This is a genomic window from Microbacterium luticocti DSM 19459, from assembly GCF_000422405.1.
GTDB lineage: Bacteria > Actinomycetota > Actinomycetes > Actinomycetales > Microbacteriaceae > Microbacterium > Microbacterium luticocti.
In genome coordinates this window covers 338,352-453,386 of the sequence record NZ_AULS01000001.1, presented here as the reverse complement: position 1 = coordinate 453,386, position 115,035 = coordinate 338,352, and the positions used below count along the sequence as shown (strand labels likewise).

At 71.0% G+C, this 115,035-nt stretch carries 107 protein-coding genes, 1 tRNA gene, 1 pseudogene and 2 riboswitches (1 of these 111 cut by a window edge); of the genes and pseudogenes, 72 read left to right on the top strand and 37 right to left on the bottom strand.

Translation table 11 applies throughout. The features are described 5' to 3' along the window. The 3 genes from H577_RS0102295 to H577_RS0102285 all read left to right on the top strand — a co-directional run. A protein-coding gene (locus H577_RS0102295) for a D-arabinono-1,4-lactone oxidase (protein WP_029144581.1) crosses the window boundary here: on the top strand, positions 1-336 show its end. 978 nt of this gene lie to the left of the window's left edge; 336 of the gene's 1,314 nt are visible here — the last part of the coding sequence; its start codon lies off the left edge, out of view; the stop codon is at positions 334-336. A 102-nt stretch (positions 337-438) separates the two neighbouring features. Beyond that, positions 439-1,005, top strand: coding sequence for a LemA family protein (locus tag H577_RS0102290; RefSeq protein WP_029144580.1), 567 nt, complete (start codon positions 439-441; stop codon positions 1,003-1,005). A 109-nt stretch (positions 1,006-1,114) separates the two neighbouring features. Further along, positions 1,115-2,008 carry a M48 family metalloprotease gene (locus tag H577_RS0102285; protein ID WP_029144579.1) on the top strand — a complete coding sequence of 298 codons (894 nt, stop codon included), beginning with the start codon at positions 1,115-1,117 and terminating at the stop codon, positions 2,006-2,008. On the opposite strand, the gene H577_RS0102280 is transcribed toward H577_RS0102285, so the two are convergent. Next, complete coding sequence (locus tag H577_RS0102280; RefSeq protein WP_029144578.1) at positions 2,005-2,910, bottom strand: hypothetical protein; 906 nt, start codon at positions 2,908-2,910, stop codon at positions 2,005-2,007. The two genes, H577_RS0102285 and H577_RS0102280, sit on opposite strands and share 4 nt — an antisense overlap. 54 nt (positions 2,911-2,964) lie before the next feature. On the opposite strand from H577_RS0102280, the gene H577_RS0102275 reads away from it, so the two are divergent. Both H577_RS0102275 and ilvA read left to right on the top strand, forming a co-directional pair. After that, positions 2,965-4,152, top strand: a complete 1,188-nt coding sequence (locus H577_RS0102275; protein WP_029144577.1) for an AI-2E family transporter — start codon at positions 2,965-2,967, stop codon at positions 4,150-4,152. Then, the gene (gene ilvA, locus H577_RS0102270; RefSeq protein WP_029144576.1) at positions 4,149-5,375 is read left to right on the top strand and encodes a threonine ammonia-lyase; all 1,227 of its coding nucleotides are present in this window, start codon (positions 4,149-4,151) and stop codon (positions 5,373-5,375) included. The genes H577_RS0102275 and ilvA overlap by 4 nt, the downstream gene beginning before the upstream one ends. Positions 5,376-5,404: 29 nt before the next feature. On the opposite strand, the gene greA is transcribed toward ilvA, so the two are convergent. Continuing rightward, complete coding sequence (gene greA / locus H577_RS0102265; RefSeq protein ID WP_029144575.1) at positions 5,405-5,896, bottom strand: transcription elongation factor GreA; 492 nt, start codon at positions 5,894-5,896, stop codon at positions 5,405-5,407. Positions 5,897-5,969: 73 nt separating this feature from the next. Continuing rightward, positions 5,970-6,365, bottom strand: coding sequence for a DUF4307 domain-containing protein (locus H577_RS0102260; protein WP_029144574.1), 396 nt, complete (start codon positions 6,363-6,365; stop codon positions 5,970-5,972). Between the two features lie 65 nt (positions 6,366-6,430). On the opposite strand from H577_RS0102260, the gene H577_RS14785 reads away from it, so the two are divergent. Next, positions 6,431-6,730 carry a hypothetical protein gene (locus tag H577_RS14785; RefSeq protein ID WP_036283294.1) on the top strand — a complete coding sequence of 100 codons (300 nt, stop codon included), beginning with the start codon at positions 6,431-6,433 and terminating at the stop codon, positions 6,728-6,730. Positions 6,731-6,736: 6 nt separating this feature from the next. On the opposite strand, the gene trhA is transcribed toward H577_RS14785, so the two are convergent. Beyond that, positions 6,737-7,429, bottom strand: a complete 693-nt coding sequence (gene trhA, locus H577_RS0102250; RefSeq protein ID WP_029144573.1) for a PAQR family membrane homeostasis protein TrhA — start codon at positions 7,427-7,429, stop codon at positions 6,737-6,739. A 159-nt stretch (positions 7,430-7,588) separates the two neighbouring features. On the opposite strand from trhA, the gene H577_RS0102245 reads away from it, so the two are divergent. The 3 genes from H577_RS0102245 (at position 7,589) to phoH2 (ending at position 11,117) form a co-directional block, all read left to right on the top strand. Continuing rightward, positions 7,589-8,374: an isoprenyl transferase gene (locus tag H577_RS0102245; RefSeq protein WP_029144572.1), complete on the top strand. Its 786-nt coding sequence runs from the start codon at positions 7,589-7,591 to the stop codon at positions 8,372-8,374. 42 nt (positions 8,375-8,416) lie between these two features. Further along, on the top strand, positions 8,417-9,541 hold the full coding sequence (locus H577_RS0102240) for an aminotransferase class V-fold PLP-dependent enzyme (protein WP_029144571.1): 1,125 nt from the start codon (positions 8,417-8,419) through the stop codon (positions 9,539-9,541). 268 nt (positions 9,542-9,809) lie between these two features. After that, on the top strand, positions 9,810-11,117 hold the full coding sequence (gene phoH2 / locus H577_RS0102235; protein WP_029144570.1) for an RNA 5'-3' helicase PhoH2: 1,308 nt from the start codon (positions 9,810-9,812) through the stop codon (positions 11,115-11,117). 1,172 nt (positions 11,118-12,289) lie between these two features. Here phoH2 and H577_RS0102225 read toward each other — a convergent pair. From H577_RS0102225 to xseA, 7 genes are read right to left on the bottom strand one after another with little or no spacing between them, the layout of a single operon-like run. After that, positions 12,290-12,946 (bottom strand): response regulator transcription factor, encoded by a 657-nt coding sequence (locus H577_RS0102225; protein WP_029144569.1) that lies wholly within the window; start codon positions 12,944-12,946, stop codon positions 12,290-12,292. Next, positions 12,943-14,472: a sensor histidine kinase gene (locus tag H577_RS0102220; RefSeq protein ID WP_029144568.1), complete on the bottom strand. Its 1,530-nt coding sequence runs from the start codon at positions 14,470-14,472 to the stop codon at positions 12,943-12,945. The genes H577_RS0102225 and H577_RS0102220 overlap by 4 nt, the downstream gene beginning before the upstream one ends. Before the next feature lie 41 nt (positions 14,473-14,513). Continuing rightward, positions 14,514-15,908, bottom strand: a complete 1,395-nt coding sequence (locus H577_RS0102215; protein ID WP_029144567.1) for a class II fumarate hydratase — start codon at positions 15,906-15,908, stop codon at positions 14,514-14,516. A 39-nt stretch (positions 15,909-15,947) separates the two neighbouring features. Beyond that, the gene (locus H577_RS0102210) at positions 15,948-16,604 is read right to left on the bottom strand and encodes a carbonic anhydrase (protein WP_029144566.1); all 657 of its coding nucleotides are present in this window, start codon (positions 16,602-16,604) and stop codon (positions 15,948-15,950) included. Next, the gene (locus tag H577_RS0102205; RefSeq protein WP_029144565.1) at positions 16,601-17,242 is read right to left on the bottom strand and encodes a DUF4245 family protein; all 642 of its coding nucleotides are present in this window, start codon (positions 17,240-17,242) and stop codon (positions 16,601-16,603) included. The genes H577_RS0102210 and H577_RS0102205 overlap by 4 nt, the downstream gene beginning before the upstream one ends. After that, positions 17,242-17,466 (bottom strand): exodeoxyribonuclease VII small subunit, encoded by a 225-nt coding sequence (locus H577_RS0102200; RefSeq protein WP_029144564.1) that lies wholly within the window; start codon positions 17,464-17,466, stop codon positions 17,242-17,244. The genes H577_RS0102205 and H577_RS0102200 overlap by 1 nt, the downstream gene beginning before the upstream one ends. A gap of 9 nt (positions 17,467-17,475) precedes the next feature. Further along, a complete protein-coding gene (gene xseA, locus H577_RS0102195; RefSeq protein WP_029144563.1) occupies positions 17,476-18,771 on the bottom strand; it encodes an exodeoxyribonuclease VII large subunit in 1,296 nt (431 codons plus the stop codon). A 118-nt stretch (positions 18,772-18,889) separates the two neighbouring features. Between xseA and H577_RS0102185 the strand changes: the two genes are divergently transcribed. Genes H577_RS0102185 through H577_RS14775 form a run of 3 tightly spaced genes read left to right on the top strand, consistent with a single transcriptional unit; the run spans position 18,890 to position 20,978 of the window. Beyond that, positions 18,890-19,939, top strand: a complete 1,050-nt coding sequence (locus H577_RS0102185; RefSeq protein ID WP_029144562.1) for a 4-hydroxy-3-methylbut-2-enyl diphosphate reductase — start codon at positions 18,890-18,892, stop codon at positions 19,937-19,939. Next, a complete protein-coding gene (locus H577_RS0102180; RefSeq protein WP_029144561.1) occupies positions 19,936-20,502 on the top strand; it encodes a DUF6264 family protein in 567 nt (188 codons plus the stop codon). Before H577_RS0102185 ends, H577_RS0102180 begins: the two co-directional genes overlap by 4 nt. Positions 20,503-20,528: 26 nt before the next feature. After that, positions 20,529-20,978, top strand: coding sequence for a hypothetical protein (locus H577_RS14775; RefSeq protein WP_036283290.1), 450 nt, complete (start codon positions 20,529-20,531; stop codon positions 20,976-20,978). 210 nt (positions 20,979-21,188) lie between these two features. Here H577_RS14775 and fbaA read toward each other — a convergent pair whose 3' ends face one another. After that, on the bottom strand, positions 21,189-22,217 hold the full coding sequence (gene fbaA, locus H577_RS0102170; RefSeq protein WP_029144560.1) for a class II fructose-bisphosphate aldolase: 1,029 nt from the start codon (positions 22,215-22,217) through the stop codon (positions 21,189-21,191). A 252-nt stretch (positions 22,218-22,469) separates the two neighbouring features. Between fbaA and glpX the strand changes: the two genes are divergently transcribed. Both glpX and H577_RS0102160 read left to right on the top strand, forming a co-directional pair. Beyond that, complete coding sequence (glpX, locus tag H577_RS0102165; protein WP_029144559.1) at positions 22,470-23,495, top strand: class II fructose-bisphosphatase; 1,026 nt, start codon at positions 22,470-22,472, stop codon at positions 23,493-23,495. 447 nt (positions 23,496-23,942) lie between these two features. Beyond that, on the top strand, positions 23,943-24,182 hold the full coding sequence (locus H577_RS0102160) for a hypothetical protein (protein ID WP_029144558.1): 240 nt from the start codon (positions 23,943-23,945) through the stop codon (positions 24,180-24,182). 127 nt (positions 24,183-24,309) lie between these two features. Here H577_RS0102160 and H577_RS14770 read toward each other — a convergent pair whose 3' ends face one another. Both H577_RS14770 and H577_RS0102150 read right to left on the bottom strand, forming a co-directional pair. Next, entirely contained in the window at positions 24,310-25,650 is a 1,341-nt protein-coding gene (locus H577_RS14770; protein WP_036283287.1) for a DNA recombination protein RmuC, read from the bottom strand. Between the two features lie 174 nt (positions 25,651-25,824). Further along, positions 25,825-26,430, bottom strand: coding sequence for an exonuclease domain-containing protein (locus tag H577_RS0102150; protein WP_029144557.1), 606 nt, complete (start codon positions 26,428-26,430; stop codon positions 25,825-25,827). 219 nt (positions 26,431-26,649) lie between these two features. Between H577_RS0102150 and H577_RS0102145 the strand changes: the two genes are divergently transcribed. Together H577_RS0102145 and ychF are read left to right on the top strand one after the other, a co-directional pair. Continuing rightward, positions 26,650-27,399: a class I SAM-dependent methyltransferase gene (locus tag H577_RS0102145; protein ID WP_029144556.1), complete on the top strand. Its 750-nt coding sequence runs from the start codon at positions 26,650-26,652 to the stop codon at positions 27,397-27,399. A gap of 288 nt (positions 27,400-27,687) precedes the next feature. Further along, positions 27,688-28,761: a redox-regulated ATPase YchF gene (gene ychF, locus H577_RS0102140; protein WP_029144555.1), complete on the top strand. Its 1,074-nt coding sequence runs from the start codon at positions 27,688-27,690 to the stop codon at positions 28,759-28,761. Here the strand turns inward: ychF and H577_RS18155 are convergent. Then, the gene (locus H577_RS18155) at positions 28,758-28,892 is read right to left on the bottom strand and encodes a hypothetical protein (RefSeq protein WP_281166840.1); all 135 of its coding nucleotides are present in this window, start codon (positions 28,890-28,892) and stop codon (positions 28,758-28,760) included. The two genes, ychF and H577_RS18155, sit on opposite strands and share 4 nt — an antisense overlap. Positions 28,893-29,187: 295 nt before the next feature. On the opposite strand from H577_RS18155, the gene H577_RS0102130 reads away from it, so the two are divergent. The 16 genes from H577_RS0102130 (at position 29,188) to H577_RS0102050 (ending at position 39,946) form a co-directional block, all read left to right on the top strand. Beyond that, a complete protein-coding gene (locus tag H577_RS0102130; protein WP_029144554.1) occupies positions 29,188-29,748 on the top strand; it encodes a hypothetical protein in 561 nt (186 codons plus the stop codon). 94 nt (positions 29,749-29,842) lie between these two features. Then, on the top strand, positions 29,843-31,360 hold the full coding sequence (locus tag H577_RS0102125; protein WP_029144553.1) for an IS1634 family transposase: 1,518 nt from the start codon (positions 29,843-29,845) through the stop codon (positions 31,358-31,360). 74 nt (positions 31,361-31,434) lie between these two features. Next, on the top strand, positions 31,435-31,908 hold the full coding sequence (locus H577_RS0102120) for a hypothetical protein (RefSeq protein ID WP_029144552.1): 474 nt from the start codon (positions 31,435-31,437) through the stop codon (positions 31,906-31,908). 1 nt (position 31,909) lies between these two features. Further along, positions 31,910-32,359, top strand: coding sequence for a hypothetical protein (locus H577_RS0102115; protein ID WP_029144551.1), 450 nt, complete (start codon positions 31,910-31,912; stop codon positions 32,357-32,359). Next, the gene (locus tag H577_RS0102110; RefSeq protein WP_029144550.1) at positions 32,359-32,898 is read left to right on the top strand and encodes a hypothetical protein; all 540 of its coding nucleotides are present in this window, start codon (positions 32,359-32,361) and stop codon (positions 32,896-32,898) included. The genes H577_RS0102115 and H577_RS0102110 overlap by 1 nt, the downstream gene beginning before the upstream one ends. Positions 32,899-33,044: 146 nt before the next feature. After that, positions 33,045-33,326, top strand: a complete 282-nt coding sequence (locus H577_RS0102100; RefSeq protein WP_029144549.1) for a type II toxin-antitoxin system Phd/YefM family antitoxin — start codon at positions 33,045-33,047, stop codon at positions 33,324-33,326. Next, positions 33,323-33,733: a type II toxin-antitoxin system VapC family toxin gene (locus tag H577_RS0102095; protein WP_051191614.1), complete on the top strand. Its 411-nt coding sequence runs from the start codon at positions 33,323-33,325 to the stop codon at positions 33,731-33,733. The genes H577_RS0102100 and H577_RS0102095 overlap by 4 nt, the downstream gene beginning before the upstream one ends. Positions 33,734-33,846: 113 nt before the next feature. After that, positions 33,847-34,125 carry a type II toxin-antitoxin system Phd/YefM family antitoxin gene (locus H577_RS0102090; RefSeq protein WP_029144547.1) on the top strand — a complete coding sequence of 93 codons (279 nt, stop codon included), beginning with the start codon at positions 33,847-33,849 and terminating at the stop codon, positions 34,123-34,125. Between the two features lie 4 nt (positions 34,126-34,129). Further along, positions 34,130-34,525 (top strand): type II toxin-antitoxin system VapC family toxin, encoded by a 396-nt coding sequence (locus tag H577_RS0102085; protein ID WP_029144546.1) that lies wholly within the window; start codon positions 34,130-34,132, stop codon positions 34,523-34,525. 84 nt (positions 34,526-34,609) lie between these two features. After that, complete coding sequence (locus H577_RS0102080; RefSeq protein WP_029144545.1) at positions 34,610-35,299, top strand: alpha/beta fold hydrolase; 690 nt, start codon at positions 34,610-34,612, stop codon at positions 35,297-35,299. 63 nt (positions 35,300-35,362) lie between these two features. Further along, complete coding sequence (locus tag H577_RS0102075; RefSeq protein WP_029144544.1) at positions 35,363-35,590, top strand: hypothetical protein; 228 nt, start codon at positions 35,363-35,365, stop codon at positions 35,588-35,590. A gap of 51 nt (positions 35,591-35,641) precedes the next feature. After that, positions 35,642-36,583: a DNA-formamidopyrimidine glycosylase family protein gene (locus H577_RS0102070; protein ID WP_029144543.1), complete on the top strand. Its 942-nt coding sequence runs from the start codon at positions 35,642-35,644 to the stop codon at positions 36,581-36,583. 30 nt (positions 36,584-36,613) lie between these two features. Further along, a complete protein-coding gene (locus H577_RS0102065; RefSeq protein WP_029144542.1) occupies positions 36,614-37,420 on the top strand; it encodes a DUF1206 domain-containing protein in 807 nt (268 codons plus the stop codon). 81 nt (positions 37,421-37,501) lie between these two features. Next, entirely contained in the window at positions 37,502-37,861 is a 360-nt protein-coding gene (locus H577_RS0102060) for a PadR family transcriptional regulator (protein WP_029144541.1), read from the top strand. A gap of 4 nt (positions 37,862-37,865) precedes the next feature. After that, positions 37,866-39,209, top strand: coding sequence for a permease prefix domain 1-containing protein (locus tag H577_RS0102055; protein WP_029144540.1), 1,344 nt, complete (start codon positions 37,866-37,868; stop codon positions 39,207-39,209). 239 nt (positions 39,210-39,448) lie between these two features. Then, positions 39,449-39,946 (top strand): methyltransferase family protein, encoded by a 498-nt coding sequence (locus tag H577_RS0102050; RefSeq protein ID WP_051191612.1) that lies wholly within the window; start codon positions 39,449-39,451, stop codon positions 39,944-39,946. A gap of 207 nt (positions 39,947-40,153) precedes the next feature. Here the strand turns inward: H577_RS0102050 and H577_RS0102040 are convergent, their stop codons facing one another. Beyond that, positions 40,154-41,620, bottom strand: coding sequence for an MDR family MFS transporter (locus H577_RS0102040; RefSeq protein ID WP_029144538.1), 1,467 nt, complete (start codon positions 41,618-41,620; stop codon positions 40,154-40,156). A gap of 136 nt (positions 41,621-41,756) precedes the next feature. Between H577_RS0102040 and H577_RS0102035 the strand changes: the two genes are divergently transcribed. Both H577_RS0102035 and H577_RS14765 read left to right on the top strand, forming a co-directional pair. Continuing rightward, positions 41,757-42,395, top strand: coding sequence for a DUF1345 domain-containing protein (locus tag H577_RS0102035; protein WP_029144537.1), 639 nt, complete (start codon positions 41,757-41,759; stop codon positions 42,393-42,395). A gap of 10 nt (positions 42,396-42,405) precedes the next feature. Continuing rightward, positions 42,406-44,328 carry an ABC transporter ATP-binding protein gene (locus tag H577_RS14765; RefSeq protein ID WP_156876524.1) on the top strand — a complete coding sequence of 641 codons (1,923 nt, stop codon included), beginning with the start codon at positions 42,406-42,408 and terminating at the stop codon, positions 44,326-44,328. A 46-nt stretch (positions 44,329-44,374) separates the two neighbouring features. Here H577_RS14765 and H577_RS0102025 read toward each other — a convergent pair whose 3' ends face one another. Genes H577_RS0102025 through H577_RS14760 form a run of 5 tightly spaced genes read right to left on the bottom strand, consistent with a single transcriptional unit; the run spans position 44,375 to position 50,055 of the window. Continuing rightward, positions 44,375-45,508, bottom strand: a complete 1,134-nt coding sequence (locus H577_RS0102025; RefSeq protein WP_029144536.1) for a cysteine desulfurase family protein — start codon at positions 45,506-45,508, stop codon at positions 44,375-44,377. Continuing rightward, a complete protein-coding gene (nadC, locus tag H577_RS0102020; protein ID WP_029144535.1) occupies positions 45,508-46,398 on the bottom strand; it encodes a carboxylating nicotinate-nucleotide diphosphorylase in 891 nt (296 codons plus the stop codon). Before nadC ends, H577_RS0102025 begins: the two co-directional genes overlap by 1 nt. Continuing rightward, on the bottom strand, positions 46,398-47,957 hold the full coding sequence (gene nadB / locus H577_RS0102015) for an L-aspartate oxidase (RefSeq protein ID WP_029144534.1): 1,560 nt from the start codon (positions 47,955-47,957) through the stop codon (positions 46,398-46,400). Before nadB ends, nadC begins: the two co-directional genes overlap by 1 nt. Beyond that, positions 47,954-49,291 carry a quinolinate synthase NadA gene (gene nadA, locus H577_RS0102010; RefSeq protein WP_029144533.1) on the bottom strand — a complete coding sequence of 446 codons (1,338 nt, stop codon included), beginning with the start codon at positions 49,289-49,291 and terminating at the stop codon, positions 47,954-47,956. The genes nadB and nadA overlap by 4 nt, the downstream gene beginning before the upstream one ends. Then, positions 49,288-50,055: an NUDIX hydrolase gene (locus H577_RS14760; protein WP_084515735.1), complete on the bottom strand. Its 768-nt coding sequence runs from the start codon at positions 50,053-50,055 to the stop codon at positions 49,288-49,290. The genes nadA and H577_RS14760 overlap by 4 nt, the downstream gene beginning before the upstream one ends. A gap of 36 nt (positions 50,056-50,091) precedes the next feature. Here H577_RS14760 and H577_RS0102000 point away from each other — a divergent pair, with 36 nt between their 5' ends. From H577_RS0102000 to gcvP, 4 genes are all read left to right on the top strand, one after another. Next, positions 50,092-52,077 carry a glycosyltransferase family A protein gene (locus H577_RS0102000; protein ID WP_084515734.1) on the top strand — a complete coding sequence of 662 codons (1,986 nt, stop codon included), beginning with the start codon at positions 50,092-50,094 and terminating at the stop codon, positions 52,075-52,077. 70 nt (positions 52,078-52,147) lie between these two features. Further along, positions 52,148-52,236: riboswitch (glycine riboswitch) on the top strand. Between the two features lie 73 nt (positions 52,237-52,309). After that, positions 52,310-52,411, top strand: a riboswitch (glycine riboswitch). A 41-nt stretch (positions 52,412-52,452) separates the two neighbouring features. Further along, positions 52,453-53,556, top strand: coding sequence for a glycine cleavage system aminomethyltransferase GcvT (gene gcvT, locus H577_RS0101995; RefSeq protein ID WP_029144531.1), 1,104 nt, complete (start codon positions 52,453-52,455; stop codon positions 53,554-53,556). After that, positions 53,553-53,930, top strand: coding sequence for a glycine cleavage system protein GcvH (gcvH, locus tag H577_RS0101990; protein WP_029144530.1), 378 nt, complete (start codon positions 53,553-53,555; stop codon positions 53,928-53,930). The genes gcvT and gcvH overlap by 4 nt, the downstream gene beginning before the upstream one ends. A gap of 50 nt (positions 53,931-53,980) precedes the next feature. After that, complete coding sequence (gcvP, locus tag H577_RS0101985; RefSeq protein ID WP_051191667.1) at positions 53,981-56,803, top strand: aminomethyl-transferring glycine dehydrogenase; 2,823 nt, start codon at positions 53,981-53,983, stop codon at positions 56,801-56,803. 221 nt (positions 56,804-57,024) lie between these two features. Here gcvP and H577_RS0101980 read toward each other — a convergent pair whose 3' ends face one another. Together H577_RS0101980 and H577_RS0101975 are read right to left on the bottom strand one after the other, a co-directional pair. Beyond that, complete coding sequence (locus H577_RS0101980; protein WP_036283278.1) at positions 57,025-58,011, bottom strand: type IV toxin-antitoxin system AbiEi family antitoxin domain-containing protein; 987 nt, start codon at positions 58,009-58,011, stop codon at positions 57,025-57,027. Positions 58,012-58,289: 278 nt separating this feature from the next. Then, positions 58,290-59,096 (bottom strand): CPBP family intramembrane glutamic endopeptidase, encoded by an 807-nt coding sequence (locus tag H577_RS0101975; protein ID WP_029144527.1) that lies wholly within the window; start codon positions 59,094-59,096, stop codon positions 58,290-58,292. A 184-nt stretch (positions 59,097-59,280) separates the two neighbouring features. On the opposite strand from H577_RS0101975, the gene H577_RS0101970 reads away from it, so the two are divergent. From H577_RS0101970 to ddaH, 18 genes are all read left to right on the top strand, one after another. Then, a complete protein-coding gene (locus tag H577_RS0101970; protein WP_029144526.1) occupies positions 59,281-60,915 on the top strand; it encodes a peptide ABC transporter substrate-binding protein in 1,635 nt (544 codons plus the stop codon). Positions 60,916-61,088: 173 nt separating this feature from the next. After that, a complete protein-coding gene (locus H577_RS0101965; RefSeq protein WP_029144525.1) occupies positions 61,089-62,018 on the top strand; it encodes an ABC transporter permease in 930 nt (309 codons plus the stop codon). Then, positions 62,008-62,952, top strand: a complete 945-nt coding sequence (locus tag H577_RS0101960) for an ABC transporter permease (RefSeq protein WP_029144524.1) — start codon at positions 62,008-62,010, stop codon at positions 62,950-62,952. Before H577_RS0101965 ends, H577_RS0101960 begins: the two co-directional genes overlap by 11 nt. After that, positions 62,949-64,619 carry a dipeptide ABC transporter ATP-binding protein gene (locus tag H577_RS0101955; protein WP_029144523.1) on the top strand — a complete coding sequence of 557 codons (1,671 nt, stop codon included), beginning with the start codon at positions 62,949-62,951 and terminating at the stop codon, positions 64,617-64,619. Before H577_RS0101960 ends, H577_RS0101955 begins: the two co-directional genes overlap by 4 nt. Further along, positions 64,619-65,200 (top strand): PH domain-containing protein, encoded by a 582-nt coding sequence (locus H577_RS14755; RefSeq protein WP_051191608.1) that lies wholly within the window; start codon positions 64,619-64,621, stop codon positions 65,198-65,200. The genes H577_RS0101955 and H577_RS14755 overlap by 1 nt, the downstream gene beginning before the upstream one ends. Further along, positions 65,197-65,826, top strand: a complete 630-nt coding sequence (locus tag H577_RS0101945; protein ID WP_156876523.1) for a hypothetical protein — start codon at positions 65,197-65,199, stop codon at positions 65,824-65,826. The genes H577_RS14755 and H577_RS0101945 overlap by 4 nt, the downstream gene beginning before the upstream one ends. 253 nt (positions 65,827-66,079) lie before the next feature. Next, the gene (locus H577_RS0101940; RefSeq protein ID WP_029144521.1) at positions 66,080-67,060 is read left to right on the top strand and encodes an ABC transporter permease; all 981 of its coding nucleotides are present in this window, start codon (positions 66,080-66,082) and stop codon (positions 67,058-67,060) included. Between the two features lies 1 nt (position 67,061). Further along, complete coding sequence (locus H577_RS0101935) at positions 67,062-68,000, top strand: ABC transporter permease (protein ID WP_245570309.1); 939 nt, start codon at positions 67,062-67,064, stop codon at positions 67,998-68,000. Next, positions 67,993-70,104, top strand: coding sequence for an ABC transporter ATP-binding protein (locus tag H577_RS0101930; protein ID WP_029144519.1), 2,112 nt, complete (start codon positions 67,993-67,995; stop codon positions 70,102-70,104). Before H577_RS0101935 ends, H577_RS0101930 begins: the two co-directional genes overlap by 8 nt. 52 nt (positions 70,105-70,156) lie before the next feature. Then, on the top strand, positions 70,157-71,842 hold the full coding sequence (locus H577_RS0101925; RefSeq protein ID WP_029144518.1) for an ABC transporter family substrate-binding protein: 1,686 nt from the start codon (positions 70,157-70,159) through the stop codon (positions 71,840-71,842). Positions 71,843-72,009: 167 nt separating this feature from the next. Continuing rightward, complete coding sequence (typA, locus tag H577_RS0101920) at positions 72,010-73,923, top strand: translational GTPase TypA (RefSeq protein WP_029144517.1); 1,914 nt, start codon at positions 72,010-72,012, stop codon at positions 73,921-73,923. Between the two features lie 184 nt (positions 73,924-74,107). Continuing rightward, complete coding sequence (locus tag H577_RS0101915) at positions 74,108-74,839, top strand: AzlC family ABC transporter permease (RefSeq protein ID WP_029144516.1); 732 nt, start codon at positions 74,108-74,110, stop codon at positions 74,837-74,839. Continuing rightward, complete coding sequence (locus H577_RS0101910) at positions 74,836-75,150, top strand: AzlD domain-containing protein (RefSeq protein WP_029144515.1); 315 nt, start codon at positions 74,836-74,838, stop codon at positions 75,148-75,150. The genes H577_RS0101915 and H577_RS0101910 overlap by 4 nt, the downstream gene beginning before the upstream one ends. Before the next feature lie 75 nt (positions 75,151-75,225). Further along, a complete protein-coding gene (locus H577_RS0101905; RefSeq protein ID WP_029144514.1) occupies positions 75,226-75,624 on the top strand; it encodes a DUF6113 family protein in 399 nt (132 codons plus the stop codon). A gap of 9 nt (positions 75,625-75,633) precedes the next feature. After that, entirely contained in the window at positions 75,634-75,954 is a 321-nt protein-coding gene (fdxA, locus tag H577_RS0101900; protein ID WP_029144513.1) for a ferredoxin, read from the top strand. Between the two features lies 1 nt (position 75,955). Then, positions 75,956-77,074, top strand: a complete 1,119-nt coding sequence (dapC, locus tag H577_RS0101895) for a succinyldiaminopimelate transaminase (protein WP_029144512.1) — start codon at positions 75,956-75,958, stop codon at positions 77,072-77,074. Between the two features lie 166 nt (positions 77,075-77,240). Beyond that, a complete protein-coding gene (locus H577_RS14750) occupies positions 77,241-78,539 on the top strand; it encodes a citrate synthase (RefSeq protein WP_084515729.1) in 1,299 nt (432 codons plus the stop codon). Next, complete coding sequence (gene ddaH, locus H577_RS0101885) at positions 78,539-79,300, top strand: dimethylargininase (protein ID WP_029144511.1); 762 nt, start codon at positions 78,539-78,541, stop codon at positions 79,298-79,300. Before H577_RS14750 ends, ddaH begins: the two co-directional genes overlap by 1 nt. 264 nt (positions 79,301-79,564) lie before the next feature. Here ddaH and dapD read toward each other — a convergent pair whose 3' ends face one another. Next, complete coding sequence (gene dapD, locus H577_RS0101880; protein WP_029144510.1) at positions 79,565-80,518, bottom strand: 2,3,4,5-tetrahydropyridine-2,6-dicarboxylate N-succinyltransferase; 954 nt, start codon at positions 80,516-80,518, stop codon at positions 79,565-79,567. A 272-nt stretch (positions 80,519-80,790) separates the two neighbouring features. Here dapD and dapE point away from each other — a divergent pair, with 272 nt between their 5' ends. The 3 genes from dapE (at position 80,791) to H577_RS17225 (ending at position 83,349) form a co-directional block, all read left to right on the top strand. Then, positions 80,791-81,867 carry a succinyl-diaminopimelate desuccinylase gene (gene dapE / locus H577_RS0101875; RefSeq protein WP_029144509.1) on the top strand — a complete coding sequence of 359 codons (1,077 nt, stop codon included), beginning with the start codon at positions 80,791-80,793 and terminating at the stop codon, positions 81,865-81,867. Beyond that, on the top strand, positions 81,849-83,084 hold the full coding sequence (locus tag H577_RS0101870) for a mannosyltransferase family protein (RefSeq protein WP_245570308.1): 1,236 nt from the start codon (positions 81,849-81,851) through the stop codon (positions 83,082-83,084). The genes dapE and H577_RS0101870 overlap by 19 nt, the downstream gene beginning before the upstream one ends. Positions 83,085-83,178: 94 nt before the next feature. Beyond that, positions 83,179-83,349: a DUF3117 domain-containing protein gene (locus H577_RS17225; RefSeq protein ID WP_084515728.1), complete on the top strand. Its 171-nt coding sequence runs from the start codon at positions 83,179-83,181 to the stop codon at positions 83,347-83,349. Positions 83,350-83,366: 17 nt separating this feature from the next. Here H577_RS17225 and H577_RS14745 read toward each other — a convergent pair whose 3' ends face one another. After that, on the bottom strand, positions 83,367-84,041 hold the full coding sequence (locus tag H577_RS14745) for an O-methyltransferase (protein WP_051191603.1): 675 nt from the start codon (positions 84,039-84,041) through the stop codon (positions 83,367-83,369). Positions 84,042-84,116: 75 nt separating this feature from the next. Between H577_RS14745 and H577_RS0101855 the strand changes: the two genes are divergently transcribed. Both H577_RS0101855 and H577_RS0101850 read left to right on the top strand, forming a co-directional pair. After that, the gene (locus tag H577_RS0101855; protein WP_029144507.1) at positions 84,117-84,509 is read left to right on the top strand and encodes a twin-arginine translocase TatA/TatE family subunit; all 393 of its coding nucleotides are present in this window, start codon (positions 84,117-84,119) and stop codon (positions 84,507-84,509) included. Positions 84,510-84,627: 118 nt separating this feature from the next. Continuing rightward, positions 84,628-85,062, top strand: coding sequence for a hypothetical protein (locus H577_RS0101850; RefSeq protein WP_029144506.1), 435 nt, complete (start codon positions 84,628-84,630; stop codon positions 85,060-85,062). Here H577_RS0101850 and H577_RS14740 read toward each other — a convergent pair. From H577_RS14740 to H577_RS0101835, 3 genes are read right to left on the bottom strand one after another with little or no spacing between them, the layout of a single operon-like run. Further along, positions 85,053-86,273, bottom strand: a complete 1,221-nt coding sequence (locus H577_RS14740) for an Mrp/NBP35 family ATP-binding protein (RefSeq protein WP_051191601.1) — start codon at positions 86,271-86,273, stop codon at positions 85,053-85,055. The genes H577_RS0101850 and H577_RS14740 overlap by 10 nt on opposite strands. Beyond that, positions 86,270-86,794 (bottom strand): DUF1003 domain-containing protein, encoded by a 525-nt coding sequence (locus H577_RS0101840; protein ID WP_029144505.1) that lies wholly within the window; start codon positions 86,792-86,794, stop codon positions 86,270-86,272. Before H577_RS0101840 ends, H577_RS14740 begins: the two co-directional genes overlap by 4 nt. Then, positions 86,794-88,083, bottom strand: coding sequence for a magnesium transporter MgtE N-terminal domain-containing protein (locus tag H577_RS0101835; RefSeq protein ID WP_029144504.1), 1,290 nt, complete (start codon positions 88,081-88,083; stop codon positions 86,794-86,796). The genes H577_RS0101840 and H577_RS0101835 overlap by 1 nt, the downstream gene beginning before the upstream one ends. A gap of 71 nt (positions 88,084-88,154) precedes the next feature. On the opposite strand from H577_RS0101835, the gene H577_RS18200 reads away from it, so the two are divergent. Together H577_RS18200 and H577_RS0101825 are read left to right on the top strand one after the other, a co-directional pair. After that, complete coding sequence (locus tag H577_RS18200) at positions 88,155-89,111, top strand: general stress protein (RefSeq protein ID WP_211217874.1); 957 nt, start codon at positions 88,155-88,157, stop codon at positions 89,109-89,111. Positions 89,112-89,157: 46 nt separating this feature from the next. After that, positions 89,158-89,805: an alpha/beta hydrolase family protein gene (locus H577_RS0101825; protein WP_036283481.1), complete on the top strand. Its 648-nt coding sequence runs from the start codon at positions 89,158-89,160 to the stop codon at positions 89,803-89,805. A gap of 198 nt (positions 89,806-90,003) precedes the next feature. Here H577_RS0101825 and H577_RS0101820 read toward each other — a convergent pair whose 3' ends face one another. After that, on the bottom strand, positions 90,004-91,407 hold the full coding sequence (locus H577_RS0101820) for an aminopeptidase P family protein (RefSeq protein ID WP_029144502.1): 1,404 nt from the start codon (positions 91,405-91,407) through the stop codon (positions 90,004-90,006). 256 nt (positions 91,408-91,663) lie between these two features. After that, entirely contained in the window at positions 91,664-92,686 is a 1,023-nt protein-coding gene (locus H577_RS0101815) for an endonuclease/exonuclease/phosphatase family protein (protein ID WP_029144501.1), read from the bottom strand. Between the two features lie 55 nt (positions 92,687-92,741). Between H577_RS0101815 and H577_RS0101810 the strand changes: the two genes are divergently transcribed. Next, complete coding sequence (locus H577_RS0101810; RefSeq protein WP_029144500.1) at positions 92,742-93,602, top strand: PHP domain-containing protein; 861 nt, start codon at positions 92,742-92,744, stop codon at positions 93,600-93,602. A 29-nt stretch (positions 93,603-93,631) separates the two neighbouring features. Here the strand turns inward: H577_RS0101810 and H577_RS0101805 are convergent, their stop codons facing one another. Beyond that, the gene (locus tag H577_RS0101805; RefSeq protein ID WP_051191599.1) at positions 93,632-94,051 is read right to left on the bottom strand and encodes an SHOCT domain-containing protein; all 420 of its coding nucleotides are present in this window, start codon (positions 94,049-94,051) and stop codon (positions 93,632-93,634) included. Positions 94,052-94,336: 285 nt separating this feature from the next. Continuing rightward, complete coding sequence (locus tag H577_RS0101800; RefSeq protein ID WP_029144498.1) at positions 94,337-95,854, bottom strand: DEAD/DEAH box helicase; 1,518 nt, start codon at positions 95,852-95,854, stop codon at positions 94,337-94,339. Positions 95,855-96,019: 165 nt separating this feature from the next. On the opposite strand from H577_RS0101800, the gene H577_RS0101795 reads away from it, so the two are divergent. Beyond that, the gene (locus H577_RS0101795; RefSeq protein WP_029144497.1) at positions 96,020-96,733 is read left to right on the top strand and encodes a ferritin-like fold-containing protein; all 714 of its coding nucleotides are present in this window, start codon (positions 96,020-96,022) and stop codon (positions 96,731-96,733) included. A 22-nt stretch (positions 96,734-96,755) separates the two neighbouring features. Here H577_RS0101795 and H577_RS0101790 read toward each other — a convergent pair whose 3' ends face one another. Together H577_RS0101790 and H577_RS0101785 are read right to left on the bottom strand one after the other, a co-directional pair. Beyond that, a complete protein-coding gene (locus H577_RS0101790; protein ID WP_029144496.1) occupies positions 96,756-97,046 on the bottom strand; it encodes a hypothetical protein in 291 nt (96 codons plus the stop codon). Beyond that, a complete protein-coding gene (locus tag H577_RS0101785) occupies positions 97,046-97,270 on the bottom strand; it encodes a DUF3107 domain-containing protein (protein ID WP_029144495.1) in 225 nt (74 codons plus the stop codon). Before H577_RS0101785 ends, H577_RS0101790 begins: the two co-directional genes overlap by 1 nt. Before the next feature lie 147 nt (positions 97,271-97,417). Between H577_RS0101785 and H577_RS0101780 the strand changes: the two genes are divergently transcribed. Then, positions 97,418-100,579, top strand: coding sequence for a UrvD/REP family ATP-dependent DNA helicase (locus H577_RS0101780; protein ID WP_051191597.1), 3,162 nt, complete (start codon positions 97,418-97,420; stop codon positions 100,577-100,579). Then, entirely contained in the window at positions 100,576-103,896 is a 3,321-nt protein-coding gene (locus H577_RS0101775) for an ATP-dependent DNA helicase (protein ID WP_051191595.1), read from the top strand. Before H577_RS0101780 ends, H577_RS0101775 begins: the two co-directional genes overlap by 4 nt. Before the next feature lie 180 nt (positions 103,897-104,076). On the opposite strand, the gene H577_RS0101770 is transcribed toward H577_RS0101775, so the two are convergent. After that, positions 104,077-105,402 carry a phosphotransferase gene (locus tag H577_RS0101770; RefSeq protein ID WP_029144492.1) on the bottom strand — a complete coding sequence of 442 codons (1,326 nt, stop codon included), beginning with the start codon at positions 105,400-105,402 and terminating at the stop codon, positions 104,077-104,079. Positions 105,403-105,465: 63 nt separating this feature from the next. Here H577_RS0101770 and nudC point away from each other — a divergent pair, with 63 nt between their 5' ends. Beyond that, positions 105,466-106,494 carry an NAD(+) diphosphatase gene (gene nudC / locus H577_RS0101765; RefSeq protein WP_029144491.1) on the top strand — a complete coding sequence of 343 codons (1,029 nt, stop codon included), beginning with the start codon at positions 105,466-105,468 and terminating at the stop codon, positions 106,492-106,494. Next, positions 106,473-108,254 (top strand): ATP-dependent helicase, encoded by a 1,782-nt coding sequence (locus H577_RS0101760; protein ID WP_036283272.1) that lies wholly within the window; start codon positions 106,473-106,475, stop codon positions 108,252-108,254. The genes nudC and H577_RS0101760 overlap by 22 nt, the downstream gene beginning before the upstream one ends. Here H577_RS0101760 and H577_RS18015 read toward each other — a convergent pair. After that, positions 108,136-108,660, bottom strand: a pseudogene (locus tag H577_RS18015) (TOMM precursor leader peptide-binding protein); the annotation flags it as partial. The gene H577_RS0101760 and the pseudogene H577_RS18015 sit on opposite strands and share 119 nt — an antisense overlap. 320 nt (positions 108,661-108,980) lie before the next feature. After that, a complete protein-coding gene (locus H577_RS14730; RefSeq protein WP_084515726.1) occupies positions 108,981-110,510 on the bottom strand; it encodes a zinc-dependent metalloprotease in 1,530 nt (509 codons plus the stop codon). Positions 110,511-110,636: 126 nt separating this feature from the next. Between H577_RS14730 and H577_RS0101745 the strand changes: the two genes are divergently transcribed. The 3 genes from H577_RS0101745 (at position 110,637) to H577_RS0101735 (ending at position 114,890) form a co-directional block, all read left to right on the top strand. Next, the gene (locus tag H577_RS0101745) at positions 110,637-111,770 is read left to right on the top strand and encodes a YlbL family protein (protein WP_029144488.1); all 1,134 of its coding nucleotides are present in this window, start codon (positions 110,637-110,639) and stop codon (positions 111,768-111,770) included. Positions 111,771-111,833: 63 nt separating this feature from the next. Beyond that, a complete protein-coding gene (locus H577_RS0101740; protein ID WP_029144487.1) occupies positions 111,834-114,752 on the top strand; it encodes a UPF0182 family membrane protein in 2,919 nt (972 codons plus the stop codon). A gap of 64 nt (positions 114,753-114,816) precedes the next feature. After that, a tRNA-Met gene (locus H577_RS0101735) sits at positions 114,817-114,890 on the top strand. Positions 114,891-115,035 lie beyond the last annotated feature (145 nt).

Genomic DNA, 115,035 nt, shown 5'->3' with positions numbered 1-115,035 from the left:
CTGATCGACGAGAACCGGTGGCGCATCTCGTTCCCCGTCGAAGTGCGCGTGGCGGCAGCCGACGACCTGTGGCTGTCGACCGCGTACGGCCGGGCCAGCGGCTACATCGCCGTGCACCGGTACTGGCGCGAGAACCCCACCGAGTACTTCGAGGCCGTCGAACAGATCATGCTCGCGCACGGTGGGCGCCCGCACTGGGGCAAGATGCACACCCTGGATGCCACGGCCCTGCGCGAACGGTATCCACGGTTCGACGACTTCATCGCGCTGCGCGATCGGCTCGATGAGAACCGGATGTTCCAGAACGCGTACCTGCGCCGGGTGCTCGGCGAATGAGGCCGGCTCGCTCGGTGGGTAACGGCTGAGAGTCCCCGCCGTGCCAACGGCCGGTGTCGGCGCCGCGGTTAGGATGGGGACGATCGAACGGAGTCGCGTGCAATGGAATGGTTGATCCCGGTACTGATCGTGGTCGCGCTCGTCCTCATCGTGGGGATCTACCTGTGGGCGACGTACAACTCGCTGGTGCAGTTGAACGTCCGCGTGGACGAGGCGTGGAGCGACATCACGGTGCAGCTCAAACGTCGCGCCGACCTGCTGCCGAACCTCATCGAGGCGGTGAAAGGCTACGCCGCGCACGAGAAGGCGGTGTTCGAGAACGTCACCCAGGCGCGCGCCGAGACGCTCAACGCCGGGGGACCGGCCGAGGCGGGCGTGGCCGAAGGACACATGCAACAGGCGCTGAAGTCGCTGTTCGCGGTCGCCGAGGCCTACCCGCAGCTGCAGGCCAGCCAGAACTTCCTGCAGCTGCAGCAGAACATCGTCGACACCGAAGACAAGATCCAGGCATCCCGCCGCTTCTACAACGGCGGCGTGCGCGAGCTGAACACCAAGATCAAGGTGTTCCCCAACAACCTGTTCGCGCGCAACCTCGGCTTCCACGAGCGCGAGTTCTTCGAGGTCGTCGACGGCGCGGCCATCGCCGAGCCGCCGCGCGTGCAGTTCTGACACGAGGCGGGTCACTGCGCCGGGCGCATCGACCCGCACCGTGTCACGGCTGAGCGAGGGCCGAAGGCCCGAGTCGAAACCCCCGTGGTCGATCTGAAGGGCCGGTTCGGTGTACTCCGCGATCGCGCGCAACAAGCGCAACACCTGGTTCATCCTCATCGGGTTCGTGCTGCTGTTGGGGGCGTTGGGGCTGCTCGCCGGCTGGCTGGCCAGCAACAACTGGTGGATCACGGCGCTGGTGCTGGTCTTCGCCGGCGGCTACGCGGCCGTGCAGTACTTCTGCGCCGACCGTGAGGCGATCGCGCTGTCGGGGGCGTTCGAGGTCGACAAGCAGTCCGCACCGCGTTACTACCGCCTCGTCGAGAACCTGTGCATCACGACCGGTGCGCCGATGCCGAAGCTGTACGTGGTCGAAGACCCGGCGCCGAACGCGTTCGCCACCGGCCGCGACCCCGAGCATGCCGCGATCACGGTGACCACCGGCCTGTTCGAGCTCATGACCGACCGCGAGCTGGAAGGCGTGCTCGGTCACGAACTGGGGCACATCCGCAACTACGACATCCGGGTCTCGATGCTGGTGTTCGGCCTGGTGGTGGCGGTCGGCCTGGTCGCCGACGTGATGCTGCGGATCTCGTTCTTCTCGGGCGCGCGGCGGCAGAACAACGGCAACAACCAGGCCCAGCTGGTCTTTCTGATCTTCGGGATCGTCGCCGCGATCGTCGCGCCGCTGTTGGCCGGGCTGGTGCAGGCCGCGATCTCACGGCAGCGCGAGTACTTGGCCGATGCGACCAGCGCCCTGACCACGCGGGACCCGGAGGGGCTGGCCTCGGCGCTGGCGAAACTGGGCGAGTACGGGCGTCCGCTGCAGAAGGCGAACACGTCGATGGCGCACCTGTGGATCGCCGATCCGCTGCGCCCGAACGCGCTGGCCCGCATGTTCTCCACGCACCCGCCCATCCCCGACCGGATCGAGCGGCTGCGCACGATGGGCGGGTCGTTCTAACGCACCGCCAGCTGCACGGTCGCGCCCGAGAACACGATCTCACCGCGCAATGCCCAGTCCTCGGTGCGGTAGGTGTGGCTCGCCGCCCGCCCGTCGAAGCCGGTGCCGCGCGCGGTCGCGGTGATCACGCCTCCGGTCGCGGCGAACCTGCCGTGCTCGGGGTCCAGGTGCAGCGTCGGCCGTGTGTCGATGCGGAACGCGAGGGCATCGAGCGTGCGCAGGTCGGCGGCCCAGGGCACCCGCAGACCGCAGGCGGCGGGCACGTGGTCGGTGGATGCCGCGCACCGGTCCTCGTACGTCTCCAGCTGCGTCTGCAGCACGGCCTGCCCGCGCGTGCCCAGCGTCACCGGCAGTGTGACCGTCACCGGCTGCGCGTCGGTGACGGCGACCGTCTGCGCGCCGTCGAGCACCGCGTCCGGCAGCGCCCGCACCGGGTATTGCGCGGGAAGCACCGCGACCGCCGTATGCGCGGGGACGGTGGCATCCCCGACCCGCACCGCCGCACCCAGGGTGGGGTCGACGGTGAGCGTGCCGAGGAAGTCGCCGACCTGGTACCCGTGCCCGGCACGGGTGAGGGTGAAGTGCACGTCCACGCTCGCCGTACCCAGGCGTGCGGTGGCGTGCACCGAGCCGTCGTCGGAGATCCGCTGCACCACAGGGTCGGCGATGCGGTCGGAGGCACCGGCGAACGCGTCCAGCGCCAGGCGGCGCGTGTCGGGCGGCACACGGGAGTCGTTCGTCATGGCCGTCAGCGTGTGCACGTCGCCGGAGGCCAGCGCGTCCAGCCAGTCGTGCGCGGCATCCTGGATCTGCGGCGGACGCAGCAGCCAGAACACCGCCACGCCCACACCGAGCGCGGCGACCGCCGCGGCGGCGACCACGATCGCGGTGCGTGCCCTCACGGCTCCACGTTAACCGAACCGGGCCGCGCTCCGGTGCGGCCGTAGACTGGCCGGGTGTCAGCAACCGACGGAAACCCCCGCACGTCGCTGCGCGATGTGCTGAGAAACCGCACCGTGGACACCGAGATCGGTGCCACCATCCCTCGCGGACTGCGGGTGGCCACCGCCTACTCGTGGCGCCTGCTGGTCGTGGCCGGGGCCATCGCCGTGGGCATCTGGCTGGTCATCCAGCTCAAGCTCCTGGTGATCCCGCTGCTGGTGGCGATCCTGATAACGGCGCTGCTGTGGCCGGCGTTCTCGTTCCTGCTGCGGCACCGGGTGCCCCGGTGGCTGGCCATCGTGATCGCCGTGCTCGGCACCGTCGCGGTGATCGGCGGGCTGATGTCGCTGGTGGTGTGGCAGATCACCGAGCAGTGGGCGTCGGTGCGCGACCGCACCGTCGCCGCCGTCGACGGGCTGCGCGACTCGCTCGTGCACGGCCCGCTGCATCTGACCGAGCACCAGATCGACACCTGGCTCGGCCAGCTCTGGCATCTGCTGCAGCAGCAGGCCGAACTGCTGTGGTCGGGTGCGCTGGCGATCGGCAGCACCGTCGGTCACATCGGGGCCGGGCTGCTGCTGACCCTGTTCATCCTGCTCACCCTGCTCGCCGACGGCGCCGGCATCTGGCGGTGGGCGACGCGGCTGTTCCCGAAAGCCGCCCGTCCCGCCGTGGACGGGGCCGGCCGCGCCGGATGGACCACCGTCGTCGACTATGCGCGCACCCAGCTGCTGGTGGCCACCATCGACGCGGTGGGCATCGGCCTGGGTGCGTTCCTGCTCGGCGTGCCGCTGGCGGTTCCGGTCGCGGTGCTGGTGTTCCTCGGCTCGTTCGTGCCGATCGTGGGCGCGGTGGTCACCGGCGCGGTCGCGGTGTTCCTCGCGCTGGTCTACAACGGCTGGTGGATCGCGTTGTGGATGCTCGTGGTCGTGCTGGGTGTGCAGCAGCTGGAGGGCCACGTGCTGCAGCCGCTGCTGATGGGCTCCGCGGTCAAGGTGCACCCGTTGGGCGTGGTGCTGGTGGTCGCCGGCGGCGCCATGATCGCCGGCATCCCGGGCGCCCTGTTCGCGGTGCCGCTTGCCGCCTTCGTCAACGTCGTCGGGGTGTACCTCAGCCGCCGCGGCTGGGAACGCGGTGAGCAGTTCGCCGCCGACGACCTCATCTGGAACACGGTGCCCCGCACCAGGAAGAGCGGTGCATGAGCACTCCCACCCTCGACGACTTCGCCGACGCCGCCGCCACGCTCGAGCCGGTCATCACCCGCACCCCCATCGACCAGTCGCTGTACCTGTCCGAGCTGCTCGGTGTGCCCGTGCACCTGAAACTCGAGAACCTGCAGCGCACCGGCTCGTTCAAGATCCGCGGGGCAAGCTACCGGCTCTCGCGGCTGTCGGCCGAAGAGCGCGCGCGCGGCGTCGTGGCCGCCTCGGCCGGCAACCATGCGCAGGGGGTCGCGCTGGCCGCCCAGCAGCTGGGCATCGCGGCGACCATCTTCATGCCGCTGGGTGTGCCGGTGCCCAAACTCCTGGCCACCCGTGGCTACGGGGCCGAGGTCGTGCTGGAAGGCGCCACCGTCGAGACGCCGCTGCGGCTGGCGGCCGAGTTCGCCGAGCGCACCGGCGCGGTGCTCATCCATCCGTTCGACCACCGCGACATCATCGTCGGGCAGGGCACTCTGGGGCTGGAGCTGTGGGACGCGATCGACGACCTCGACACGGTCGTCGTCGGCATCGGCGGGGGAGGGCTCATCGCCGGCGTCGCCGCTGCGGTGAAGGCCCGTGCCGCCGCCGAAGGACGCACGGTGCGGGTGATCGGGGTGCAGGCGGCCAACTCGGCCGCCTACCCGCCGTCGCTGACCGCCGGGCACCCGATCGATGTGGCCACCACACCGACCATCGCCGACGGCATCGCGGTCGCCCGGCCCGGCGAGATCCCCTTCCAGATCGTCCGCGATCTGGTCGACGAGGTCGTCACCGTCACCGAGGACGACATCGCCCGTGCCCTGCTGGTGCTGCTCGAGCGCGCCAAGCAGGTCGTCGAACCCGCCGGCGCGGTGGGCGTGGCGGCGATCCTCGCCGGCAAGATCCACCCGAGCGGGGCGACCGCACTGGTGCTGTCGGGCGGCAACATCGACCCGCTGCTGCTGCAACGTGTGGTCGCACACGGGCTGGCGGCATCCGATCGCTACATGACCATGCGCATCCCGCTGCCGGACCGTCCCGGCCAGCTCGCCCAGGTGTCGGAACTGCTCGCCCAGGCCGGCGCCAACGTGATCGAGGTGCTGCACACCCGGCACGGCCAGGGGATGCAGATCAGCGAGGTGGTCCTGCAGTTGAGCGTCGAGACCCGCGGCGCCGAGCACCGTGCGCTGGTGATGCAGACGCTGCGCGAGGCCGGCTTCGAGCCGACGATCGTCGAGGACTGACAGGTCGGGCCCGGCCGCGGCGGTCGGGCCTACGCGCCGGTGTAGGTGTCGACCTTCACGACCTGCACGGCGATCTCGCGACCGTTCGGGGCGGTGTACGAGGTCTTCTCGCCCTCTTTCAGGCCGATGATCGCGCTGCCCAGCGGGGACGCCTCGCTGTACACGTCCAGATCGCCGCCGGCGGCGATCTCGCGGCTGCCCAGCAGGAACACCTCTTCGTCGCCGGCGACCAGCGCCGTCACGACCGTGCCCGGCTGCACCGTGCCGTCGCTGGCGGGCGCCTCGCCGACGACCGCATTCTTCAGCAGTGCCTGCAGTGTGCGGATGCGCGCCTCCTGCTTGCCCTGCTCGTCTTTGGCGGCGTGGTAACCGCCGTTCTCCTTCAGGTCGCCCTCTTCGCGGGCCGCCTCGATGCGCTTGGCGATCTCCTCCCGACCGACGGTGGTCAGGTGCTCGAGCTCGGCAGCGAGACGGTCGTATGCCTCCTGGGTGAGAAAGGTCACCGCAGCGTCTTCGGACACGTCTACTCCTTCGATCGATGGGATAAGCCAAGACGCCCCGGCAACCGGCCAGGGCGTCTTCGTGCGGATCAGCCTAGGGCACCCAGCAGGTGTTCACCAAACCGGTCGTGGCCTCGCCGACGGTGGGGATGGACTCGCTGTAGGCGTGGGTGTGACCGCTCGATGCGGGCAGCCGCACGATCTTCCAGCCGACCACGCCGTGCTCGGTGTCGTCGGCTTCGAGCACACAGGTCACGGCCGTGCCGGCCGGTGCGGTGATCTGGAAGGCCAGATCCACCCGGTGCGCGTCGACCACGGTGAAACCGGTGGCGGTGGCATCCACCGTGTTGCGCCCGCCGCCGAACGCCGCCCACACCATGACGGCGAGCGCGGCGCCGATCGCCACGATCGCAACGACCAGCAGCGTGCGCCGGCGCCGGGGCGAACTCGTGCGCCCGTACCGCTCGTCGAGCATCTGCTGCGTCGTCATGGTGACTCCGTGGGGGGAATAGGCTGGTGATTCCAGGCTATGCGCTCTGCGCGGAATGAGGAAAAATGCACGCTGCGATCGCCTCCCTCGCGATCCTCGCCGCCGGCCCGACACCGAGCCCGAGCCCGAGCGGCCCTCCCGCCGCGATGGTCACCCCCGGGCCGTGGGGCTTCGTCGCGATCGCCCTCATCGCCCTGGCCGTGGTCGTGCTGCTGTGGGACATGATGCGCCGCATCCGGCGTGCCCGGTACCGCGCCCAGGTGCGTGAGGAGCTGGACGCCGAGCAGGCCGAGGTCGAGGCGGCCGCCGACGCGACCGGCACCGACGCGCAAGACGTGGATGCCTCCGGCGACGACGATCGCTGACGCCGTTCAGCCGGCGTGGTAGGCCGGTGCCAGCGAGATCAGCAGCGACGCCGTCCAGTGGCAGATGAACGCGAGCACCGTGCACACGTGGAAGATCTCGTGGAAGCCGAACCGGCGCGGCCACGGGTCGGGCTTCTTGGTCGCGTACACGACGGCGCCCACGGTGTAGAGGACACCACCGATGATCACGAGCACCATCATCGTGGCGTTGGCGTGGAACAGCGGCACGATGTACATCACGGCCGCCCACCCCAGCACCAGGTACAGCGCGACATACATCCAGCGGGGCGCGGTGATCCAGAACACCCGGAACAGGATGCCCAGCACCGCCCCGCTCCACACGATCGACAGCAGGATGACCGTCTCGTCGGTGGGCAGGGCCAGCACCGCCAGCGGCGTGTAGGTGCCGGCGATCAGCAGCAGGATGTTCGCGTGGTCGATGCGCTTGAGCACCGCCTTGGTGCGGGGCTTCCAGTTGAACCGGTGGTACAGCGCCGAGTTGCCGAACAGCAGCATCGAGGTGACCATGAACACCGCGGCCGCCCACTTGGCGGAAGACCCGTGCGCGACGCTGATCAGGACGATGCCGCCGACGATCGCGATCGGGAAGGTGGCGGCATGGATCCAGCCGCGCCAGGTCGGCTTGACGTCGATGGCCGCGTCGGCGGCGGCCGACGCCATGAGCGGCAGTTCCGGCATGTCCGCGCCCTCGGGCGCGTGCGTGTCGGCGGGAACGGGTTCGGGCTCGCGGCGGCTCACCCTCTGAGCCTATTGCGCGATGGATGCCGCATGCCGTACATGGGCGGATCCTGCACGCATGCACCGCACGTGCCCAGGGTGTGACGGTAGCGTGGGACGGTGACGTCCGCGCGGTCGAACCAGGGGCAGGGACCCCTCTACCGGCTCTACATCGGCAGGCTCCGCCGCCGGATCGCCCCCGAGCAGGTGCCCCGCCACGTCGCGATGATGATCGACGGCAACCGGCGCTGGGCCCGCCAGCTGGGGTACGCCACCGCTGCGGACGGTCACCGGGCCGGGGCGGCGAAGATGCGCGAGTTCCTGGAATGGTGCGACAGCGTCGGGGTGCAGGTGGTGTCGCTGTACCTGCTGTCGCTGGACAACCTGCGCAAGCGCGCCCCGCAGGAGCTCTCGGACCTCATCGAGATCATCGCCGAGCTCGCCGAGAGCCTCTCGCACGTGCGCGACTGGCGGGTGCAGCACGTGGGCCGGCTCGACGGGCTGCCGCCCGAACTGTCGCGTGTGCTCGCCGACGCCCAGGAACGCACCGCGCACAACCGCGGTCTTCATGTGAACCTCGCGGTCGGCTACGGCGGGCGCGGCGAGATCGTCGACGCGGTGCGCAGCATCATCCAGCAGCACGACGAGCGCGGCGGGACCCTCGAAGAGCTGGCCGCGAGCCTGACCCCCGAGCAGATCGGCGAACACCTGTACACCGGGGGACAGCCCGACCCCGACCTGGTGATCCGCACCTCGGGCGAACAGCGGCTCAGCGACTTCCTGCTGTGGCAGTCCGCGCACAGCGAGTTCTACTTCGTCGAGGCGCTCGGGCCCGACCTGCGCGAGGTGGACTTCCTGCGCGCGATCCGCGACTACGCCGAACGCGACCGCCGGTTCGGTGGCTGAACCGGCCCCGACCGGCGGGGCGGCCCGTGCCACAATGTCACGGTGAGCGATCTGGAACACTATCTTTCGACCTTCGACGTCGAACCCGGATACCTGGACTGGGCGGCGTTCGGTCCGCTCTCGTCGGGGGTGCGCGCCGAGGCGCACGCCGACGCGGAATCGCTGGGCAACGGCCGCCGCTCCAGCATCGACCTGGTCGCCGGCCGCAGCGACCGCGCCTGTGAACTGCTCGCCGAGCTGCTGGGCGCGCCCGTCGACGAGGTGGTGCTGCAGCCGTCGACCACGTACGGGCTGATGCAGGCGCTGTACGGGCTGGACGGTGCCCTGCTGCTCTCGCGCGCGGAGTTCCCGTCGCTGACGATCGCCGCCACCCGCGCCGCCGGTCTGCGCGACGGGTTGACGCTGCAGTGGATCGACCCGGCCGACGGGTTCGTCACCCCCGGCGCGGTGCGTGAGGCGCTCACCGATCAGACCACCGCGGTGGCGGTGAGCCTGGTCGATTTCCGCACCGGGTACGCCGCCGACCTCACCGCACTGCGCGAGGTCATCGGCGATCGGCTGCTCATCGTCGACGCGGTGCAGGGGTTCGGAGTCGTGGACGCGGACTGGGCCGCCGCCGACGTGGTGTGCGGGAACGGCTACAAGTGGCTGCGCGCCGGGCGCGGCACCGGCTGGGCCCGGTTCGGGCCGCGTGCCTTGGAGCGGCTGGAGCCGGTGCTGTCGGGCTTCGCCGGCGCCGAGGGCGATCAGCTGCCGATGGACGTGGTGCCGGCTGCGGCATCCACCGCGAGGGCCTTCACCGTCACCGGCTCGGACTTCCTCGCCGCCGGCCGGCTCGCGACCGCCCTCGAGGAGGTGCGCGCGGCCGGGGTGCGCTCGATCGCCGCGGCGGTGGCCGAGCGTGCCGACGAGATCGTCCACTACGCGACGCGGTACGACGTGCCGCTGGCCACCCCGTCCGAACGTGAGCACCGCGCCGGCATCGTCACGCTCGCCCCACGGCGGCAGGATGCCGCGGCCCTGGCGGCCACGCTGGTCAACCACGGCGTGGCCTTCACCGCGCGGGGCGGCCAGATCCGTCTCGCCCCGCATGCGGCCACCGGCGAGGACACCATGCGGCTCGTGGGTGACGCGCTGGCCGAGTTCGCGGCATCCCGCACCTGGTGAGCACAGTCGTCACCGGACGTTAACCTCGCGTCCGCGTGTCGGGCGCGCACGGTGCGCCCGGGCGGCCGTACGGTCGAGGCATCGGACAAGGCGTCCGATCGAGTCGGCCAACCGGATCGCGACTCGTGGCCCTGGGTCGACTCGTGACAGCCGGGACGCAGTCCCGGGGCGGGAGCGGGTCGTGGCCACACGGGCACAGCAGGGCGAGGACGTCGGACAGCAGCTCGGGCGACAGGCCGGGCATCAGGTCCTCGACGCGGACGAGATCATGGATGCCGCCGACCAGCGGCTGCGCACCTACGTGCTGGACACGTCGGTGCTGCTGAGCGATCCGCGGGCGTTCTTCCGGTTCGCGGAGCATTCGGTGGTGATCCCGGTCGTGGTGGTCACCGAACTGGAGAGCAAGCGTCACGATCCCGAACTGGGCTATTTCGCCCGGCAGGCGCTGCGTCACCTCGACGAGCTGCGCATCGAGCACGGCCGTCTCGACTTTCCGGTGCCGGTGGGCGAGGGCGGCACGCTGCGGGTGGAGCTGGCCAACACCGACGTGACCGTGCTGCCGGCCGGCATGCGCCTGGGGGACAACGACACCCGCATCCTCGCCGTGGCGATGCACCTCATGCAGGACGGGCAGGAGGTCACCGTCGTCTCGAAAGACCTGCCCATGCGCGTGAAGGCGGCGTCGCTGGGCATCAGCGCCGAAGAGTACCTGGCCGAGCAGGCGGTGGACTCGGGGTGGACCGGGATCGCACGTCTGGACGTGTCGGGCGACGAGATCAGCGACCTGTACGAGACCGAGGTCGCCATCAGTGACGATGTGGTCGGGCTGCCGGTGAACACCGGGCTGGTCATCCACTCCGACCGCGGCTCGGCCCTTGGCCGGGTGGTCGGCGACGGCGAGTACCGCCTGGTGCGCGGCGACCGGGAGGTGTTCGGGTTGCACGGGCGCAGCGCCGAGCAGCGCATCGCCATCGACCTGCTGCTCGACCCCGAGGTGGGCATCGTGTCACTGGGCGGCCGGGCCGGCACCGGCAAGTCGGCGCTGGCGCTTTGCGCGGGGCTCGAATCGGTGCTCGAGCGCCAGCAGCAGCGCCGGATCATGGTGTTCCGGCCGTTGTTCGCGGTGGGCGGCCAAGAGCTCGGCTATCTGCCCGGCGACCAGCAGGAGAAGATGACCCCGTGGGGCCAGGCGGTGTTCGACACCCTCGGCTCGGTGGTGTCGGGAAATGTGCTCGAAGAGGTGATGGCCCGCGGCATCCTCGAGGTGCTGCCGCTGACCCACATCCGCGGGCGCTCGCTGCACGACGCGTTCGTGATCGTCGACGAGGCGCAGTCGCTGGAGCGCAACGTACTGCTGACGGTGCTCAGCCGCATCGGGCAGAACTCCCGGGTCGTGCTCACCCACGATGTCGGGCAGCGTGACAACCTGCGGGTCGGCCGGCACGACGGGGTCGCCTCGGTCATCGAGACGCTCAAGGGCCACGGCCTGTTCGCGCACGTCACACTGACCCGCTCGGAGCGCTCGCCGATCGCGGCGCTGGTCACCGACCTGCTGGAGGCCGGCGAACTGTCGTGAGAGGGCATGAGGAATCTCTCACCGCCTCGATGTGATCTCGGCGGTGTCGAGGGGGCACCATAGATGGGGCACCCGGACATTGCGGAGAGGACATCATGGACGCACGCGTCGCGCTGCTGGTCGGCGGCGGCACCGCCGTGGCGGCCTCGTTTGCGGTCGCGTCCGTGCTGGCGCTGAGTTCGGTGGCCGCGCTCGCCGACCACCCCGGCGTGCCCGTGGCCGACTCCGCTGTGGTGGTGCCCGGCCACCCCGCCGAAGCCGTTCGCACCCCGGCAGCGACCACCACCGACGGCCCGCAGACCGTGCACGCGCCCGAGCCGCGCCAGATCGGCATCGCCCCTGTGGTCGGGGCACGCTCCACCGCACCACGGGCCGAGACCGGTCCTGCCGCGCACGCCGCCGCGCCGCACTCGAGCCACGCGCACCCGACCCACCCGCGCACGGAGCACCCGCACTCGACGCACGCGCACCCGGCGCACCCGCAGTCGGCGCACCCGCACTCGAGCCACCCCCACCCGGTGCACCCGCACTCGGCCGCGCCCTCGGGTCCGGCCGACACCGCGCCGCATGACGCCACTGCACCCTCGCGTCCGGCCGCTGCCCCCTCACGTCAGGCCGACACTGCGTCGCATGAAACCGCTGCACCCTCGCGTCCGGCTGCTGCGCCCTCGCATCCGGCCGCCGCGCCCTCGCTCGCGGCCGTGCCCGCGCTCACAGACGAGGCGCCATTGCGCATTGCCGCCGCGCCCGCGCTCACGGCCGGGGCGCCGTCGCGCACGGCCGCTGCGCCCACGCGCGGGGCCGACTCCTCGTCACTCGCGGCCGACGGCTCGTCGCGCACGACCGACGGCCCGTCGCGCACCGCCGCTGTGCCCGCACGCGCCACCGCCGCGGGTCACCGCGCCGGTGCCCCGGCCCGGCGACACGGCTCGGATGCGTGGCATCCCGGGTCGCGGCTGCACCGCACCCCCACAACGTCCGCCCGCGCGGCGGAGAAAGAATCCGGGACGGGCTCTCCCCGTGCCTGTTCCGGATCGCAGAGAGAGCAATCGCACCGTTCCCCAGACAGCGGCGATTGACACGGGTCGGCATCTGAGCCCGCCCGCCTCCTGACCCCCGGCGTCCCCCAGCGCCGGGGGTCCTCTGCGGTGTGCCGCACAGCGGCCGCCGGGTCAGTCCCAGCGGTAGCCGGCCCCGCGCACGGTGGTGATGCGGTCGTGGCCCAGCTTGCCGCGCAGGTAACGCACGTAGACGTCGACGACGTTCGAGCCGGGGTCGAAGTTCAGCCCCCACACCTCGCTGAGCAGCCACTCTCGGGTGAGCACCTCGCCCGGATGCCGCAGGAACTGCTCGGCCAGCGAGAACTCCCGCGCCGACAGCTCCACCTCGGCACCGCCGACGGTCGCCCGCCGGGCGAGCAGGTCGAGCACGACGTCGTCGCGGCCGAGGATGTAGTTCTTGCGGGGCGCCGCCTCGCGCAGCCGTGAGCGCACCCTGGCCAGCAGCTCCTCGAGCGTGAACGGTTTGGGCACGTAGTCGTTGGCGCCCGCCTCCAGGCCCTCGACGGTGTCTTGCGTGCTGGTGCGGGCGGTGAGCATGATCACCGGCAGCGGCGAACCGGCTTCACGCAGGGCGCGCAGCACCTCGAAACCGTCCATCACGGGCAGCCCGATGTCCAGCAGCAGCAGGTCCACCTCACCCGAGCGCGCCACCTCGAGGGCCTTGTCGCCCTCCTCGACGATGACCGTGTCGTAGCCGGCGGACTCCAGGCCGCGGCGCACGAATGCCGAGATGTGCGGTTCGTCTTCGGCGATGAGGATCCGTGTCATTCTGCTGCCTCCCGTTGGAGCACGACGTCGCCGGCGCGCACCGGCTGCGGCAGCCGCGCCGCACCCGGGCGCAACGGCACCCGGATGGTGAAGGTGGCCCCGCCGCCCGGGGTGTCGGTCACATCGCACGAGCCGCCGTGCGCGCGCACGATCGCGTCGACGATCGCCAGGCCCAGGCCCGACCCGCCGACGCTGCGTTTGCCGCCGGCCCGGTCGAACCGGCGGAAGATGCGGTGCCGGGCCGCCGGCGCGATGCCCGTGCCGTGGTCGCGCACCCACAGCCGCACCTCGGCGCCGTCCACCGTGCTGCCCACCTCGACCGGGCTGCCGGTGGGGGTGTACTTGGCGGCGTTGTCGGCCAGCTGCAGCCATGCCTGCAGCAGCCGGTCGGGGTCGGCGTGCACGGTGACGGATGCCACGTCGGCCAGGCGCCAGTCGTGCCCGGGGATCACCGCGACCAGCTCACCCACACGGCGGCTGAGCGAGGCGATGTCGACCTCGCGCATGGCGAACTGTTCGCCGCCCTCGACCGTCGCCAGCAGGTCGATGTCTTCGACCAGCCGGGTCATCCGGTCGAGCTCGGCGATGCCCAGCGACCGGATGTTGGCGACGTCGGCGGGGTCTGCGGCATCCATCAGCTCGAGATGCCCGCGCACGATCGTGATGGGCGTCTTCAGCTCGTGCCGCACGTCGTCCAGCAGCTGACGCTGCACGTCGACCGAGCCCTCGAGCCGGTCGAGCATGGAGTTGACGGTGCGGGTGAGGTCCGAGATGTCGTCGTTGCCCTGCGTGGGGATGCGGGCGCCCAGGTCGTCGATGGTGATCGCGTCGGCGGTGTCGCGCAGGTGCCGGATCGGCGAGAGCAGCCGCCCGGCCACGAACCAGCCCACTCCGCCGATCGCGGCGAGCGTGATCAGCGCGGCGATCGCGTAGGTGGTGGCCGAGGCGGTCACCGGGCGCAGCTCCTCGTCGAGGTCGACCGCACGGATGTACACGCCGGTGTCGGGGTCACCGGGCATGCTCACCGGCACGGCGATGTAGCGCAGCGAACCGGTGGGGGTGACGGCGGTGCCGCGCACCGCCTTGCCGTGCTGCTCGGCCTCGGCCACCGCCCGGTCGATCAGGGCGGTGTCGCCCGAGATGTCGAAGCCGCTGAGCGTCTCGGGACGGTACCGCGGGGTGCCGTCGACGACGGCGACGGATGCCTCGTTCTGCGCCGGCACCAGGCGTGCCACGGCGGCGTGCAGGTAATCGTCCACCGAGGAGTAGTCGTCGATGTCGAGGTCCTCGGTCGCGGTGGTGGTCGCCGTGCCCGCGCCGGTCACCTCGGCCGGGTCGTCGTCGCCGGCGACGGTGCGCAGCACGTCGACCTGCGCGCGCAGTCGCTCGTCGATGCCGGAGAGCACCCGCTCCCGCTGCACCACGAACGTCACCCCGCCCACGACCGACAGACCGACGCAGGCCACGGCCAGGATCGCGCCCAGGATGCGGGTGCGTGCGGAGATCGGCCGGTGCGTGCGGTGCACGGTGCCATTATCGCCCGTGCGCGCCCCGCCGCCGGCCGCTCTCACCCGGCGTGCGTCATCGACAGCAGGTCGAGCTTGTCGTCGAGCTGGGCTTCGGTGATCTCGCCGCGCTGCACGTAGCCGAGGTCGATGACCGCCTCGCGCACGGTGATGCCCTTGGCGACGGCGTGCTTGGCGATCTTGGCCGCAGCCTCGTAGCCGATGACCTTGTTCAGCGGAGTGACGATCGACGGCGACATGCCGGCGTACGCCCTCGCGCGCTCGAGGTTGGCCTCAAGGCCGGTGACGGTCTTGTCGGCGAGCACCCGCATGGCGTTCGACAGCAGCCGGATCGACTCCAGCAGCGCGGTGCCCATGACCGGGATGGCGACGTTCAGCTCGAACGCGCCCGACGCGCCCGCCCAGGCGACGGTGGCGTCGTTGCCGATCACCCGCGCGCATACCATGAGGGTGGCCTCGGGGATCACCGGGTTGACCTTGCCGGGCATGATCGACGATCCGGGCTGCAGGTCGGGGATGTGCAGTTCGCCGAGGCCCGTGTTCGGGCCCGAGCCCATCCAGCGCAGGTCGTTGTTGATCTTGGTCAGCGAGACGGCGATGGTGCGCAGGGCGCCGGATGCCTCGACCAGGCCGTCGCGGTTCGCCTGCGCCTCGAAGTGGTCCTTGGCCTCGGTGATCGGCAGTTCGGTCTCGGCCGCCAGCAGCTCGATCACCTTCTGCGGGAACCCGAGCGGGGTGTTGATGCCGGTGCCCACGGCGGTACCGCCCAGCGGCACCTCGGCGACGCGGGGGAGTGCGGCACGCACCCGCTCGATGCCCAGCCGGATCTGGCGGGCGTACCCGCCGAACTCCTGCCCGAGCGTGACCGGGGTCGCGTCCATCAGGTGCGTGCGGCCGGACTTGACGGCATCCTTCCACAGCTCGGCCTTGGCCTCGAGCGCGACCGCCAGGTGGTCCAGCGCCGGGATGAGGTCGTCGATCAGCGCCTGGGTGACGGCGATGTGCACCGAGGTGGGGAACACGTCGTTCGACGACTGCGACGCGTTGACGTGGTCGTTCGGGTGCACCGGCGCGCCGAGGCGGCGGGTGGCGAGGGTGGCGAGCACCTCGTTCATGTTCATGTTCGAACTGGTGCCCGAGCCGGTCTGGTAGGTGTCGACCGGGAACTGGTCGTCGTGTGCGCCCGAGATGACCTCGTCGGCGGCGGCGGCGATCGCGTCGGCGATGCCTGCGTCGAGCACACCGAGGTGCTTGTTGGCCAGCGCCGCGGCCTTCTTGATGCGGGCGAGCGCGGCGATCTGGGTGGACTCCAGGCCCGTGCCCGAGATCGGGAAGTTCTCCACCGCACGCTGCGTCTGGGCACCGTACAGTGCGGATGCGGGGACCCGCACCTCGCCCATGGTGTCGTGCTCGATGCGGTATTCGGTCTCGCTCACTGTGTCGTTCCTCCTCGATCGTGTGCGTCGGTCGTCCGGTCAGACACCGGCGATCGTCACGGGTCCTTCGGTCACATGCGGCACCACGGTGCCCTCGCCGAGCTGGTAGATGCCCCCGACGATGCCCAACCGGCCGGCGGTGACCGCCTCGGCCACCAGCGGCGAGGCCTCGAGCAGCTCGGCCACCGTCTCGCACAGGTGCTCGCGGCCGACGGCTGCGGCATCCGCCTGCGCCGGGTCGGTGCCGGCGGTGCGGGCCACCCGGTGCACGGTGGGCACCACCGGGGCGATCAGGCGCCAGACGTGCGGCGGCAGTTCGGGGGCGTCGGGGCGGGTGCTGTCGATGGCGGCGCGCACCGCACCGCAGGCCTCGTGGCCGAGCACGACCAGCAGCGGCACGTCGAGGATCGCGACCGCGAACTCGATGCTGCCCACCATCGACGGCGACACCACCTGGCCGGCGTTGCGCACCACGAACATGTCGCCCAGGCCCTCGTCGAAGACGATCTCGGAGGCGGGGCGGGAATCGGAGCAGCCGAACACCACCGCGTGCGGGTGCTGGCCGTCGGTGAGCTCACGACGTCGGTCGGCGCTCTGGCGCGGATGCAGCAGCGTCCCCTCCACGAAGCGGGCGTTGCCCGCCGCGAGACGGTCCCAGGCTTGCTGCGGGCTCAGACGGATGCGCTCCGACGTCATCGATGTTCCTTTCTCAGGGTGCGGATCTGGTCGGCGAGCCCTGCCGCGGCGGTGGCCGCGGTCTTCGCGTCGGTCGCGCCGTAGACGAGGATGCGGTCGGGGCCGGCGTCGGTGCCGATCGCGTAGGTGATGTTGCCGTTCCGGTCGGGGTCGGCGATGGCGTAGCGGGTCCAGTCGATGCCGTCGATGGTCACCGTGCCGTCGGCGCCCGCGCCGCGCAGCAGCCGGGCGTCCCAGGCGGCGTCGGCGTCGAAGCCCTGCGCGACGCGCAGGAACCCGCTGTCGGCGCCGGTCGCGTACACGACGGTGAAGGTCGGCTGCTGATCGCCGGTGATCCCCGCCGAGTTGACCCGCCAGTCGGCGGGCACGTGCGGCACGACGACGGTGCGGCCGTATGCGGATGCCGCGTCGTGCGCGACCGCGGACACGTCGATCGCCGCGGTGGTGTCCATCGTGCCGCGCGGGCCGGTGAGCACGATGACGGCGACCACGGCGAGGGTGGCCAGCAGTGCCGCGATCAGGTTGCGCGTGGTCTGGCTGGACCGGTAGATGCGCGACGACTCGGCCTTGCGTGCCGCGGTCTCGTCCGGTGTCTCGGGCCGGCCGAGCTCGGCGACGATGCGCCCGGTCGCGGCCATCAGGACTCCGTCTCCGCGCGGGCGGCGTCCAGGCGCTCTTTGGCGCCACGCAGCCACTGCTCGCAACGGGTGGCCAGTGCCTCGCCGCGTTCCCAGAGCGCGAGCGACTCTTCCAGGGTGGGGGCGCCCTGTTCGAGCTCGGCGACCACGCGCACGAGCTCGTCCCGGGCCTGCTCGAACGTCAACTGCGCGACGTCGGCGGGCGCCTGGTGGGGTTCGCTCATGCTTCCAGCTTAGGACGCGCCGGTGTCGGTCGCGGACTCGGCGATCTCACCGGCCGAGGTGGCCGCGATCGAGCCGCGCTGCAGAGTGATCGCAAGCGTGCTGCCGGCCGGTGCCTGGGCGGCGTCGCGCAGGATCAGGCCGTCGCCGCGGTGGGCGATGGCGTACCCGCGGGCGAGGGTGGCGGCGGGCGAGAGGGCCCGCAGCGACGCCCGCAGTTCCGCGGTGCGGCGGGCGGCGGCATCCATCGCCCGGTCGACGACGTCGCGCCCGCGTGTGCAGACCAGGAACAGGTCCTGCGCGCGGCGCTGCAGCATCGCCTCGGGGTCGCGCAGCACCGGGCGGGAACGCAGCTGTTCGAGCTGGGAGATGTCGTGGCCGACACGCTGGGTCAGCCGCCCGGTCAACCGCGAGCGCAGCTGCGCGACGAGGGCGCGCTGCTCGCCCACGTCGGGCACCACCCGTTTGGCCGCGTCGGTGGGTGTCGAGGCCCGCAGATCGGCGACGTCGTCGAGCAACGGGTGGTCGTTCTCGTGGCCGATGGCACTGACCACCGGGGTGGTGCAGGCGGCTACGGCGCGCAGCAGGCGCTCGTCGCTGAACCCGAGCAGCGTCTGCGGGTCGCCGCCGCCGCGGGCGATGACGATGACGTCGACGGCCGGGTCGGCGTCGAGCACGTTCAGTGCCGCGATGGTCTCGGGCACGCACCGGTCGCCCTGCACCGCGGCGTGCACGGTGCGAAAGCGCACCGCGGGCCAGCGCAGCTGGGCGTTGCGGTGCACGTCCTTCTCGGCGTCCGATCTCTCGCCGGTGATCAGGCCGATGCAGTGCGGCAGGAACGGCAACGGCTTCTTGCGCGCCGGGTCGAACAGTCCCTCCGCGCGCAGCGCTGCGCGCAGCCGCTCGAGCTTTTCAAGCTGGTCGCCCAGCCCCATGTGCCGCATCGCCGAGACCGTGAACGTGAAATCGCCGGAACGGGCGTAGTAGTCGGCCTTGACGCAGGCCAGCACGTGGTCGCCGACCGCGAGGTCGTCGGTCAGCCGCTGCCGCACGTTCGACCAGAGCCGGAACGACAGCGTCGCGTCGGTGCCGAGGTCTTTCAGCCGGCCGAACACGGCGCCTGAGCGCACGTTCCACGAGGTGATCTCGCCCTCGACCCACACCGAGCCCCACCGCTGGACGAACCCGTGGATGGTGGCGTTCAGCCGCGACACCGAGGTCGGCGCGTCGGGGGTCGATTCGCGCGGGGGCACGGAATCGGGCGGCGGCGGCTGCCCTGGCACCGGCTCGGGGCGGAACGTGGTCATGGGATCCTCTCGTCGCGGTCGCGGTCGCGGTCGCGGTCGCGGTCGCGGTCGTGGTCGCAGCTGCGGTCGCGGTCGCCGGCACAGGCCGCGCCCGGGCCGCGACCGTACAATCGGTGGGGTGAGCATCCCCGCCGTGCGTCTGCCCGAGCCTCGCGTGCGCACGCCGCGACAGGTGCGACGCGAGCCGCTCCAGGATATCCCGGTGCCCGGACACAAGCGGGTGCTGCTGGCGGCTCCGCGCGGCTACTGCGCGGGCGTCGACCGGGCGGTGGTCGCGGTCGAAAAGGCGCTCGAACAGCACGGGGCGCCCGTGTACGTGCGCCGGCAGATCGTGCACAACCGGCACGTGGTGGCCACACTCGAGCAGCGCGGCGCCGTGTTCGTCGACGAGGTCGACGACGTACCACCCGGCGGTCTGGTCGTCTTCAGCGCGCACGGGATCGCCCCGGCGGTCCGGGATGCCGCCGAGTCACGCGGTCTGCACACCATCGACGCGACCTGCCCGCTGGTGACGAAGGTGCACCGTGAGGCGGTGCGGTTCGCGCGCGATGACTACGAGATCCTGCTGATCGGGCACAGCGGGCACGAAGAGGTCGAAGGAACCGCGGGCGAGGCCCCCGACCGGGTGACGGTCGTGAACTCGCCCGACGAGGCCGACACCGTGGTGGTGCGCGATCCGGCGAAACTGGTGTGGCTGTCGCAGACGACACTGTCGGTCGACGAGACGCTCGAGACGGTGCGGCGGCTGCGCGCGCGCTTTCCCGAACTGCACGACCCGCCGTCCGAAGACATCTGCTACGCCACGCAGAACCGGCAGACCGCGGTCAAACAGGTCGCCGCACAGGCCGACGTGGTGATCGTGGTCGGCTCGGCGAACTCGTCGAACAGCGTACGTCTGGTCGAGGTGGCGCTCGAGAACGGCGCGGCCGCCGCGCACCGGGTCGACGACGCCGGCGAGCTGTGTCAGGAGTGGTTCACCGGGGTACGGACGGTCGGGGTCACCAGCGGCGCGTCGGTGCCCGAAGAATTGGTGCAGGAGGTGCTCGCCGCGCTCGCCGAGGCCGGGTACCGCGACGTCGACGAGGTGCGCACCGCCGAAGAAGACCTGTCGTTCGCCCTTCCGCGTCCGCTGCGCGAGGCCGGATCCGCCCGGGGAGGACGCCGGTGAGCACACCCGATCCGCGCCCACGGCCGCAGTACGGCGAGTACGCCACCCCCGAGCAGCAGCGTGCGCACATCCGTGAGCCCGCGCCCTCGCAGCCGGCGCCGGTGCCGGTCGATGCGGCGCGGCCCCCAGCATCCGCTCGCCGCCCGGGCAACGCTGCGCGCGCGGCGATGCCGCACCCGGTCGACCGCATCGTCACGTTCGCGCTGCTCGCCTACGGGGCGGTGCAGGTGGTGCTCTCGGCCGTGTCGCTGTCCGATGTCGCCGCGCTCGCCGACAGCTCGTACCGGATGATGGGGGTGCCCGGGTCGTTCACCGACACGCCCGCGGCACGCGCGTGGGGGATCGCCGCGTCCGTCGTGCTGGTGGTGGCCTACCTGCTCACGGCGGTGCTGGCCGTGCGTGCCGTGCGGCGTGGGCGCATCGCCTGGTGGATACCGGTGACCGGGGCCGTGGCCGCCTACATCGCGGTGACGTTCTGCGTGATGATGGCGCTGATGAGCGACCCGGCGTTGGTGCACTACATCCTCAACCCGACTCCGACACCCTCCGGGACGGCACCGTGAGCAGCGCGTGGGGGCAGACTGGACGCATGCGCGCCCCTCGTCTGACCGTGTTCGTGCTGTCACTGTGCGCAGCGGCGGCCGTGCTCGCCGGGTGCGGCGCCACCGGTGGACCGCGCACCGTGCTCACGGTCACGCACACCGCGGCCGGGGACGTGGTGGCGGATGCCTCGGGCCGCGCCGTCTACCTCTACACCTCCGATCGGCAAGGCGCCGACCGCAGTTCGTGCGACACCGCGTGCCGGGCGGCGTGGCCGCCGGTGACCACGACCTCGACCGACCCGCAGGCGCCCGGTGTGGACGCGCCCGTCGGCGAGATCCCCGACGCGGGCGGCGGCTACCAGGTCACGCTGGACGGCTGGCCGCTGTACTACTTCGACGGCGACACCGGCCCCGGCATGATCAAGGGTCAGGGTGTGGGCGGTGTGTGGTGGCTGCTGGCCCCCGACGGCACTCGGGTGAGTGCGATCGGGCGCTGATCGGCGGGACGCGCGCCCGCTCGGCAGGTGCGAGGTGTCGTGCCGGGGCGGCAACGTGCGGCCGACGGTGCCGACGAGCCGCCCGAAGACGACGGATGCCCCGACCCGCGCGATGGCGCAGGCTGAGGCATCCGCACCGCACCTGTGCCGAAAACGACGGATGCCCCGACCCGCGCGATGGCGCAGGCCGAGGCATCCGCCCCGTAGCTGTTACGACTGGCTCTTGCCGTATGAGCCGAGCTGCTGGGTCGCCTCGACGACCCGGGCCGCCATCGCCGACTCGGCGATCTTGCCCCACGCGCGCGGGTCGTACTGCTTCTTGTTGCCGACCTCGCCGTCGACCTTGAGGACGCCGTCGTAGTTCTGGAACATGTACCCGGCGATCGAGCGCGTGAACGCGTACTGGGTGTCGGTGTCGATGTTCATCTTCACGACGCCGTTCGCCACGGCCAGAGCGATCTCTTCGTCGCTCGAACCCGACCCGCCGTGGAAGACGAGGTCGAGGGGCTTGGGCCCGTGACCGAAACGCTCGGCGATGCCCGCCTGGATCTCACCGAGCAGTTCGGGGCGCAGCTTGACGTTGCCCGGCTTGTACACGCCGTGCACGTTGCCGAAGGTGAGTGCGGCGATGTAGCGGCCGTCCTCGCCCAGACCGAGCGCTTCGACGGCCTTGGTCACGTCGCCGACGGTGGTGTACAGGGCGTCGTTGGTGCCCTCGTGCTTGACGCCGTCCTCTTCACCGCCGACCACGCCGATCTCGATCTCGAGGATCGCGTTGATGTTCTTCATGCGGGGGAGCAGCTGCTGGGCGATCTCGATGTTCTCATCGAGCGGCACCGCGGAGCCGTCCCACATGTGCGACTGGAAGATCGGGTTGCGCCCGGCCTTGACCTCTTCTTCGCTGGCGGCGATCAGCGGCAGCACGAAGTCGTCGAGCGCCGGCTTGGGGCAGTGGTCGGTGTGCAGCGCCACGGTGATGGGGTAGTTCTTGGCGACCTCGGTCGCGAACCGGGCGAACGCCAGTGCTCCGGTGGCGCGGGCCTTGACGGTCTGTCCGGCGAAGTAGTCGGCGCCGCCGGTGGTGACCTGGATGATGCCGTCCGATCCGGCTTCGGTCAGGCCCTGCAGCACGGCGTTGATGGTCTGCGAGCTGGAGACGTTGATCGCGGGGTAGGCGAATCCGCCGGCCTTCGCGCGGTCGAGCATCTCGGCGTACTGTTCGGGGGTGGCGACGGGCATGGCGTGCGCTCCTTGATCGGGACGTGTGTCGGTGTCAACTCTAGCGAAGCAACCGTGCACGGCACGGGCCGAAGGTCACCCGATGGGACGTGCGACCTGCGGGGCTGTGGAGCGTGCGCAGACGCGGAAACCTGCACGTCGGGTTGTGCGCAGACCACGGGAGATGACGGTCACGAAAGAATCGCCGATCCTTCGACGGATGCCGCGGTGAACCGACCCCGTTTCTGTCATGGTGGGGGCTATCGTGGCGTCATGGTGAGTCTCACGGCCGATCTGAACGCCCACGCCGACGGAGGACGGGTCGCTCCGCTCCGGCCCGACCGCAACCTGGCGCTGGAGTTGGTGCGCGCCACCGAGGCCGCCGCGATCCGCGCCGTGCCGTTCATCGGCCGCGGTGACAAGGAGGCCGCCGACGGCGCAGCGGTCGATGCGATGCGGGCGTTTCTGACCACGGTCAGCTTCGACGGCACGATCGTGATCGGCGAAGGAGAGAAGGACCACGCGCCGATGCTGTTCAACGGCGAGCGCGTCGGCAACGGCTCTGGCCCGCAGTGCGATGTCGCCGTCGACCCGATCGACGGCACGTCGCTGACGGCGGCGGGGCGCAACAATGCACTGTCGGTGATCGCCGTGTCGGACCGCGGCACGATGCTGGACGCATCGAGCGTGTTCTACATGGACAAGCTGGTCACCGGCCCGGCCGGGGTCGGCGTCGTCGACATCCGGCTGCCGATCGGCGAGAACATTCGGCGTCTGGCGAAATCGCTGGGCAAGCCGGTCGATGAGATCGTGGTGTCGGTGCTGCACCGTCCCCGCCACGAGCAGCTGATCGCCGAGATCCGTGAGGCCGGGGCGGGCACCCGGTTGATGAGCGACGGCGACGTCGCGGGCGGCATCAACGCGGCACGGCACAATGCGCGCACCGACATGTGTGTCGGCGTCGGCGGCAGCCCCGAGGGGATCGTCACCGCCTGTGCGATCAAGGCGCTCGGCGGACACATCCAGGGCCGACTGTGGCCGCGTGACGACGATGAGAAGCAGCGCGGCATCGACGCCGGTCTCAAGCTCGACGGGCACGTGTACGAGGCCGACGACCTCGTACACGGCAGCAACACGATCTTCGTGGCCACCGGCGTCACCAACGGCGAGCTGGTCGCCGGAGTGCGCCGCGAGGGCGGCTACGTCTACACCGAGAGCGTTGTGCTGCGCGGCGCGTCCGGCACGTTGCGCCGGATCTCGTCGGAGCACCTCACGTCGAAGTGGCTGCGTCCGGCCTGAGCCGCCGGGTTCACCCGTCCTCGTGCCGGATCGGCGTTCGGCCTGCCCGTGCGGCATTCGCCCGCCCGTGCGGTGTTGTCGCGCCCGAGGGGTGTTCTGCTGGCCGGGTTCACCCGTCCTCGTGCCGGATCGGCGTTCGGCCTGCCCGTGCGGTGTTGTCGCGTGGGAGAGGTGTTCTGCTCGCCTGGCCGGCGTGTCGCCCGCGGCGGTGTTTCCGGCCGGCGGAGCGTTCGCCCGTCCGAGAGGCGTTCTCCGTGCCTGACCGGAGTGTCGCCCGGGGCGCTGTCTGACTGTGTCGGTGTCACACCGTATGTGACGCATGGTGCGGATGTGACGATTGGGTCGCATGTGGCCGTGAATGCGCGGTATTCCCAGCCCACCGTGGCAGAATCGTGGCGGCCGTCCCGCCCGGTGTGTCCGGGTGGCGCGGACGCAGAGGAGGCGCACATGGCACAGTCCGGGGACACCCATCCGCACACCGGAGCCCACGCCGTCGTCGCCGACGCGCTCTCGCGTACCGGTGCCCACCCCAAGGTGGAGATGGACCCGGCCCGTCGGCCGGATGTGCTGTTCCGCGTCCGGCACGCCGAGGGCGAGCAGGTGTCGGCCTGGTGGATGATCGGCGCGTTCGTCGCCGTGTCGGGCACCGTCATCGCGCTGCTCAGTCTCATCCCCGGCGGTCACTGACCCCCCTCCGGCGGTCACTGACCAACCCCCGGCGGTGACTGACCAACCTCGGCGCTCACTGACCCACCGCCGGCGGTCACTGACCCATGTCAGGTGGTCGTCGGGTTCATCTTCGGCGGTCACCGACTCATCCGCGACGGTCGCTGACGGATCCCACCTCCGTCTCGTCATCGTCCCGAACGCGGTCGCGCACCGCGCCGACGTCGGCGCGGAGCGCCGTGGGCGGCTCCGCCGTCCGGGGCGCCGGGGGCTCGTCGCCGGTTTGATCGAGCAGTTCGGGGGCGGTGAGCCGGCGGGTGCCCTTTTCGATGGGCTCGACATGTCCGAGGGCGTCGAGCTTGGTCTGGTCGATACCGGGGAACCGGCGTGCGCTCACCAGCACGCGGGACTCCAGCGACCCGGCGAACCGGTTGTAGCTGTCCACGGTGCGCTCGATCGCGCGACGCAGGTCGTCCGCATGCCCGGCGAGCGAGGTCAGCCGCCCGTAGAGTTCGGTGCCCAGGTCGAACAGTCGGCGTGCCTCCTGCGAGACGTCCTGTTGGGTCCACGTGTAGGCGACGGTCTTGAGCACCGCCCACAGGTTCACCGGCGAGGCCAGCGCCACCCGCTTGCCGAAGGCGTACTCCAGAAGCGACGGATCCTCCTCCAACGCCGTCGCCAGCAGCGACTCACTGGGAATGAAACAGATCACGAACTCGGGGCTGGAGTCCAGACCGGACCAGTAGGTCTTCTTCGCCAGCGCGTCGACGTGTGCGCGCACCGCCCTCACGTGGCGCTGCAACAGATCCTGCCGCCGCGCAGCCTCGTCACCGGTGGCCGTCACCGGGATCGCGGCGGCCTCGAGATAGGCATCCAACGGCACCTTGGCATCGACGGCCAACGACTTCTGCCCGGGCAGCCGGATCACCATGTCGGGGCGTCCGGCCCCTGCATCGGTCGTGATCGACGTCTGCACGTCGAAGTCCACATGCCGGGTCAGACCCGCTGCTTCGACGACGCGCCGCAACTGAGTCTCGCCCCACACCCCGCGCGTGCTGCCCGAACGCAGGGCACCGGCCAGCGACTCCGCGGTGGCGCGCAGTGCCTCGCCCGAGGCGGCGGTGCGCTGCAGCTGCTCGGCGACCGCCCCGAACTGCACATGCCGATCGCGTTCGAGATCCTCGACCTTGCGCTGCATGGTCTGCAGCGACTCGCGCACCGGTTCGAGTGCACGGAGCACGGACTGCTCACGGCGTTCCCGCTCCTGAAGCGCGAGTTGATCGGCACGGGCGCGGTCGGTGGCCTCATCGATGCGGCGTTCCTGGTCTTCGAGCCGCTCGCGCAGGGCGGCGGCTGCCGTTTCGGCGGCGGCGGCCCGCGCGGTGGTCTCGGCGTTCTCGCGGGCGGCGCGTGCGGCCCGGATTGCCCACCCGGCGGCCAGGCCTGCGGTCAGCGCGACGAGGGCGATCAGCGCGGTAGTGGCATCCATGACCCCAGCATGACGGCACCCACCGACATCGGCCGTGCTCGCGTGCCGACATCGACCGTGCCCGCCTGTGGCGGGTGGCGCAGACAACGCCCGCGACGCGCGGCGCGGGCGAGGCGCAGGGACGCGACGGCACCTGCGTGCAGAGGGCCGCGCCGGTTGTCCTTGGTGCCGGACTCAGGCGGCGCGGAAGACCGGCTCGGCGACCGGAACCGTGGGGTCCAGCGTCTTGACGGTGACGCCGTGTCTGCGGGCGAGGTCGTCGAGGTCGGTGGCATCCACCCGACGCGCCGCGTCGACGACGATGTGTGCGCACGCCTCGGCGTCGGCGGTGGCGTCGTGGTGGGCGAAGTCGGTGAACCCCGCCTCGGCGGCGGCGACGGGCAGCCGGTACGACGGAAGAACGTAGGCGCGGCGCGCGAGCTGCAGGCTGCACAGGTAGCGGTAGGGCGGGCAGCGGTCGCCGCTGGCCTCGCATGAGCGGCGCAGCACCGCCATGTCGAACCCGGCGTTGTGGGCCACGAGCACGTCGGTGCCGGCGAATGCGGCGATGTCGCCGAGTTGGTCGCTCCACGTCTTCGCGTCGGCGACGTCGTGGGGCCGGATGCCGTGGATGCCGATGTTGACCTCGAAGAACCGGTCGTGCCCGGCCGGTGGACGGATCAACCATCCGGCGCGCGCCACGATGCGTCCCTCACGCACCCGAACCAGCCCCACCGCGCACGCCGACGCGGAACTGGAGTTCGCCGTCTCGAAGTCGATCGCGGTGAAATCCAATGGCACGGGACAACTCTCGCCCCGCCGAGGCCGCGCCGCGGCGAGGCGCGCCGGGCCGGCGACGTCCCGAGTTCCGGTGAACCGGGCCGGGGACGTCCCGGGTTGCGGAGAGCCGGGCCGGCGACGTCCCGAGTTCCGGTGAGCCGGAACGGTTGGCGCGTACGAGGTCCGGGGGGTGTCATGCGCCGCGCCGATCCGGTGCGCCGCGCGTCGTAGGGTCGAGACATGGCCACACGCGAAGAGATGTCCCGTTCGTTCGGCGCCGCCGCAGGCGTGTACGACGCCGGGCGTCCCGAGTATCCCGCGCAGGCCGTGTCGTGGATGTTGGAGCCAGCGCGGACCACGGGCGGGCGGCCGCGGGTGGCCGACGTGGGGGCGGGCACCGGCAAGCTCACCCGTGCGCTGGTGGCCGCCGACGTCGAGGTGGTCGCGATCGACCCGGACGAGGCGATGCTGGAGCAGCTGCGCGACTCGGTGCCGGGAGTGCCCACGTTCGTGGGCACGGGGGAGCGGCTGCCGCTGCCGGACGGCGCGCTGGACGCCGTGGTGTTCGGGCAGGCCTGGCACTGGGTCGATCCGATCGCGGCATCCGCCGAGGTCGGTCGCGTCCTGCGGCCCGGCGGCGCGCTCGGCCTCGTCTGGAACATCCGCGACGAGAGCGTCGACTGGGTGGCCGAGATGACCCGGATCATGCATGGGAGCAACGCCGAGGCGATGCTCGCGTCGGGAGGGCCCGAGGTCGCCCCGCCGTTCGACGGCTTCGAGTCGCGGTCGTGGCCGTGGGTGCGGCGCGTGACGCGGGCGTCCCTTGTGGACATGGTGCACTCACGTAGCTACGTCATCACCGCGCACGCCGACGAACGCGCACGCATCGACCGCGAGCTGGGCGAGGTGTTCGACCGCATCGGTGCGGTGGCCGATGCCGCGGTGGAGATGCCCTACGTCACGACCGCGTTCCGGGCGCTGCGGCCGTAGCGCGCGAGGCGCGCCGGGTGTGGCTCGCCCAGTCCGCGGAGGATCGCATCATGCTGGGCTGTCGTGAGCGTTCCCGCCAGGAGCGCATCGCCGAGCGGCGCGTGCCATGGCCGCAACGTCACCGGGGCTGCCGGTCGCGTCTCACCCGAAGCCGGGTGACTTCCTCCGGCACCGGCATCCGTCCCCTCGCCGTCGGGACCGATCCCGCTCACCGTGAGATCTTCGAGCACGGCCTGCCCCGCCCGCACCCTGCAGCCCGCGGCATCCGTCCCCGTAGACTGGATGCCCGTGGCCCTCACCATCGGAATCGTCGGATTGCCCAACGTCGGCAAGTCCACCCTGTTCAACGCCCTGACCCGCAATCAGGTGCTCGCGGCGAACTACCCGTTCGCGACGATCGAGCCCAACATCGGGGTGGTGAACCTGCCCGACGCGAGGCTCGACAAGCTCGCCGAGGTGTTCCACAGCGAGCGCACCGTGCCCGCGACGGTGTCGTTCGTCGACATCGCCGGCATCGTGCGGGGCGCCAGTGAGGGGGAGGGACTGGGCAACCAGTTCCTCGCGAACATCCGCGAGGCCGACGCGATCGCGCAGGTGGTGCGCGGCTTCTCGGATGACGATGTCGTGCACGTCGAGGGCGAGGTCAATCCCCGCAACGACCTGGAGACGATCGGCGCCGAACTGATGCTGGCCGACCTCCAGACGCTCGAGAAGGCGATCCCGCGGTACGAGAAAGAGGTCAAGGGCCGTAAGACCGACAAGGCCGTGCTCGACGCCGCGCTGGCGGCGAAGGACGCCCTCGACCGCGGCGAGCTGCTCTCGGCATCCGGTCTCGATCTCGCCCCGATCAAGGAACTGGGCCTGCTTACGGCCAAGCCGTTCATCTTCGTGTTCAACGTCGATGAGCAGGTGTTGACGGATGCTGCGCGCAAGGCCGAGCTGGAAGCCCTGGTAGCGCCGGCCCACGCCGTGTTCCTCGACGCCAAGATCGAGTCGGAGCTGATCGACCTCGACCCGGAGGATGCCGCAGAGCTGCTGGCGTCGACGGGACAGACCGAGTCGGGTCTGGACCAGCTGGCGCGCATCGGTTTCGACACCCTCGGCCTGCAGACATATCTGACGGCGGGCCCGAAGGAGGCGCGCGCCTGGACGATCGGCAAGGGATGGAAGGCGCCGCAGGCGGCGGGCGTCATCCACACCGACTTCGAGAAGGGCTTCATCAAGGCCGAGGTCATCTCGTTCGACGACCTCATCGAACTGGGCTCGGTCGTCGAGGCGCGCGCGCACGGCAAGGCGCGCCTGGAAGGCAAGGACTACGTCATGCAGGACGGCGACGTGGTGGAGTTCCGGTTCAACGTCTAGAAGTCGCGTTTGATCGGCTGTTGAAGCGGCAGCTTCATGAGCGGCACTCTTTCCAGCTCGAGTTGGTCGATGATGACATCCCCGAGCGTTGGCAGGCGGGCGAGGACGACCCCTCCGATGATGCTGCTCACGTGCGCTGGACATGTCGGTGGATGCCCATAGCGGATTCCCCTGTGCTGTGCGCTGGCTTTGATTGCTCTTCGCAGATGAGCGGGTAGTTCGCTGAGCGCAGACCGCCGGTGTGTTCGAGAGTCACCAGGTGTTCCTCACCGCGGCAACGTGGTGGAATCCAGGTTCAACGTCTGAGCCCCTCCCTCGTCGCTCGCCGGCGGCGGACAGGTGCGCGTCCCGTGTATTCTGACGAACCGGCATGGTGCTGACGACACCCGGGGGGCAAGCATAACCATCCAGGTCGATACATCCGTTGTGCGAGGTGGTGGTGCGGCGGCAAGGGAGCTCGCGTCAGACATCAATCGCGCCCTGACATACTTCGATGACCATATCGACAAGGCGCAGTCATGGGTCGCCGGCCTATTGATGGAGTGGCTCCTTGCGGAGCACAGTTCGTTCGCTGGTCGTGCCGAGACGGGGATTCTGCGATCGAAGGCCTTGATGGTCGCGACTCACGGCGCCTTGAACGACGTCGCTAACCTCTTCGACGAGACGGAGAACGATGCGCAGGTAGACGTCTCCGACCTCTTCAAGGACCTTGACGCCGCGACGGCCACGGCACCGCTCACCGCAGCAACCACTCGCCAGAGCCTCACGTTCGATTCTCCCGTCGACACGCTGGTCGCGCCCGAATCCTCGTTGGCCGACCCGGCCTTCCAGGTCGTGTGGAACATCATCAATTGGCCGGACTATCTCTCGCTGTCGTACTGGGCTCGCCAGATCCTCAATGTGGTGGTCCAGCTGATCGCCCCGACGCTCACGGGGGGCCAGGACATCTTCGAATTCCTCGCTCAGACCTGGATCGTGTCATGTTGAGCTGATTTCGGGGTTCACCGCTCGTTGAGCCTTGATTTTCCGGGGGTGTTGGTGTCCGTGTGGGGCACTAGCCGGGGGCTTCTAGACTGCCTCGGTGGGGTTGTACGTGCGGAAGGTGCCGACGTCGTCGGGAGCGACGGCGGTGCAGATCGCGTCGAAGACCCGCGGGATCCGCACGATCGTGGAGCACCTCGGCTCCGCGCACGACGACGCGCAGCTGGCCGTATTGATCGCGATCGCGCGGGAACGGATCAGCGAACTCGCGGGGAAGGTTCCCCTTGATCTCGATGGGCTCGGCGCGGCTCCGCCAGTGACGGCGGCGCCGACGGTTGTCGGGTCGCGGTCGCGGGTGCTGTGGGAGGTGCTCGAGGCGGCGTATGCCCGGCTCGGGTTCGACACGGTCGGTAACGACACGTTCCGTAAGCTCGTGCTCGCCCGGGTCGTGGAGCCGACCAGCAAGGCGGACACGCTGCGGGTGTGGGAGGAGCTCGGTGTTCCCGCCGCGCCGTCGCTGTCGACGGTGTGGCGCACTCTTGCCCGCTGTGTGGAGCAGGACTGGCGATCGCAGCTCGCGGCCGCCGCGTACACGCACGCGACGAAGAACGGGCCGCTGACGGTCGTGCTCTATGACTGCACCACGTTGTATTTCGAAGCCGAACGTGAGGACCGTCTCCGCCGGGTGGGGATGAGCAAGGAACGGCGGGTGGACCCGCAGATCCTGGTCGGGCTGCTCGTAGATCAGGGCGGGTTCCCCCTTCAGGTCCACGAGTTCGCTGGCAACAAGGGCGAGACGCTCACCCTGCTGCCGGTGCTGAACCAGTTCCGGGAACGCCACCAGGCGACCGAGATCGTGGTCGTCGCCGACGCGGGCATGCTGTCGGCAGCGAACCTGAACAAGCTCGAAGACGCCGGATTCGGGTTCATCGTCGGCTCCCGCACCTCGTCTGCCCCCTACGACCTCGCCGAGCATTACGCGACGGTGGGGAACATCGTGATCGACGGGGAGACGATCGAGACCACCCGGGTCATGGGTGCCGGGCAGAGCGCGCGGGCGCGGCGGGTGGTGTGGCAGTACTCCCACAAACGCAAGACCCGCGACAACATCACCCTGAACAAGCAGATCGAACGGGCCGAGCAGATCGCTGCCGGCACGAGACCGCCGAAGAAGGACCGGTTCGTCACCCTCGGTGAGCGTCCCGTGGTGAACTGGGCGCGGGTCGAGAAAGCCCGCGAGTACCTCGGCCTGAAAGGCTACGTCACCAACCTCGCCACCACCACCGCGACCGCAGCGGAGGTCGTGGCCGCGTATCACGACCTGTTCCAGGTCGAGGCGACGTTCCGGATGGCGAAGACCGACCTCCGCGCCAGACCCATGTTCGCGTCGACCGAAGACTCCATCCACGCGCACCTCACCGTCGTGTTCGCCGCCCTCGCGATCACCAGGCACCTGCACAAGGCCACGGGCTACACGATCCGCCGGATCATCCGCGCGCTGCGCCCCCTGCGCGACGTCACGATCAGCATCGACGGGCACAAACTCACCGCGCCCACGCCACCCGAAGGCGAAGCCGCCGACATCCTCAGCAAGCTCAACTCCACCGCGGGGCACTAGCGTGACACGATCCAGGTCAGAAGCTCAGCGGCGACTGGGACAAGGTCGCCCTCGCAGGCAGCGCCTTCGCACACATGGGCGAGTTCTTCGATGAGCTCGCCGCAGCGGTGCAGAACGTGGCCGTCGACATCTTCGAGGCGTGGACGAGCGGGGATGGCGCCGATCGTGCAGGTGAGTATTTCGCGGAGATCGTCGCAGCATTCGCGGCCCAGCCCGAGGCATATGGTGACCTGGCAACGAAGTACTCCGACGCCGCCTGGGCCGCCTACGGGGCGTGCCAGGCCATGCTCTCGGCGCTCGACGCGATCGTGGACGCGATCATCGCGGCGCAAATGGGTGTGACTTCCCTTACCGAGGCCATCGGTGCGTTCTTCACCGCTGGTGGCCTCGCTCCTGCTGCTATCGTCTCGGCGGTTGTCGCGGCGGCGGAGGCCTTCTCCTCGGCATGGGGAACGATGATGACTGCGGTTTCGGTGGCGATCGCCGCCGGCGCTGCCCTCGGTTCTGCGACCACAACCATCGAATTCGTCCAGATTCCGGAGGCATGACATGGAGCAGCCCGACGTGTCCGCCGCGCTGCTGCGCATCGCCGGAGACGGGTTCGCGGAGGATCTTCGGAAGCGTCTTCTTCAGCTCGCCGAGCAGACGGATGACGAGGCCTACGCCAGCAGACTGCGCCTTGTCGCGAGTGGCCGGCGGCCCCTCCGCACGTTGCTGGCGGACCCGCAGTGGCAGCGGGCCTTCAGCGACCGGGTGCCGGTCCCCGAAGAACCCGTCGCGCTGGGCGAGGAACAACGACGCGCACTCGATGAGGCCGTCGAACGTGCCCGGAGGCAGATCGTTCCTCCATCCCCCGACCAGGCGGCCGCAGACGCCGCCGACGTGAAGCGCCGCGCTCACCTCACCGCTGACGCGGTTCGCCAGGACCAGCTCAACGGCTGGACTCATGTCTACGACACGGACGACGGCACTGAATCATCTCCAAGGAGCGACCGGTGATGTCTGACGAAGTCCTGGCGGTGCGATATCGGGAACCGGGCCGGACGACCACGGAGCAGACCCTTCAGCGACTCGTGCGCAAGCAGGGAATCCTGCAACTGATCCTCGCGGTCCTGCTCGGACTCATGGGGCCGGGAGCGGTCCTCGCCGCCACGATCTTGGCGGGTGACCTTTCTGCACGCGTCATCCTGCTCATCATCGCGCTGCTCGTCATTCCGGTTGCATTGTGCGTGTTGGCGGTGCGGCAGCTTCGGCGGCAGGTGCGCCTCCCCGAGCTGGCAGTCACGATCACCGCCGACGCGGTGCGGTTTCCCGCCGTCGACCGGGCATCGGCTCTCTTTCCGCGGATCCGCGCCGAGGAATGGGTTCGGGACGGCACGAGCGCGGCGATCATTCCCGCATCCGGCTTGAATTCGGCGCGGGTGGTGTTCACTCGGCAGGACGACGGCAAACGACGCCGGCGTACGATCGCCGCGGACAACCTCGCCATCGATCCTCGCATCATCGTCGATGCGCTGGGCAGCCCGCACAGCGCCTAGCGCCGGGAGCTTCTCTGCCTCATGTCGAGGTCGACGTCGATGCCCTGCGCCGCGGCGAAATGCGCGAGGGTGGGGACGACGTCATGCAGGACGACGACGTGGTCGAGTCCCGGTACAAGATGTAGCACGCATGCTACGCTAGGGGCATGGGCACGAACGAGCCGCAGGTCGAGAGTCTCTCGCAGCGCGAGTTGCGCAACGATTCCGGGCGGGTTCTTCGTCTTGTCAGTGAGGGGCAGTCGTTCGTTCTGACCAACCGGGGAGTCCCGGTGGGGCGCATCGTCCCGCTCGACGCGCCCGCCGCCACGTTGCCGATCGTTCGGGCTGCGAAGCGTGTCGGGGGCTGGGCGGCGTTGACGCCTCAGTCGACCGAGAATGATCGACCGATGTCTCGCATCGTTGACGAGCTTCGAGAGGATCGGGTGTGAGCAGCACTCCACTGGTCTACGTCGACACATCGGCAGTTGGAGCGCTTCTGATCTCACAAGCGGAGAGCGACGCGCTGGTGGGGTGGCTCGACCAGGCGGACGTCAGCCTCGTGTCGAGCGATCTGCTGGAAACGGAGCTGCGTCGGATGGCGGTGCGCGAGGGGCGGAACCAGGCCAAGGTCAGTGCGATCCTCGATGGCGTTTCTCTCGCAGCGCTCGATCGTGCCGCCTACCGCTCGGCAGGGTTCCTGCCGATGCCATATCTGCGCACGCTCGATGCACTCCATCTTGAGGCGGCGATCCGCCTCGACGTCGATGCCATCCTCACGTACGACCACCGACTTGCGGAAGCGGCGAGGGCCGCTGGCCTTGATGTCATTGCTCCCGGCAGGGAACAAACTGTATGACCGCTCAAGGTCTATCCAAGCCTGCTGATCGGTTCGGACTCGACGTCCCCGAAGATCTCGCGGGGAGCAGATCGCCGCGGACGGATGTCTGACACAAGTACTACAATGGTGTCATGTCCACAGTGACGAAGCGCGATCTCAACCAGCGAACCTCGGACGTGCTGGCGCGGGCAACCGAGATCGGTGAGGTGATCGTGACCGAGCGGGGCGAGCCTCGTTGGCGGGTGAGTTCCTACCGCGGCCAGGACGATGCCCTCGCCCGAGCCGAACGGCAGGGGCGCTACACGCCCCCGTCCTCGAGTCGCGTGCCATGGCCTCAGGTCGTCGGTGGACCTCGTTACGAGTCCCGAGAAGCCGATGCACTGATCGAGGAGATGAAGGGCGACCACTGATCCCATGAGCATCGTCTATCTCGATTCCTCGGTGGCGCTGCGGACGATCCTCGATGTTCCAGAACGTGTGCGGCTGCAGGGCTGGATGGACTCGGCCGGAATCGACTTCGTGTCGTCGCGGCTGCTGCACACCGAGGTGATTCGCGTCTTGCGACGCGAAGCAAGGCCCTTGTCGGATGGGGAGCCGCTGCTCAGTCGGGTCGGACTGTTCGATCTCACACGTGAGACACATACGGTCGCGGAGTCGATCGAACGGCACATCAGGACTCCCGACGCCCTGCACCTGGCCACAGCCTTGTTGATCGGGGAGTCCGTCACGGTCGCGAGTCATGATGCGCACATGAGGGACGTGGCCGAAGGCCTCGGGCTGAGAACCGTGGATCCGGTGGCTTCGCCCTGATCGTGAGGCCAAGACCGGCTTTCGTCTTCGGCCGACGTTTCCGCACCCGGTAGCGTGGTGTACCCACCGAAAGGACTCCGCACGATGACCGACGCCCAGATCTTCGAGCCCGACGACCGCCGCATCCCGTTCGCCGACGAGGGGGAGGGGCCCGGTGCGGTCGTGCTGCTGCCCGGCCGGGGGCTGAACATCTCGTATCTGAGCGCCCTCGCCGCCGCTCTGGCCGAGGCGGGCCACCGCGTCGTGCGCGTCGGGTCGCGGCATCCGTCATCGGCGGTACAGCCCGCCGTCACGCTGCACGACCTCGCCGAGGACGTCGTCGACGTCATGGCGCACCTCGGCCTCGACGACGCCTGGATCGGCGGGCACGGTTTCGGGGGCGCCGTCGCGCGCACCCTCTCGGTCGACCACACCGACCGCGTCAACGGCGTGCTGCTGCTCGGCGTCGAGGAGCCCGCCGAAGACGCCGCCGCCCGCGAGGCCGCCGACTCCGAGGTGCCCGCCTCGGCCCGCGACGGCGAGATCGACGCGATGCAGCAGGCGGCGCTGGATGCCACACCCCTCGCCGACTGGACGATGCCGGCCTCGGTGGTGCCGGTGCTGGTGATCCAGGGCGCGGACGACCGCATCACCCCGCCCGCCAACGGCGAGCGGCTGCGCGCGGCCGCACCCGAGCGCGTCAGTGTGGTCACCGTCGAGGGCGGCCACCTGTTCCCCGCCACCCACGCCGGCGCCGCCTCGTGGGCGATCGAGGACTACCTCGACTGGGACTGACATCGCGCCGATCATTCCTCTACGCCGCGTAGCCGCAGCGGTCTGCACAGCTATCCTGACCGTATGGCGACGATGATCAAGGTGTCGGCGGAACTGCGCGACCGCGTCAACAGGCAGGCGCGCGAGCGCGGCGTGAGCGCCGCCGGCCCCATCGAGGGGCTGCTCGACGGGTACGAGCGCCGCGAACGTATGGAGGCGTTCGGCCGTGCCTTCCGCGCAGCGCCCGCAGACTATCGGGACGAATTCCGGGAGTGGGACGTGACGCTGAACGACGCTCGGGATGCCGGCTGAACTCCATCGCGGGACGGTCCCGATGTCGGAGACCGGTGACAGGATGACGGTATGCCCGAGTCGCCGGAGGTTGCCGCGCTCGTCGAACAGCTCGACGAGCGGGCGCGCGGATGTGTGGTGGCCGCCGTCGACCTGCTCGAGTTTCGCGCGCTGAAGACCCGCGCGAGACCGCTGTCGTCGCTCGTCGGCCGCCGCATCGCGGGCGTGCACCGCTTCGGCAAGTTCATCGACGTCGCACTCGATGACGGGCACCTGGTCGTCTCGCTGGGCCGGCACGGCTGGGTGCGGTGGACGGATGCCTCGCCGCAGGGTGATCTCGATGATCCCGCACCCGACGCACCTGCGCGTGACGCGAGCGATCGCGGCGCATCGTCAGACGAGTCAGACGAGTCGGGCGCGAGTGAGGCGTCTGCGAGCACCGATACCGGCCCTCCCGTCCTGGCCGAGTTGGACCTCGATGGCGCCGGTGGCGGGGCAGTGCTCGCGTTCACCGACGCCGGATCGTGGGTGTCGCTCGGGCTGTGGGTCGTCGACGATCCGCATGACGTGCCGGGGATCGCGAAGCTCGGACCCGACCCGCTCGAGCCCGGGTTCTCGGACGCCGACGTCGACCGCGCGGTGGTGGGTCGGCGCAAGCAGCTCAAGGCGATCCTGCAGGAGCAGGAGTCGTTCGCCGGCATCGGCAACGCCTACTCCGACGAGATCCTCCACGCCGCGCGCCTCTCACCCCTCGTGCACGGCGACACGCTCACCGCCGACGAACGGCGTCGACTCTCGGCGGCGATGCGCGATGTGCTCGTGGCCGCGGCCGACGCCCGCCGCGGCATCCCAATCGACGCGCTCACACAGGCCAAAGCCGACGCCATGCGGGTGCACGGACGTGCTGGGCGGGCCTGCCCGGTGTGCGGCGACACGGTCCACGACCTCGCCTTCGGCGGCACCACCGCGCAGTACTGCCCGACCTGCCAGACCGCCGGCGAGATCCTGGGCTGAGCCGGCGACGGCGGCCGTACAGTTCTCAGCATGGGACTCGAACACGAGGCGAAGGATGCCGCGCGGACGGCGGAGTCCTCGACGGTGTTCGAGATCTTCGCCCGGGCGGGCTTCGCCGCGGTCGGTGTGATCCACCTGCTGGTCGGCGTTCTCGCAATCGCGCTGGCCTGCGGCGCGCACGCCGACAGCAGTCCGTCCGGGGCGTTGAAGGCGGTGGCCGGCACGCCGGTGGGGTCGGTGCTGCTGTGGATCCTCGCGCTCGTGCTGTGGGTGCTCGCCGTCTGGGAAGGGTTCGACGGCCTCCTCGGTCGCGGCACGTCGGAGTCGAAGGCCGCGCGGCGGGTCTCGGACTGGGCCCGCGGCCTCGGCTATCTCGTGCTCGGTGTGGTCGCGGCATCCATCGCCCTCGGCTCGAGACCGAACGCCGACCGCTCGGCCGTGGACATCAGCCGTGGTCTTCTCGCCGTGCCCGGCGGTGTCTTCGTCCTCGGCGCGGTCGGCATCGGCATCGCGGTGGCCGGAGCGGTGTTCGCCGTGATCGGGGTGCGGCGCGGCTTCCGCAAGAAGATGACGCTGCCTCCAGGGCTCGCCGGCCGGGCCATCGAGGCGCTCGGGCTCATCGGGTACGCGGCGAAGGGGCTGGCGCTGCTGGTCGTCGGCATCCTGGTGCTCGTGGCGGCCGTGCGGGTCGATCCCCAGGCGGCGGGCGGGGTGGACGCCGCGATGTCGGCGCTCATGGCACTGCCGTTCGGCCCGCTGCTGACCGCCCTCGTCGGCGCGGGCTTCGTGCTGTACGGCGCGTTCTGCCTGCTGCGGACCCGATACGCGAAGCTGTAGCGCGTCGCCGCTTGCGCGGAACCCACTCGGTTGATACCTTGCAGATCCACATATCTGACACTGCGAGGTATCGGAGGGCGCATGCGCATCGGCAAAGACCTCGTCGCTGCCTCGGCGACGCCGCTCGTGCTCGGCATCCTCGCCGAGGGGGAGTCGTACGGCTACGCGATCCTGCAGCGCATCGCCGCGCTGTCGGACGGCGACCTCGACTTCAGCGACGGGATGCTGTACCCGCTGCTGCATCGTCTCGAGCGCCTCGGCCAGGTCGAGTCCGGCTGGTCCCGCTCGCCGCAGGGGCGGCCCCGCAAGCTGTACCGGCTCACACCCGCCGGCCACGCTGCGCTCGCCGAGCAGCGCATCCAATGGAGTGTGGTCAGCGACGCGCTGCGCAACGTCTGGAAGGCCGGGCCCGGCCCGCGCACCGTGGCCGGGGAGGCCTGAGACCGTGGACGACATCGAGACCCGCATCGGACAATGGCGCGGCTACCTGTCACGCCGGGCTGTGCTGCACGCCGACGACGTCGCCGAGCTGGAAGGGCACCTGCGCGACCAGATCGAGCGGCTCGAGGCATCCGGCCTCAGCGCCGACGAGGCGTTCCTGATCGGCGTCACCCGGATCGGCCGGATCAACGATCTCGCCGGCGAATACGCCCGTGAGCACTCCGACCGGCTGTGGAAGCATCTGGTCCTCGACGAGACCCCCGAAGCCGCCGGCCGCAACGGCGCCCTGCTTGCGATCGGGCTCGCCGTCGCGGCCGCGGTGGCCATCAAGCTCCCCGCCCTGTTCGGGGTGGATGCCACCGGGCAGGGCGCAGAGTTCTACCTGCGCAACGTCGGACTGCTCGTCCTGCCGTTCGTCGCGACGTTCTTTCTGGTGCGCCGGCGCGCCTCGGTCGCCACCATCGTCACGGTCGCCGCCGGGTTCGTCGCGGCCGCGGTGGTGATGAACGCCTACCCGTTCGCCCCGGCGGGTCAGACCGCGGTGCTCGCCGGCATCCACGTCCTGCTGGCCTTGTGGCTGGTCGCCGGCATCGCGTACGCGGACGGCGATGTGCGCTCGACGTCCGCCCGCATGGACGTCATCCGGTTCTCAGGCGAGTGGTTCGTGTACCTCGTGCTGCTGGTGCTCGGTGGCGGCGTGCTGTCCGCACTCACCTTCGCCGTGTTCGCGTCGATCGGGCTCTCGCCCGCCGTCTTCGTCGCCGAATGGCTCATCCCGTGCGGAGGCGCCGCCGCGGTCGTCGTGGCGGCCTGGTTGGTCGAGGCCAAGCAGAGCGTCATCGAGAACATCGCACCGGTGCTCACCCGCGTGTTCACGCCGCTGTTCACGCTGCTGCTGCTCGCATTCATCGTGGCCGCGTCGCTGCACGGCAGCTTCGTCGAGGACGGCCGCGAACTGCTCATCCTGTTCGACGCCGTGCTGCTGGTCGTGGTCGCCCTGCTGCTGTACTCGATCTCGGCGCGCACGTCGCTTGCGCCGCCGACCTGGTTCGAGAAGCTGCAGCTGCTCATGATCGCCGCCGCCCTCGTCGTCGACGTGTTCGTGCTGGTGGCGATGGTGGGGCGTATCGGCGAGTACGGCGCGAGTGCCAACAAGCTCGCCTCGCTCGGCGTCAACCTCATCCTCGTCGCGAACCTCGCCGGAGCCGGGTGGCACCACCTGCGGTTCGTGCGGGGCACCGGCCGGTTCGAGACCGTCGAGCGGTGGCAGACCGGCTTTCTGCCCGTCTACCTCGCCTGGGCGGCCGTCGTCGTGATCGTGTTCCCGCCGGTGTTCGGCTTCGTCTGACCCGCGATCCCGACCCGGTGCGCCCAACCAGGTGTCCCCGTCCCAGTGTCCCCGTCCCGGTGTGCCCGACCCGGTGCGCCCGACCCGGTGTCCCCGTCCCGGTGTGCCCGACCCGGTTCGCGCGTCCCGGTGCGCCCGACCCGGTTCGTGCGGCCAGGTGCGCTCGACCCGGTACGCCCGACCCGGCGCCTGCGGTGCGCCCGGATCCGCCGGCCGGCGCGCGTCGTAGGCTGGGGCCTATGACCAGGCGCTCCCACACCGACGCGACGACGATCCTCTCTCGCGCGGCGGCGGTGCCGCCGCCGGTGTGGCTGGCGGTCGCCGCCGGGCTGCAGCTGATCGTCGCCGGGCGCCGACGGCCGAAGCCGGTGTCGGCGGTGGCATCCGTCACCGTGGCCGCCGGCAGCGTCGCCCTCGCCGGCCGTGCAGTGGGAGCGCTGCGCGGCGCGGGAACGACGCTCGATCCCGAGCATCCCGAGCGCACGCGGCGGCTGGTCGCCGACGGGCCGTTCGCCGTCAGTCGCAACCCCGTCTACCTGGCACTGGCCGGGCTGCTTCTCGCCCACGCGCTGTGGCGGCGGTCGGTGCTCGCCGTGCTGCCGGCCGCGGGCTTTCTGGCCGTGATGGACCGCGTGCAGGTGCCCCGCGAAGAGGCCGCGCTGCGACGCCGGTTCGGCCGCCGTTACGACCGTTACCGGGCGGCGGTGCCGCGCTGGATCGGCGCGCCGGAAGACTGAACACGGGCCGCCCGCGTGCCTTCCGGCTGGTGACGCGAAGGCGCGTCGGCCCTGCCCGCCCGGCCGCGGGCTAGCATGGAGCGCATGGCCACGTCGAACCTTCCCACCCCGACCCTGCAGCCCGTCCCCGACGAGGCGAACCTCATCGCCGTCGTCGAGGACGGCGCGTCGTGCTGCGGCGGAGGCTGCTGCACGGTCGACTGACCGTCAGAGCCGGTCCGCGGCATCCTCGACGTCGTCTGCCGGTTTGCGGATGAACGCCGCGCCGGCGATCAGTGGCAGCGATACCACCGCAGCCACCAGGAACGCCGTCTGCGCGCCACCCGCGGTGAACTCGCCCGGTGCGGCGCCCTGCGCGGCCGACACGGCCGAGAACACCGCGACCATCACCGCGATGCCGGCGGCGCCGGCGACCTGCTGCACCGTGCCCAGCACCGCGCTGCCGTACGAATAGAACCGCGGCGTCAGCGAGGCGAGGGATGCCGTGAACAGTGGCGTGAACGACAGCGCCAGGCCGATCGACAGCACGGTCTGCACCACGGCGATCAGCCAGATCGGTGTCGTGTCGGTGAGCGTCGTGTACACCCAGAGCGCGCCGGCGGCGATGACCGAGCCGGGCACCAGCAGCACGCGCGTGCCCCAACGGTCGTACACCCGCCCGATCGGCGGTCCGCCCAGGCCCATGGCCAGCGCCCCGGGCAGCAGGATCAGCCCCGAGCTCAGCGGGTCGAGCCCGTGCACCTTCTGCAGGTACAGCGGCAGCACCGTGATCGCCCCGAAGAACGCGAACGACAGCACAGCCATCTGCGCGATCGACAGCGAGAAGTTCGGCGAGGCGAACACCCGCACATCCAGCAGTGCGTCGTCGGCACGCTGCAGGCGCACCTGTCGCCACAGGAACACGGCCAGGGCCACCACCCCGATCGCCAGCGAGACGATCATCGGCACCGGGCTCAGCGTCTGCCCGGACTGCGAGGTGGCCCCGATCTGACTCAAGCCGTAGACGAGCCCACCGAAGCCGAATCCCGACAGCACGATCGACGGCACGTCGATCGGCGCGCGCGTGCGCTCGCCCACGTTGCGCATCCATCGCGCGCCCCCGGCCAGCGCGATCAGCGCGATCGGCAGCACCACCGCGAAGTTCCACCGCCACGAGAGCGTGTTCAACAAGAACCCCGACAGGGTCGGTCCGATCGCCGGGGCCAGCGACATCACGATGCTGACCCGGCCCATCATCCGCCCGCGTGAGGCCGGCGGCACCACCGTCATCAGGGTCGTCATCAGCAGCGGCATCATGATCGCCGTGCCCGACGCCTGCACGACGCGCGCCACCAACAGCATCCCGAACCCGGGTGAGAGAAGCGCGAGCAGCGTGCCCAGCGAGAACAGCGACATCGCGGCCAGGAACACGGCCCGGGTGGTGAACCGCCGCAGCAAGAACCCGGTCACCGGGATCACCACCGCCATCGTCAACATGAACGCGGTGGTCAGCCACTGCGCCTGCACGCCGGTGATGCCGAGGTCGCCGATCAGGTGCGGGATCGCCACACCCATCGTCGTCTCGTTGAGGATCGCGACGAACGCGGCCGCCAGCAGCAGCCAGATCACCCGTCCGGCGTCACGGTCGATCCCCGTTGCCGTACGGGGGATGCCGGTCAGGTCGGTGTCGGCCATGCGGACTCCTGAGGCGAAAGGGCGCGGAAGACGTGGTGATCCGGCGACGCGAGAACTAGGGCGCCGCAGAAGGAACCCTCAGCATAACCGGCAGGTCGGACACGGCATTCCCGTCCGGGTGCGAGAGGATTCCGGCATGGCACGAGCGCGGATTCGGCTGCCCATCGCGGTGCGCGGGGCGATCGCCGTCGTCGTCGGGATCGTGGTCGGCGTCGTGGTGACACCGGTGGTCGGCGTCGCGGCGGGACTGCTCGGCGGGTGGACCGCGCTCGCGCTGGTCGCCGCGGTGTGGTCGCTCGCCATCGTGTGGCCGATGGACGCCGACCAGACCCGCACGCACGCCCTGCGCGAAGACCCCGGCCGGCGCGCCAGCCACATCATCGCGATCCTCGGCAGCGTGGTGAGCATCGGCGCGGTGGTGGCGGTGCTCACCGAGACCCGGCAGGCGCACGGCGTGGCCGCGTTCGTGCTGGCGGGGATCGCGCTGGTCAGTGTCGCGGCGTCGTGGTTGCTGATCCAGACCGTCTACCTGCTGCGGCTCGCCGACGCCTATTACGGCGAGCCGGTCGGCGGCATCGTGTTCAACCAGGACGACGACCCCACCTACACCGACTTCGCGTACATCGCCTTCGGGGTGGGGCTGACCTATCAGGTGGCCGACACCAACGTGACGACCAACCGGATCCGCCGGGTGATCATCGCGCAGTCGATGCTCGGCTACCTGTTCGGCGCGGTCATCCTGGGCACCGTGATCAATCTGCTCGCCGGACTGTGAGGTCCGCGCGATGAGCATGAACGCCCGCGGCACCGGGTTCCGGGGGGTGGATGCCGCGGCCCAGCGCCGTCTGAACGCCTCGGCCCCGCCCATCCCGCACTTGGGAGCCCGGGTGGCGGCACTGTTCCGCCCCTACCGCGGAAAGCTCGTGACCACCGTCGTTCTCGTGGTCGCCGGCGCCGGCGTCGCCGTCATCCCGCCGCTGCTCGTGCAGCGGGTGTTCGACGACGCACTGTTCCCGCTGTCAGGCGGCGGACCCGACCTGTCGCTGCTGGTGCGGTTGGTGCTGGCCATGGTCGGCCTGTTCCTGCTGTCGGCCGGCATCGGGCTGGGTCAGACCTGGCTGACCGCCACGGTCGGCAACTCGGTCACCGGCGATCTGCGGGTACGGCTGTTCGACCACCTGCAGGCGATGGAACTGGGCTTTTTCACCCGCACCAAGACCGGGGTCATCCAGTCGCGTCTGCAGAACGACGTGGGCGCCGTGTCGGGCGTGCTCACCAACACCGTCACGAGCATCCTCGGCAATGTCGTCACCGTGATCGCCTCGCTGGTCGCGATGATCCTCATCGACTGGCGACTCACGATCATCGCGGTGGTGCTCATGCCGATCCTCGCGGTCGTGCAGCGGCGGGTCGGGCAGGTGCGGGCACGCATCGCGAGTCAGACCCAGGAGTCGCTGTCGGAGCTGACCGCGATCACGCAGGAGACGCTGAGCGTCTCGGGCATCCTGCTGTCGAAGTCGTTCAACCGGCAGCGCACCGAGTCGGCGCGGTATGCCGAAGAGAACCGCAACCAGGTGCGGCTGCAGGTGCGCCGGGCGATGAGCGGTCAGGGGTTCTTCGCACTGGTGCAGGTGCTGATGGCGAGCGTGCCGGCGGTCATCTACCTGGTGGCCGGGTATCTGGTGGCCGGCGGCACCGGCGCCATCACGGCCGGCACCATCGTCGCGTTCACCACGGTGCAGGCGCGCCTGCTGCAGCCGCTCATGGGCCTCATGCGCGTGGCCCTCGACCTGCAGACCTCGAGCGCGGTGTTCGCCCGCATCTTCGAGTACCTCGACCTCGTGCCCGCGATCGGCGACGCGCCCGACGCGATCGACGTCGCCGCCGCGCCCGGGCCGGTCGGCCGGGTCGAGTTCCGCGACGTGGTGTTCCGGTACCCGGACGCCGCGACCGACTCCCGGCCCACCCTGGGCGGCGTCTCGTTCGTGGCCGAGCCCGGGCAGCACGTCGCCTTCGTCGGCCCGTCGGGGGCGGGCAAGACCACGATCCTCTACCTGACGCCGCGCCTGTACGAGGCATCCGGCGGCTCGGTGCTGTTCGCCGGGGCCGACGTGCGCACGCTGCGGCACGAGTCGATCGTCGACCACGTCGGCATCGTGTCGCAGGAGACCTACCTGTTCCACGCCACGATCCGCGAGAACCTGCGGTACGCGAAGCCCGACGCGACCGACGCGGAGCTGGAGCAGGCGTGTCGGGCCGCCAACATCCACCACATCATCGCCGGCTTCGAGCGCGGCTACGACACCGTGGTGGGGGAGCGCGGCTACCGGCTCTCGGGTGGCGAGAAGCAGCGCATCGCGATCGCGCGCGTGCTGCTGAAGGACCCGCCGGTGCTGCTGTTGGACGAGGCCACCTCGGCGCTCGACACCGTGTCGGAGCGGGTCGTGCAGGAGGCGCTGGACGCGGCTGCGCATGGCCGCACCACGCTCACCATCGCGCACCGGCTGTCGACGGTGCTGGGCGCCGACCTCATCCACGTCGTCGACGCCGGGCGGATCGTGGAGTCGGGCACCCACGCCGAGCTGTTGGCGCGCGGCGGTCTGTACGCGCAGCTGGCCGCCCAGCAGGTGGCCGCCTCCCGCGTGCTCGAGGCGGAAGCCGAGGCCGAGGGCGGCGCGCCCGGTGCGCCCGGGGCCGGGCCGGCGTGAGCGTCAGCTGGTGACGGCGGCGACGGATGCGGCGCCGGCGTGAGCGTCAGCCGGTGACGGCGGCGACGGATGCCGCGACCGCGTCGGCGACGGCATCCAGATCGCCGCGCAGCCCGTGGCCGAACGTGAACCGCACCGCCGTCTGCGCGGTCTCGGGGTCGACGCCCATCGCCAGCAGTACGTGCGAGGGCTCGTCGGCGCCCGCCGCGCACGCCGACCCCGAGGACGACACCACGCCCCGCCGCTCCAGTTCGAGCAGCACCGCCTCACCGCTGGTGCCGGCGAACGTGAACGACGCCGTGCCCGGAAGGCGATGCACCGGGTGGCCGGTCAGCCGCGCCTGCGGCACCGCCTGCACCACCCGCGCGATGAACGCGTCGCGGATCGCGGCGACGGCCGCGGCATCCGCCTCGCGCTCGGCCTCGGCCAGCTCGAGCGCCGTCGCCAGGGCCACGGCGCCGGCGACGTCCTCGGTGCCGCTGCGGCGGCCCCGCTCCTGTCCGCCGCCGTGCAGCAGCGGCTCCAGTGGGATGCGGCCGCGCACCGCGAGCGCCCCGGTGCCCTTGGGTGCGCCGATCTTGTGCCCGGCGATCGAGATCGCGTCGGCACCGGTGCCGTGAAGCTCCAGCCAGCCGGCCGCCTGCACCGCGTCGAGGTGCAACGGGATGCCGCGGGCCCGGCACACCGTCGCGATGGCCGCGACATCCTGCACCGTGCCGACCTCGTTGTTGGCGTAGCCCACCGACACCAGCGCGGTGTCGTCGCGCAGGGCGGCGGCGATCGCGTCCGGGTCGACCCGGCCGGTGCCGTCCACCGGGACGAGGGTCATCGTGAACCCGTGCACCCGCGCCAGATAGTCGGCCGACGCCAGGATCGCCTCGTGCTCGATCGGCAGGGTCACCAGGTGCCGGGCGCCGCGGGCGAGCATCGCCGCCACCGCGATGCCCTTGACCGCGAGGTTGTCGGCCTCGGTGCCGCCCGAGGTGAACACGACGTCGCCGGCGCGCATCCCCAGCACCCGGGCCACCCGCGCGCGGGCGTCGGCGAGCGCAGATGCCGCCGCCTCGCCCACGGTGTGGTGGCTGGACGGGTTGCCGAACACGCCGGTCAGGTACGGGGTCATCGCCTGCAGCACCTCGCGGCGCACCGGGGTCGTCGCGGCGTTGTCGAGATACAACATCAGCGATCGCCGGGCAGGCCGATGCGCAGATCGCCGGGCAGGCCGATGCGCAGATCCAGGCCGAGGTCGAGTGCGCGGGCGCCGTGGGTGAGCGCGCCGACCGAGATCACGTCGACCCCGGTGGCGGCGATCGCCCGCACCGTGTCGAGGCTCACCCCGCCTGAGGCTTCGACGATCGCACGGCCGGCGACCAGTGCGACGCCTGAGCGCAGGTCGTCGATCGAGAAGTTGTCGAGCATGATCGTGTCGATGCCGGCGTCCAGCACCGGCTCGATCTGGTCGAGCCGGTCGACCTCGACCTCGAGGTGCACGGTGTGCGGCAGTCGCTGCCGGGCCTGACGCAGCGCCTCGGTCACGCTCAGTCCCTGTGCGGTGAGCACCCCGAGGTGGTTGTCTTTGGCCATCGCAGCGTCCGACAGCGAGAACCGATGGTTGTGTCCGCCGCCGCAGCGCACCGCGTGCTTCTCGAACGCCCGCAGCCCCGGCGTCGTCTTGCGGGTGTCGACGATGCGCACGCCGGTGCCCGCCACCTCGGCGACGTAGCGGGCGGTCAGGGTGGCGATGCCGCTCATCCGCTGCACGAAGTTCAGGCCGACACGCTCGGCGGCCAGCACCGCACGCGCCGGGCCGGACACCGAGGCGAGCAGGTCGCCGGACTCGAACCGGTCGCCGTCGGCGAGGTGCGCGGTGACCGTGGTCGCCGGGTCGGTGAGCCGGAACGCCGCCGTGAACACGTCGATGCCCGACAGCACGCCCGGTTCCCGGGCGACGAGGTCCGCGGTGGCGGTCGCCTCCGCCGGAATGAGCGCGTCGCCGGTGACATCACCCCAGGGTGCGTCTTCGACGAGCGCGGCCGACACGACACGGTCGATCTCGGTACGGGTGAGCATCAGCGGGCCTCCACGAGCAGGGCGGCCTCGTCGGTGCGGTGGTGCGCACCCAGCGAGGTGAGACGGGTGGATGCCGCGGCCACCACCGCGCGCGCGAGCACGAGCAGGTTCTCGTCCTCGAGTTCGCCGACCGTGCGCGGCTCGCGCGGCGTCGCGGCCCACGCGGCGAGCGTGGCGGCGGCGCGGCGCAGGCCCGCGGCATCCCGTTGCAGGCCGGCGTCGGCCCACATCAGGTGCTGCAGGGCGGTGCGCGAGAACGTCGGCGCGTCGGGGCCCGCGGGGGTGTCGGTGTCGACACGGTCGGTGGCCACGGCCTGCCCGCCGAGGGCGGCCGGCCATGCGCGAGCAGTGTCGCCGGCGGCGGCGGCGCCGGCGCGCGCGCCGAACACGGCCGCCTCGAGCAGCGAGTTCGAGGCGAGCCGGTTCGCGCCGTGCACGCCGGTGCACGCGGTCTCGCCCGCCGCGTACAGTCCGGGCAGCGACGTACGTCCGTCGAGGTCGGTGCGCACCCCACCCATCAGGTAGTGCGCGGCCGGCGAGATCGGGACCGGCTCGCGCGACCAGTCCCAGCCGCGCTCGCGCACGACGGCGTCGATGGTGGGAAAGCGCTCACCGAGGGTGAGCGGTCCCAGTGCCCGGGCATCCAGCAGCACCGGTCGACCGCCCTGATCGGCCATCCGTGCGGCGATGGCGCGGGCCACCACGTCGCGAGGGGCGAGCTCGCCGTCGCGGTGTGTGTCGTACAGAAAACGGCGGCCGTCCTCGTCCACGATCACGGCGCCCTCGCCGCGCACCGCCTCAGAGATCAGGAACGGCGTGCCGGCCGCCCCGCCGTCGGGCGGGAAACCTGCCGTGGCCTCGGCCGTACCCACGAGCACCGTGGGGTGGAACTGCACGAACTCCAGGTCGGCGACCGCCGCTCCCGCCCGGATCGCCGCAGCGATGCCGTCGCCGGTGGCCACCGCCGGGTTCGTGGTGCGCGCATACAGCTGTCCCGCGCCGCCGGTGGCGAGCACGACGGCGTCGGCCGGGAGGATCCCGCGGCAGCCGGCGATCAGCAGTTCCACGCCGGTGACGCGGCCGGCACCGACGACCAGGTCGACGAGGAACGCGTGCTCGAGCACCCGCACGTCGCTCTCGCGCAGCCGTGCGAGCAGGGCGTTCTCGATGGCGCGGCCGGTGGCATCCCCGCCCGCGTGCAACACCCGTGCCCGCGAATGCGCGGCCTCGAGCCCCCGCGCGAGCGCGCCGTGGTCGTCGCGGTCGAACGCGACGCCCGCCGCCACCAGCTCGGAGACGCGTGCCGGCGCCTCGGTCACCAGCACCCGCACGGCCGCCGCGTCGCCCGCTCCCGCCCCGGCGGCCAGCGTGTCGCGCAGGTGCAGCTCGACGTCGTCGGATGCGTCGGTGACCGCCGCGATGCCGCCCTGCGCGCACGTGGTGTTCGCGTCGGCGAGCCCACGCTTGGTCACAAGGGTCACCTCGCACCCGGCGGCCTGCGCGTGCAGCGCCGCGGTGATCCCGGCGATGCCGCTGCCGACCACCACGACGTGGGTCATGACGCGTTCTCCCATGCGGCGGCGGGCGCCGCGGGCGGCTTGGCCGCCAGCATCCGCTCCAACGCCACCCGCGCAGGCGTCGCCACGTCGGCGGGCACGGTGATGCGGTTGCGCACCTCACCGTCCAGCAGGCCCTCGAGCACCCACGCCAGGTAGCCGGGGTGGATGCGGTACATCGTCGAGCACGGGCACACCACCGGGTCGAGGCAGAAGATCGTGTGCTGCGGATGCTGCGCGGCCAGCCGCTGCACGAGGTTGATCTCGGTGCCGATCGCGAACACCGTGGGCTCGGTCGCCGCCTCGATCGCGCGCCGGATGTAGTCGGTCGACCCGGACTCGTCGGCGGCCTGGACCACCGGGGCCGGGCACTCCGGGTGCACGATCACCCGCACCCCGGGGTGCTCGGCGCGGGCCGCTTCGATCTGGTCGACGGTGAACCGGCGGTGCACCGAGCAGAATCCGTGCCACAGGATGACCCTTGCGTTGCGGATCTCGTCGATCGACGCCCCGCCGAGCGGGCGGCGCGGGTTCCACATGGGCATGAGCGATGCGGGTACGCCCATCGCGGTGGCGGTGTTGCGGCCGAGGTGCTGGTCGGGGAAGAACAGCACGCGCCGGCCGCGGGCGAACGCCCACTCCAGCACGGTGCGGGCGTTCGACGAGGTGCACACGATGCCGCCGTGGCGGCCGACGAAGCCCTTGATCGCGGCGGACGAGTTCATGTAGGTCACCGGCACGACCGGCACCAGCCCGTCGGCATCGGGACTGTCGAGGTCGCCGTAGACCTCGGCCAGCTGCTCCCAGCACTCCTCGACCTCGTCGATCGAGGCCATGTCGGCCATCGAGCAGCCGGCGGCCAGGTTCGGCAGGATGACGGCCTGGTCGGGCCCCGAGAGCAGGTCGGCGGTCTCGGCCATGAAGTGCACCCCGCAGAACACGATGGCCTCGGCGTCGGGGTGCGCCTTCGCGGCGTTCGCGAGCTGGAACGAGTCGCCGACGTAGTCGGCGTGGACCACGACCTCCTCGCGCTGGTAGAAGTGGCCGAGCACCACGACCCGGTCGCCGAGCGCGGCCTTGGCCGCGCGCACCCGGGCGGCGAGCTCGTCGGCGCCCGCCTCGCGGTACTCGCGGGGCAACTCACCCTGTCGCGGGGCGCCGGTGGGGATGACGTCGCCCATCGACGCGCCGGGCCCGTATCCGGGCACCGGGTCGAAGTCCCAGGGTGCGGCGACGAGGTCCATGGTGCACGCCGACTGCGTCGACGAGCCGTCGGCGATCAGGCGCAGCGTCTTGTCGACGGAGGGGTCGGGGAGGGTGAGCGGGGTGGCCATCATTCCTCGTTTCGGTTCTGCGGGTGGGTGCGGTCGGGCCCGGTCGGGTGGGTGCCGTCGGGCGGCGTCGGGTGTGCGAGCGGGCCGCGGTCGGCGAGTTCGACGTCGCGGTTGTACCGGTACAGCCGGGCGGGCCGGTGGCTGCCGGTGCGGAAGCGATCGGTGGGGATGAGGGTGCCGGATGCCTCGGCCTGCCGGCGGAAGTTCGCCGGGTCGAGTCGGCGGCCGAGGATCGACTCGTACACCTCGCGCAGTTCGGCCAGCGTGAACTCGTCGGGCAGCAGGCCGTGCGCGATGCGGGAGTAGCCGACCTTGTTGCGCAGCCGCCACAGCGCGTACTCCACGATCTGGTCATGGTCGAACGCCAGGGCCGGCAGGTCGTCCGCGTCGAACCACGCCACGTTGTCGGGGGCGTCGCCGTGCTCGGCGTGCGCGGCGAGCTGGGCGTCGACCTGGTCCTGGCGCAGCAGCGCCCAGTACACGATCGACACCACGCGGGTGGGGGAGCGGTCGACGTCGCCGAACGCATACAGCTGCTCGAGGTAGCTCGGGGCGAGCCCGGTCGTGGAGGCGAGGGTGCGCGAGGCCGCGGCATCCAGCCCCTCGGCCGCGTCGAGCCAGCCGCCCGGCAGCGCCCACCGCCCGCCGAACGGGTCGCGGGTGCGGCGCACCAGCGGCAGGGCGAGGGATGCCGCGTCGCGGCCGGGGCGCAGCGTGAAGATCACCGTCGAGACGGCGACGCGCACATCGGATGGGGTTCTTGTCATGGTGACTCTAACTCGTGCCCCGATCTTAGAGTCATCATGACCAGAAGTGCAAACCGCTACGCTGGCAGCACCGCGCAGGAAGGGCCCGTTGCACTCGTGATCGATGTCACCGTCGTGGTGCCCACCTACCGCTCCACCAGTCACCTCGACGACCTGGTGGCGAGTCTGGATGGGCAGACCCTGCCGCAGGACCGGCTCGAGGTGCTGCTGATCGACGACGGCTCGCCCGATGACACCGCCGACCGGCTTCGCGCGTTCGCCGGCGACCGGCCGAACTACCGGGTGATCGTGCTCGAGCCCTCGGGCTGGCCGTCACGGCCACGCAACGTCGGCATCGAGCAGGCCCGTGGCGAGTACGTGGTGTTCATCGACCATGACGACCGGCTGTTCCCCGACGCGCTGCGCGCCGCCTGCGCGCTGGCCCGGCGCACCGGCGCCGACGTGCTGGAGGGCAAGGAATCCAAGAGCAACACACCGTGCTGGGCGATGCGCGATGTGCCCGATGACGTCGAGAACGCCATCGATTGGATCGACCCGCATCCGCTGCTGCCGATGAACCCGCACAAGATGTTCCGCACCGCGTTCCTGCGCTCGAAGGGCATCCGGTTCCCCGAGGGTGGGCGGCAGATCTGGGAGGACATCTCGTTCGACATCGCCGCACACGCCCGCGCCCAGGTGGTCTCGCTGATGGTGTCCACGCCGTTCTACTACTGGAACCGGCCCGCGCACCGCACCACCAGCGGCACCTTCCATGACGACCTCGATGAATACCTGGCGGCGGTGGCCCGGGTGTTCGGCTGGATCGACGACGAGCTCGACCAGCCCCGGTTCGCGCAGCTGCTGCCGCGGTTTCGGGCGTACCAGCTGCACATGCGTGTGCTGCCGCTGTTCCGGTGGTCCGAGCGCACCCCGGCGCAGCGGGAGCGCATCCGGGCGTTCACCGCCGAGCTGCTGTCGACCATCCCCGACGACGCCGACGTGCACCTCGACCCATGGCGGCGGATCAAGACCGCGCTGCTGCGGGCGGGGCGGTTCGACCTCGTCGACGCGCACGAGCGCACCTTTCCCGGCATCGTCTGCACACCCACCGCATCGGCGCCGCGCTGGTCGCCGGCCGGCGTGCGTGCCGATGTCGACCTGCAGTGGCGGTTCACCGCCCCCGACGGCCCGCCGGTGCGCATGCACGACGGGCGCGCGGTGCTGGCCCTGCACCCCGAAGTCGCCGCGTTCGCCGCCGCGCACGGACTGAGCACCGACGTCACCGCCGCCCTGCGCGCGGTGACCTACAGCGTCGACCGGCGCTCCCGCGCCCACAAGGTCGACTGGCTGGTGGCGCACCGCACGGGCGCCGAACTGGTCGACGTCGACGGCGCCGCCGAGCTGCGTGCCTCGCTGCCGATCGCCTGGGACCTCGCCGACGACGGACCCGGCCGCCGGTACGACGGACCGTGGGACCTGTACGTGCGCACCGTGGTGATGCGCACCCGGTCGGTGCGGCAGGTGCGCACGGATGCCACCGGCCACAGCCGCGCGATCGTGCAGGGCACGCTCGTGGACGCGTACCGCACGCAGAACGGATGCCTCTCGCTCGATGTCGGCGCCACGCTGCGCAGCATCGTGGACGATGCGCGCACCCACGGGCGCGGCGAGTCCGAGCCGGGCGGCACCCGGATCGTGCTCGAGATGCCGCAGGTCGCCGTCTGTGCAGACGCTGAGATGCCGGGCCGGATCGTCGCCGGCGACGGCCGCGTGCTCGCGCCGTGCCGGCTCGTCGCCGCCGATGGTGCCGCCCGCATCGAGGCCACCCTGCCGCCGGGCGTCCGCAGGTTCGCGGTGGTCGTCGGCGGGGTGCGCTCGCAGTGGCGGTTCCGGCTGCGCCGGTCGGGCGGCATCCGCGCTGTGCCGCCGCGGCGTCGCGGGGCGGGGCTCGCCGGCCGGATGCGGGCGGTGCCGCGACGGGTGTGGAACCGCATTCCGGCGCGGCTGCGCAAGCGGTTCTGGATCTGGCGTCACCGTCGGTGAGGCCGGTGCGCCGCGCACTGCGCCGGGCCGGTGCAGCCGCTATGCTGAGGACAAACCGAACACCGGCCGCATGACGCGCGCGGGAGAGCCCGGTCCGCCGGGCACCGAAGGAGCAAGCCTCCCCGCCAATCTCTCAGGTCCACATACCGCGTGAGTCCGGCCACTCTGAAAAGCGATTTTCGAGCTTCGCTCGAAGGTCGGGTGCAGCCAGGCGCGAGGCGCCGAGTCGACACCCGGTCCTTCGGGCACAGAGTTCGCAGCTCGAGATCCGCCGACGGTGAAAGCCGCAGCATCCCTGCGGCGAAGCTCTCAGGCCCATGACAGAGGGGGAGTCCACAACGCCCGTCCGCGGCGCCGACCGACTCGAGAGAACCCATGTCCGAACTCCGCCAGACCCCGCTGCACGAGCGCCACGAGGCGCTCGGTGCCACGTTCACCGACTTCGGCGGGTGGTCGATGCCCGTCCGCTACACCTCCGACCTCACCGAGCACAAGGCCGTGCGCGAGGCGGCGGGCCTGTTCGACATCTCGCACATGGCCGAGTTCCGCGTCACCGGGCCGCAGTCGGGTGCCCTGCTCGACTTCGCCCTGGCCGGCCGGTTGTCGGCGCTCGCCGTCGGCAAGGCCAAGTACTCGCTCGTGCTCGCCGAGGACGGCGGCATCATCGACGACGTGATCGTCTACCGACTCGGCGACGAGAGTTTTCTGGTGATCGCCAACGCCGGCAACCGGGATGCCGTGGCCGCCGCGTTCACCGAACGCGGCCGCGACGGCGCCGAGGTCGAGGACGTCACCGACCAGTACGCCCTCATCGCCGTGCAGGGTCCGCACGCCGAGCGCATCCTGGGTGCCACCGCCGGGCTCGCCGCAGCCGACCTGCCCGGTCTCGGGTACTACGCGTGGCGCGACGGCACATTCGAGGGCGCACCCGTGCTGATCGCCCGCACCGGCTACACCGGCGAGGACGGCTTCGAACTGCTCGTGCCGAACGAGAAGGCCGGCGCGCTGTGGGATGCACTGCTTGCCGCCGGCACCCCGGACGGGTTGATCCCGGCCGGCCTGGCCGCGCGTGACACGCTGCGCCTGGAGGCCGGCATGCCGCTGTACGGCCACGAGCTGCGCCGTGACATCGTCCCCGCCCAGGCGGGCCTGGGCCGCGTGGTGGTGACCGCGAAGGACGACTTCGTCGGCAAGGCCGGCCTGGCCGCGCGCGATGTCACCGACGCACCGGTGCTCGTGGGCCTGGTCGCCGAAGGCCGCCGCGCCGGCCGGGCCGGCTACGCCGTGCTCGACGCCGACGGCACGGCGATCGGCACCATCACCAGCGGCGCGCTGTCACCCACCCTCGGCCACCCGATCGCCATGGCGTTCGTGCCGCCCGCGCTGTCTGAGACCGGCACGGTGCTGGCCATCGACGTGCGCGGCACCGGCATCCCCGCCACCGTCACCGACCTGCCTTTCTACCGGAGGAAGAAATGACCGACCTGACCAGCCTCAGCTACACCGCCGAACACGAGTGGATCGACCGGGACGGCGAGATCGCCACGGTCGGCATCACCGACTACGCCGCCGACAAGCTCGGTGACGTCGTCTACGTCGACCTGCCCGCGGTCGGCCAGGCGGTCACCGCCGGCGAGGTGTGCGGCGAGATCGAGTCGACCAAGTCGGTCGGTGAGCTGTACAGCCCCATCACCGGTGAGGTCGTCGAGGTCAACACGGCCCTCGACGACGACCCGTCGGTCATCAACTCCGACGCGTTCGGGGACGGATGGCTGGTCAAGATCCGCGGCACCGAGTCGGTCGAGCTGCTGGACCGCGACGCCTACCTCGCCCTCACGGACGGCGCCGCGTGAGCGTGTTCGCCGACCGTCACATCGGGCTCGACGCCGCCGCCACGGCGCGCATGCTCGCCGCCGTCGGCCACGACAGCGTCGAAGCGCTGGTGAAGGCCGCCGTCCCGGCATCCATCCACGTCGCCGAACGCGCCACCAGCGACATCCCGCCGGCGGCGAGCGAGGCCGAGGCCCTCGCCGAGCTGCGCGAGCTCGCCTCGGCGAACCGGCCGGCGCGGCCGATGATCGGGCTCGGCTACTACGACACGTTCACGCCCAGCGTGATCACCCGCAACGTGCTCGAGAACCCGTCGTGGTACACCGCCTACACCCCCTACCAGCCCGAGATCTCACAGGGGCGGCTCGAGGCGCTCATCACGTTCCAGACCATGGTCACCGACCTGACGGGCCTGGCCACCGCGAACGCGTCGATGCTCGACGAGTCCACGGCGGTCGCCGAGGGGATGCTGCTGGCGCGGCGCGCATCGAAGTCACGCTCGGACGTGTTCGTGGTCGACGCCGACGCGCTGCCGCAGACCAAGGCGGTGCTGCGTCAGCGCGCCGCGGCGGTCGGCATCACGCTGGTCGAACTGGCCCTGGCCGACGGTGCGGCGCTGCCCGAGGAGCTGTTCGGCCTGTTCGTGCAATACCCCGGCGCATCCGGCCGGGTCTGGGATCCCACCGGCGTCATCGACGCTGCCCACGTGGCGGGTGGGCTGTCGGTGGTCGCCGCCGACCTGCTTGCGCTGACGCTGCTGCGCTCGCCCGGATCGCTGGGCGCCGACGTCGCCGTGGGCACGACGCAGCGGTTCGGGGTGCCGATGGGCTTCGGCGGCCCGCACGCCGGATACATGGCGGTGCGCCAGGGGCTGGAGCGGCAGCTGCCGGGGCGCCTGGTCGGCGTCTCGCAGGACGCGGACGGGCAACCGGCCTACCGGCTCGCGCTGCAGACCCGGGAACAGCACATCCGTCGCGAGAAGGCGACCTCGAACATCTGCACCGCCCAGGTGCTGCTGGCCGTGATGGCCGCCATGTACGCGGTGTACCACGGCCCGGACGGGTTGCGGGCGATCGCGGTCGACGTGGCCCGCAAGGCCGAGGCACTGGCCCAGCGGCTGCGCGACTACGGCCAGAGCGTGCACCACGACGCGTTCTTCGACACCATCCGTGTCACCGTGCCGGGGCTGGCGCGCACCGTGATCGACCGGGCCCGCTCGAAGGGATACCAGCTGTTCTGGGCCGACGAGGCCACGGTGGGCATCTCGGTCGACGAGACCACCACCGCCGACGACCTCGCGGCCATCGCCTGGGCGTTCGGCGCCCCCGAGGCCGACGAGCACGGCGACCGGCAGGTGGAGTGGGAACAGGCCGAGCCGCTCGCGCAGGTCGCGGCATCCCTGCGTCGCGACGACGAGTACCTCACGCATCCGGTGTTCCACACGCACCGGTCCGAGACCGCCATGATGCGGTACCTGAAGCAGCTCGCCGACCGCGACTATGCGCTGGACCGCGGCATGATCCCGCTCGGATCGTGCACCATGAAGCTGAACGCGGCCACCGAGATGGCGGCGGTGTCGTGGCCCGAGTTCGCGCGGGTGCACCCGTTCGCGCCCGAGGCCGACGTGCACGGCTACCTCGCCATGATCGAACAGCTCGAGACCTGGCTGGCCGAGGTCACCGGATACGACTCCGTGTCGTTGCAGCCGAACGCCGGCTCGCAGGGCGAGCTGGCGGGGCTGCTGGCCATCCGCGGCTACCACCGTGCCAACGGCGACGAGGCGCGCACGGTGTGCCTGATCCCGTCGTCGGCGCACGGCACCAACGCGGCCTCGGCGGTGCTGGCCGGCATGCGCGTGGTGGTCGTCGCCTGCGACGACGCCGGCAACGTCGACCTCGACGACCTGCGCGCCAAGATCGCCGCGCACGCCGAGACGCTCGCGGCGCTGATGATCACGTATCCGTCCACGCACGGGGTGTACGAGCAGGACGTGGTGCAGATCACCCAGGCCGTGCACGACGCCGGCGGGCAGGTGTACGTCGACGGTGCGAACCTGAACGCGCTGCTCGGGTACGCCCGGTTCGGCGACCTCGGCGGTGACGTGTCGCACCTGAACCTGCACAAGACGTTCGCGATCCCGCACGGCGGGGGAGGGCCGGGGATCGGCCCGGTGGCGGCCAAGGCGCACCTGGCGCCGTACCTGCCGTCGCACCCGCTCGCGCAGCGGGCCGACCACGCCGGCGGCGTGCGGTTCGAGGGCGGGCCGGTGTCGGCCGCGCCGTACGGGTCGGCGGGCATCCTGCCGATCTCGTGGGCGTACGTGCGGATGATGGGGGCGGCGGGGCTGCGGGATGCCACGGCCGCGGCCGTGCTGTCGGCCAACTACCTCGCCGCGCGGCTGCGTGAGCACTTCCCGGTGCTCTACACCGGGGCGTCGGGGCTGGTCGCGCACGAGTGCATCCTCGACCTGCGGCCGCTGCGCGAGCAGACCGGCATCACCGTCGACGACGTGGCCAAGCGGCTGATCGACTACGGGTTCCACGCGCCGACGATGTCGTTCCCGGTGGCCGGGACCCTGATGGTCGAGCCGACCGAGTCCGAAGACATCGACGAGCTGGACCGGTTCATCGAGGCGATGATCGCGATCAAGGCCGAGGCGAGCGCCGTCGCGGCCGGCGAGTGGCCCGCCGACGACAATCCGCTCGTGAACGCGCCGCACACGGCGGCATCCGTCGCCACCGACAGCTGGACGCACCCCTACCCGCGCGAGCTGGCGGTGTACCCGGTGGCGTCGCTGGTGCGTGCGAAGTACTGGCCGCCGGTGCGCCGCATCGACCAGGCCTGGGGCGACCGGCACCTGGTGTGCGCCTGCCCCCCGATCGAGGCGTTCGCCTAGCCCCGCGGGCGTCGGCCTCTTCCTCACCGGAGTCCCCACCGCGGGTCTTCACCGCGAGAGTGCTTCTGACGGACGAGAGTGCGGGGACTACCCGCTTCTTCGTCCGTCAGAAGCACTCTCGTCGACAAGTGACTCTCGTCGACAAGCGCGGATGTCGCGCCGGGCGGCGGGGGAAGCCGGGCGGCGGGGGAAGGCGTGGGAGGGGTCGGCCGGGAGGTGGTTCAGCGGTGCGGCGCGGCGGACGACGTCCTCGGCGTGAGGGCGCGGCGCAGTGAGACGAGCTGTGCGGTGTCCTCGGGCGCGACCTGGGGCAGCCCGACACCGGTGAGGATGCCACGCAACGGTGCGACATCGGTCGCCTCACGCCATCCCCAGTGGGCGACGGCCCGAAAGCGTGTGCGCAGTCTGCTGTCGCGCTCTGACTGCAGGTGCAGGATGGCGCGGGGATCGCCGAATCGACCGTCGTACTTCAGGTCGCCGTCCGCTTCGCCACAGAGTGCGTAGGTCCGCCACAGGAAGTCACATCGATCCTCGACTCCGTGCGTACGAAAAGTCACCTGCAATTCGGGCATAGGGAAGCCGAGCCATTCGACGCACGCTCGGCTGACCGACTCCAGTGCTGTCTCAGCGAGTGCGGTTGCCCGAGCCAGTGGCCAACGCGCGATGTTCCGGCCACGGCTGCTCAACCGTCTCTCGTTGAGGCGAATGAGGTCGTCACGGTCGAGTACCGGGTCGACGCGCAGCGCAGCATCCGCCACGGCGAGCCCGAACGCATTGTGGCGGTGCCGGGCGATGTCGACCGCCGTGTCGATGGGTGCAGTGAGGTTGATGCCCGCATCGCGCACGATGGTGCGCTCCGGCGCGGACCGGTGCGTGCGAACCCCGGCAAGCTGGCGCGATGTGCCTGTCGGCGGGAGGAGCACATGGACGGTGACAGGGTCTCCCATCACCGGAAGGCCGAGCAGCACCGCGGCCGACTCAAGGCAGAACACCGCATCCGGATGGATCAGGGCCACGGCATGTACCCGTGCCAGGTAGCGGTCCCAGTGCGCCAGTGCACTCCATTCGCTCGCAAGGGCGAACACCCCGCGACGGACCCGCACCACTTCTCCCCGAGCGATGGCCCGCTCGGCATGCGGCATCTCGGACCAGCGGACCAGTGCGATGGGCGAGGTGCGTATGGCGATCATGGCGTCGAGGATCAGCATCCCTCCAGCCTGCTCAAAGCGCCGATCGACGTGGGCGCCGGGTGCCGCAACTGTGGATAACTCACGCGTCCCGTCGTCCTGCCGCCCCATGTGGAGGCCGAGGCCGTCGCGAGGTCCGCCGCCCGCCGACATCCAGTGAATCCCCGGCGAGAGTGCATCTGCCGGACGAAAGAGCAGGCAATACCCGAACCCTCGTCCGTCAGAAGCACTCTCGCGGGATTGCCGAGGGCGGGATCGGGGCGCGCTCGGGATCGGGCGAGGGCGAGATCGGGCCCGGGTCAGCTCGCGGTGGGCGAGGGGGTGGGCGTGCCCGCAGGCGCGGGGGCGAACACGCCGGGCCACCAGGCCGCCGCCAGCGGGTATCCGACGAACGAGACCACGTCGAGGATGGTGTGTGCGACCACCAGCGGCATCACCCGGCCCCACCGGCGGTAGCACCAGCCGAACACGACCCCCATCACGAAGTTGCCGACGATCGGGCCGATGCCCTGGTACGCGTGGTACGCACCGCGCAGCATCGCCGACGCGAGGATGATCGTCCACCCGTTCCACCCCGCCTGGCGCAGCCGCGCGAACAGGTAGCCGATCATGATCACCTCCTCCTGCAGCCCGGCGCGCACCGCCGAGAGCACCAGCAGGGGGATCGTCCACCAGTCCGGGTCGAGGGGGGATGCCGCGACCTGCACCGTGATGCCCAGCACACGCCCGAGGGCGTACAGGCCCAGGCCCGGGATGCCGATGATCAGGGCGATCGCCGCCCCCGCACCCAGATCCCGCAGCGGCCGGGTCAGATCCAGCCCGATCCGCCGGAACGGGCCGGAGGTGGCATCCCACAGCAGGTACAGCACCAGGCCTACCAGGGCCAGTGAGAACGCGATGTCCAGCAACTGGTAGACGATGTCCCAGACGGGTTCGGGCGACTGCGTCGGGTTCAGCTGGGTCTGCTGCGCGCCCAGCGGCACGGGTGCCAGCAGCCGGCGCACCAGCTGCAGCACCGAATACACGGCCGACTGACCGAGGGTGCAGGCCAGCACCAGCCCGACCTCCCACCACAACCGGGCACGGGGCAGGGGAGCGCGGGTCACGGCGGAAGGGGCCACCCGACAGATTGTCACATGCGCGGCCGCTCCGATAAAAGGTGTGTAACGTTTTCGGCCTGCGTTTGGAGCAGAGCCGTCAACGTGCCTAGGGTGAACGCATCGCCGCGAGGGTGCGGTGCGCCGCATGCGCACCCGATCGCGCGGTCAAATCCCTTTCACTGGAGGACACGTGAAGCGTACGAAGCTCGCCCTCGCGTCTCTCGCTCTGCTGACTGTGGGCGCCATCGCCCTCAGCGGTTGCGCGGGCGGCGGCGGCAACTCGGGCGACAACGGCAAGACGAACGCCGGAGGCGACTCCACGGCGATCATCACCGCCAATGGCTCCGAGCCGGAGAACCCGCTCATCCCGACCAACACCAACGAGGTCGGCGGCGGCAAGATCCTGGACTCGATCTTCGCGGGCCTGGCGTACTACGACGCCAAGGGCAAGCTCGTCAACGACATGGCCGAATCGATCACGGTCGACGACCCGTCGAACGTGACCATCAAGCTGAAGAAGGGCGAGAAGTTCACCAACGGTCAGGAACTGACCGCCGACAGCTTCATCAAGGCCTGGCAGTACGGCGCGAAGTTCTCGAACAAGCAGCTGAACCAGTCGTGGTTCGCCGACATCGACGGCTTCAGCGACACGAAGGACTCGGAGCTGACCGGTCTGAAGAAGGTCGACGACTACACCTTCACGGTGAAGCTGAACAGCCCGGTCGCGGCCGACTGGTCGCAGCGCCTGGGCTACTCGGCCTTCTACCCGCTGCCCGACGTCGCGTTCGACGACATGAAGTCGTTCGGTGAGCACCCGATCGGCAACGGCCCGTACAAGCTCGCCAGCGACACCGCCTGGCAGCACGACGTGCAGATCGACCTGGTCAAGAACGACCAGTACACCGGTGGCCGTCAGGCCCACAACGGTGGCCTGACCATCAAGTTCTACGCCTCGCAGGACGCGGCCTACGCCGACCTGCAGTCGAACGACCTCGACGTGCTGGACGCGATCCCGGCCTCGGCCTTCGCGACCTTCGAGTCGACCCTGGGCGACCGTGCGGTCAACCAGCCGGCGGCGATCTTCCAGTCGTTCACCATCCCGGGCAACGCCGAGCACTTCACCGGCAAGGAAGGTCAGCTGCGCAAGGAAGCGATCTCGATGGCGATCAACCGTGAGCAGATCACGGACAAGATCTTCAACAAGACGCGCACCCCTGCCAGCGACTTCACCTCGCCGGTCATCAACGGCTGGTCGGACTCGATCCCCGGCTCCGAGGTGCTCAAGTACGACCCCGAGAAGGCCAAGGACCTCTGGGCCCAGGCTGACGCCATCTCCAAGTGGAGCGGCACCTTCCAGATCGCGTACAACGCCGACGGCGGCCACAAGGAGTGGGTCGACGCGGTGAGCAACTCGATCAAGAACACGCTGGGCATCGACGCGTCGGGCAAGTCGTACGTCGACTTCGCCACGCTGCGCCAGGACGTCAACGACCGCAAGATCAAGACGGCGTTCCGCACCGGTTGGCAGGCCGACTACCCCGGCATGTACAACTTCCTGCAGCCGCTGTACTCGACCGGCGCCAGCTCGAACGACAGCGACTACTCGAACAAGGACTTCGACGCGTTGCTCGCGCAGGGTGCGGCCCAGCCCGACCCGGCCAAGGCCATCGAAGACTACCAGAAGGCGCAGGAGATCCTGTTCCAGGACCTGCCCGCCATTCCGCTGTGGTACTCGAACGTGACCGGTGGCTACGCCGAGAACGTGAAGAACGTCACCTTCGGCTGGAACTCGGTTCCGCTGTACTACGAGATCACCAAGGGCTGACCGCCCGAGGGATCCACACCGCGAGGCGGTGACGATCACGTCACCGCCTCGCGGCGTGCCATCCTCGACTCGCGGTCGGCGGGATTTCGCGGGAGGATGTCGGCAGCACACGATGCTCGCCGTCGTTGCCCGCGGCACGGCCCGAGGCATCCCTGTACCCGAAGGGAGGGCGCATGCTCGCGTACATCGTGAGACGCCTGTTGCAGCTGATTCCGGTGTTCATCGGAGCGACGCTGCTCATCTATTTCCTGGTGTTCGCCATGCCCGGCGACCCCATCGCCGCGCTGTTCGGCGACAAGCAGCCCAGTGACGCGCTGCTGAACGAACTGCGCGCCCAGTACCACCTCGACGACCCGTTCATCGTGCAGTACTGGTACTACATCACCGGCATCTTCCGCGGTGACATGGGCACGACCTTCTCGGGCCAGTCGGTCAACGAAGTGCTGGCCCGCACGCTGCCGGTCACCGCGCGACTGGCGGTCATGTCGATCGCCATCGAGTTCACGCTGTCGATCATCGTCGGCACCGTCTCGGCACTGCGCAAGGGCAAGCTGTTCGACAACGCGGCCCTCATCGCCGGCCTCATCTTCCTGTCGATCCCGGTGTTCGTGCTCGGCTTCGTCGCCCAGTACTTCCTGGCCATCAAGCTCGGGTGGTTCAAACCCACGGTGGGTGCCGACAACGGCTGGAACGGATTGTGGCTACCTGCGATCGTGCTCGGCGTGAGCCTGTTCGCCACGAGTATGCGGCTGATGCGCGGCTCGGTCATCGACACGCTGAACCAGGACTGGGTGCGCACCGCCTACTCCAAGGGGCTGCCCCGCGGACGCGTGCTGCCCGTGCACGTGCTGCGCAACTCGCTGATCCCGATGATCACGAACTCGGCCACGAACTTCGGCGTGCTGCTGGTGGGGGCGACCGTCACCGAGGCGGTGTTCAACATCCCCGGGGTGGGCAACACGCTGTTCCAGGCCACCATCCGTCACGAGGGGCCGACGATCGTCTCGTTCGTGACCGTGTTCGTCATCCTCTACGTACTCGTGAACCTGCTCGTCGACCTGCTGTACGGGCTGCTGGACCCGAGGATCCGCTATGTCAAGTGATTCCACCGCGACGCACTACGTCGCCCCCGCCGACACCACGACCATCACCGTCGACGCGGTCAAGGTGGCGGCAAAACCGTCCAACCTGTGGCGTGACGCCTGGCACGACATCCGCAAGCGTCCGACGTTCTGGATCTCGCTGCTGATCGTGTTCGTGGTCGCGCTGATGTCGTTCTGGCCGACGCTGTTCACGCACACCTCGCCCGACCACGGCTGCCTGCTCGACAACTCCAATGCGGGCCCGGCCCCCGGGCATCCCCTCGGTTTCACGTTCCAGGGCTGCGACATCTACGCACGCATCGTGTGGGGCACCCGCGTGTCGGTGTCGGTGGGGCTGCTGGCCACCCTGATCGGATCGGTGATCGGTCTGATCATGGGCGCGTTGGCGGGCTTCTACGGCGGATGGCTCGACTCCGTGCTCTCGCGCGTGGGCGACATCTTCTTCTCGATCCCCTACATCCTGGCCGCCGTGGTCGTGATGACCGTGTTCGCCGAGTACCGCAACGTGCTGACCCTGTCGGTCGCGATCGGTGGGTTCGCGTGGGCATCCACGGCACGCGTCGTGCGCGCCGAAGTGCTGCGGGTGCGCCAGTCCGACTTCGTGACCGCATCGCGTGCGCTGGGCAAGTCGAAGGTGGGCACGCTCGTCTCGCACGTGATCCCGAACGCGATCGCCCCGCTGCTGGTGGTGTCGACGCTGAGCCTGGCCGCGGCGATCGTCGCCGAGGCCACCCTGGCGTTCCTGGGCGTCGGCCTCGGCGACGAGGTCATCTCGTGGGGCACCGAGATCAGCGCCGCGCAGACCTCCATCCGGGTCGCGCCGATGTCGCTGATCTACCCGTCGATCTTCCTGACCGTCACGGTGCTGGCGTTCATCATGCTGGGCGAGCTGATCCGCGACGCCCTCGACCCGAGAGCGAGGGCTCAGCGATGAGCGAGACCGTGCAGACGCCGCTGCTGAGCATCCGCGACCTGCGGGTGGCGTTCCGCAGCCAGGGCACCGAGCGCGAGGTGCTCCACGGAGTGAGCCTGGAGATCTACCCCGGCGAGACGCTCGCGATCGTGGGGGAGTCCGGATCGGGCAAGTCCACGACCGCCTCGGCGATCGTGAACCTGCTGCCGGGCACCGGTCACGTCACCGCCGGCAGCATCACCCTCGACGGCCGCGAGCTGACCACGCTCGGGCGCAGCGAGATGGAGCGGGTGCGCGGCCGCGAGATCGGCTACGTGCCGCAGGACCCGATGTCGAACCTCAACCCGGTGTGGTCGATCGGCTTCCAGGTCAAAGAGGCGGTGCGCGCCAACGGCATCGCCCACGGTCGGCACGCGATCAAGCAGCGCACGATCGAGGTGCTCAAGCAGGCGGGCCTGGCCGACGCCGAGCGCCGGCTGCACCAGTACCCGCACCAGTTCTCGGGCGGCATGCGCCAGCGCGCGCTGATCGGCATCGGTCTGGCCGCCGACCCGAAGCTGCTGATCGCCGACGAGCCCACCAGTGCGCTCGATGTCACGGTGCAGCGGGTGATCCTCGACCACATGGCGAGCCTGACCCGCGAGAAGGGCACCTCGGTGCTGCTGATCACCCACGACCTGGGCCTGGCGGCCGAGCGCGCCGAGAAGATCGTGGTCATGCAGCAGGGCGTCATCGTCGAGGCCGGTCCCAGCCGCGAGATCCTCGAGAACCCGATGCATCCGTACACGCAGCGTCTGGTGGCCGCCGCGCCGAGCATCGCCTCGCAGCGCATCCAGGCCCGTGCCGAGCGCCGCGGCATCGAGCACCTCGAGGATGTCAACGACGTCCCCGCGGTGCGCGTGCGCGACCTCACCAAGGACTACAAGATCCGTACCGGTGGGTTCGGTTCGGTGCCGTTCCGTGCGGTGGATGCGGTGACCTTCGACATCCCGAAGGGCAAGACGCTCGCGCTGGTGGGCGAGTCCGGTTCGGGCAAGTCGACGGTCGCGAAGATGGTGCTCAAGATCGAGGATCCCACCTCGGGTGCCATCGAGATCGGCGGAAAGGACATCGCGCGGCTCTCGAACCGTGACGTGTTCGGTCTGCGTCGGCGCATGCAGCCGGTGTTCCAGGACCCGTACGGATCGCTCGACCCGCTGCGCAACATCGGCAACACCATCGCCGAGCCGCTCGAGATCCACAACGTCGGCGACCGTGCGTCGCGGCGCGACCGGGTGCGCGAGCTGCTCGAGCAGGTGTCGCTGCCGCAGGAGCTGGCCGGACGTTACCCGAACGAGCTGTCGGGCGGGCAGCGCCAGCGCGTCGCCATCGCGCGGGCGCTCGCGCTCAAACCCGACATCGTGGTGCTCGACGAAGCGGTGTCGGCGCTGGACGTGCTGGTGCAGGATCAGATCCTGACCCTGCTGGCCGAGCTGCAGAACGAGCTCGATCTCACCTACCTGTTCATCACGCACGACCTCGCCGTGGTGCGCGTGGTCGCCGACGAGGTGTGCGTGATGGAGAAGGGACGCGTGGTCGAGCAGGGGACGGTCGACGAGATCTTCGCCAACCCGTCCGAGGAGTACACGCAGCGTCTGCTCGATGCGATCCCCGGCGCGTCCATCCCACTGGGCGGTGGGGCGCGCTGATGGCCCGTGATCCGGGGCGGCACGTGTTCCGCCCCGGGTCCGCCATCCCGATCCTGGGCATCTCGGCGCTGGTGGTGCTGTACCTGCTCGGGGACGCGGTCGTACGGGCGGGCCTGGGCGACGCGTTGCTGCTGGCGCCGTGGCCGCTGCTGGCGCTGTGGGGCGTGTACGTGTCGGCGTTCGCCTCGCACCTGGCGATCGACGACGACGGCGTGACCGTGCAGAACCTGCTGCGGGTGGTGCGGATGCCGTGGGCCGAGGTCACCGACATCCAGTGGCCGTGGCAGGTCGAGGTCACCACCGCGTCGGGTGCGCGGGTGCGCGCCCTCGGCGGCCCGTTGCAGGGTCGTGGCGGCAGGCGTCCGGGAACACGCGACCAGACCCCGGAAGGGGTGCGGGCACAGTACGACGCGATCGTGCGCGCGTTCGACTCCGCACGCGATCGGGTCGATCCGGGGGCGGATGCCACGGCATCGGGCCGCCGCGTGGGCTCCGGCTGGGACGTGCCGGCGCTGGTGGCACTGGCGGTGCTCGTGGTCTGGGCCGTCGTCGCCCTCGTCGTCACCGGGGGACCGGCATGACGCCGCGCCCCTCGCACGAACGGCCGCTCGTGCTGCGTGCCCTCTCGTCGCAGATCGCGTTCTGGGCACTGGTGGGCATCGCGGTGATCTTCGTCGGTGACGCGGCGCTGCGCGGGCGCATAGTGTTGGCGCTGCGCGCCGGCGCGATTCTGCTGTTCGTGCTGTGGTGCGCATGGGTGTTCCTGGTGCGGATGAGCATCCGGCTCGACGCCGAGGCCGTCACCGCGCACAACCTGCTGCGCTGGGTGCGCGTGCCCTGGGGGCGGGTCGCCGACGTCGAGCGCCGGGCACAGCTGCGCATCGTGCTCGACGACGGGCACGCGGTGGAGTGTTGGGGGAGCCCGTTCGCCCCTCGTGCGGGTGCGCGCAGCACGCACGGCGACACGGATGTCACACCGCCGACGCCTGCGAAGCAGATCACCGCGACCGACACGCCGGGCCGGCAGCCCACAGGTGCCGGCGTGCGGCGCACGCCTGGGGTCGACGGCGCACTGCAAGCGGTCCGCGGCGCCTGGCAGGACGCACCGGTGCGAGAGCCGGGCGCGGTGAGGCGGGGATGGGACGTTCCGGCGGTGCTGATCGGCGTCGTCTGTGCGGTCTGCGCGCTGCTGGCCGTGGTGCTGTGAGCAGGTTGCACTGCTAACACCCCGATAAAGAATTCATGTGAAAGCGAGGGAAACGCCAGAAGTCCATTAGAGTGGACGCCGGCACCCCCGCGGGGCCGGCGCCGAACACCAATCGGCATCGACATCGTCGTCGATCACAAGTCGGCGCTCGACGAGCAAGGAAACCGTTCACGACCGTGACCAAAGAAGACACCGTCCGCCTCGGGGGCCCAGGCTGCCCGATCGGCGCTGAGCAGGATGCGGGGTGGCGCCCGTGACGCTGTACATCGTCCGCCGGATCATCAACTACCTGATCCTGACCGCCGTGGCCTCATCGCTGGCGTATGTGCTGGCCAGCACCGGTCTGAACCCGGTGTGGCAGTTCGAGAACCGGCATCCACGCCCGCCGCAGTCATCCATCGACCAGCTGCTGGACGCCTGGGGGGTGAACCCGAAGGTCCCGCTCATCGAGCGCACCTGGACGTGGTTCACGAACATCTTCCACGGCGACCTCGGCCTGACCGTCGGCAACCACCCGGTCACCGAGCAGCTCGCCGTGCGCGCCGGAGTGAGCCTGCAGCTGCTGCTGGTGGGGTCGATCCTCGGCGCCGTGCTCGGCGTGGTGCTGGGCGTGTGGGGCGCGGTGCGGCAGTACAAGCTCAGCGACCAGATCGTCACGGTCGCCTCGTACATCGTGTTCGCGACGCCGGTGTTCGTCATGGGCATCCTGCTGATGATCCTCGCCACCTACCTCAACCAGGCGCTCGGGTTCCAGCTCATCAACTTCAGCGGACAGTACTCGGCCAACGCGCCCGACGACTTCTGGGGGGCGTTCGGCGACCGGATATCGCACGCCGCGCTCCCCACCCTGGTGCTGGCGATCGCCGGGGCGGCCTCGTACAGCCGCTACCAGCGCAACGCCATGCTCGATGTGCTCGGCGCCGACTACATCCGCACCGCACGCTCGAAGGGCCGCACCCGCGGGTCAGCACTGGTGCGACACGGCGTGCGCATCGCGCTCATCCCGATGTCGACGTTCTTCGCCTACAGCTTCGGTCTGCTCGTCACCGGCTCGACGATGCTGGAGGTCGTGTTCAGCTGGCACGGCATGGGCGAGCTGGCCATCCAGTCCATCCAGCAGCAGGACATCAATGCGGTCGCCGGCTCGACGCTGTTCGTGGCCATCCTGATCCTGTGTTCGTCGACGTTGTCCGAAGTGCTCTATGCGGCCCTGGACCCGAGAGTGAGGCGCTGACATGGCAATGCCCGACATGGAACTGCTCAGTCAGTCCGACCTTCCCCCCACCGAGCCCGAGCCGGTCACCGCGACGCTCGCGGTCAAGCCCGCCTCGCGCGGCCGCGTCATCTGGCGCCGCCTGCAGCACACGCCGCGCTTCTGGATCGGCGGCAGCGTCGTGGCGTTCTTCATCCTGTGGGCCATCTTCGGCCACTTCCTGACGGCGTGGTCGCCCACCGACCAGGACGTCGACAACATGAACTACCCGCCGACGATCCTGCACTGGTTCGGCACCGACATCCTCGGCCACGACCTGTATGCGCAGATCGTCTCGGGTCTGCAGAAGTCCCTCATCATCGGCCTGGTCGCCGGCCCCGCCGCGACGATCATCGCGGGTGTGCTCGGGTCGATCGCCGGCTACGTCGGCGGCTGGGGTGACAAGGTCATCGCCTGGTTCATCGACCTGCTGTTGGTGCTGCCGGCCTTCTTCATCCTGATCCTGCTGTACCCGTTCACGCACGGCAGCTGGGTGGTGATGATGGTCTTCCTCGCCGTGACCGGCTGGATGATCATGGCGCAGGTGATCCGCAACCAGACCCGATCCCTGCGCGAACGCGAGTTCGTCAAGGGCGCCCGCTACATGGGCTTCGGCACCTGGTCGGTGGTGCGCCGCCACATCATCCCGAACGTCGCCTCGCTGCTGATCATCGACGCGACGCTCGGCATCGCCGCGATGATCCTCGCCGAGACGAGCCTGAGCTTCTTCGGGTTCGGCGTGCAGCCGCCGGCGGTGTCGCTGGGCACCCTGATCGCGAACGGGCAGTCGGCCGCCACCACGCGGCCGTGGCTGTTCCTGTTCCCGGCCGGCACGCTGATCCTGCTGCTTCTGGCCATCAGCCTCGTCGGCGACGCGCTGCGGGATGCCATCGACCCGACGTCGGGAGTGAACCGTGCCTGAGACCCTCATCCAGCCGCAGCCGGACGCCGCGCCCGTGCGCGCGAAGGCGCCCCTGCTCGAAGTGCGCAACCTCTCGGTCACCTTCCCGCAGCGGTCCGGTGACGTACGCGCGGTACGCGACATCAGCTACACCATCGACGAGGGCGAGTTCCTCGGCATCGTCGGCGAGTCGGGTTCGGGCAAGTCCGTCTCATCGCTGGCGGTGATGGGCCTGCTGCCCGACACCGCCGTGGTCACCGGAGAGATCCTCTACAACGGCACGTCGCTGCTGGCGATGGACGACCGGCAGCTCTCGCGCATCCGCGGCAGCGAGATCGCGATGGTCTTCCAGGACCCGCTGTCGGCACTGACCCCGGTCTACACGGTGGGCGACCAGATCAGTGAGGCGTTGCGCCTGCACGACCACCGCCTCAGCAAGCAGGCGGCGGCCGCGCGTTCGGTCGAACTGCTCAAGATCGTCGGCATCCCCGACCCGTCACGGCGCGCCCTGGCGTTCCCGCACGAGTACTCCGGCGGCATGCGGCAGCGGGCCATGATCGCGATGGCGATCGCCAACGACCCGCGCCTGATCATCGCCGACGAGCCCACCACCGCACTGGACGTGACCATCCAGGCGCAGATCCTCGAGGTGCTGCAGAAGGCCAAGGAGCTCACCGGCGCCGCCGTCTCGCTCATCACCCACGACCTGGGTGTGGTGGCCGGTCAGGCCGACCGGGTCGCCGTGATGTACGCCGGCAAGCTCGTCGAGAACGGCACCGTCGACCAGGTGTTCACCGAACCGGTGATGCCCTACACGATCGGTCTGCTGCGCTCGGTGCCGAACATCCGCACCGCCGGCACCGCCCGGCTGGTGCCGCTCGAGGGCCGTCCTCCGTCGCTGGCCAACCTGCCCAAGGGCTGCCCGTTCGCGGCGCGCTGCCCCGCCGCCATCGACGTGTGCCGCACCGAAGAGCCGGCGCTGGTCGAGCACGGCGGCCCCGACGGCCACCTGTCGGCGTGTCACCGGTCGGGCGAGATCATCGCGGGAGAACTCACCCGCCCTGAGATCTTCCCGCGCCCGGCGGCCCTGACCGCCCGTCAGATGCCGGCCGACGCCGCCCCCGTGCTGGTCGTGCAGGACCTCGTCAAGCACTTCCCGCTGATGAAGGGCGGCGTGTTCCGCCGCCAGGTGGGCACGGTGCGTGCGGTGGACGGCGTGTCGTTCGAGCTCAAGCCCGGCCGCACCCTCGCTATCGTGGGGGAGTCCGGATGCGGCAAGACGACCACCATCCTGGAGCTGATGGAGCTGATCAAGCCGCAGTCGGGATCGATCCAGGTGGTCGGGCACGATGTGGCGACGCTCAGCAAGCACTCCCGCCGTGCGCTGCGCAGCGAGATCCAGATCGTGTTCCAGGACCCGGCCGCCGCCGTCGACCCGCGCCTGCCGATCGCCGATGTCGTCGGCGAGCCGCTGCTGGCCCAGGGCGTACCGCGTGACAAGCGCAACGAGCGCGTCGCCGAGCTGCTGGACCTTGTCGGGCTGGACCCATCGATGCTCGACCGCTACCCGCACGAGTTCTCGGGCGGTCAGCGCCAGCGCATCGGCATCGCCCGGGGGCTGGCCACCGATCCGAAGATCCTCGTGCTCGACGAGCCGGTGTCGGCGCTGGACGTGTCGATCCAGGCAGGTGTGATCAACCTGCTGCAGGATCTGCGTGACAAGCTCGGTCTGTCGCTCATCTTCGTCGCCCACGACCTCGCGGTGGTCCGCCAGATCGCCGACGACGTCGCGGTGATGTACCTGGGCAGGATCGTGGAGTACGGCGAGATCGGCCAGGTGTTCGACACGCCCAAACACCCGTACACGCAGGCGTTGATGTCGGCGGCACCGATCCCCGACCCGGCGATCGAGCGCACCCGCGAGCGGGTGCTGCTGCAGGGCGACCTGCCCAGCCCCGCCGAGCGGATCGACGGATGCCGGTTCCGCACCCGGTGTCCGTTGTACAAGATCCTGGACGAACCGCAGCGTGCGCTGTGCGATGCGCAGGATCCCGAACTCACCGATCATGACGGCGACCTGGTGGCATGTCACCACGTCGACCGCAACACCCTGGTCGTCGGCTGACGATCACAGGACCCCGTCGATACGGCGGGACACACAGAAGAAGAGGAAGCACATGAACCGCAGAACCACAGCACTCGCGGCTGTCGCTGTGCTCAGCGCTGCCGGGCTCGCGCTGGCCGGCTGCGCGCAGCCCAACGCGAAGCCCACCAGCAGCGAGCCTCCGCAGCTTCCGCTCGTGGGATGGACGCCGGTCCCGGCCTCCGACCTGCAGCAGGGCGGCACGCTGAGCCTCGCCGTCGAGTCGTCGGGTACCGACGAGGGCAACTGGAACATCAACACCACCCAGGGTGCCAACGTTCCCGTCGTCGCGATGCAGGCCCCGCTGATGGGTGCGCCCTACAAGGCCACCAAGGACGGCGCGGTCGAGATCGACCCCAACTACGCGACCGACATCAAGCTCGAGAGCGACTCGCCCCAGACGGTCGATGTCAAGCTCAACGACAAGGCGGTCTGGGAAGACGGCACGCCGCTGACCGCGAAGGACTACGAGGCGACGTTCGCCGCCCTTTCCGGCAAGAACGACAAGTTCAACATCGCCTCGTCGGCCGGCTACGACCTGGTGTCGAAGTTCGAGGTCGTCAGCGACTACGAGTTCAAGTTCACCTTCGACTCGCCGTACGCCGACTGGCAGGCGCTGCTGGGCACCGCGCCCGTGAAGGCCGACATCGCCAGCGACCCGGCCAAGTGGGCCAGCTACACCACGAAGCCGATGCCGTCCAACGGCCCGTACATCATGTCGAAGATCGACAACAACGCGAAGATCTACACCGAGACGCCGAACCCGAAGTGGTGGGGTGACAAGCCGAAGCTCGACAAGATCACCTGGACCGTCATCGACCAGGCGTCGCAGGCACAGGCCTTCGCGAACAACGAGATCAACGCGGTGGACGCCGCGGACGTCGACACCTACACCGCCGCGCTGAAGAAGTCGGGCGCCAAGGCGCTCAACTCCGGTGGTGTGACCTACGCGCAGGTGACCTTCAACGGCCTGCAGGCTCCGCTGGACGACGTGAACGTGCGCAAGGCGATCGCCCAGGCGATCGACCGCAACATCATCGCGAAGTCGGCAAACGAGCCGCTGGGTGTGAAGGCGACCACGGACGGCAACTGGATCTTCATGCCGGGCCAGAAGGGCTACGAGGACACGGTGGAGGCCAAGCTTCCCTATGACCTCGACGCCGCCAAGAAGGACCTCGAGGCCAGCGGTTGGAAGAACGCCGACGGCAAGTGGAGCAAGGACGGCAAGGACCTGAAGCTGTCGATCGTCGTGCCGCAGGGCACCAAGTCGAACGAGCTTCGTGCCCAGCAGATCCAGGCGTCGCTGAAGAAGATCGACATCCCCGTCACCCTCGACGAGGTGCCGAGCGCGGATTACTTCGACAACATCCAGAACGGCAAGTACGAGATGGCCACGTTCGGCTGGCAGGGCACGCTGTTCCCGATCAGCTCGAGCGAGTCGCTGTTCTACCCGGCCATGAAGCCGGGCGACGCCGGCCAGAACTACGCGTTCATCACGGACGAGAAGCTCGGCGACCTGTGGAAGCAGGCCAACGCGGAGCTCGACCCCGAGAAGCGGCTGAAGCTGGCCGACGACATCAACAACGTCATCGCCGGCTACGTGCCGTTCCTGCCGATCTACCCGTACCCGAACGTCACCGTCGTGGACAAGAACCTGGCCAACTACGGCCCGGCGACGTTCATGTCGGTCGACTGGACGCAGGTCGGCTTCACCAAGTGAGTCACGGCGCCTGAGCGCCTGCTGACCGGGGCGCCCGCCCCGCACCGTTAGAATCGGTTGCGGGACGGGCGCCCTTCCGCGTGCCCCGCCATGTCGTGACCCTCGCCTGAGGACAGGGCCCTGCATCCACTTCCTCTCTTGTTCCCACCGAAAGGTGCCCTTCGGCCATGTCCATTGCACACCGCTCAGACCTGCGCAACGTCGCCATCGTCGCGCACGTCGACCACGGAAAGACCACCCTCGTCGACGCGATGCTGCGCCAGACCGGATCGTTCGGCGAGCACGCGCACGTCGAGGAGCGGGCGATGGACTCCAACGACCTGGAGCGCGAGAAGGGCATCACGATCCTCGCCAAGAACACGGCGATCACCTACAACGGCGCGCACACCGACGTGCCGGTGACCATCAACGTCATCGACACCCCCGGTCACGCCGACTTCGGCGGTGAGGTGGAGCGCGGACTGTCGATGGTCGACGGGGTGGTGCTGCTGGTGGACGCCTCGGAGGGTCCGCTGCCGCAGACCCGGTTCGTGCTGCGCAAGGCGCTCGAGGCGAAGCTTCCCGTCATCCTGCTCGTGAACAAGACCGACCGCCCCGACGCCCGGATCGCCGAGGTCGAGGAAGAGGCGCACGACCTGCTGCTGGGGCTGGCCTCGGACCTGGTCGACGACGTGCCCGACCTGGACGTGGATGCCCTGCTCGACGTGCCGGTGGTGTACGCGTCCGGACGGGCGGGTGCGGCATCCCGCACCCGGCCCGCGAACGGTGCGCTGCCCGACAATGACGACCTCGAGCCGCTGTTCGAGGCCATCCTGCAGCATGTGCCGGCGCCGGCATACGACGACGAGGCGCCGCTTCAGGCCTGGGTGACGAACCTCGACTCGTCGCCGTTCCTCGGCCGGCTCGCCCTGCTGCGGGTGTTCAACGGCACCCTGCGCAAGGGGCAGACCGTCGCCTGGGTGCGGCACGACGGCTCGCACGCCAACGCGCGCGTCACCGAGCTGCTGAAGACCCGCGCCCTCGAGCGCTACCCCGCCGACGAGGCCGGACCCGGCGACATCGTGGCGATCGCGGGCTTCGAAGACATCACGATCGGCGAGACCATCGCCGACCCCGACGACGTGCGGCCGCTGCCGGCGATCCACGTCGACGACCCGGCGATCTCGATGACGATCGGCACCAACACCTCGCCGCTGGCCGGCAAGGTCAAGGGGCACAAGCTCACCGCGCGCATGGTGAAGGACCGGCTCGAGAAGGAACTGATCGGCAACGTGTCGCTGAAGGTGCTCGACATCGGCCGGCCCGACGCCTGGGAGGTGCAGGGCCGTGGCGAACTGGCGCTGGCGATCCTCGTCGAGAACATGCGTCGCGAGGGCTTCGAGCTGACCGTCGGCAAGCCGCAGGTGGTCACCCGGCGCAACGAGCGCGGCCAGCTGCAGGAGCCGTTCGAACACCTCACCATCGACGCGCCGGAGGAGTACCTGGGAGCGATCACCCAGCTGCTGGCGCTGCGCAAGGGGCGCATGGAGACGATGACCAACCACGGCACCGGCTGGGTGCGGATGGAGTTCATCGTTCCCTCCCGCGGCCTGATCGGCTTCCGCACCGAGTTCCTCACCACCACCCGCGGCACCGGCATCGCCAACGCCATCGCCGCCGGGTACGAGGACTGGGCCGGTCAGATCGTGACCCGCCAGAACGGCTCGATCGTCGCCGACCGCTCGGGTGTGGTCACGCCGTTCGCGATCATCGCGTTGCAGGAGCGGATGTCGTTCTTCGTCAAGCCCGGTGACGAGGTGTACGAGGGCATGGTCATCGGCGAGAACTCCCGCAACGACGACATGGACGTGAACATCACCAAGGAGAAGAAGCTCACGAACATGCGCTCGTCGACGGCCGACACGTTCGAGTCGATGACGCCGCCGCGCACGCTGTCGCTCGAAGAGAGCCTGGAGTTCGCCCGCGACGACGAATGCGTCGAGGTCACGCCTGAGACCGTCCGCATCCGCAAGGTCGTGCTCGACGCGCACGACCGCGCCCGCGCCACCGCGCGACTGAAGCGCCAGGACGCGAACGCCTGACCCCCGCCCCACCCGGCGGGCTCGTACGATGTCGCCGACCGCGCATCGACCCGCCCGCGGGATGATGTGCCGCGCGAGGTCGATGTGCCCTCGCGGCGGTGATGCGCCGTCGCGCGCAGGCGCGGGACCTGCTCGGACGGGAGAGCGGCCCGTGCGCCGGTAGGCTCACACCGTGAACGACGGGATGGATGCCGCGGCCCACCGCGCGGCGGTGCGCGACGCGCTCGGGGTGGCCGTGGCCACGAGTGCGTACGGCGTCTCGTTCGGCGCGCTGGCGACGGCATCCGGACTCGACGTGTGGCAGGCGTGCGTGCTGAGCCTGGTCATGTTCACCGGCGGATCGCAGTACGCCTTCATCGGCGTGATCGGTGGCGGGGGACTGGCCGCCGCGCCGGCCGCGATCGCCTCGGCCGCGCTGCTGGGCGTGCGCAACATCGCCTACGGCATGCGCATGTCGCCGGTGGTCGGGCCCGGGTTCTGGCGGCGCGCCGCCGCCGCGCATCTGACCATCGACGAGTCCACGGCCGTGGCCCTCGGCCAGCGCACCCGGCGGGCACAGCTGCTCGGGTTCTGGGTGACCGGCCTGGGGATCTACCTGGGCTGGAACCTCACCACGCTCGCCGGTGCGCTGCTGGGCGACGTGCTCGGCGATCCCAAGGCGTACGGGTTGGATGCCGCGGCCGCCGCCGCGTTCCTCGCCCTGCTGTGGCCGCGACTGCGCCGCCGCCAGGCCATCGCGGTGGGCATCGCCGCCGCCGCGGTCGCCGCCGTGCTCACCCCCGCGCTGATGCCCGGGATGCCGGTGCTGGTCGCGGCGGTCGTGGCCATCGTGGTGGGGTGGGTCAACTGGCTGGGCCGCGACGAGCGTCCGCCCGCCGAACCCGACGATGTGCCGGAACGGGAGGGACTGCCGTGACCTTGTGGAACGCCGTACTGCTGGCGGCCGTGATCTGCGTCGCGCTCAAGACGCTCGGCTATCTCGTACCCGCCGCGGTGATGCAGGCCCCCCGCCCAGCGCGCATCGCCGACCTGCTCACCGTCGCGCTGCTTGCGGCACTGGTTGCCGTGCAGACCCTCGGCGTCGGGCAGGCGATCACCGTCGACGCCCGCGTGCCCGCCGTGCTGGTGGCCGCAGGTCTCCTGCTGCTGCGCGCGCCGTTCCTGGTCGTGGTGGCCGCTGCGGCGCTCGTGGCAGCGCTCCTGCGACTGTGGGGCTGGGCGAGCTGAGCGGCGTGCGTAGCCGTGGGGCGTGGCGCGGGGCGGCGCGGCGTGGCGTGGCACCGGCGTGCGTAGACTGAGCCGGTGAGTTCCCCGCTGTCGCGTCTGCTGACCTGGCTGGTCGCCCTCGTGGTCGGGGCCGTGTACGGCACCGCGGGCACGTTCGCGCACGCGTACCTGCTGGGCCCGGTGCCGGTCGGTCTGCTGCTCGCGCTGATCGGCCTTGCCGCGATGCTCACGGCCGTGCGCACCCTGACCGGCGACCGGTGGAGCGCACTGGCGGCCGGGGTGGGCGCCCTGGCGGTCACCGTGATGTTCTCGGGTTCCGGGCCCGGCGGCTCGGTGGTCATGCCGGGCGGTCCGCTGGGGGAGTGGGCCGGGGTGAACATCGGAATCGTGTGGCAGATCGGGGTCGCCCTGGTCGCGACGCTCGCGGTCGCGTGGCCGAACCTGGCGCGCCCTCACCCGGAGGCGGACAACTAGACTGGCCGGGTGACGTATGTGATCGCCCTGCCGTGCGTGGATGTGAAAGACCGAGCCTGTGTCGACGAGTGCCCGGTGGACTGCATCTACGAGGGGGACCGGTCACTGTACATCCACCCCGACGAGTGCGTGGACTGCGGTGCCTGCGAGCCGGTGTGCCCGGTCGAGGCCATCTACTACGAAGACGACCTGCCCGAGGAATGGGCGGACTACTACAAGGTCAACGTCGAGTTCTTCGACGACCTCGGTTCGCCCGGCGGCGCCGCGAAGGTCGGCGTGATCCACAAGGACCACCCGATCGTGGCCGCACTGCCCCCGCAGGGCACCTGACGTGGGCGTCGCCGACCTCGCCGACTACCCGTGGGACGCGGTGGCGCCCTACGCCGCCCGCGCCCGCGCGCACCCGGACGGGATCGTCGACCTGTCGGTCGGTTCGCCGGTGGATGCCACCCCCGAGGTGGTCCGTCGTGCCCTGCGTGAGGCCACCGACGCCCACGCCTACCCGCAGACGATCGGCACCCCCGCGCTGCGTGAGGCGATCGCCGGCTGGTACGCCCGCCGTCGCGGGGTGCCCGGTCTGCAGCCGGAGCAGGTGCTGCCCACCGTCGGGTCGAAAGAGCTCGTCGCCCTGCTGCCGCTGCTGCTCGGGCTCGGCCCGGGGGACGTCGTCGTGCACCCGCGCGCCGCGTACCCCACCTACGAGGTGGGAGCGCGCCTGGTCGGTGCGTCGCCGGTGGCCGCCGACGACCCCGCCGCCTGGCCCGATGCCACCCGGCTGGTGTGGCTGAACAGTCCCGGCAACCCCGACGGGCGGGTGCTCGATGTGCCGTCCCTGCGCGAGGCGGTGGCCCGCGCCCGCGAGCTCGGGGCCGTCGTCGCCGGCGACGAATGCTACGCCGAGCTGGGGTGGGACGCGCCCTGGGACGCGCGGCCGATCCCGTCGGTGCTGGATCCACAGGTGCTGCAGGGTGAGGCATCCGGTGTGCTGTCGGTGTACTCGCTGAGCAAGCAGTCGAACCTCGCCGGCTACCGCGCCGCGTTCCTGGCCGGCGACGCCGCGCTGGTGGCACGGCTGACCACGGCCCGCAAGCACCTGGGGCTGATGGTGCCGGCGCCCGTGCAGTCCGCCATGATCGCCGCACTGCGCGACGATACGCACGTGGCCGCGCAGAAGCAGCGCTACCGCCGACGCCGAGGCATCCTGAAACCCGCCCTCGAACACGCCGGTTTCCGCATCGACGGCAGCCAGGCGGGACTGTATCTGTGGGCCACCGAGGGGCGGGACGCATGGCAGAGCCTGGACCGTCTGGCTGATGCGGGCATCCTCGCCGGGCCGGGACACTTCTACGGGCCGCACTTTCCGCAGCACGTGCGACTGTCGTTGACCGCCCCCGACGATCGGGTGCAGGCCGCGGCCGATCGTCTGCTTTCGTTCCGATCATCCAGCTGACGGCCGCATCCTTTGGCTGATGTCTCAGTGTGCCAGGGCGCGGGATAGGCTGTATGTGAGCCGGTCCGTGCGTCGTAACACCGAGTCACGAATCGCTCCACGGCCCGGCAGGCATCCCCTGCGCGGACCGCGATCCCCCTGACGACAGACATCGCAAGGAGGCGTCGTGACCGACGCGGGAGCCCAGCCGGACATCGCCACACTCACCCTCGCAGGCCGCACCGCGCAGCTGCCGGTGCTGCAGGGCACCGACGGCAATCCCAGCGTCGACATCTCGACCCTGACCAAGCAGACCGGGCACACCGCCCTCGACTACGGGTTCGTGAACACCGCGGCCACGAAGTCGCAGATCACCTACATCGACGGCGATCAGGGCATCCTGCGCTACCGCGGCTACCCGATCGAGCAGCTCGCGCGCAACAGCACCTACCTCGAGGTGGCGTGGCTGCTGCTGTACGGCGAACTGCCCACCGCCGCCGAACTGAGCGACTTCGACGAGCGCATCCGCCGGCACACGCTGCTGCACGAAGACCTCAAGCGCTTCTTCTCGGCGCTGCCGCACACCGCCCACCCGATGGCGGTGCTGTCGTCGGCGGTCGCGGCGCTGTCGACCTATTACGAGGGCCAGACCGACCCGCACAATCCCGAGCACGTCGAGCTGAACATCGTGCGGATGCTGGCCAAGCTCCCCGTGATCGCCGCGTACGCGCACAAGAAGAGTGTGGGACAGGCGTTCTTGTACCCCGACAACTCGCTGAGCTTCGTCGACAACTTCCTGAAGCTCAACTTCGGTGTGCTCAGCGAGCCGTACGAGGTCAACCCGGTCATGTCGAAGGCGCTCGAGCTGCTGCTGATCCTGCACGAGGACCACGAGCAGAACGCGTCGACCTCGACCGTGCGGTTGGTGGGGTCGACGGGGGCGAACCAGTTCGCGTCGATCTCTGCCGGCATCCAGGCGCTGTCGGGGCCCCTGCACGGCGGGGCGAACGAGGCGGTGCTCACCATGCTTGCGCGCATCCGTGACTCGGGCGAGAGCGTCGAGCGCTTCGTCGAGCGGGTGAAGAACAAAGAAGAGGGCGTCAAGCTCATGGGCTTCGGCCACCGGGTCTACAAGAACTACGACCCGCGTGCCAAGCTCGTCAAAGAGTCGGCCGACGAGGTGCTCGCCGAGCTCGGTGTCAGCGACCCGCTGCTGGACCTGGCCAAGGAGCTCGAAGAGATCGCGCTGGCCGACGACTACTTCGTCGAGCGCAAGCTGTACCCGAACGTCGACTTCTACACCGGGGTCATCTACAAGGCGATGGGCTTTCCGACCCGCATGTTCACCGTGCTGTTCGCGATCGGCCGGCTGCCGGGTTGGCTCGCGCAGTGGCGCGAAGCGGTGAACGACCCGCAGACCAAGATCGGTCGCCCGCAGCAGTTGTACATCGGCGCCGCCGAACGGAACTACCCGGGCGTCGGCTGATGCCGCGGTTGCTCGTCCGCCGGCCGTCGCCACGACTGGCCGACGGCGAGCTCACCCATCTGGAGCGGGTGCCGGTCGACGCCGCGCTCGCGCAGCGACAGTGGGACGGGTACGTCGCCGCGTTCCGGGCACGCGGCTGGGATGTCACCGAGCTGGCGCCCGCCGACGAGCACCCCGACGGGGTGTTCGTCGAAGACACCGTGGTCGTCTTCGACGACCTCGCGGTGATCACCCGGCCCGGCGCCGACTCGCGTCGCGGCGAGACGGCCAGCGCGCGGCGCGCGGTCGAGGCATCTGGCCTGCCCACCGCTGCGATTCAGGCGCCGGGCACCCTCGAGGGCGGCGACGTGCTCAAGATCGGCCGCACCGCCTATGTCGGCCTCTCGTCGCGCACGAACGAGCCGGGCATCGCGCAGTTGCGCGCGCTGCTGGCACCGCGCGGGTGGGATGTCGTGACCGTGCCGATCACCACGGTGCTGCACCTGAAGACCGGGGTGACCGCGCTGCCGGACGGCACCGTGATCGGATACGAACGGCTCGTCGATGACCCGTCGGTGTATGAGCGGTTCGTGCCGGTGCCCGAGGCCGAAGGCAGCGCCGTCGTGGTGCTCGACGAGCACACCGTGCTGATGTCGGCGTCCGCGCCGCGGACCGCGGAGCTGCTGCAAGGCCGTGGCCTGGAGGTGGTGGCCGTTGCGGTGACCGAGTTCGAGAAGCTCGAGGGCTGCGTCACCTGCCTCTCGGTGCGCGTGCGCGGCTGAGCGGGCGGCCGGGCTGCCGGCTGCTCGGTGCCTGTCGGCGGCACGGTGCCTGTCGCGGCGGCTCGGGTGCCTATCGGCCGCTCGGTGCCTGCCGGCTGCTCGGTCACTGTCGGTGTGTCTCAGAAGGTGAAGGATGCGGCATCCCGAACCCGCGGGTTCTGGGACATGCGACGCGGGTGTGTCTCAGAAGGCGAGGGATGTGGCATCCCGAACCCGCGTGTTCTGGGACACGCCGCGTGGGTGTGTCTCAGCCAGGACCCCGCGTCAGGCGTGCAGTGCCTCGTTCAGGGTGATGCCCGCACCGGTGCGGCGCAGCGCCTCGACGGCGCCGGTGATCGAGTTGCGGCGGTACAGCATCCCGGCCCGGCCCGACAGCTCGGCGGCCTTGACCTGCGGCCGGGAGCCGTCGGCGCGCGCCGGCTCGTCGACGAGCACGACCTTGGTGCCGGCAGTGACGTACAGGCCCGCCTCGACCACGCAGTCGTCGCCGAGCGAGATACCGATGCCGGCGTTCGCGCCCAGCAGACACCGCTCGCCGATCGACACCCGGTGCGTGCCACCGCCCGACAGCGTGCCCATGATCGAGGCGCCGCCGCCGATGTCGCTGCCGTCGCCGACGACGACGCCCTGCGAGATGCGGCCCTCGACCATCGAGGCGCCCAGCGTGCCGGCGTTGAAGTTCACGAACCCCTCGTGCATCACCGTCGTCCCCGGAGACAGGTGTGCGCCCAGGCGTACGCGCGCCGCGTCGGCGATGCGCACCCCCGGCGGCACGACGTAGTCCAGCAACCGCGGGAACTTGTCCAGCCCGTGCACCTGGATGCCCGCGGACCGCAGTGCCGGGCGCAGCCGGTCGACGTCGTCGGGCAGCATCGGGCCGGCGCTGGTCCAGGCGACGGTCGGCAGAAAGCCGAAGACGCCGTCCAGGTTCAGCCCGCCCGGCGCCACCAGGCGGTGCGACAGCGCATGCAGCCTGAGGTAGGCGTCGGCGGTGGATGCCACGGCCTGATCGAGATCGATCTGCAGCTCCACGATCTGGGTGCGCACCCCGCGGCGCGGATCGTCCCCGACCAGCCGCTGCAGGTCGGCGGCGCGGGTGGCGACGGTGGTGCCGTCGGCGAGCCCCAGTCGCGGCGTCGGGAACCAGGCATCCAGCACCGTGCCGTCACCGGCGATCGTCGTCACACCCGTCCCGAAGACCTGTCGTTCGCTGCTCACCCCTCCAAACTACCGCCGGCACGCCGCCGGCAAGGCGGGATTGCGGCCCGCACACCGTGCCGGACACGAACGGACCGTGCGGTCCCATATCGAGCGCCACCCCGGCTGCGGTCGGGCACGGGCGCAGGCCGTCGGGGCGCAGCGCGCCGTACGGGCCACACGAGCCGGGAGCGGCGGCGGTCGAACATGGGCGCAGGCCGTCGGGGCGCAGCGGCCCGTACCGCGCCGACACGAGCCGGGATCGGCGGCGGCCGGCTGGCTAGACTCGAGGGATGCCGGTGCTCGATCTGACCTCGTCCGCGGTGGAGCTGACCCGTGCGGTGTGCGACATCCCCAGCGTCTCGGGCGATGAGAGCGTGCTGGCGGATGCGATCGATCAGGCCGTGCGCGCCCTGCCGCACCTGAGCGTGCACCGCGACGGCGACACGATCGTCGCCCGCACCGAGCTCGGCCGTGCGCAGCGGGTCGTGATCGCCGGCCACATCGACACGGTCCCGATCAACGGCAACCTGCCCACCCGTGAGGTCGAGGTCGACGGCGAGGCATACCTGTGGGGCCGCGGCACGGTGGACATGAAGGCCGGGCTCGCGGTGCAGCTCAAGCTCGCCGCCGAACTGGCCGACCCGCGCGTGGACATCACCTGGATGTGGTACGACCACGAAGAGGTCACCGCCGACCTGAACGGACTGAACCGGCTCGCCGCGCACCGCCCCGACCTGTTCGCGGCCGACTTCGCGATCCTCGGCGAGCCCTCGGACGGTGCGGTCGAAGGCGGCTGCAACGGCACGCTGCGCGCCGTCGTGCGCACCCACGGCGTGCGCGCACACAGCGCCCGTGCGTGGATCGGCGAGAACGCGATCCACGCGGCCGCCCCGGTGCTGGCACGGCTGGCCGAGTACCGGCCCCGTGAGGTCGCGGTCGAGGGCCTGGTCTATCGCGAAGGGCTCAACGCCGTGCGCATCACCGGTGGCGTCGCCGGCAACGTCATCCCCGATCTGTGCGAGGTCGAGGTCAACTACCGGTTCGCGCCCAGCCGCACCGTCGAGAAGGCCGCCGCGCATGTGCGCACGGTGTTCGAGGGGTTCGACGTCGAGGTGACGGATGCCGCAGCCGGAGCCCGCCCGGGACTGGACGCCCCGCTCGCCCAGGAGTTCCTCGCCGCCGTCGGCGCCACTCCGTCGCCGAAGTACGGCTGGACCGACGTGGCGCGCTTCTCGGCGCTGGGCATCCCCGCGGTCAACTACGGCCCCGGCGATCCGCACCTGGCCCATCACGACCAGGAGCGGGTCCCGCTCCGGCAGATCGACGCGGTCGAGCAGGGACTGCGCACGTGGTTGGCGGGCCGCTGACCGAGCGACCCGGCGCCGAGCGCGTCCGCGACCGCAGCTGGCATCGCCTGCCGGCCGCGGTGCGCATCGGCGTGCTCTATCTGGCCGCCCGGGTGGTGACCACGGCCATGTTCGCGCTGGCGTCGGCACTGTCGACCCCCGAGTCCCGGTTCGGCGCCGCCCCCGGGGTGGGGACCCTGCTCATGGGGTGGGATGCGCAGTGGTACTGGTACATCGCGGTGCACGGGTACCCCACCCGGCTGCCGGTGGACGCCACCGGTGCCGTGCAGCAGAACGGGTGGGCGTTCATGCCGCTGTACCCGTATCTGGCCCGGCTGCTGGGGGGCCCCGGTGCCGGCTGGCAGGTCGCGGCGATCCTCATCTCGCTTGTGGCCGGGTATCTGGCATCCCTCGTGCTGTACCGGCTGCTGCGTGAGCGGCTGCCGACGGATGCCGCGACGTGGGCGGTGGTGTTCTTCGCCTGCGCACCCGTGGCGGCGGTGTTCCAGATCGGGTACGCCGAGTCGCTGTTCCTGCTGTGGGTGTTCCTGGCGGTGTGGGCGACGATGCGCCGCCGCTACGCGTGGCTGTACCTGCTGATCCCGCTGATGGGGTTCACCCGGCCGGGGGTGCTCGCCTTCGCGCTGTTCCTCGGTCTGCACGGCGTGCAGCGGTGGTGGATGCGGCGGACCGAGCCGTTGCCGGCCCGGCACGTCGTGCACATCGTGGCCCTGGGCGCCCTCGGCTGCGTCGTCGGATTCGCCTGGCCGGTGATCGCCGGGATCGTGACGGGGCGGGCGGACGCCTACATGGCCACCGAGCTCAGCTGGCGGCGCGGCTGGGTCGACGAGAGCGGGTTCGTCCCCGGGCGCGGGTTCTGGGACGCCGCCGCGCTGTGGTTCCGCACCTGGGGGCTGCCTGAGACGGTCGGTCACATCGCGCTGATCGTGCTCGTGCTGCTGGCGGCGGCCGCGCTGGTGTTCGACCCGCGGGTGCGGCGGCTGGGCGCCGAGATCCGGCTCTGGCTCGCCTCGTACGCGCTGTACCTGCTGGCGGTGTTCTTTCCGCAGTCCAGCGTGTTCCGGCTGATGGTGCCGCTCTCACCCGCCTGGGGCGCGGTCGCGGTGCCGCGGTCGACACGGTGGCGCAGCGTCGTGCTGGCGCTGTGTCTGGCGGGGCAGTGGGTGTGGATCTTCCTGATGTACGGCCGCGGAAACACGTTCTGGCAGATCCCGTGACGGCGGTTCGCGACGCCGCTGTGACCCTCGATTGTTCGCATGCTGTGAGCCCCCTGTAAACTCGAGGGCAAGACCACGACGAAAGGGAGCCACGATGGCAGCCATGAAGCCGAGAACCGGAGACGGCCCGATGGAGGCTGTGAAGGAGGGGCGCCTGATCATCGTCCGCGTGCCGCTGGAGGGTGGCGGACGCCTGGTCGTCTCCGTCAACGACGCCGAGGCGAAGGAGCTCTACGACGTCCTCGGCGGTGTCGTGAACGCGTAGTTCACGCCCGATCCACCTCAGCGGCCGGTCAGCAGACCGGCCGCTGACGTCTGTTCCGGCGCGGTGCGCACGGTGGTCAGCTGCAGAAGCCCCTCACCGGCGATCGACAACGCCCCGATGACGGCGACCGAGGCCTGGGTCTCTTGGATCAGCGAGCGGTAGGCGGTGGTCAGCGGGTCGCGGCGCACCGGGTCGGCGACGGCGCCGCCGGCGAGCACGCGCGGCACGAGCACGGTGCCGCCCGGGCGCACCAGGCGCAACCCGTGCTCGACGTATTCGATGACGCCTTCGGGGTCGGCGTCGACGAACACGATGTCGTAGGACGCCTCGTTCATGCGCGGCAGCACTTCGGCGGCACGGCCGGTGATGAAACGCGTGCGCGCCGGTGGGATCTTCGCTTCGGCGAACGACTGCCGCGCCACGCCCAGGTGTTCGGGCTCGCTGTCGATCGTGGTGAGGATCGCCCGGGGCGCACCGTGCAACAGCCACAGCCCGGACACACCGGCACCGGTGCCGATCTCGATCATGCTCTGCGCGTTCGTGCATGCGGCGATCACCGCACACTGCGCGCCGATCGCGGGGCTGACCGGCGCGGCACCGATCTCCAGTGCATGCGCCCGGGCCCGCACGATGTGGTCGGGCTCGAGGGTGGCCTCCTGCACGAAACGCCGATCGGCATCATGGTCGCTCATCTGCGCACACCTCCGCCGCAAGCCTACGGGAGCGGCAGAACCCGCCGGCGCAGGCGCGGCGGGTAACCTGAAGTCATGATCTTCGGGCTCACGATCGAGAAGCTGGTGGTGATCGGTCTGATCGCCGCGCTGCTGCTCGGTCCCGACCGGTTGCCGCGCTATGCCGCGATGCTCGCGCAACTGGTCGCGCGCGGCCGCGAGCTGCTGGGCACCGCGAAGGAGCGGATGCGTGACGAGCTCGGCGACGACGTGGACTGGCGCACGCTCGACCCGCGCCAGTACGACCCGCGCCGCATCATCCGCGAGGCCCTGCTCGACGATCCGCCGCCGGCCGCTCCGCCGGCACCGGGCGCCGGTGCCACGACCGCCGTGGCGGCGGGAGCGGGAGCGGCAGGGGCGGATGCCGCGCCCGCACGCGTGCGGTTCACCCCGGGCGACGTGCCGCCGTTCGACTCCGAAGCCACCTGAACCCGGCTGGCTGCGCGGTCGTACACCGATTCCTCCCCAGCTGCGGGGGCCGTCGCGGTTGTCCACGGATCCGCGGCCGGCGCCCCCACGCGATGCCCGCCCGCGGCAGGCTGGAGCGATGACGACGACAACGAATGCGGCCGACCGCGAGGCGCCGCTGACCGACGACATCCTGCTCACCGAGCGCGTCACGTTCTTGCTCGAGCGTGCGAACATCCGGCAGTTCTGGATGATGTTCCTCGATGAGCGCGACGTGCAGGCGCCCGTGGTGATGCCCTGCGCCGACCTGCCGGCCGATCCCGACCAGGCCGAAGGTGGTGCAAACGCCGCCCGGTTGCTGGCTCAGAACATCGCCGCACTGATGGCCGAGTTCGGGTTCGCCCAGGCGGTGTTCGCGTGGGAACGACCGGGCGGGCCGCGGGTGGGCGACGAGGAACGCGCGTGGGCCCGTGCCCTGGGGGCCGCGTGCGCGACCGAAGGCGTGCGGGTTCGGGCGCAGTTTCTGGTGCACGACCGCGGGGTGCGCGTGCTCGCACCGGACGACTACGCCTGAGCCTGACCGGGCGCAGCCGGGTCCGGTGTGGGGGAGCCGTCTCGGTCACCGGAGCCGGGCAGGCGCCCGGTGCTGCCGATGTTCTGTGCGCCGCGACGTGCGGGCGCTGGACCGGGAAGTGCGGCGATCCGGTCGGCGAGCGCACGCAGCGCGACCGCCGCGGGGTCGGTTCCGCCCTGGTGCACGATCGGTGCGCCGACATCGCCGCCGGCCCGCAGCGCGGGACTGAGCGGGATCGACCCGAGCAGCGGCACCGGCTCACCCGGCAGCGAGAGCGCGGCGGCGGCGCGCGCGCCCCCGCCCGAGCCGAACAGGTCGAGCACCGTGCCGTCCGGCAGCGGCAGCGGCGCCATGTTCTCGACGACGCCGAGCACGTGCTGACCGGTCTGTCGCGCGACCATGCCACTGCGCACGGCGACGTCCACGGCCGCCGGCTGCGGTGTGGTCACCACCAGCACCCCGGCGCCGGGCAGCAGCTGCCCGGCGGTGATCGCGATGTCGCCGGTGCCCGGGGGCATGTCCAGCAGCAGCACGTCGAGCTCGCCGAAATGCACCTCGGTGAGGAACTGTTCGACGGTGCGGTGCAGCAGCGGTCCGCGCCAGGCGACAGCCCGTTGCGCATCCTCGTCGCGCAGGAACATGCCGATCGAGATGGTCTTCACGTCGTAGGCGACCGGCGGCAGGATCATGTCGTCGATCCGGGTCGGCCGGGCCGCCCGGCCCGACGCGTCGACCAGCCCCATCAGGCCCGGGATGGAGAACCCGTGCACGTCCAGGTCGATCAGTCCCACCGACCGGCCGGTGGCGGCCAGGGCGACCGCGAGGTTCGCCGTCACGGTGGACTTGCCCACCCCGCCCTTGCCGCTGGTGACCGCGATCACCCGGGTGCCGGTGGCCGAGCGGACGCCGCGGCGCCCGCGGCGTCCGCGCAGTCGTTCGACGAGGGCCGCGCGCTCGTCGGGGCTCATCACGCCCAGGGTCACCTGCGCGTCGGTGACACCGGGCACCGAGGCCGCGGCATCCCGCACATCGGCGGCGATCCGCTCCGACATCGGGCAGCCCACCACGGTGAGCACGAGGTCGACGTGGGCGACGCCGTCCGCGTCCACCCGCACGTCGCGCACCATGTCCAGGCCGGACAGCGGCACCCGCAGCTCGGGGTCGGCGACCGCGCCGACGGCGGCGCGCACGGCATCGACCGGACCGGTCATGACGACGCCGCAGAGCCGTCGCCGCGCTCGTCCAGCTGCTCGAGCAGCGCCTTCAGCTCCTGCCGCAGCGTCTCTTTGGTCATCACCTCGCCGGCGAGCTCGGTCATCGCCATCCGCAGCGCCACGATCTCGCGGGCCAGATACTCGGTGTCGGCGAGGTTGCGCTCGGCGCGCTGCCGGTCCTGTTCGATCTGCACCCGGTCGCGGTCATCCTGCCGGTTCTGCGCGAGCAGGATGAGCGGGGCGGCGTACGAGGCCTGCAGCGACAGCATGAGGGTCAGGGCGGTGAACCCGTTCGCCGCGGAGTCGAACCGCAGCGGTTCGGGCATGAGCGTGTTCCACGCCAACCAGGCGGCGCAGAACACGGTGAGGATCGCCAGGAATGCGGGTGTGCCCATCGCCCGCGCCACCCATTCGGTGAACCGGCCGAACCGGTCGCGCGAGGGCTGCGCACCCCGGGCACGCATGCCCGACAGGCCTCGTGGTGCGTCCAGCCGCGTCCGATCCGACCCGCGCGCCATCAACGCCGCCTCGGAATGCTCGCCGTGGTCGTGGGAACAGGCTCAGGCTCGTGGTCGGCGTCCTGCGACCGCCAGTCCTCGGGCAGCAGGTAGTCCAGCACGTCGTCGACGCTCACCGCCCCCACCAGTCGGTGACCGGGGTCGACGACCGGCAGTGAGACCAGGTTGTAGCTGGCCAGCAGCCGCGCGACCTCCGCCGCCGACGCGGTGACCGGTACCGGGTCGACGGTGTCGTCGATGATCGCCCCCAGCCGCTCGTGCGGGGGATAACGCAGCATGCGCTGGAAGTGCACGGTGCCCAGCAGCCGCCCGGTCGGTGTCTCGTACGGCGGCAGCGTCACGAACACGGCCGCCGCCAGCGCCGGGTGCAGTTCGTGCCGGCGGATGAGGGCCAGCGCCTCGGCGACGGTGGCATCGGCGGGCAGCACGATCGGTTCGCTGGTCATGAGGCCGCCCGCCGTGTCGGGCCCGTACTTAAGGAGGGCGCGCACGTCCTCGGCCTCTTCGGGCTCCATCAGATCGAGCAGCTTCTCGAGTCGGTTCTCCGGCAGCTGGCCGAGCACGTCGGCGGCGTCGTCCGGCTCCATCGCATCGAGGATGTCGGCGGCACGGTCGTCGCCGAGCTGTTCGAGGATGTGCAGCTGTTCGCCCTCGGGCATCTCTTCGAGGGCGTCGGCCAGGCGGTCGTCGGGCAGTTCTTCGGCGACTTCCAGCAGGCGGTCGTCGGGCAGGTCGAGCAGCGTGTTGGCGAGGTCGGCGGGCTTGAGCTCGGAATAGGTGGCCACCAGTTGTTCGGCCGACTGGGCCTCGCCGGGAATCTGCTGCTCGCGCACGTCGTTCCAGTCCGCGAACGTCGTCGGCCCCTTCGCGAACGGGGAGGCGGAGGTCTTCGGCTTGCGCAGGAACAGCTGTCCCACGTTCCAGTGCCCGATCCGGTCCTGCTCGATCGCGACGTCCTCGATCACGGCATGGCCGCTGCCGTCGCGGAAGTACACCTTGCGGCCGAGCAGCTCGGCCATCACCCGCACCTCGCCGCCACGCTGCTGAAAGCGTCGCACGTTGATCAGTCCGGTGGTGATCACCTGGCCCATGGCGATGGAGGTGACGCGTCCGATCGACAGGAACACGTGGCGCCGTCCGGGGATCTCGACGACCAGACCCACCACGCGCGGCGGATCGTCCTTGCGGTAGATGACGACCACGTCGCGGACCCGGCCGACCCGATCGCCCGCGGGGTCGAAGACCGTGCAGCCGGCCAGCCGCGCGACGAAAACCCTCTGCGTGCTCACGTGCTCCAGCGTAGCCGCCCGGCCCGCGCCGGCGGGGGAAAAGCGCAGGCCGGGCATGCCAAGATGGGGGGATGAGCATGCCCGGGATGCCGCAGGCCAGAGGTGGCGAGATCGGAGAGACCGTCGCCAGTTTTCCGACCTACGAGGGGGCACAGAAGGCGGTGTCGGCGTTGATCGCGGCCGACGTGCCGGCCCGCGACATCGCCATCGTCGGCAGCGGGCTGCGCTCGATCGAGCGGGTGACCGGACGGCTCGGCTATGCGACGGCGGCCCGGCAGGGTGCGATCAACGGACTGCTGCTCGGTCTGTTCTTCTCGGCCATCTTCGTGCTCGGCAACAGCGCGGTGCCCGTCTCGGCGTTCGTCGGCGTGCTGTTCGTCGGCGTCGCCCTCGGCATGCTGATGAGCATCGGCGCCTACGCCATCGTCCGGCGTCGTCGCGATTTCGCCTCGGTCATGCAGGTGGTCGCCGATCACTACGAGGTCACGGTGCTGCCCACGAGCATCCACCGTGCCCGCGAGGTGATGGGGCCGATGTCCGCCCCGCCCGCCCCGCGGCCGCCCCGGGCCGGCACCGACGAGCGATCCGCGCCGCCGGAGTACGGCGAGCGATCTGCGCCGCCGGAGTACGGGGAGCGGGTCGCGCCCCCGGAGTACGGCGTGCGCGTGGACGAGCCGCCCCGCTACGGCGAGCGGATCGTCGTGCCCCCGCCCGCCGGACACGGTGAGCACGCGCAGCCCGGCCCGGAAGATGCCGCGGGGCGCGGTGGCGCGCAGGCGCCGGCGTCGGCGGATGCCCAGGAAGATGCCGGTACGCAGCACAATGCCTCGGCAGATGCCGGTACGCAGCAGAATGCGCCCGAGGATTCGGCCGCAGAGCAGGACGGTACGACGGATGCCGCGTCGGGTGACACCGCCGGTCCGGTCGATGCCGACGACCGACGCCGGCACGGTGACGCGGCAGGCGACACACCCGCGGACGATGACCGCTCCGACGCCGCACAGCGCGGTGACGATTCAGCACGGTGACGATTCAGCACGATGACGACGCAACGCGGTGACGACCCTGCGTGAGATGAGCATCGCGGTGCCGCTGCCGCAGGGAGCGGTGGCCGTCGACGCCACCGTGCACGAGCCGCAGCATCCGCGGGCCACCGTCGTCGTCGCACACGGTGCCGGCACCCGGCACGACCACCCGTTCCTTCTCGGCTTCGCGTCGGCGTTGTGCGAGGCGGGACTGCGGGCGGTGCGCTTCAACTTTCCGTATGCACAGGCGGGCCGGCGGATGCCCGGACCTGCCGCCCACGCGATCGCGGCGTGGCGGGCGGTGGCCGCCGCGGTCGGATCGGAGCTGCCGCTGTTCGCGGCCGGACGCTCATACGGCGGCCGGATGGCCTCGATGGCCGCCGCGGACGGTCTGATCGAACCGGCCGGGCTCGTCTACCTCGGCTACCCGCTGCACCCTCCCGGCCGGCCCGACCGGCTGCGCGTCGAGCACCTGCCCCGCATCGCCGCGCCGCAGCTGTTCCTGTCGGGGACGCGCGACCCGTTCGTCGATCCGCACGAGCAACTCGAGGAGGCGGTCGCCGCGTGCCGCCGCGCAGACCTGCAGTGGGTCGACGGCGGCGGGCACGGCTTCGACGTCGCGGGTCGCCGGCGTGCGGCCGAGAAGATCGGCGCCGATCTCGCCGTCCCGGTGCGGGCATGGATCGACGCACTCTGAGTCAGGGCAGGGGTCCGACGCAGGGGCCGCGGGGGCGCAGCCGGAGCGGCGACTGAGTGTTCGGCGACTGAGCGTACGACGTCTGAGCGTTCGGCGACTGAGCGTACGGTGTTTGAGGGTACGGGGCGATCGCGTGCGCGATCGGCGCGACCGTGCGTACGGCCGCGCCTCGTCGGACGGCCGGCGCGAGAGCGCTGATCAGGCGCGCAGGCGCGCCACCCACGCCTCGACCTCGTCGGCGGTGCGGGGGAGCGCCGCCGACAGGTTCTCGACGCCGTCGGCGGTCACCAGCACGTCGTCCTCGATCCGCACGCCGATGCCGCGGAACTCGGCGGGAACGGTCTCGTCGTCGATCTGGAAGTACAGACCGGGCTCGATCGTGAACACCATGCCGGGTTCGAGGATGCCGTCGTAGTACATCTCGCGTCGCGCCTGCGCGCAGTCGTGCACGTCGATGCCGAGGTGGTGGCTCGTGCCGTGCACCATGTAGCGGCGGTGCTGTCCGCCCCGGTCGGCGTCGAGAGCCTCGTCCGCGGTCACCGGCAGCAGCCCCCATTCCGCCGTGCGCCGGGCGATCACCCCCATCGCCGTCTCGTGCACGGTACGGAACGTCACGCCCGGCTTCGCCACGGCGAACGCGGCGTCGGCGGCCTCGCGCACCGCCTCATAGACCGTGCGCTGAATGTCCGTGAACCGACCCGACACCGGGATGGTGCGGGTGATGTCGGCCGTGTACAGGCTGTCCACCTCGGCTCCGGCATCCACCAGGATCAGATCACCCGGCACGACCGCGCCGTCGTTGCGCGTCCAGTGCAGGTAGCAGGCGTGCGGGCCCGACGCGGCGATGGTGTCGTAGCCCTCACCGTTGCCGTCGCTGCGCGCGCGCCGGTGGAACACACCCTCGACGATCCGCTCCCCGCGGGGATGCGCGACCGCATCGGAGAGCTGCCGGACGATGTCGTCGAACCCGTCCGCGGTCACCTGCACCGCCAGGCGCAGCTGTGCGAGCTCGTACTCGTCTTTGACCAGGCGCAGCTCCGAGACGGCGCGGGTCAGCTCGGCGTCCTCGTCCACGACCAGGTCGCCGTCGCCGGGCGAGAACGTGTCGATGTGCGCGGTGTCGATGCCCAGGTCGGCGGCCACGGCCGCCAGCGCCGGGCGTGGCCCGATCCAGAACTCGCCGATCGAGGCGTCGCCGTAGAACTCGGGCGTCGTGCGGTCGGCCCGCTCCCGGAAGTACAGCGTGACGTGGTGACCGTCATCCGTCGGTTCGAACACCAGCACCGACCCGGGTTCGGCATCGGCGCCCCACCCGGTGAGGTGGGCGAACGCCGAGTGCGCCCGGAACGGGTAGTCGGTGTCGTTGCTGCGCTGCTTGAGGTCACCGGCGGGGATCACCAGTCGCTTGCCGGGGAACTGCGCCGACAGTGCAGCCCGGCGGCGCGCCGCGTAGGGCGCCTGGTCGCGCTGCGGCGGAAGGGTCTGAGGCCGGGCCGCCCACCCGGTCGAGATCGTGTCGAGGAAGCCCTGCGGGAACGGCTGTCGGCGGTTCTCGCTCGTGGAAGGCCGGGCCGCGGTGGAGGTGTCGCCTGTGCTGCTCATGACTCCAGTCTTCCACGTCCGTCACGCGCTGTGGATCGTGCACAACTCCTCCGATCCGGACGGGCAAGGCGGCAGACCGCCCGGTGTGGCGGCGCGGGCGGCGGCGTGGGCGCGGGCGGAGTCGTGCACCGGGGGCGGTGCGGCCGGTGCGTGTGCGGGCTCGAGCGGCACGAGGGGCGGCCGGTGTGCGGGGGTGAGCTGCACGAACGGCGGCCGGCTCAGTGTGCGGGCGTGAGCTGCACGAGCGGCGGCCGGTTCAGTGTGCGGGCTCGAGCTGCACCACCAGCGGCCGATGATCGCTGCCCGAGCCGTCCATCGAACTCAGCACCACCGAGGCCACCGGGGTCCAGGCATCCGTCGCCATGACGTGGTCGATCACCGCCCCGGCCAGCGGCGGCGTGGAGGTCGGCCAGGTGCCCACCCCGCCGTTGCCGGTCGCGGCCGCGGCGTCGTGGCACCGGCCCATGGTCGCACCGTGCTCGCCGAGGTCGGACATGTGGTCGAGGGTCGCGTTGAAATCCCCGGCCAGGATCACGTTGGCGGCCGCACACTGGTCGGCGATCCACTGCAGGTCGTGCCGCCACGCATCCATGTATTGTTCGCGCGGCGCCACCGCGTGCGCGGCGACGATGATCGGTCCCTTGCCGTCCACCGGCATCGCCACCGCCGACGGCACCGTCGACGTGTTGCTGGAGCCGTCGGCCGACGACTCGATCACCGAATAGCTGCCCAGGCGCGGCGAGATGAGGATCGTGGTCGAGCTGGAGTCCCAGCCGTGCGCGCCGTACTGGGTGTGATACGCCCACATCCGGTGACCGAGCTGCCGCATCGCCACCGCCACCTTCTCACCGGTGTCGATGGTCGTCTCGGGCAGCGTGACCACGTCGGCGTCCATCGCCACCGCGGCCCGCGCGATCTGGTCGGCCGAGGTGGCCTCGCCGCCGGCCGTGTTCCACGTCATCACCCGCAGGCTGCCGTCGGTCTTGTCGGGCAGCGCGTCCGACCCGGTGCCGCGGACCAGCAGGATCGCCCCGTTCGCGCCACCCGCGATCAGCGCGACGAGGGCGAGGGATGCCGCGAAGCCGCGCAGCGGGCGGATCAGCATCACCAGCAGCATGAGCACCAGCAGCGCCCCGAACCCGACCACGAGCAGCCCCCGGAACGACACCACCTGCGCGATCGGATACACCCGCTCGAGGTGGAAGAACTGCGGCCACGTGAGGATCGCCGCGCCGATCGCGCACAGCACGGTCACGAGGATCCCGAACAGGCGAAGCACGAGCCGACTCTATGTCAGCAGGCTGTGAGATCGGCGCACGCGCTACCCTCTGACCATGGCGTTGCCCCGGTTCTCTGGCCCCAGCGACCTGCACCTGCACTCGGACCGCTCCGACGGCACCCAGCCACCGGCCGAGGTGATGCGCGCCGCCCACCGGCACGGGTTGCGCACGGTGGCGCTGACCGACCACGACACCACCGCGGGGTGGGCCGAGGCGGCGCAGGCCGCGACATCCCTCGGCATGACGTTCATCCCCGGCATGGAGTTCTCGGCCAAGCACCGGTGGCGGAGCGTCCACGTGCTCGCCTACCTGATCGAGCCCGACGACCCCGCGCTGCGGGCCGAGACCTCGCGGGTGCGCCGCTCCCGCATGGACCGGGCCCGCACCATGGCCGACCGCATTTCGCGCGACTACGACCTGACCTGGGATGACATCGTCGCCCAGACCACCGACGGCGCGACCGTGGGTCGGCCGCACATCGCCGACGCCCTGGTCGCCAAAGGACACGTGCGCGACCGCACCGAGGCGTTCGCGGGCATCCTCAACCCCGACGGCGACTATTACGTCGCCCTGTACGCACCCGACCCGGTCACCGCGGTCGCGTTGGTCGCGGGCGCCGGCGGGGTGCCGATCGTCGCGCACCCGGCGGGGCGGGCCGGGGTGCTGCCGCACGACCTGCTCGAGGAGATGATCGACGCGGGGCTGGCCGGGTTCGAGCTGGGCCACCGCGAGAACCGGGCCGAGGGTGTGCACACCCTGGCGCGGCTGTGCGCGCAACGGGACCTGATCGTCACCGGATCCAGCGACTACCACGGCGCCGGAAAACCGAACGTGCCGGGCGAGCACACCACCAGCGACGAGATGGTGGCGCGCATCCTCGCACGTGGAACCGGCAGCGCCCCTGTCCACCCCTGAGGGCGACGGGGGCGCTGCGACCGGCGGGGTCAGGCCAGAGCCTTGGCCTTCAACGCTTCGTACTCGGCGGGCGTGATGGTGCCGGCATCCAGCAGCGCCTTCGCCTTCGCGATCTCGTCGGCCGGGCTGGCGGAGCCGGCCACGTTCTTGATGTAGGCGTCGGCGGCCTGCTGCGCCTGCTGGGCCTGGGCGGCGCTGCGCTCGGCCATGCCCCGGCCGCGGGCGATCATGTAGACCAGCAGCGTGAGGAACGGCACGAAGATCAAGAAGATGATCCACAGGGCCTTGAACCAGCCGTTCAGCTTGCGATCACGGAACAGATCCGAGATCACCGCGAACAGGGCGAAGATGTACGCGAACAGGATGAAGACGGCGAAGAACCACCAGATGAGGTCCCAGAAGGACCCCCAGAAACCGTGATACTCGACCGCGTCCTCGAGAAAACGCATGAGCGGACCTTTCGTACTGTGGGGGGCGCGGCGGATGCCGCGTGGCGCTCACACTATCGGGTCGCAGGTCACGGGCGCGCGGCCAGGTCACGCACCGAGACAGACCGGGCACGATCCGGTGCTGCGGCCGGCGCCGGGATGCCGGAGGCGGGCTTCGCGACGCGTCGGAGCGCGGCGGGATGCCGGGGGCCGGGGCGCGTGACGCGTCGGGCCCAGGCGTTCGCGACGCGTCGGGCCGGGGCGGGATGCCTCGTGCGCGGGTGGCAGGTGGGGGTCGGGTCCGGCTCAGGCCCCGGTGGCCGGCGAGCCGGCACCGGAGCGGCGACGCCGACGGCGTCGTGCCGGGGCGGGCTTGCCGTCCCGGTGTTCACGGCCGCTGCCGTCGTGCGTGCCGGTGCCCTCGGCGTCGGCGTCGGATGCGGCAGCGGGACGTGACCCGTCCGCACCGGCGGCGGGGGCAGCATCCTCGGTGAACGTCGAGCCGACGCGCTGGTCGGCACCGGCGCGCCGACGACGCCGCCGACGGGTGGTGCCGGCGGATCCGGCGTCGGCTGCGGCATCCGTCGCCTTCTGCGGCTGCGAGCGGCGGGGGGTCTTCACCGACTGGGTGCGCGGCGCGGTGACGATGCGGCCCTTGGTGCCGGCGGGGATGTCGAGGTCGGCGAACAGGTGCGGGCTCGACGAATACGTCTCGACCGGCTCGGGCTGCCCGAAATCGAGTGCCCGGTTGATGAGGGCCCACTTGTGCAGGTCCTCCCAGTCGACGAACGTCACCGCGATGCCGGTCTTGCCGGCACGGCCGGTGCGCCCCGCACGGTGCAGGTAGGTCTTCTCGTCGTCGGGGATGGTGTGGTTGATCACGTGCGTGACGTCGTCCACGTCGATGCCGCGCGCGGCCACGTCGGTCGCGATCAGCACGTCGCGCTTGCCGGCCTTGAACGCCGCCATGGAACGCTCCCGCGCCTCCTGGCTCATGTCTCCGTGCACGGCACCCGCGTTGAAACCGCGGTCGGTCAACTCGTCGACGAGCTTCTGCGCCGCGCGCTTGGTGCGGGTGAAGATCACCGTCTTGCCGCGGCCTTCGGCCTGCAGGATGCGGGCGATGATCTCGTCCTTGTCGAGCGAGTGCGCGCGGTAGACGAGGTGGCGGATGTTCGCCTGGGTGAGTCCCTCGTCCGGGTCGGACGCGCGGATGTGGATCGGGTTCGACATGAACCGCCGTGCCAGCGCCACGATCGGGCCGGGCATGGTCGCGCTGAACAGCTGGGTGTGCCGGGCCGCGGGCACCTTCTGGAAGATCTTCTCGATGTCGGGCAGGAACCCGAGATCGAGCATCTTGTCGGCCTCATCGAGCACCACCTCGGCGGCGTGCGACAGGTCGAGCAGTCGCTGCCCGGCCAGGTCGATGAGCCGGCCCGGGGTGCCCACCACGATCTGCGCGCCGGCGCGCAGCTGCTCGATCTGCCCCTCGTATGCCTTGCCGCCGTAGATGGCGACCACCGTGGTGGAGCGGTTCGAGGTGAGCATGTCCATGTCTTCGTACACCTGCACCGCGAGTTCGCGGGTCGGCACCACGATCAGTGCCTTCACGCCGGGTTCGGGGTCGAGTCCGAGACGCTGCACCACGGGGATGCCGAAGCCGAAGGTCTTGCCGGTGCCGGTCTTGGCCTGGCCGATGATGTCCTGGCCGGGAAGGCTCAGCGGGATGGTCTGCTCCTGGATCGGGAACGTGTCGGTGATGCCGCGGGCCGCGAGCGCCTCGACGATGTCCTGGTCCACGCCGAGTTCGGCGAAAGTGGTCACGATGTGTATGCCTGTCCGATGTCAGGGCGGCCGCAGGGCCGCCACGCGAAGGTCCACGCCCTCTCGTCATCCGCAGGCGCGGGGCCCCGGTCCGTCGCCGGGGCATGTCGAGTCTACCCGAGCGACCTGCTCGGCCCCGCGGCGCCACCCCGTAGGCTGTATCGCGTGTTCGGGTGGTTCAAGAGGCGGCGGCCGGCGGTGCGCCCGCTGCGGCTGCGCTCGCGCGACGAGGTGGGGGATGCCACGCGGGTGGCGTTCGAGGACCTCGCACCCGACATCGACACGTTCCTGGGGCAGGCCGCGTACCTGCAGCTGGGCTACGTCGAGACGCTCAGCGAGCTGATCGCCTCGACGCCGCAGCTTCAGGCGAAAGAGGCGCTGTCGCGCGCCGCGGGCGCGGCACTCACCAAGCACCAGGCCATCGTCGCGCTGATCCGCGAGCGCGGTGCGGACCCGACCGAGCTGATGCTGCCGTTCCGCGAGCCGCTGGACGCGTTCCGCACCGCCACCCACGGCCTGCGCCCGTACGAGACCATGCTCTCGGTGCACATCACCGCCGGGATGCTCGACGACTTCTACGACGCGCTCTCGCACAGCTACGGCGAGGCCGGCGCCCGGGTGGCGCGCATCCTGCAGGCCGACGCCGACCGGGCGCAGGTGGTCGAGATGCTCGCGGCGGCGATCGCCGGCGACGACGAGCTGCGCTCGCTGCTGGCGATGTGGGGGCGGCGCCTGGTCGGCGACACCATCCTCATCGCCCGGGCGGCGCTGAGCACCCCGACGCTGGACGCCGCTGAGAGGCAGCAGGTCGAGCCGGTGTTCACCGGACTGCTCGGCGCGCACGCCCGCCGCATGGAGGCGCTCGGGCTCAGCGCCTGACGGCTCCCGGCCGCGGTGCGGGTCAGGCGATGCCCAGTCGTTCCCGCTCGCGCTCGTCGTGACGACGTCGTACCCGGGTGAGCACCCCGACGGCCGCGTACACCACGACGGTGGGCACGACGAGGGTGCCCAGCCACAGCCACGGGCTCGAGGTGCCCACGCCGGCCCAGGTGAGCACCGTCCACAGTGCGCCGCCGACCACGGCGCCGATCATCGGGGCCGGCACCGGCCCGCGGGTGTCGCGCCCCGGCATCGTGAAGTGCGCGAGGGCGCCGATCGCCGCCCCGTAGATGAGGGCGAGGACGATCTCCATCAGGCGACGAACCCGACCCGGCGCACGTCCTCGGTGCCGAGCTCCACATACGCCAGGCCCGCCGTGGGCACGATGTAGGAGTTGCCCTTGCTGTCCGAGAAGGTCACGTGCGTCGCCCCGGACTCGAGTGCTCCGGTCACGGCCGAGCGCACGGCATCCGCCGACTGGTCGGTCTCGAAGTTCAGTTCACGTCCGGTGTTGACGATGCCGATGCGGATCTCCACGGATCACTGCCTTTCTGCGCCGGATTGCGGGTATGGCAACTCTACGACACCGCGCCGACCGCCCGGCCGCCCGCACGCTCAGGGCGAACGGTCCGTCGTCGGGCGTGAGGCCGGCATGTCGGCGGCACGCGATAGCGTGGCCGGGCGATGACACCAAAGACCACCCGCACCGACGCGCCCGGCACCCCGACCGCCCGGCCGCACGAGCCCGTGCCACTGGATCCCCGCCAGCGCCGGGTCGCCGAGCTTGCCGCCGACGCCTCCGGCACGGTCGCCGGGGCCGGCGGCACGGGCAAGACCACCGCGCTGGTGGCACGCCTGCAGACCCTGGTCGCCCGCGACGGGCTGCACCCCGACGAGGTGCTCGTGCTCACCCCGAGCCGTCCCACCGCGACCGCGCTGCGCGACCGACTGGGACTGGCCGTCGACGTGGCGACCTCCGGGGCGCTGGCCCACTCGATCACCTCGTTCGCGTTCCGGCTGGCCCGCGGCCACGCGGTGCACGCCGGCGCCGAACCGCCTCGGCTGCTCACCGGGGGCGACGAGGACGCCATCATCGCGGACCTGCTCTCCGGCGACGCCGAGGACGAGGCATCCGGCGCTCGTCGCTGGCCGCAGTGGCTCACCGCCGACATCCGGGCCACGCGGGGGTTCCGCAGCGAGGTGCGGGCGTTCTTCGCCGAGTGCGCCACACTCGGCATCGACCCCGAGCGATTGCGCCTCCTGGGCGGGCGGTTCGGCGTCGAGGAATGGCAGGCGACCGCCTCGTTCTTCGCCGAGTACCTGCAGGTGCGTGCCGAGATGCGGGGGGCGCACCGGGATGCCGCGGGCCTGGTGCGCGAGGCCGTCGGCCTGGTACGCGCCGCCGATGCGGCCGCGCTGGGCGCGTTCGGCGGGCTGCGGGCGATCCTCGTCGACGACGCGCAGGAACTGACCGGCGGGGGAGTGGACCTGCTGATCGCCTGCCGCGACCGCGGTGTGCCGGTGATCGCGTTCGGCGACCCCGACATCGGCGCGGGTGCGTTCCGTGGCGCGACACCCGAGAACTTCGCCCGGCTCACGGCCGCGCTGGGGCCCGTGCACGTGCTCGACGAACCGCACCGCGGCACCGCCGCCCTCGTCGATCTGGCCCGTGCCGTCACCGCGCACATCGGCACCGCCGGCGGCATCGCGCACCGCCGGCCACCCACGGGCGCCGCCGCCGACGACAGTGTGCGGGCGCTGCTGCTGCGCTCGGGCGCTGAAGAGAGCGACGTCATCGCGCGGCTGCTGCGCGAGCGGCACGTACGCGACGGTGTGCCGTGGAACCGCTGCGCCGTCATCGCACACGACACCCGCCAGGTCGCCGCACTGGCCAGCGAGCTGAGCGCGCGCGAGGTGCCCGCACGGGCCGCCGGCCCCGGACGGCCGCTGGGCACGCTGCGCCCGGTGCGAGACCTGCTGCGCCTGGTCGAACTGGCCGCGGTCGACCCGGACGAGTGGACCGGCGAGCTGGTCCAGGACGCGTTCCTCGGCGTCGCCGGGGGCTTCGACCCGGTGCAGCTGCGCCGGCTGCGCACCGCGCTACGGCACGCCGAACTGCGCGCCGACGGCACCCGCTCGGCGACGCAGCTGCTGGTCGACGGATGCCGCCACCCGATCGAGTTCGACCTCGTCGACACCCGTGAGGCCCGACGCGCCGCCCGGCTGGCCCGCACCCTGGCTGCGGTGCGCGCGGCCCGCGCCGACGGGGCCACCGCCCATGAGTTGCTCTTCAGCGCGTGGGAAGGGTCGGGTCTGGAACGCGAATGGGCGCACGCCGCCGGCGGCAGCGGGCCGCTCGCCGAGCAGGCCGGACGCGACCTCGACGCGGTCGTCGCCCTGTTCCAGGCCGCGAAGCGCTTCGACGAGCGGCACGACGACGCCACCGCCGACCCGATGGTCTTCGTCCGCGGCATCCTGCACAGCGACGTCGCCGAAGACCGGCTGGATGCCGCCGCCGTCACGCCCGCGGTCGCCGTGCTCACCCCCGCCGGAGCACTGGGCACCGAGTTCGATACCGTGGTGATCGCCGGGGTGCAGGACGGCGTGTGGCCGAACACGCGGCTGCGCGGCAGCCTGCTGCAGACCTGGCGGCTCGCCGACGCCGCCACCCGGGCGGCCGGCGACGACGCGGCGCCCGGCGTCATCGACCGCCGCCGCGCCGTGCTGCACGACGAACTGCGGCTGTTCGTGCGCGCGATCTCGCGCGCCGCCGGCCGGCTCGTGGTCACCGCGGTCGACGACGACGACACCGGACCGAGCCCGTTCTTCGAGTTCCTGCCCGACCCGCAGCCGGCGGGTGCCCTCGCCGAGCACCCGCTGTCGCTGCGCGGCCTGGTCGCGCGCCACCGACGCACCCTCACCGAGCAGCGCCCGGCGCCCGCGCGGGCGCATGCGGCAGGCCAGCTCGCACTGCTCGCCGACGCGGGCGTTCCCGGCGCGCATCCCGACCAGTGGTACGGCATCGCCGCCGCCACCGCGGACGGTCCGCTGCGCGAGCCCGACGGCGAACCGCTGCGGGTCTCGCCGTCGCGGCTGCAGACCCTCGAGACCTGCGCGCTGGACTGGGCGATCGGCGAGCTCGGGGGAGACTCCTCGGGCGCGACCGCGGGCCTGGGCACCATCATCCACGCCGCCCTCGAACATGCCGATGGCACGGACGAACCCGGGCTGTGGCAGCTGGTCGCCGACCGCTGGGGCGAGCTCGAGTTCGAATCGGCCTGGCTCGAGCGTGCCACACGCACGCAGGCGGTCGACCTGGTGCGGCGACTGCACCTGTACCTGCAGCGGTTCGCGGCATCGGGTGGGGCACTGCTCGACGCCGAACCGCACTTCGAGGTGCCCATATCGATCGGCGACGGGGAGCGGGCGGTGCTCAGCGGCTACATCGACCGGGTCGAGCGAACCGCCGACGGGCGCGTCGTGATCGTCGACCTGAAGACGGGCAAACGTGAACCGCAGACCGATGCGAAGGTCGCCGACAACCCGCAGCTGGCCGCCTACCAGCTCGCGTTCGAAGCAGGGGTGATCGCCGGCACCGAAGGGGCCGACCCCGGGGGTGCCAAGCTGCTCGTGCTGCGTCCGACCGCGCGGCAGAAGGACTACGCCGAGCCGTGGCAGCCGCCGTTCGACGACGAGAGCCGGGCGGCGTTCCTGCACCGCATCCGTGTCGCCGCCGACCTCATGCGCGGCACCGCGTTCCCCGCCCCGTACGAGGAACACTGCCGCGACGAGCACGCCTACGGGCTGTGCCGCATCCACACCATCGGGGCGGTGAGCGCCTCATGACGGATGCCACCACCGCACGTGCGCGGACCACGCCGGGCGCCGGGGAGCTCAGCCCGCAGGTGATCGCCGCCGCGCTCGGCCAGTTCCCGCCCACCGACGAGCAGGCCGCCGTCATCGCCTCGCCGCTGCAACCGGCCCTCGTGGTCGCCGGGGCCGGTAGCGGCAAGACCGAGACCATGGCCGCGCGGGTGGTGTGGCTGGTCGCCAACTCCCTGGTGCGCCGCGACGAGATCCTCGGTCTCACGTTCACCCGCAAGGCCGCCGGTGAGCTCGCCGAACGCATCCAACGGCGTCTGGCGCGCCTGGCCGAGTTCGAACGCCGTGGCCTGCTGGCCCACCTGCCGGATCTGCACGCCTCGGGAGCGCTCGACGTGTTCGGGCAGATGGAGCGTCGTGGCGCCGGCGACCGGGAGCGGCACGACGCCCTCGACCGGCTGGCTGCCGGGGTGGGCGCGCAGCCGGTGCCCGCCGACACCGACGCGCTGCTGCACCGGCCGACCGTGGCCACCTACAACAGCTTCGCCGACGGCATCGTCCGCGAACACGCCGTACGCATCGGGCGCGATCCCGAGGCGGTGGTGCTCAGCGAATCGGCCGCGTGGCTGCTCATGCGCCGCGTCGTGCTCGGCAGCGACGACGAGCGGCTCGAGCACCTCGACCGTTCGACCCGCACGATCATCGACGCCGCCCTGCGCATCGCCCGCGACCGGGTCGACAACGTCGTCGACCTCGACCAGCTGGCGGCGTTCCCGGCACGGCTGCGCACCGTCCTCACGCTGCCCAGTGAGAACGCCCGCACCAGCGTGTACAAAGAGGTGCGGGATGCGGTCGCCTGCGTCGACGCCCTCGAGGTGCTCGCCGACCTGGCGCGCGACTACGACGCGCACAAACGCCGGCTGGGCGTGCTCGATTTCTCGGATCAGGTCGCCGGCGCCCGCCGCATCGTCCGCGAGCACCCCGCGGTGGCCGCGGAGATCCGCGACCGATACCGGGTCGTGCTGTTGGACGAGTACCAGGACACCTCTGTGGTGCAGACCGAGCTGCTGGCGACGCTGTTCGCCGACGGGGCCGTGATGGCCGTCGGCGACCCGCACCAGGCCATCTACGGTTGGCGCGGCGCGAGCGCCGGAAACCTGGGCGGGTTCGCCGCGGCGTTCAGTCGCGACCGGCCGTGCGGCACGTTCGCGCTGATGACCAGTTGGCGCAACAGTTCGCGCGTGCTGGACGCGGCATCCGCCGTGCTCGCCCCGCTGGCGACGTCCGCCGCCGTGCCTGTCGGCCGGCTGCGACCGCGCCCATCGGCGGCGGACGGCGAGGTGTGCATCGCGGTCGAAGACGATCTGGATGCCGAAGCCGACCGCGTCGCGGAATGGTTCGCCCGCGTGCGGGCTGAGCGTGCCCAGGCGGGTCGGACGACGACCGGGGCGGTCCTGTTCCGCAGCAAGAAGCACATGGTGCGGTTCGGTGACGCCCTCGCCGCGCGGGGCATCCCGCACCGCATCCTGGGGCTGGGCGGACTGCTGTCCACCCCCGAGGTGGTCGACGTGGTCAGCGCCCTGCGGGTCATCAGCGACCCGCGAGCGGGCTCGGCGCTCATCCGCCTGCTGGCGGGGCCGCGGTGGCGCATCGGGCTGCCCGACCTGCGCGCCCTCGCCGACCTCGCACGGCGCCTCTCCCGCCACGACGCCGCCCTGCAACGGCTCGAACCCGAGATCGCCGAACGCATCCGCACGTCGGCGGGCGACGAGTCCGGTTCGATCGTCGACGCCCTCGACGCGCTGATCCGCTTCGACGACGACCACGGCTGGCTGGCCGGCTTCACCCCGGTCGGCCGGGAACGACTGCGCGAGGCCGCCACCGTGTTCGCCGGACTGCGGCGCTCGGCGGGTCTGCCCATCGCCGAGCTCGTGCGGCTGATCGAGCTCGAGCTGCGCCTGGACGTCGAGCTGGCCGCCAACGAGACACGCGGGCCGGCACGCATCGCCTCGGCCCAGCTGCGCGCGTTCGTCGACGAGGTGCACACCTTCCTCGCCGCCGACGAGAGCGGGTCGCTGCCGAGCCTGCTGGCCTGGCTCGACCACGCCGAACAGCTCGACGAGTTCGCACCGCGCACCGAGCCGCCCGAGGACGACGTGGTGCAGCTGCTGACCATCCACGGGTCCAAGGGGCTGGAATGGGATGCCGTCGCCGTGGTGCGCATGGTCGAGGACGAGCTGCCCACCGCCGCCAAAGACACCAAGGGATGGCTCGGATTCGGGGTGCTGCCGTACCGGTTCCGCGGCGACGCCGCGTGGCTGCCCGAGTTCGCGTGGCAGCAGGCGCAGACCCAGCAGCAGCTCAAACGCGCCCTAGACGACTTCGTGCACGCACACCGGGAGCGGCAGGTGCGCGAGGACCGGCGGCTGGCCTACGTCGCGGTCACCCGTGCCCGCGACCACCTGCTGCTGACCGCGTCGCCGTGGGCGGGCACGACCCGACCCCGGGCGCACAGTCGGTTCCTGCACGAGATCGCCGACGCCCTGCACATCGAGCTCGCGCAGGCGGATCCGGGAGAGAACCCGTACCTCGGCGAGCGGCGCCTGCTGCACTGGCCGATGGACCCGCTCGGCGCCCGTCGCGCGCGGGTCGAGCAGGCCGCCGACATCGTCCGCGCCGCGCTGGCCGCAAAACGGGTGCGCCCCGACGACGACCTGGCGCTTCTTCTGGCCGAACGCGAGCTGCGCGCCGCGCCGGCTCTCGGCGGCGCGCCCGTGCGCATCCCCGCCTCGCGGTACAAGGACTTCGTGGCCGACTACGAGGGCACCGTGGCGGCGCTGGCCCGCCCGTTGCCGGAGCGACCGTACCGGCAGACCCGGCTGGGAACCCTGTTCCACGCCTGGGTCGAGCGCCGCTCGGGCCTGGTGGGCACCGCCGGGTCGCTGGACGACGCGCTGTGGGAGTCCGACGACGAGACCGGGGTGCCGTCGCCGGGCGATGAGCAGGCCCTGCGCGCCTGGAAGGACGCCTTCGAGCGGTCGGAATGGGCGGACCTGCGACCCATCGCGGTCGAAACCGAGATCGACTTCCGCTTCCACGGCCTGGACGACCGTGACCACCTCGCCATCTGCAAGCTCGACGCCGTGTACCGGCGCGGCGACCGTATCGAGATCGTCGACTGGAAGACGGGCGCGCCGCCTCGGGACGAGGCATCCCGGAAAGCGAGGATGCTGCAGCTCGAGCTGTATCGTCAGGCCTACCACCGCAAACACGGTGTTCCCCTCGAGCAGATCGACGTCACGCTCTACTACGTGGCGCACGACCTCGTGCTGCGGGGGTGATGGTGTCCGGGCGTGTGCGCTCTGTGCCAGGATCGGCGGCCCGAGGCCGGCCGTAGGGCCGGGTTCAGCCGCCGGAAGGCGCTCGGGGTGCCGGAAGCGGTCGTCGGAGTGCCGGATGCGCGACAGTCGTCGGGGTGCCGGAGGAGGGACGGTCGGGGGATACCGTCGGCCGGAGGGGTGTCAGGACGACGCGGCCCAGCGGCGCAGCGCCGCCTGCGAGGCACGGTCGGCCTCTTCGGCGTCGGCGGTGCCGGAGCCGACCCAGTCGACGCCCTCGATCGGCGCGGTCGCCTCGCCGTCCTCGCCCGAGCCGGCGCCGCCTGTCGGGGCATGGCCCGAGAAGGCATCGGCCGACGGCGCGTCGGCGGGCGGGGCGTCCGGGGATGACACCCGGCCCACGAGCGGGTCGGCGGACGTCGACGCGGCCGAGACCGCGGACAGGTCGTCTGCCGCGAACGCGGTGTCCTCGGCGTCGTAGGCATCCGTCTGAAGCGACGTGTCAACGGCGCCGACCGCGGTGGCGGGGGTCTGCGCGAGCAACGCGATCGCATCGTCCACGTCCCCACCGTCCTCGGCGAGAAGGTCGTCGTCGATGACCGTCTCGGCCAGGGCGGTGAGCAGTCCGACCGCGTCGTCGACGATGTCGTCCCGACCGCTGTCGTGTCCGTGCACCAGCCACTGCGCGAACTCCAGTTCGGCGTACAGGCGGGCGCGGGTGCGCACGGCGTCGTCCGGCGTGCGGGCCGACGAACCCAGGTATGCCGCGAAGACGTCGTCCGCGGCATCCGGTGCCGACGACAACCAGTGCAGATCGGCCGCCGGGTCGCCCACGCCCAGCCCCGACCAGGCCAACAGGCCGGTCACCGTGGGTACGCCCTCGACGTCCTCGAGCAGGAAGGCGTCGGCGCCGGTCCCGCCGCAGGTCACGGCCGTCTCGAACCGCCACAGCCGGTCGGCGGCCAAGGCACGACTCCAACGCGACAGCAGCGACACCGGTACGCCGTGATGGGTCGAGGTGACCCGGTCGAGCAGGCGCGAGACCTCGGCGCGCACCTGCTCGGCGTCACGCACCGGCAGGCCGGCGTTGCGCGCGACGGACTCCGGAAGCGCGTGTACGGCCGCCAGCGCCGCCCCGAGCGACCAGGCCGCGCCGCGTCCGGCCGGCACGTGCACGGCATCCACCCGGTAGCCCGCGAGATGATCGGTGATCAGGGCGGGACGCCCCTCCAGCACGGCCGTGCCCAGCGGCGTCGGTGCCCGGAACGGCAGTTGGGCACGCACCCCCGAGGTCAGGGCGTGCAGCGCCCGGTCCTCGGCGGTCAGTTCGGCCGCGGCGTCGTCATCGGTGGCGACCCGGACGACGACCCGACGGCCGTCCGCGAGGTCGACGACCGCGGCGTCGTAACGCCCCGCGCCGTGCTCGGTGAGCGCGGCGACGCCCACGACCGAGACCTGCTCGAGAGCCGATGTCACCGTCGCCGCTAGAGTGAGAGGTGAGCGTGCCATGCCCCCCAGGGTAGGTCTGGCCCGGCGGTCGGACCGGTCGCCACGCCCTGGACGGAGGTATCGATGACGCCACTCGGCGCGAGCGGCGATGCCGTCGCACCCCGCCCCGCTCGGATCGCCGGGTCTTCGGCGCCGGGCGTCACGGCCCACGCCGGCTTCGATCCCCACGCGGCCGAGCGCGCCGATCCCGCCCTGCTGACCCGCTTGCGCGCCGACGGGCGGACCCGGGTGCTCGTCGTGCGCGGCGACCGCGCGCTGGTGCGCCGGGGGGAGGGCACCGGTCACGCGCACCTGCACTGGTGGCGCACCGCGCAGGTGCCCGGCGGCGCGGACTGGGCCTTCCTCGGCCGCGGCGACGACGGTGCCGCGATCCTGGCGGCGGTGTTCGACGCAGAGGCGGGCGGCCCCGCGGATGCCGACGCGGATGGCGGTGTGGGCGCACCCGCCGACCCCGACGTCGACGCGGGCGCCGGGGAATGGGCTGCGCTGCGTGAGGTCGGCGGCCTGCTGGACGCGACCGAGGCGGCGACACTGGTCACCGCGGTTTCGCTCGGCCGATGGCTGCGCGAGGCACCGTTCTGCCCTGCCTGCGGGTCGCGCACCCGCGTTGTGCAGGCGGGCTGGGCGAGGGTGTGCGACGGGTGCGGCCGCGAGCATTTTCCGCGCACCGACCCCGCCGTGATCGTCGCGGTCGAAAGCGCCACCGATCCCGACCTGCTGCTGCTGGGCTCGAACACGCTGTGGGGGCCCGACCGATACTCGTGCTTCGCCGGGTTCGTCGAGGCGGGGGAGTCCGCCGAGCAGGCCGTGGTGCGCGAGCTCGCCGAGGAATCGGGCGTGCAGGTGCGCGACGTGCGGTACGCCGGTTCGCAGGCATGGCCGTATCCGCGCTCGCTCATGCTCGGCTTCCGTGCGCGGGCGGCCGACGACGCTGCGGCCCGGCCCGACGGCGACGAGATCGCGGCCGTGCGGTGGTTCACCCGGGAACAGATCGGCCGCGCGCTCGCAGGCACCGCCGACGGCATCCGTCTGCCCGGCCCGGCGTCGATCGCGCACCGCCTCATCGCCGAATGGCACGCGGAGGCGCGGTGAGCGGCGTACTGGACGGGCTGGACGAACGGCAGCGCGAGGCGGCCACCGCACTGCGCGGGCCGGTGTGCGTGCTGGCCGGCGCCGGTGCCGGAAAGACCCGGGTGATCACCCACCGCATCGCGCATGGCGTCGACACCGGCGCGTACTCGCCGAACCGGGTGATGGCCGTCACCTTCACCACCAAGGCCGCCGGCCAGATGCGCGGGCGACTGCGCGCCCTGGGGGTCACCGGTGTGTCGGCGCGGACCTTCCACGCCGCGGCGCTCGCGCAGCTGAACTTCTTCTGGCCCACCGTCGCCGGCGACACCGCTCCCGCGATCGTCGACAACAAGGTGCGGCTGCTCGCCCATGCCGCCGACGGCATCGGACTCGACCTCGACACCCCGACCCTGCGCGACGTCGCGTCGGCGATCGAGTGGCGCAAGGTCACGATGAGGTCGGTCGAGGCCTATGCCGCGGCCCGGCCGAACGGCATCGGCCGGCTCGACGTGCAACGCGTCGTCGACCTGCAGCACGCGTATGAGAAGCTCAAGGACGAGCGCCGGCAACTGGACTTCGAGGATGTGCTGCTGGCCTGTGCCGGCATGATCGAGGCCGAACCGCGGGTCGCGCAGGCCGTGCGCGAGCAGTACCGGCACTTCACCGTCGACGAGTTCCAGGACGTCTCGCCACTGCAGCACCGGCTGCTCGAGCTGTGGCTGGGGGATCGTCACGACCTGTGCGTGGTGGGGGATGTCAGTCAGACGGTGTACTCGTTCGCGGGGGCGGATGCCTCGTTCCTGCTCGAGTTCTCGCGCCGCCACCCCGATGCGCGTGTGGTGCGGTTGGAGACCAGCTACCGCTGCGCCGGTCCGGTGCTCGAGGTGGCCAACGAGCTCATGCGCGGCCGGCCGGGCGCGCTGCGGCTGCAGTCTGCCCGCGATCGGGCCGCGTCGCCGGTTCCCACCGTCACCGGGTACCCGGACGACGCCGCCGAGGCGCGCGGCGTGGCGGCGGCGGTGGCGGCCCAGATCGACGCGGGCGCCGACCCGCGCAGCATCGCCGTGCTGTACCGCGCCCACGCACAGTCCGCCGAACTGCTGGCCGCATTGGCGGACCGGCAGATCCCCGCCACGGTGCTGGGCGGCAAGCGGTTCTTCGACCTGCCCGAGGTGCGGCAGGCCGTGCTCGCCCTGCGCGGCGCGTCGGTGGCACCGACCGAGCACGGATTCGTCGACACGGTGCGCGACGTGCTGCGCTCGGTGGGCCTGACCGACGACCCGCCGCCTGCCGGAGGTGCCCTGCGCGAGAGCTGGGAGGCGCGGCGTGCCCTGCTGCGTCTGGCCGAGGAGGCACCGCCACACACCACGCTGCGCACCTTCACCGACGACCTGCTCGCCCGTGCCAAAGACCAGCATGAGCCGGCCATGCGCACCGTCACCTTGGCGACGCTGCACGCCGCCAAGGGGCTGGAGTGGGATCACGTGCACCTGGTGGGGGTGGCCGAGGGCCTGCTGCCGATCTCGTACGCGACCACGTTCGAGCAGGTCGACGAGGAGCGGCGCCTGGCGTACGTCGGCGTCACGCGGGCCGCGCGTACGTTGTCGGTGACGTGGTCGCGGGGCGGTGCCCGGGGTGAGCGCTCGGTGTCGCGCTTCGTTCGGGAGATCGGCACCCGCACTCTGCGTGTGGTCGATGCAGATGCGAGGCCCGGCGCATCGACGCGGCGCTCAGCGTCACCGAGCGCGACGCGCGGGCGCGCGCCTCGTCCGGCTCGCTGAGCAGGCGCACCGCCGTCAGGCCCGCCTCCAGCGCCAGCGCTCCAGGCACGACGGGTGTCGGCCGGTCGAGCAGCTGCGCGGCGATCGCCGGCCACGACGGGTCGGCGTCACGCCGGGCCGCCGCCACGCACATCAGGCAGGCGGACACGCCCGGGCGCACCAGCGGGCCCACGGTGACCTGCCCACCGCTGAAGACGACCGGAAGGTGCGGCACATCGTCGCGCAGCAGCGCCGCGGTGACACGCGGGTCGGGCACGTGCGCGCACACGAGCACCACTGTGGCATCCGCACCGCTCGGCACCCCCGCCTGCGCGAGCACGCCGGCCAGCGCAGTGGCGGCGCCGCCGAGGTCGGCGCGCACCGGTTGCACGCGCGCCGCACGCGGTGGGGCGACCGGTGCGGCCATGGCGGGCCGCAGCAGGTCGGCCAGCGCGCGTGCGGCCGCCTCGGTGCCGCCGAGTGCGACGGCGACCGGTTCGAGGGCGGGCTCCGGGATGCCACGGGTCAGGGCGTCGACCAGACGCAACTGCCACGGCGTGGGGGAGTCGAGGACGATGTCGCCGTCCGCCCCGAACTGCAGCACGTCGGGCGTGCGCCATACGGGCGGCCGGCCGGAATCGAGGACCAACATGCCCCGATTGTGCACGCGCCGCACCGGCGTGTCGCAGTTGTCCACAGGTGGGTTCGTGATTCCGCGGTCGAACCCGCCCTGTGGAGGCGGCGATGTCAGACCGGCTGCGGGCCCTCCGGCCGCCCCGGACCGTCCTCGTCGCTTCCCGAGCCGCCGTCGTCCGAGCCGGCGTCGCCCGAGCCGCCGCCGTCCTCGTCTTCGTCCGAGCTACCACGGTCCGACCCGGTGTCGCCATCGGTGTCGGCGTCGCCGGTGCCGGCGTCCGTGTCCGTGTCCTGATCCTCGAGCCGGGGCACGTCGCCGCGCAGCAGCGCGTCGAGCGCGTCATCCATCTCGTCGCGCTGCGGCTGCTCGCCCCGCGCCCGCGCCTGCAGGCGCTGGATCAGCGCCGACGGGTCGTCGATGTCGCTGGCCTCGGGCATGAGGTCGGGGTAGTCCCACAGCGCGTCACGATCGCCGATGCCGACGGCATCCGTGACGGCACGCCACATCGCCGCAGCCTCGCGCATCCGCCGCGGCCGCAGCTCGAGCCCGACCAGGCTGCCGAGTGCCTTCTCAGCGGGCCCGCCGACCGCGCGACGTCGGCGCACCGCCTCGGCGATCCGCGCCGCCGACGGCAGTCGCCCCGTGGCGTCGGCGGTGACCACGTCGACCCAGCCCTCGATGAGGGCCAGCAGGTTCTCGAGCCGGGTCAGGGCCGCCGCCTGCGCGTCGGTGCGCGCCGGCAGCAGCGCGCCGTTCTGCAGCGCCGTGCGCAGCTCTTCGGGGTCGGAGGGGTCGAAGCGCGACGCCAGTTCTTCGAGAGCGGCGGTGTCCACGTGCAGCCCGCGGGCGAACTCGGTCACCTGCGTGATCACGTGCAGGCGCAGCCACCGTGCGTGCCGGAACAACCGGGCGTGCGCGAGCTCGCGGGTCGCCAGGTACAGCGCCAACTGGTCGTCGGGCACCTCGAGGTCCCGGCCGAAGTCGGCGAAGTTCTGCGGCAGGATCGCCGCTTGCCCGGACGGCATGACGGGGATGCCCACGTCACCGCCGGTGACCACCTCGAGCGAGAGCCGGCCGATCACCTGGCCGAGCTGGGTGGCGAACAGGCTCGCCGCGATCGTACGCATCACCTGCGAGGCGCCCTGGATGATCGCGCGCATCTCTTCGGGCGCCTGCGTGCGCATCGCCTCGGTGAGCGCGTCGGCGATGCTGGTGGCGACCGGCTCGGCGAGCTCCTGCCACACCGGCAGGGTGGCCTGAACCCAACCGCCGCGGGTGATCGCCCGGGCGGGCTCGGCGAGCTCGGCGATCGTGGTGGCCTCGCCCAGCCACAACCCGGCCAGGGTGAACGCCTGGTCGAACTCGCCGCGTTGACCGGCGGTGATCCCCAGATCGCCCTGATTGGCGATGTGCAGCGCCTGCTGTTTGGCGACGTCCCATGAGATGCCGCCGCTCGGTGCGGAACGGAACGCGGAGTGCAACTGCTGCATCATGTTCTGCATCATCGCCGGGTCCACACCCATCGCCCGCAACTGGGCGAGCTGGTCGGGGTCGGGGCCACCGGCACCGCCGGCACCGCCGAACAACTGTCGCAGCAGCTCTTGGAAGTCGTCCTCGGGGCTGCGGTCGTCCTCTGCCACTTCAGTCGCCTTTCAGCACGGGATCCGGGTGTGGTTCTACGCTAGTCGCACGGATCGCACCGATCCGCGGCCGATCCGCGTCGCAGCTACGCCGGTCGCGAACGACGACAACACGGAAGGTCGCCTGTGGCGCTGTTCGACGAGAACGTGACGATCGGCCCCGCGCCGCGCCGGGGCCGTCCCCGCGCGGCCGTGTTCGGGTCGTGGGCGCTCAGCGTGGCGCTGATCGTCCTGCTGATCCTCACCTTCCTGCCCACCGGCTACATCATCCAGCGCCCCGGGCCGGTGTTCAACACGCTCGGGTCGGCCCCGGACGCGAACGGCGACGACGTCCCGCTCATCCAGATCTCGGGTGCGAAGACGTACCCCACCGACGGCTCGCTCGACCTGCTCACCGTCCAGGTGGTGGGAAACCCCGACCGCACGCCGTCGTGGCTGGAGCTGGCCACCGCCTGGTTCGACCCGGCACGGGCGGTGCTGCCGTTGCAGGCGATCTTCCCGCAGGGGCAGAGCGTGCAAGAACGCGACCAGGAGTCGGCCGACATGATGGTCGACTCGCAGAAAGAGGCCACCGCCGCCGCCCTCACCCACCTCGGCTACACGGTCACCCCGAAGGTCACGGTGCGCTCGGTCGTCGCCGACGCCGCCGCGAAGGGCATCCTGCAGGTCGGCGACGTGCTGCTCGAAGCGGACGGTAAAAAGATCACCGACGGCGACGCGCTGCGGCAGGCGATCACGGATGCCGCGGGCTCACCCGTCCACTTCGTCGTCCAGCGCGGGTCTGCCCGGCTCGATGAGACCGTCACTCCGCACAAGACCACGGTCGACGGCCAGACGCAGTGGCTGATCGGCATCACCATGATCACCGATTTCGACTTCCCGATCGACGTGCGGATCCGGCTGAACAACGTCGGCGGCCCGTCGGCCGGCCTGATGTTCTCGCTGGGCATCATCGACACGCTCACCCCGGGCGCACTGGGCGGCGGCAGACAGATCGCCGGAACCGGCACCATCGACGCCAAAGGCACGGTCGGGCCGATCGGCGGCATCCGGCAGAAGCTGTACGGGGCGCGAAACGCCGGTGCCCGCTACTTCCTGGCCCCGCAGAGCAACTGCAACGAAGTGGTCGGCCACGTCCCCGCAGGGCTCCGCGTGTTCGCGGTGTCGAGCCTCGACGACGGGCTGCACGTGCTCGACACGCTGCGCACCGGCGGCGACCTCGACGCATTGCCCACCTGCACTCCTGCGCCGAGTTCCTGAGCGAGCGCCGGGGGTGGGCGCCCTGGCCCCTGGCCGGCCGGGCGGCCCGCCTAGGATGAAAGGGTGACCACGACACATCCGCCGGCACCGGCGCCCCGCCGTTCACGCCGCGTCATCGCGATCTCACTCGTCGTCATCGCCGCACTCGTGGTGGCGTTCTTCGTCTTCGCGAACCTGTACACCGACTGGCTCTGGTACGACCAGCTCGGGTTCGCCGGCGTGCTGACCACACAATGGCTGGCGCGCACCGGCATGTTCGCGATCGGGTTCGTCGGCATGGCACTGCCGGTGTGGCTGTGCATCCAGCTCGCCTACCGGCTGCGGCCGGTGTACGCCCGGCTCAGCTCGCAGCTGGACCGGTACCAGGAGGTCGTAGAGCCGCTGCGCCGGCTGGCGATGTGGGGGATCCCGATCTTCTTCGGTTTCTTCGCCGGGTTCGCGGCATCCACCCAGTGGGAGACGGCCGCCCTGTGGCTGAACGGTGTGACCACCAAGGTCACCGACGCGCAGTTCGGGCTCGACACCGGCTTCTACATGTTCGCCCTGCCGTTCTACGCGGGGCTGCTGGGCTTCGCGTCGGCGGTCGTGCTGATCTGCCTGCTCGTTTCGGCGGTGGTGTCGTACCTGTACGGGGCGGTGCGCATCGGGCAGCGTGAACTGCGCATCTCGAAGTCCGCGCGCATCCAGTTCGCGGTGCTCGCCGGCCTCTACCTGCTGTTGCAGGCGGCGAGCCTGTGGCTCGACCGGTACAAGACGCTGGTGTCGCAGAACGGCCTGATCACCGGGCCCGGCTACACCGAGACCGCCGCGGTCATCCCCGGGCAGATGATCCTGTCGATCATCGCGGCACTGGTGGCCGTGCTCTTCTTCGTCACCGCCGCGATCGGGCGCTGGCGCTACCCGCTGATCGCCACGGCGCTGTTGATCGTGTCGTCGATCGTGCTGGGCATGGCCTATCCCTGGGTCGTGAACGTCGTGCAGGTCAAGCCGAACGCGCTCACGCTCGAGAAGGAGTTCATCCAGCGGAACATGGACGCCACCAAGGCCGCCTACGGTCTGGACGGGCTGGAGACGATCCCGTTCGCCGCGAAGACCACCGCGAGCAAGGGGCAGCTGCGGGCGGATGCCGACACCACCGCGCAGATCCGGATCATGGACCCGGCGATCATCGGACCCACGGTGCAGCAGCTCGAGCAGTACCGCTCGTACTACCGGTTCCAGAACCCGCTCGACGTCGACCGGTACGAGCTGGACGGCACCTCGCAGGACACCGTGGTCTCGGTGCGCGAACTGAACCTGAACGCGCTCGGGTCGAACGTGTCGTGGCAGAACTCCACGCAGATCTACACGCACGGCTACGGCATCGTGATCGCGAAGGGCAACGCCCGCACCAGTGACGGAATGCCGGTGTTCATCGAGCGCGGCATCCCGGCGACCGGGTTCCTGTCGGACAAGCAGTTCGAGCCGCGCGTCTATTTCGGTCAGTCCTCGCCCACCTACTCGATCGTGGGCGCACCGAAGGGGGCCGCGCCCATCGAACTGGACTATCTGTCGGGCGCCGAGGGTGCGAACGAGGTCAAGACCACCTTCACCGGCGACGGCGGTCCCAACATCGGCAGCTGGTTCAACCGGCTGGTGTACGCGCTGAAGTTCCAGTCCGAGCAGATCCTGTTCTCAGACAGCATCAACCCCGAGTCGCAGATCCTCTACGACCGCGACCCGATCACGCGCGTGCACAAGGCAGCGCCGTACCTGACGCTGGACGGCGACACCTATCCGACGGTCGTCGACGGCCGGATCGTGTGGGTGGTCGACGGGTACACGACCAGCGCCGACTACCCGTACTCGCACACCACGAGCTTCTCGAAGGCGATCGCCGACTCGACGGGGCAGACCCCGACCCTGGCGATGGACGACATCAACTACATCCGCAACTCGGTGAAGGCGACCGTCGACGCGTACGACGGGCACGTGACGCTGTACGCGTGGGACGACACCGACCCGGTGCTGCAGACGTGGCAGAAGATCTACCCGTCCACCGTCAAGCCGCTGTCGCAGATGAGCGGTGACCTGATGAGCCACGTGCGCTACCCGACCGACCTGTTCAAGGTGCAGCGCAACGTGCTCGGCACGTATCACGTCGACGACCCGCAGTCGTTCTTCCGCAGCGACAACAAGTGGATCACCCCCGACGACCCGCAGACCACCGGCAAGCTGCAGCCGCCGTATTACCTGACGATGAAGATGCCCGGGCAGGACTCGCCCGAGTACTCGATGTTCACGAGCTTCATCCCCGAGTCGACGGCGGGCAGCGAGTCGCGCAACGTGCTGATGGGCTATCTGGCGGTCGACTCGAACGCGGGTGACCAGAACGGCACGAAGCGGGCCGACTACGGCAAGCTGCGGATGCTGGAGATCAGCGCCGACACGCCGGTGCCGGGCCCCGGTCGGGTGCAGAACAACTTCGACGCGCAACCGGCGGTCTCGCAGTACCTGAACGTGCTCAAGCTGGGCGACTCGCAGGTGCTGAAGGGCAACCTCCTGACGCTGCCGGTGGGCGGCGGCCTGCTGTACGTGCAGCCGGTGTACGTGCAGTCGTCGGGGGCGACCAAGCTGCCGACCCTGCAGAAGGTGCTGGTGGCCTTCGGCGACCAGGTGGCGTTCGAAGACACCCTGGCCGAGGCACTGGACTCGCTGTTCGGCGGCGACTCGGGTGCCGACACCGGCGACAGCGAGGTGACGCCCACACCGGGACCGAGCCCGTCGACCTCACCGTCGACCGGCGGCGGGTCGACTCCGGCGCCCACCCCGAACCCGGGGACATCGGTGGCGTTCCAGGCGGCGCTGCAGCAGGCCAAGCAGGCGCTGACCGACCGCCAGGCGGCGCTCGCCAAGGGCGACTGGGCGGCGTACGGCGAGGCCGACGCCCGGCTCACCCAGGCGCTGGACACGCTGCTGAAGCTGTCGGGCGACCAGCCCTGACCGCCGGCTCTCGCGACCGGGTGCGCCGACCACCCTGCGCGGCATGCTAAGCTGAATGACGTGCCGCGGGGTGGAGCAGTTCGGTAGCTCGCTGGGCTCATAACCCAGAGGTCGTAGGTTCAAATCCTGCCCCCGCAACAAGGAAAAGGCTCCTGACCAGGAATTCTCTGGTCAGGAGCCTTTTGCATGCGCTGGCACTGAGGGCCCGACTACTCACATTCATCGATGGGTTCTCGGTGGCTGACGCCCACCATGTGCGGGAGGCTTGCGCAAGTGAGCAGCC

Excerpts from the sequence above, each read along its gene's own strand:
- H577_RS0102090 (WP_029144547.1), top strand. The coding sequence starts at position 33,847 with ATGTCCACAGTGACGAAGCGCGATCTCAACCAGCGAACCTCGGACGTG.
- H577_RS0102040 (WP_029144538.1), bottom strand. The coding sequence starts at position 41,620 with ATGGCCGACACCGACCTGACCGGCATCCCCCGTACGGCAACGGGGATC.
- ilvA (WP_029144576.1), top strand. The coding sequence starts at position 4,149 with ATGAGCACTCCCACCCTCGACGACTTCGCCGACGCCGCCGCCACGCTC.
- H577_RS0102160 (WP_029144558.1), top strand. The coding sequence starts at position 23,943 with ATGGCACAGTCCGGGGACACCCATCCGCACACCGGAGCCCACGCCGTC.
- H577_RS14760 (WP_084515735.1), bottom strand. The coding sequence starts at position 50,055 with ATGACAAGAACCCCATCCGATGTGCGCGTCGCCGTCTCGACGGTGATC.
- H577_RS14745 (WP_051191603.1), bottom strand. The coding sequence starts at position 84,041 with ATGAGCGACCATGATGCCGATCGGCGTTTCGTGCAGGAGGCCACCCTC.
- H577_RS18200 (WP_211217874.1), top strand. The coding sequence starts at position 88,155 with ATGAGCATGCCCGGGATGCCGCAGGCCAGAGGTGGCGAGATCGGAGAG.
- typA (WP_029144517.1), top strand. The coding sequence starts at position 72,010 with ATGTCCATTGCACACCGCTCAGACCTGCGCAACGTCGCCATCGTCGCG.
- H577_RS0101935 (WP_245570309.1), top strand. The coding sequence starts at position 67,062 with ATGGCAATGCCCGACATGGAACTGCTCAGTCAGTCCGACCTTCCCCCC.
- dapE (WP_029144509.1), top strand. The coding sequence starts at position 80,791 with ATGCCGGTGCTCGATCTGACCTCGTCCGCGGTGGAGCTGACCCGTGCG.
- H577_RS0102065 (WP_029144542.1), top strand. The coding sequence starts at position 36,614 with ATGGGACTCGAACACGAGGCGAAGGATGCCGCGCGGACGGCGGAGTCC.
- H577_RS14740 (WP_051191601.1), bottom strand. The coding sequence starts at position 86,273 with ATGACCGGTCCGGTCGATGCCGTGCGCGCCGCCGTCGGCGCGGTCGCC.
- H577_RS0102110 (WP_029144550.1), top strand. The coding sequence starts at position 32,359 with ATGTCTGACGAAGTCCTGGCGGTGCGATATCGGGAACCGGGCCGGACG.
- H577_RS14775 (WP_036283290.1), top strand. The coding sequence starts at position 20,529 with ATGCGCGCCCCTCGTCTGACCGTGTTCGTGCTGTCACTGTGCGCAGCG.
- xseA (WP_029144563.1), bottom strand. The coding sequence starts at position 18,771 with ATGACCACGTTCCGCCCCGAGCCGGTGCCAGGGCAGCCGCCGCCGCCC.
- H577_RS0102025 (WP_029144536.1), bottom strand. The coding sequence starts at position 45,508 with ATGTTGTATCTCGACAACGCCGCGACGACCCCGGTGCGCCGCGAGGTG.
- nadB (WP_029144534.1), bottom strand. The coding sequence starts at position 47,957 with ATGACCCACGTCGTGGTGGTCGGCAGCGGCATCGCCGGGATCACCGCG.
- ddaH (WP_029144511.1), top strand. The coding sequence starts at position 78,539 with ATGCCGCGGTTGCTCGTCCGCCGGCCGTCGCCACGACTGGCCGACGGC.
- H577_RS0101855 (WP_029144507.1), top strand. The coding sequence starts at position 84,117 with ATGATCTTCGGGCTCACGATCGAGAAGCTGGTGGTGATCGGTCTGATC.
- H577_RS0101840 (WP_029144505.1), bottom strand. The coding sequence starts at position 86,794 with ATGGCGCGCGGGTCGGATCGGACGCGGCTGGACGCACCACGAGGCCTG.
- trhA (WP_029144573.1), bottom strand. The coding sequence starts at position 7,429 with ATGCCGGAACTGCCGCTCATGGCGTCGGCCGCCGCCGACGCGGCCATC.
- phoH2 (WP_029144570.1), top strand. The coding sequence starts at position 9,810 with ATGGATGCCGCCGACCAGCGGCTGCGCACCTACGTGCTGGACACGTCG.
- H577_RS0101825 (WP_036283481.1), top strand. The coding sequence starts at position 89,158 with ATGAGCATCGCGGTGCCGCTGCCGCAGGGAGCGGTGGCCGTCGACGCC.
- H577_RS0102050 (WP_051191612.1), top strand. The coding sequence starts at position 39,449 with ATGACCAGGCGCTCCCACACCGACGCGACGACGATCCTCTCTCGCGCG.
- H577_RS0102000 (WP_084515734.1), top strand. The coding sequence starts at position 50,092 with ATGACCAGAAGTGCAAACCGCTACGCTGGCAGCACCGCGCAGGAAGGG.
- H577_RS0101775 (WP_051191595.1), top strand. The coding sequence starts at position 100,576 with ATGACGGATGCCACCACCGCACGTGCGCGGACCACGCCGGGCGCCGGG.
- H577_RS0102035 (WP_029144537.1), top strand. The coding sequence starts at position 41,757 with ATGGCACGAGCGCGGATTCGGCTGCCCATCGCGGTGCGCGGGGCGATC.
- H577_RS0102085 (WP_029144546.1), top strand. The coding sequence starts at position 34,130 with ATGAGCATCGTCTATCTCGATTCCTCGGTGGCGCTGCGGACGATCCTC.
- glpX (WP_029144559.1), top strand. The coding sequence starts at position 22,470 with ATGGTGAGTCTCACGGCCGATCTGAACGCCCACGCCGACGGAGGACGG.
- nadA (WP_029144533.1), bottom strand. The coding sequence starts at position 49,291 with ATGATGGCCACCCCGCTCACCCTCCCCGACCCCTCCGTCGACAAGACG.
- H577_RS0101960 (WP_029144524.1), top strand. The coding sequence starts at position 62,008 with ATGTCAAGTGATTCCACCGCGACGCACTACGTCGCCCCCGCCGACACC.
- H577_RS0101945 (WP_156876523.1), top strand. The coding sequence starts at position 65,197 with ATGACGCCGCGCCCCTCGCACGAACGGCCGCTCGTGCTGCGTGCCCTC.
- H577_RS0102115 (WP_029144551.1), top strand. The coding sequence starts at position 31,910 with ATGGAGCAGCCCGACGTGTCCGCCGCGCTGCTGCGCATCGCCGGAGAC.
- H577_RS14765 (WP_156876524.1), top strand. The coding sequence starts at position 42,406 with ATGAGCATGAACGCCCGCGGCACCGGGTTCCGGGGGGTGGATGCCGCG.
- H577_RS14755 (WP_051191608.1), top strand. The coding sequence starts at position 64,619 with ATGGCCCGTGATCCGGGGCGGCACGTGTTCCGCCCCGGGTCCGCCATC.
- H577_RS0101850 (WP_029144506.1), top strand. The coding sequence starts at position 84,628 with ATGACGACGACAACGAATGCGGCCGACCGCGAGGCGCCGCTGACCGAC.
- H577_RS0102200 (WP_029144564.1), bottom strand. The coding sequence starts at position 17,466 with ATGAGCGAACCCCACCAGGCGCCCGCCGACGTCGCGCAGTTGACGTTC.
- H577_RS14770 (WP_036283287.1), bottom strand. The coding sequence starts at position 25,650 with ATGGATGCCACTACCGCGCTGATCGCCCTCGTCGCGCTGACCGCAGGC.
- H577_RS0101790 (WP_029144496.1), bottom strand. The coding sequence starts at position 97,046 with ATGGAGATCGTCCTCGCCCTCATCTACGGGGCGGCGATCGGCGCCCTC.
- H577_RS0102080 (WP_029144545.1), top strand. The coding sequence starts at position 34,610 with ATGACCGACGCCCAGATCTTCGAGCCCGACGACCGCCGCATCCCGTTC.
- H577_RS0101820 (WP_029144502.1), bottom strand. The coding sequence starts at position 91,407 with ATGAGCAGCACAGGCGACACCTCCACCGCGGCCCGGCCTTCCACGAGC.
- H577_RS0101915 (WP_029144516.1), top strand. The coding sequence starts at position 74,108 with ATGGATGCCGCGGCCCACCGCGCGGCGGTGCGCGACGCGCTCGGGGTG.
- H577_RS0102145 (WP_029144556.1), top strand. The coding sequence starts at position 26,650 with ATGGCCACACGCGAAGAGATGTCCCGTTCGTTCGGCGCCGCCGCAGGC.
- H577_RS0102120 (WP_029144552.1), top strand. The coding sequence starts at position 31,435 with ATGGGCGAGTTCTTCGATGAGCTCGCCGCAGCGGTGCAGAACGTGGCC.
- H577_RS0102075 (WP_029144544.1), top strand. The coding sequence starts at position 35,363 with ATGGCGACGATGATCAAGGTGTCGGCGGAACTGCGCGACCGCGTCAAC.
- H577_RS0102060 (WP_029144541.1), top strand. The coding sequence starts at position 37,502 with ATGCGCATCGGCAAAGACCTCGTCGCTGCCTCGGCGACGCCGCTCGTG.
- H577_RS0102070 (WP_029144543.1), top strand. The coding sequence starts at position 35,642 with ATGCCCGAGTCGCCGGAGGTTGCCGCGCTCGTCGAACAGCTCGACGAG.
- gcvT (WP_029144531.1), top strand. The coding sequence starts at position 52,453 with ATGTCCGAACTCCGCCAGACCCCGCTGCACGAGCGCCACGAGGCGCTC.
- H577_RS0102290 (WP_029144580.1), top strand. The coding sequence starts at position 439 with ATGGAATGGTTGATCCCGGTACTGATCGTGGTCGCGCTCGTCCTCATC.
- H577_RS0102205 (WP_029144565.1), bottom strand. The coding sequence starts at position 17,242 with ATGGCCGCGACCGGGCGCATCGTCGCCGAGCTCGGCCGGCCCGAGACA.
- nudC (WP_029144491.1), top strand. The coding sequence starts at position 105,466 with ATGACGCCACTCGGCGCGAGCGGCGATGCCGTCGCACCCCGCCCCGCT.
- H577_RS0102225 (WP_029144569.1), bottom strand. The coding sequence starts at position 12,946 with ATGACACGGATCCTCATCGCCGAAGACGAACCGCACATCTCGGCATTC.
- H577_RS0101980 (WP_036283278.1), bottom strand. The coding sequence starts at position 58,011 with ATGCTGATCCTCGACGCCATGATCGCCATACGCACCTCGCCCATCGCA.
- H577_RS0101810 (WP_029144500.1), top strand. The coding sequence starts at position 92,742 with ATGGCGTTGCCCCGGTTCTCTGGCCCCAGCGACCTGCACCTGCACTCG.
- gcvH (WP_029144530.1), top strand. The coding sequence starts at position 53,553 with ATGACCGACCTGACCAGCCTCAGCTACACCGCCGAACACGAGTGGATC.
- H577_RS0101780 (WP_051191597.1), top strand. The coding sequence starts at position 97,418 with ATGACACCAAAGACCACCCGCACCGACGCGCCCGGCACCCCGACCGCC.
- H577_RS17225 (WP_084515728.1), top strand. The coding sequence starts at position 83,179 with ATGGCAGCCATGAAGCCGAGAACCGGAGACGGCCCGATGGAGGCTGTG.
- H577_RS0102260 (WP_029144574.1), bottom strand. The coding sequence starts at position 6,365 with ATGACGACGCAGCAGATGCTCGACGAGCGGTACGGGCGCACGAGTTCG.
- H577_RS0101805 (WP_051191599.1), bottom strand. The coding sequence starts at position 94,051 with ATGCGTTTTCTCGAGGACGCGGTCGAGTATCACGGTTTCTGGGGGTCC.
- nadC (WP_029144535.1), bottom strand. The coding sequence starts at position 46,398 with ATGCTCACCCGTACCGAGATCGACCGTGTCGTGTCGGCCGCGCTCGTC.
- H577_RS0101770 (WP_029144492.1), bottom strand. The coding sequence starts at position 105,402 with ATGGCACGCTCACCTCTCACTCTAGCGGCGACGGTGACATCGGCTCTC.
- H577_RS0101955 (WP_029144523.1), top strand. The coding sequence starts at position 62,949 with ATGAGCGAGACCGTGCAGACGCCGCTGCTGAGCATCCGCGACCTGCGG.
- H577_RS0102100 (WP_029144549.1), top strand. The coding sequence starts at position 33,045 with ATGGGCACGAACGAGCCGCAGGTCGAGAGTCTCTCGCAGCGCGAGTTG.
- fbaA (WP_029144560.1), bottom strand. The coding sequence starts at position 22,217 with ATGCCCGTCGCCACCCCCGAACAGTACGCCGAGATGCTCGACCGCGCG.
- H577_RS0101925 (WP_029144518.1), top strand. The coding sequence starts at position 70,157 with ATGAACCGCAGAACCACAGCACTCGCGGCTGTCGCTGTGCTCAGCGCT.
- H577_RS0101965 (WP_029144525.1), top strand. The coding sequence starts at position 61,089 with ATGCTCGCGTACATCGTGAGACGCCTGTTGCAGCTGATTCCGGTGTTC.
- gcvP (WP_051191667.1), top strand. The coding sequence starts at position 53,981 with ATGCTCGCCGCCGTCGGCCACGACAGCGTCGAAGCGCTGGTGAAGGCC.
- H577_RS0101760 (WP_036283272.1), top strand. The coding sequence starts at position 106,473 with ATGGCACGCGGAGGCGCGGTGAGCGGCGTACTGGACGGGCTGGACGAA.
- H577_RS14785 (WP_036283294.1), top strand. The coding sequence starts at position 6,431 with ATGCACGCTGCGATCGCCTCCCTCGCGATCCTCGCCGCCGGCCCGACA.
- H577_RS0102210 (WP_029144566.1), bottom strand. The coding sequence starts at position 16,604 with ATGACGTCGGAGCGCATCCGTCTGAGCCCGCAGCAAGCCTGGGACCGT.